The following is a 115343-nucleotide window of genomic DNA, read 5'->3' as shown; positions in this document are numbered from 1 at the left end:
GCGACTTTGATGTCGCTGGTGAACGGCGTTTACGATCAGCCGCCATCGAAAGCATGGGCCACTCCAAAAGAGGGCTATGTGACGATCGGCGAGGCGCAAACGTTGCGTGAAGACGCTACCTGCGTTGACGGCAGCGAGATTTACCTGACCATGCATGCATGGTCGCGGAAGGTTGGGTTTCCAGCCGTGAAGCAGATGGCAGACGCAATTGTCAACAGCCTGCACCTCGCGCCGCTGGCGCTTCCTACCAACCGGCTCATTTCATTGATGCACCGGCAGACACGAACGTTTCGTGATCCTGATGGCTTCACCAGCCATGCGGTCATCGAGTTCGTGGCCCACACCGAAAAGCCGCTCGCTTAGCGCCGGCCACCCTACCAACCACCACATTATTGGAGACCTGATATGGCAGATGGCCAGCAGCTAGGCCGCCTGTTGCTGATTAAGATCGGCGACGGCGCAGATCCCGAAGTTTTCACGAATCTCTGCGGTTTGAAGACGCGCAGCTTCAACATGTCCGCAACGGAAGTCGACACGACCATTCCGGATTGCACGAATCCTGGCAATCCTGTCCAGAAGACAAGCCGTCCCGGCATTTCGAGCCGCACCTTTACCGGCTCTGGCAACTTCGTGTCGAGCACGGTCATGGATATCTTCATGAACCATATTCGCGCGACCTCGTCCTTCAATGCCCAGGTCATCGTTCCAGGTGACGGCACGTATGCAGGCGAATGGTTCGTAACCGACTTCACCTTCAATGGCGACGTCGAACCGAATCTGGAATTCAGCGCCACCTTCACGGCCGGCGACATTCTCACCTTTACACCGAGGGTATAATTCATGGCCAAAGAGGAGAAGAAGACCGCAGTTGCCGCCAAGGCAGCAGCAAAACCGTTCCCGCTTCCAGTCAATGAGGCAAGGGGCGAGGCGCCGCTATGGATCGGTGATGTTCCCCTCGTTCTTGGGGCTGAAATGGGCCGCCTTGCGGCAGTTTCCAGCCGGTTGCAGTGCAAGTCGCTCAACGACCTGTTTTTGCGTCTGTCCGGCGTCGAGGCCGCCGCAACTTGGGCGGCCATCGAACTGCTCACTATCGAGGGTGATGTCGTCAAGGCTTTGGAAGCCTTGAAGCTGCAGCACTTCGCGGCCTGTGCCGTCGCTTTCAACCTCGTCCTGTCTCATCACTTTGAGGGTGACAAGGGAAACGCGGGAGCCGCCGGCGAGGCGGCTTAGACGACACTCACAAAGCAGATGAGGCGTTTCCCTGGCGCCAATGGATGAGGATCGGGATTGGCGGTCTTGGCTGGCGTCCCGCCGACTTTTGGGGCGCCACCATGACCGAGTTCTTCGAGGCCATTCATGGCTACAACGAAGCGCAGGGCGGCGAGACTGAACCAGCCGCGCCAACTGAGAACGAGATGGCTGCGCTATTGGATAAGTACGGGTAAAGAAGCCAAGTTGATCGAGGCTATTCGTAACCCGGCATCGGTGAGACAATGGCTATGTGAATTGGGCCATGCGGGGCTACCTGTGCCATTGTGAACTCCACAACGTACCCAGATTTCAGACGCAATTTTAGGTCGTCCGTTGCTTGGAAAAAATCGAACCGATCCTCTTCGTTGAGGCCACTTATCGTCCCGTCGGCTTTTATGGCACTCTCATTTCCCTTGACGATGATTTCATACGAGACTTCAACCTCTCGGTCCTCGAATAATATGACGCCATTGTCTTTGATGCGATGAAAAATCGGCTTTACCACAGACACCTCCAAGCCCGCCACTATGCGGGCTTTTTCTATTCTAGGATGTATCCGAAATGGCTGACAATGACAATAATCTAGTCTTTACCGTCAGCTCAGATATGAGCGCCGCGACGCGCGGTGTGAACAAGTTCACCGGCGATATTGGCGCGGCCACCGACAGAATTTCCAAGAAGTTCGAGGCTCTTGGGCGCTCGATCGACACCGGCGTTTCCAACTCTCTGCAGCAGCGCATCAATTCCATGGTTGGGATTGGCACGACAGCATCGAAGGAGTGGACCGGTGCTCTTGCCGACCAAGGCAAGGAACTCGATCGGCTGCGCGCGAAATATACCCCGCTTTTTGCGACCGTAAAGCAGTATCAGGCTGCCCAGACCGAAATCCGCACGCTCTATCGCAGCGGAAAGATCGGCGTTGACGAATATACCGCCGCGCTTGGCAAAGAGCGCCAGGCGACACTTGCCAGCATCGCAGCAATCAAGGGCCGCAACGCCGCACAGAACCAATCTGGCGGCGCTCGTTCGTTTCAGACGGCCAACATCGCCGCGCAGTTTCAGGACGTTGCTGTTACCTCGGCGATGGGAATGAACCCACTGCAGATTGCTCTGCAGCAGGGCACGCAGCTTTCAATGGTCATGGATCAGCTGAAGGGCGAAGGAAAAGGCACCACCGGTGCCTTGCTTACCGCTTTCGGGTCGCTGTTCAGTATGACCAGCCTTTTGACGATCGGCTTTGTTGCCGTCGGTGCGGCTGCCATCCAAGCGGTCATGAAGGCAATCCCGCAGGTCAAGTCGCTCGACGATGCCATGAAGGATCATGAGGCGTCGCTGAAGCGTGTTGTTGACGCCTATGGCGGTGTTGCCGAGGCAGCAGCAAAGGCCAATCGGGAAAACAAGCGTCTAGTCGACGCCGTGGCCAGCAAGGATAATGTTGCGCTGCGCGTCTCTACTGCCTCTGAGGGGAATTCATTCTTCCAAAGCAAGGACGTCGGCCGCGTCGTGACCGGCGGTCGTTTTGGCGATCGCGGTTCCAGTTTTCATGCCGTCGTTCCTCAGTTCCAAGAGGACATCGCGAAGCTTCGCAAGGATTTCAAGGCTGGCAAGCCCGACTTCGACGAGTTCTATGAGAGCATTTCCAAGAAGGTTACGGCCGATCCTTCCCTTGGCGGGGCAGCCGTCAAAGTCATCGCTGCCAGTGAGAAATTCAAAGAGGCCTCCGATGATCTGCAAGAATATCAGCGTGTGCGTGACGCGCTCTTTAACGATCGCGGTCCGGATGGGCAACTTCTCCTGTCACAAGGTACCACGAATGCTGCCGATAGGGGCAATTATGCCCTATACCAGTCGCAGCAAGCCGTCGCTCTTCGGCGATCCACGCAGGCATTCTATGCGAGGCTTGCGAGCGAAGGCGCGATTACCACACAGCAGCGCGTTGCAGCTGCCAGAGGCGAAGCTGCATCTCAGTACAATCAGGACGAAAGCCCACAGCAGCGCTCGCAGCGCATCGATCAGGCCGGCATCGCGGCATATGTCGCAGCCAACAGGGAAATCGCTGCCGCAGCCCGCGAGCGTAAGCTAACCCTCGACGCGGCGATTGTCAGCCAGCAGGAGGATATCGGGCTCGTCGGAAAGACCGGTGCCGCGGCTGAATCGCTCCGGCGCGAATATCAGCTCACCGCTGATTTGCGATCTGAAGCGGCGAAGCGCGGTATTACCGACGAGAAAGAATTTCTCAAGGTCTATGCCGATCAGATCGCTCTGATTAAGCAGAATGCGGACGAGTACGGCCGGCTTGCAGAAGCTCGAGCTCGAGCGCAACTTGGCAGCGACCTGGCGTTCCAACGTGATCAGTTGGGACGGACGCCGGAACAGCGCAGCATCGCCGAACAGCTCAAATCTGCCGGCCTGCCAGTTGATTTGACGTCGAAGTCAGCGAAGGAAATCGCCGACACAAATAAGGCTCTCGCGGCGGAACGGATGCGTTTCGCACAAGAGGGCGTTGACGCACAGATCAGCGGAATCAACGCTCGCTCCCCGGCGCAGCGCATTGCGGCGGCTCGCGCTGCGGCAGAGGCGCAGCACAATCCGGGTGAAACCGACCCTGAACGCGCACAGCGCATCAATAATGCCGCGCTGCTTGCTCGTGTCCAGATCTCCAAGGAACTGGCTGACGCCGATCGCGAGCGTTCTCTGAGCCTTAGGAAGTTGGTTGAGGATCAGCAGCAAGATATCGCTATGATCGGCAAGACTGGCGGCGCGGCCGCTGCTGCCACACAGCAATATCAGATGATGTATGCGCTTCGTGCTGAAGCTGTGAAGCAGGGCATTACCAGCGAAGATGAATTTCAGAAGACGTTCGGCAAGCAGATCGAACTGATAAAAAGCGCCACGACCAGCTACGGTCAGCTCGTCGACGCTCGTGCCAAGGCGCAGCTCACATTCGATCTAGCACAGCGGGAGCGCACGGCCCTTATGCCGACGCGTGACCGTCAGATCGTCGAGATGCAGCGGCAGTACGGTCAGCCGGAAGATCCGAACAGCGATACCGGGCGTGCGATCGGCAAAACGATTGACGCACAAGCGAACCGCGATGCTGTCACGGGTTTCTTGACCGAGTTCAAGGACGGCATCCTCAAAAATAGCGAGAGCATCGGCAAGGCATTCGGGACTGCGCTTGAAAATGCCCTGATGAAGCAGGCTGATAAGCTCTGGGACAATCTGTTCAATCAGATCGCAGGTGCGCTATTCCCAAGCACAGCCACCAATCAAGCCGGCACCGGTGGCCTTGCCACTACCGGCGTTGGTCTTGCTGGCAATCTTCTTGGCGGCAAGTCTAATACGACAAATCCCGTCATGGCCGGCAACATGTCGGCTTACGCTGATGCGGTGAAGTCGATCGAGAGTGGCGGCAACTACGGTGCATTGGGACCGCTCACGAAGAGCGGCGACCGGGCATACGGTGCCTATCAGGTGATGGGTGCGAATATCCCGTCATGGACGAAGGGGGCCACCGGCACGGCGATGACGCCGAATGCGTTCCTGACGGATCAGAAGGCACAAGATGCGGTCTTCAACAAGTATTTCGGCTCCTCGGTGTCGAAGTACGGCAACCCGCAGGACGCGGCCAGCGTCTGGTTTTCCGGCAGGCCTATGGCAAAAGCTGGCCTCGCCAGCGACGGTTTTAACACGACACCGGAATATGTCACCAAGTTCAACAACGCTCTTGGTGATGCATCTAAGAACGTCGGCACCTTCGGCAATGGCCTTGGTCAAATTGGCCAGCAACTCGCCGGCGCTGGTGGCGGCGCGTTTCCTGCCGCGCCTGCGGCATCTGGCGGCGGCGGCATTCTTGGTTGGATTGGCAGCATTTTTGGCGGCGGCAAGGGCACTCAATGGAACCTAGCCGCAGCCGGCAAGCTAAAGCCCGGCCTATTCGCCGACGGTGGCTACACCGGACCTGGCGGCAAAAATACGCCTGCAGGCATCGTTCACGCCGGTGAATTTGTCGTGCCTAAGCACATCGTCGACAAGATCGGCGTACCTGCGCTGAGCACGATGATGAAGGGCTACGCTGATGGCGGCCTTGTCACGCCAGCCTTGGTTTCCGCTCCGCGCGCTCCGGCATTGTCGGCAAGGCGCGGCAACGCTGCCAACGACAACACGCCTGGCGTTCTTCAGGTCCACATCAATGGCGCCAGTGGTGACAACCATGTCCGCACACTGGTGAAGCAGGGCGTTGGCGAGGGCTTGACGCAATACAACGACCAGCAGCGCCGCGGCGGCTTCGGCACGCTGCAGAGCCGCTTCAACAACCAGAAGGGTTAGGGATGGGTGCACTATTAAACCAGCCCGATCTGGCGCTTAGCTTTTTGGCCTGTCCAAAGGCGAGCTTCGATGTTGTTGGGTCAGCGATAGACGGTGGTCGCAACGGTCTTGGCGAAAGTCAGACTATCGAAATGAGCGGTGGCGGTATCGTCACCGCTGTGCTCGAAGATTGCAAGATCGTGAGCAAGGAGCAGATGCGATACATCAACCGATTGGGCGCCCGCCTGAATGGTGGATTTCGCAACATCATTGTCCCGATACCGACCGAATGGTACGGGCCGTATCCGTCCGTCAACGGAATTCCTGCTCCGTTTGCCACCGGCATTACTCATTCCGACGGCTCATTGTTCTCAGATGGAACCGGCTATCGTCAGCCGACGGTATGGGGACATACGCTAGAATATGCAGCGCTGAACGCCGGCCAGATCAAGATCCGCATCTTCGGTGCGTCACGCGATATCGAGGGCGATTGGTTCTCGATCGAGCATTCCGTCAAAGGATGGCGTGCCTATCGAGATTGGGATTGCGACAAGATTGGGAGCGGCATCGACACATCGGGCGGCTTTCCTGTTTCATACAGCGACTTCAATGTCGCTATCCAGCCACCGTTGCGGCAGGCGACGGAAAATCTGACGCCGATCAACGTTGTTCGACCTCGGTTCGTCGGCAAGTTCAAGGCTGACTTCACGCTACCATCGGTCGTTGAAGCGTTCTTCGTCACGCAACAGACAATCCAACTTTCCGAAGCCTTCTAGGCAACCGGCTCACAACATCACCCAATTGGCTCGCGCACGCGGGCCTTTTTCATTTGTGGAGGCCGCATGGGCTGGATACCAGACGACACTATTGCTGCGATGCGCAGCAGTTTTCAGCTTGGCATCTTCCTGCGTATCGACTCAGATCCTGCTCTGCATATCTGGTTTGGCATGAACGATATTCCGGCGCGGTTCGATAGCATCGACGCCGACGGCACGGTCTACATGGGAGGAGGGCGCCTCCTCGGGGTGCCAGAACTCCAGGTGCTGGTAAACGGCACGGCCGATAGCGTGGATTTCACGCTCTCTGGCATCGATCCTGCAGCTAGCGCGAGAGCGCTAGACAGTCTGCCGCCAATTCGCGGTGCGGCTGTCCAAATGGGCATAGCGGTGCTCGATCAATATTATCAGCCCTTGGGGCCGATCATTCCGATTTGGAAGGGGACGGCCTCGCACGTCTCAGAGGTGAGTACGGCCGTCCAAGGTGATGAAACACCTTCGATCACGCTCAGTCTTTCTGTCGTCACGGGCAGCGTGACGAGATCTAGGCCATCGCAAGCCATCTGGTCCGATGCGATGCAGAAGGCAATTTCACCCACCGATGATTTTTGCAAGCAGGTGCAGCGCTTAGCGGCCGGCCTTGCTCCGGTGTGGCCGAACTACTGACGGCTACGCGCCGCTACAGACAGCGAGAACCCATGACATTGCACGAATTTGTGGCTCTGCCGCACCGTTTCAGGTGGGGCGGTCTAAACGGCGATGACTGTTTGACGTTTTGCGCAACGTGGATCGCTGAAGCTTCTGGTGTTGATCCAGCCGAAAAATTCAGAGGAACCTACTGCACCGAGGAACAAGCCGCAGCGCTGATTGAGGCTGCTGGCGGCATGGTTGCGTTCGCTGACAAGCACCTGCGCGCAGCCGGCATCCGACGCACGAAGGTGCCGAAGCATGGTGACGTCGGCGTGATTCTCGCGCCCGCAGGGCTTGACGGTGCGACCAAGCAAATCGGCGCGATACGGTTCGGCAACTCCCTTTGGTTGGCGCTCGGTCCTGCCGGCATTGTTGGCAAAAAGGCGGAATTCGTCGCTGCGTGGAGTGTTGCCCAATGAGCCAACATCACCAGCGCATGCTGCAACGCTACGGCCTTTCCTATAGCACGTCGCTTTATAGCCAGGTCGTTTTCGATCCCATTTTCACGCCGCTTTTCACGGCAATCTTCACGTCAGTGGGGCTTACAGGCACCGCTTTGTCTGTTGCCACCACGGCCGCAGCGGCGATCGCGACAACCGCTCTGGCGATCGGTGTCCAGGCGCTCTTGGCGCCCAAGCCACCAAAGCCTGAGAGCGGTAAGGTTCCAAAAACCCAAAGTGTGCCGAACCGCATATGGGTTGTCGGCCGCACGCGCCTCGCCGGCGCCTATGTGCTTTGGGAGGCCAGCGGCAAGTTTCTCTATGCGGTCCAGGCTCTCGCCGGTCATCGCATTCAGTCAGTGAACCGATATTGGCTTCATGACGACGAAGTTGAGATCGATGGCAGCGGTTACACCACCAATGACAATAACGGCCGCTACGGCAACAACGTCAGGATTTTGTCGCGCCTCGGCGTCTCTCCGGAAACTGCCTACGCACCGCTCGTAAGCGCTCTATCCGGATCTGGAACTTGGACCAATAATCATCGAGGCGACGGGCAGGCGTCCGTTGCGATGATCGCAGAGTCGTCGGAAGCCAAGAACCAACAGAAGCGGTTCCCATATGGCGCTCCGTCTCTGTCGGTCGAAGTCGATGGCGCAAAGTGCTGGGACTTCAGAGATCCGGCGCAGAATCCAGATAATCCTGCAACTTGGCAATGGACGCGAAACAGTGCGGTCATTCTCTGCTGGCATCAGTGTTTCAACGAATTCGGCGAGCGCCGCGATTATCATAAAGCCATCCTTCCTGTCATCGATATGTGGAAGGAAGAGGCCAATATCTGCGACGAGAACGTGCCCCTGGCCGGCGGTGGCACAGAGAAGCGCTACGAGTGCAACGGATGGGACACAACCGAGAACGGCCCGAAGGTCGGGACGAACTCGATCCTGGCGACGTGCGATGGCTGGCTGTGTGAGCGTGGCGACGGCGCGCTCTTGCTCACTGTGGGCAAGTTTCGCGAAAGTCGCGTCGAGACGCTGACAGACGCCGACATCATTGGCCACCAGATCCAATATGACGTGCTTTTCGAGGACGAGTGCAATCGGCTCGTCCCGAAGTTCACCTATCCAGAAACAGCCTATTCGACCTGCGACACAGACTACTTTGAGGACACCGCGGCGCAGCTCGAGGCTGGTCGTGTGCTTTCACAAGAGGCTGATTACGGTTGGTGCCACCAATGGCGCCAGGCGCGTCGTCTTGGCAAACGTGACTGGCTGCGATTGCAGCAGAAGGTCAAAGGTTCGATCGACGTTCGATCTTCTGGGTTGAACGCGGTCTATAGCCGGTGGATTAGAATGTCGACGCCGACGCGTCTGCCGCGACTCGATGGCAAGCTAATCGAGAACCGCACATCAACGGTTGCCATTATGCGTGGCGGCTACACGATGAACATCAACCTTCATCCGGATACGATCGACGATTGGAATCCTGCGGTTGACGAAGGCAAGCAGCCACCAGTCCCCGGCGCGCTCGGATCTGATGAGATTGTGGCACCTGTTATCAATCTTGTGCAGGCAAAGCCGAACGGAAATGCTGTCTATATTCGTGTCGTAATCATCGATCCGGCCGACGACAGTCTGACGCCGGTGGTTCGATATCGAGTGCACAATGCGGGCTCTGGCAATCCCGGCGCGTGGGTTGAACAACAGTTTCCCGATGCTGTGCCGGCAACAGGCTACGTCGACCTCAATACGAACATCGTGCCGCAAGATACGCTGCTCGATATTCAGGCGGCCTTTATTGGCTCGAATAACTCCTATGGGCCATGGTCGATTACCGCGCAGGTGACTTCGACGGTTGATCCAGTGATGCCGCTTATTCTTACCTCATTCACGAACACCGATGCTGCCCCTCACTTGGGGCGGGCCACCATTGGCTTTACCACCGGAAACGATACTCATATCCGCACAGTGCAGCTGTTCCGTGTTGCGAGCGGCGCTCCGTTTGATCCTGGCGCGATAGCGCCGATTGCGACATTGGCTGTTTCGCCTAACGGCACCTATAGCTACGTCGATGGTGATGCGACGAGAACCAATCTCTTCACCAATCCTGGTTTCGACACAGATACGTCGTGGACGAAAGCAGGAGGCTGGACCATTTCCGGAGGGACGGCAAACGTCACAGGCGGTGGCGGCGCGCTTCTATATCAGCAGCCGACTATCGTGAACAGCGTGACCTATCGCTTTGGCTATACGGTTCCGACTGTCACGACGGCAAGCACAGGCATCCAGCCGTTCATTGCGGGCAGCACGCCGGTTTACGGTGCGGCACGCACTGTGACTGGCAGCTATCGTGATAAGATTACAAACAATGCCTCTGGTAACTTCGCCATAGGCTTTGCCGCTAACGGTAGTTTTGCCGGCTCCCTGGACAACGTTGCTGCATTCGTCGAGACGGCCACCTGCGCCCCTCAAGGGGTTTGGGACTATTACGCTTCGCCGTTCAACGGCAGCGGCGTGATCGGCCCTTCGATTGGCCCTGTCACGGTGTCTATCGTGTGAATAGGAACCAAGAGATCTAAGCTTACTCCTTGGTCGCTTTTTCGAGGCGTTCCAATTCACGTTCGACGGCATTTCGAATGAATTCTGCACGCTTGTTTTTTCCAACAAGCGTGTCAATCCGTTCCGGAATTCCGTCCGGCAGACGTACGAGAATCGGCTTCACGTTCAATGGTGGTCGGCCCATGCGAGAGGGACTATCCGATATCGGATAGTTAGTCAATTTGACCTCAAAACACAGTAAGCGATATCGTTTATTGCGTCAATAAGCGATATCGCTTATATGGGCTACGAGCTGTCGTAGCAGAGCAATCAGAAATCAAGAGCGCAGACGTCGGCATCGACCGACGGCGCCTTTCCGTGGGGTTTTTTATGGGTGTCATTCGCGACAAGGCGAAACTTGTTTATGCAGCTGGTCCGTCTGGCGATCCAACCGAACCGGACAAGACTGAAATCATCGATCTCAACGGCGTGATCGAGGATGCAGTAACCGGCGCAGGTGCGGATCTGGTGCGCGCCACCACTCTCGGAGGCCTGACGGCCGGCACGCGCGTTGGTCAGCCAGGGCAGGTCACGCAGGGCGCAGACAAGGGCGAGTATACGTGGAACGGTTCCGCGTGGATTCGAACCGGTGATCTGATCGATGCGGCCGCGCTAGAGGCGAGTGACGCAACGCAGCAACAAGACATCGATGCGGCGAACGCGCGCCTTGATGCACTGGATCAAAGCATGCCGACAGATATCTATGCCGGCCACAACATCGTCGCCGCCGTCACAACGGCTGACGGTACAGTGATTGCCCAGATATTGGACGACGGCTCTGCCGTATCGGGCAAGACGGTCGACCAGATCATTGATCCCGACACTATTGGCGGATTGGTCGATAATGCGTTCGGTGGGGCGGTCGTTGTTGGTGCCGACGGCAAGGTTCGCGTTCGCGGGCTCTACAATTCAACTGGACTTCCCTGTTTTGCTCACGTCGTAAATTACGGCCAGTCCAACGCTGGCGGGGCTGATGCTCTCCCTGTCGTATCCGGCGCAGATCAGCTTCTAGGGGCTATCAAGCCCATCATGGGCGTCCAAACATGGCGCGACTTCGTTTACAGCACTACTCCTACTGCGCGCGGTGCCGGGTGGCTTCATCCTGTCGATCTCTTCGAAGCCAATGACGGTTTTTCGCGAGGCGAGACGTATTCGACAGGCATTGCCGGTCAGCTAAAAGCTGGCGGCTCCGGAGGTCGATTCTCTTCGTCGCAGAAGGAGCGCGGTTCCAAGATATACTTTACCAATCCGACGGCAGGCGGCCGATATCTTTCGGAGCTGATACCCTCTGGCACATACGGTCACTACGCCACCTTCTTGGATGACATGGCGAAGGCCAAGGCATGGGCGGCGGCGATGGGCCTGGAATACGGCTTGGCCGGGATCGCCTTTTGTCAGGGCGAGGCGGAAGGCGGCAACATGAAAATGTCGGCCAGCGGGCCGACTTTGAACTTCGCCGACTTGGTGTCGCAATGGTCTGCCATGTTGATCGCGCTTCGATCGCAAATGGAGATCGACGCAAAAGCGCTTGGCGCCGTCAATCGCAATCTACCGATGTTCTTGGCGCAGACGATGGCCTATGCCACCGGAGAAGCGCAGGCGACGGCAGCACATAGTGACCAAAACGTCATTCTCGCCGGCCCAACCTATTACGCTCCAACCGCGATAAATTCGACGATTGTGCCTAACGGCAGAGCATCAACGGAGATAACCTTCGCGGGAGACATCTCCGCCATCACGGCCCCACTGCTTCGCGAGGGTGCCTTCTATCTCAAGACCTCTGGTGTGGCGATGACTATCCGTGACGTTCGGCTTTCGGGCGGAAACACGATCATGCGCGGGGAAACGGCCGAAAACATAGGCACGCCTGCGACTGGTGTCGTGATGGAGCTTCATCGACCAGGCGGCGGCGGCAATGTTTGCGACAGCGACGACACCATCTCGGTTTTCAACTTTGAAGGTGCGAACACTGGTCGCGTCGGCACTCCATACCCCCTGAACAACTTCGCTCGCATCCACGCGAGCGCCATCGAAACGTGAGGCTAGAAAAATGACTACTGCGATCATGCGACTTGGTAGCGCGTTCCCCGGTTCCCCGATCGGGCCGCGCGTCATTCCACGCAACAACCTTGGCGTCCCCGCTTTTGGGCTGGCGAATATGTTCACCTTCTCGGAAACCACGCTCGCAAACGGTTTACAGGACAGCATCACTGGCCTTCTGTATGCAACGGAAGGTGCTGCTTTGGATGCCACCAATACTGAGGAGATGCTGCCCGGTGGCGGTATGCGGCTCGGTGGGTGGCGCGACGTATTTGGGCCGGTCTACAACCTTCAAAACCCATGGACGGTTGCTTGCACATTCCAGCGAGGCGCGCCGGTAGATGTTGCAAACAGTGCATGCGGCATCCTTTCGACTGGATCTGTCGATGCAAGTGGCTGGTTTATTTGGACGCAGTCCTTGCCCGGTGAATCGGTTGCCATTGGAGGCCGCCACGGTGTTTACACGAACCGGTTTGTGACTCCTACGACGGTCACCGCGAACGCGGTCGTTAAGCCTTATGCCGGTGCATATGGTCAGGTCGAATCGATCGTCGTGACCCATGATGGAACTGGCCAGATCAACGTTTTCAATATCAAAGGTGGTGCGGTCGCAATGATGGCCGATACCTTCGATATGACAAAAATTGGCGGCCCAAATCTGCCAGCAAAGTTCGGCTCTGCTCATTCCACGATCAACAAAGGTCAGAAAATATATGACCTCGCGGCGATCTATAATCGCGCGCTCAGCCTGGCCGAGGCAAAGGCATTTGCAGCGGCCGGCGCCGCAATCGCGTTGGGTCGTGGCCGTTCTTGAATAATTCGAGAGCATTCGCCGTGAAATAACGCGGCACTTTTCCGGATATCGCTATGAAACCGAAACTCGTCCCGAATGCGGGCCGGGTGCTCAAGCGTTCGCTCAGTCTACGGATGATCGAGGCCTTCCTCGCCATCACTCTGTTGGAACTGGCAGCGGCACTAGCGCCTGCGCTTGCTTCATATCTTCCATTCAACACGATCTGGCTTCTCGCGCTGGCCTCAGTCTGCGGCTCGTTGGCGTGGGCTTTCCGGTTCGTTCTGCAAACCAAAATCTCAGGAGGCAGCGATGCCGATTAACAAGATCCTTGCGACGAAGCGCGGCAAGGCGCTCGTTGCAGGTGTCGTTGCGACGGCCATCAGTGGCATGGTTGCTATTTTTCCCGGCCAAGCGCCGGTTCACGACGACACTGCACTTGCCATTAAGATCTTGCAGCCGTGGGAAGGTCGAAAGCTTGTCGCTTATCTCGACACCCTGACAACCAGGCCAGTTTACACCATCTGCGATGGCGACACCGACAACGTGCGCAAGGGCATGGTTGAGACGAACGCCGGCTGTGATGCTCGTCTCGCCAGAAAGATGGAAAAGGACTATCGGCCGTACCTCGTGAAGTGCGTCGCCGATTGGGACAAGAAGCCGCTGAGTTGGCGTGGCTCGATGCTGACACTCGCATGGAATGTCGGCGTTGGAGCGACGTGCAACTCGACGGCGGCGCGCCTGGCTCGTGAGGGTAAATATCGCGAAAGCTGTGAGGCAGCCACAGCCTTCAACAAGGCTGGTGGCCGCGTGCTCAAAGGCTTGGTCAACCGTCGCGAGATGGGTGACACGCATCGCGCCGGCGAGGCGGAAGTTTGCGTTTCGGGTTTGCCGGCATGATGGCGTTTCTTGCTACCGGTACGGGCCGATGGATCGCTGGCGTCGCTGTGGCGCTACTCGTTGGCATCGGTATCTATGCGATCGCCGACCACCGCGCCTATGCGCGAGCCGAGGCACACTACACGGCCGAGATTGCCTCGATGAAAGCTGCGGCCGCCACGGCGCGCGCAGATGAAATAGAGCGGCAGAATGCCGTGAACGATGCCGCTAAGGCCGCAGAAGCGCGCCGCATCGCAGATATGCAGGCCGCCAACCAATCCCTTCAAAACAGAATAGAGGAGTTGCAGCGTGAGGCTGATCAAGATCCTGACGCTGGCCGCGCTGCTCTCGGCGCTTCCAGCGTGCGCCGCATCAACCAAGTACGTTAGTCCACCGCCGCCGCCACGACTGGCGCAGCCAGATTCGGCGCTGACGAAGGATTGCGATGCGCCCGTCGATATCGGCAGCGCACCATTGAGCCAGAGCAACACAGAAAAGTTTTGGATGAAAGACCGGCGAGCGCTGATCGAGTGCCGACGCGGCAAGATAGCTCTCCGTGACTTTTACATTGACCGTGATGGAAGGCTGACAACTAAATGACCGGCGCCGAACTCATGGGCGCTATGCTTTTCGGCATCACGGTATTCGGCACGATCTTTGGTGTGTTCAAGTTTCTTGATGGCAAGTTCGGCACACTTCGTGACAAGCTCGATCAGGTCGACAGAGATCTTTCCGACCACAAGGTGCACTCTGCAGAAAACTTCGCCACCAAGGCCGGCATGCATGAGCAGACCAACCAAATCATGCGAGCGATCGAGACCGTTGGCAACCGCCTAGACAGCGGCCTGTCTGGTCTAAGTGACCGCCTTGATCGTCTTTACGAGAACTCTCCGCGCCGTACGACGCGATCCTAACAGAGCCGCCCAGCCTTCACCCGGTTGGGCGGCTTTTTTCGTTTGTGCGCCTGTACGGGAAATGTTCAGAGCACTACCAGCGCGGCTCCTCATCGCTGGAAATCCTGAAGCCAAGGACGCCCCATTTCTTGCACCCAACTTCTTTGCACCAGTGCTCGTCACTCATAGTGGCGGTGGCTCCGGATCATCTTGAATCATGTCTATGCCGACCGTCATTCGTGCAGCTTTATCAGAGGGGCAATATTTCCCGTGGCATAGACTGGACAGCCTCGGTATGAAGCAATTTGGCTGATCGCGTGCCCATCATTAAGTGCGCGACAAGTACAATGTGACGAAACCTGTTGCTGATTATCCACGTGCTGCTGAAAAAACTGAAACTATGCAACTGGCCTCCATGCCCGCTTGACTTGTGCGAATATGCCGTTGTACCCATTCAATAACGCACTCTGGAGGTGCGTTTCTCCTTGATGCGGTTGCAGTCATCTGCTTGCCAACGGATGCAACGTCGATCGCTGAAGAGAGGTGTTTCGGGGGCAATTTGTTGGATAATGTATCTGTCCATGGGGCAGGGCATGCTGCTGATGTGCATGCTCTGGACGGTTTTGTTTTGTCGTCTATTGAAGATCGCGCAGAGCGCGTAAAATCAGGTATTATAATAAGGTTGCCGCAGGACGACGACTGGCGCGCGCTCCACGAGCTTGTGCGCAAGGTTCATGAGCGAACCGTGTTTTCGAATGTTCCATTTTCCGATCGAAAGTATGCCCTGATCGAAGCTCAGGCACGCAATCCCCAGCCGCACCAGTGTTTGCTGGTTGCGGAGATTGACGGTCGCGTTGTCGGTCTCGCGTGGTTTTCGGCCGGGGAGTATCTGCTTGGTGAAGGTACGGTCTTAACGACGACACACCTGCTCGGGGTCGATTCAGAATATTGCGGCCCGTTTCGCGCGGCGAAGGTCTTTGTCAAGCTATTGCGAGGGGTGGCGGCATGGTCCAAGACGCGCGCTGCCCACCAAATCTTGGTTCATGTTACCTCTGGTTATGCGCTCAAGCAGACGGATCGGCTCATTCGAGCAGGTGGGGGTATTTGCATAGGAGGAAGTTATGTAGTCAATAGCTAGGTAGGGCGGTTGCAGCTTCTGGACATGCATCGTGTATCTGAAAACGATGTATTATTTGAATTGTTGGCGGTCGATTATGTCATTTATGAATTTTCCATGGGTGGTAGGGCCAATACCAATTGTTCTGACCACTTTCTCCGCTTACCATTACTGGAAAATGATTATCTCCAGAAGGCCTACGACCGCTGAAAATTCCCTTGGAATTCTTTTGCTGCCTCTGGGCGTCGTTTCATTATTTATTCAATTATTCTTGGCCTATAAATATTTGCTTTCCTCTGTTTTTTTATGTCAAATTATTTCTTCTATCTGTAGTTTTTTTTTGGCCATCATTGCGAATAGGCGAAGTAGTCTTCCGCATGATTTTCCAAGAGACGAATCCAGTTATTTTTTAAATATAAAGGACTTTTTTAAGCTCACTATTTTCTTTGTTTTATATAACTCCGTAATAATGTTAGTGCCGTTAGGCGAAACGTGCCAATCCGCGAGGTGCTATGCTTTCGAGGCCGCTTTTGGACAGCGGAGCGCGCTATTTCCGTGGGTTTATTTGGGCGGATTTATTGGGTCGTTATTACTGTGTGGAGTTATCGACCGTTCCGTTCAATTGATAAAAATTCTTCTAAATTCAACAACTTCCAATCGCTAGACGCCGGGGGGCCAATTTGACCGACAATAGTTCAAGCGCCAGCCTTTTTCCATCTGCAGACACTGTCAATAAGTTCTCGACGATTGCACAATTGAGCATCGGTTTGGCGCAGAGTGCGTATGGACGTCAGATCTGGGCCGGATACAACGCCGTGCCGACCCGGTACTTGCCTAACGTGCAATCAAGTTTACCAAGGATCAACAGGCAGATCGAGGAAGGCGCATTTGCTGCAATCGCGGCTGGAACCCGCAGCGTCAGAATTGGATCGTTGGCAACGGTCGCCGATAGAATCGGGGTGGCGGCGAGGCCGTTTGGCGGCGCGCTCATGCTAGGCGAGAACACCTATGATTTGGCAAAATATCAAGGACCAAGTCGTGTTACGAGAGCGGTTGGCATCGCGGTGGACGACGCTGTGGGCGTTGTTGCGGGAATTGCAACTGTTGCGGCATTTGGAGTAGTCTTTGGAACTCCCCCCGGCTGGGTTGCGCTGGGTGTCGGTGCAGCGGGAGCTGCGGCTTATGGTTGGTGGGAAGGCGATAATGTCCGCAATGGCGTGACTGGTTTTTTAGATAAACCGGTGTCATCGGTCATGATGACTCCGATGCCGAACGTTGATTTATCGCGATATTATATGGCTGTGGATGGTCCATCGGCTCCTTTCCCCGGCAAACTCGCGATGACCTCGGCATCGGTGCGCCCCCCGCTGTTGGGGGGCTTAGGCCCGGTGACGCGCCAAGCTATGGCGGTCCCGGATTTGACGGAGCTTATGGCGGTTCTTACGGAGGCCGGGATGAAGGCAGCCGTGCGCGGGCAGCACAATCTCTGGGTGCGGGGGCTTATAGCAGTCCTGCTGGCGAGCAGCACAATGCATCCAAAGTTAACTATGACGGTAGCGCGGCCTATAGCTACGCGAACCCGTATTCGAACTCCTATACGTCGGGAATTTATTCGCCGACGCTTGGTACTGGCATGGGGATCCCTGGCGATCTTGGACCGTCCATAGGCCAGAAGTCACCATGGGCTACGGCAGCAACGTTGGACTATGAATCCGCGGTAGGTCTGAATGCGGGAGTTTACTCTGCCCCCCGTCTTCAGCCGGTTCCAGTTGCGCCGGTCCAGCCGCAGTATGCTCCGTTGCCTTATCACGGGCCAGTGCCAGCGGACCGTCCCAGCGATTTCTCCCGCGCGATCGGCCAGTTCGCGCCTGCTCTTGGAACGTTTGCTGCCGGCTTTGCTCCGACCTTGGGAGCCGCAGCAGTCGGCTTTGTTTCGGGTATCGCCGGGGTGGTTGGCGCATTTGTACACGACGCCTTCGGTAGCAGCTCCAGCGGCAAGACGAAGCCTGTACTTCTCGATCTCGATGGCAATGGTGTATCGGTCGACACGCTGGCGTCGTCGAGCACGTTTCTTGATCTCGACAACAGCGGCTACATGCGCCGTACGGCCTGGGCCGGCAAGGGCGATGGCGTGCTGGTGTTCGATGCCGACGATAATGGCAAGGTCAGCAGCTCGAAGGAGTTTGCCTTTACCGAATGGGACCCATCAGCGAATGGCGACTTGGAAGCGCTACGCAATGTGTTCGATACGAACGGAAACGGCAAGCTCGACGCTGGCGATGCTCAGTGGGCGAAGTTCAAGGTCATGGTCGATGGCCAGATGGTGTCGCTCTCTTCGCTCGGGATTACCTCGATCGATCTGACTGCCAAGGGAAGCGGTCAGACCTTCAGCGATGGTTCGGCGATTACCGGCACGACCATCTTCACGAAGTCAGACGGCACAACAGGCATTGTTGGGGACGCGATCCTCTCCAACGAGACGGACAGCCACATCGTCAAGAACACAGTCGTTGCAAACGCCGATCAGACGAGCACCCGGACCATTCTCGGCTATAACACCGACGGCACTCTCGCTTTCCAGAATCTCGTCACAACGAGCGCGGACGGCAGGACCGTCCAGACACGGTTCGACGACGATGGTAATGGCACCTATGACCGGTCGCAAACAGATGTGACGACGGTCGCGACTTCCGGCGAGCGCACCCGTGTTATCTCCAACTTCAATGCCGATGGCTCGCTAGTCGAGCGCACTACTACGGTAACGAGCGCGGACCTGAAGACGACCACAACCTCCGTCGACAAGGATGGCGACGGCAGAGGCGATCAGACTCAGACCTTTGCGACCAATGCCGATGGTTCAAGTGTGACGACGACCAAGGAGTTCAGTACTTCGGGCGCACTCTTGCAGCAAAAGCTAGTCCAGTCCAGCGCGGACGGCCTAACAAAGACGACGAAGACCGACGCTGATGGGGACGGCGTCTACGAGGCCGTCACGACGGAGACTGCGGTCGTTGCCGCGGACGGCTCTCGCACGAGGACGGTGAAGGATACAAGCGCCAACGGCACGTTGCTCTCGAACGAGACGACGGTGACGAGCGCCGATGGTCGCGCCCGGACGGTCAGCAGCGATCTCGATGGCAACGGCACTGCGGATCAAAAGGAACAGACGCAGCGCACGATTGCGGCTAATGGTGACGTGACGACGGTGGTGACCACAAGCAATGGTGATAATTCCTTGCGCGGCAAGGTCACGACGGTTGCTGCGGCAAATGGCCTTTCGACCACGGTGTCTTCCGATTTGACCAGCGATGGCATTGCCGATCGCGTGCATTCAGATGTGACGGTGGTCGCGACCGATGGAGCGCGAGCGCAGACGGTGCAGGACACCAGTGCCAGCGGCGTGTTGCTGTCGAAAAGTGTCATCACCACGAGCGCCGATGGCAAGACGAAGACGTTTTCCGTCGATGCCAATGGCGATGGAGCGGCGGACACGCTCACCTCCATCACGATAGCGGCGGACGGCTCGACATCGCAGACCGATAGCAAGCTCAATCAGAACGGTACGTTGGTGTCCAGGGCGGTGACCGCGACCAGTGCCGATGGACTGTCGAAGACCTTAAGCACGGACCTTGATGGCAATGGCACTTTCGATACGGTTCTCACTGACGTCATCACCGCGGGGGCCAATGGCGCCCGCGTAGAGACCGTAACTACCAAGAGCGCCGACGGCACGGTTGCTGCCAAGACCGTGACGACGATTACGGCCGATAGCCTGACGCAGACCGCGCAGTCCGATGTCAACGGCGACGGCGCCTTCGACAAGACGGTTACGGATGCGATCGTGCTGAGTGCCGGTGCCCGCACGGAGACGATAACGGCCAGAAGCGCCAACGGCACGTTGCTGAATCAGACAGTGACGACCGTAAGTGCGGACCGCAAGACCACGGGCGTCACCAAGGATATCGATGGCGACGGGCATGTCGATAGTGCTTCCACGCAGATTGTCGCGGCCGATGGAAGCCAAACGACGACGACGATACAGGCCAGCGCCGACGGTGGGCTTCATCGAAAGACCGTCGTAACTGTCAGCGCCGACAAGTTGACGACAACGACGACCGATGATCTGAACGGCGATGGCGTGGTCGATGTGACCACGGTCGACCAGACAGTCCTCAACGCCGACGGCAGCCGCACCGAGACGGTCACCGACAAGAGCAACACGGGTGTGCTTCTCGACAAGGTGACGACCGTCACTTCGGGCAATGGCCTGACGACCACGGTCCAGAAGGACGTCAACGGCGACGGTGCCGTGGATTCCAAGACCGTGAAGGCGGTCGCGCTGAACAATGACGGATCGAAGACGACGACGTCGTCGGATTATGCCGGGACCTCGCTTACCGACCTCACCAAGGTGACGGTCAGCGCCAATGGCCTGACGACGACGACCTCCTTCGACTACGACGGCAACGGCACGGTTGACCGGCTGGAGGTAGCGACAAAGACGCTGAACGCCGATGGTTCGACCTTGGTGGCCGATTCCGTCAGCACGGCTGGCGGCACGCTTCTGTCAAAGACGACCAGTACAACGACGGCGGATGGCAAGACCGTCACGAGCCAGGTCGACCTCGATGGTGACGGTACGCTGGATGTGAAGACGACGACCGTCGTCGATGCCACCGGCCAGACGACGAAAACGATTGAGACCTATAAGGCTGGTACCACGACGCTTGCCAGCCGTGCCGTCACGACCACCTCGGCCAATGGCCTATCTGTGACTACGACTTCTGACTTGGATGGCGACGGCGTTTTTGAGCAGATGACGAACGACGTCACGACGCTCAATTCTGACGGCTCGCGTACGGAGGTCTTTGGTCGGTCGGGCAATGCCGGCCCGATCCAGCAGACGAGCGTGACAACCTCAGCCAATGGCCTGAGCAAGACGACGGTCGTATCCGGTAATTTATATGATGTGGCGGCGCGTAACGAGATTTATCGTCTCTATCGTGCTGCGTTGGGTCGGGAGCCGGATGCCTCCAGTCTCTCGCATTTTTTCACCTCGACATACAATTTCGCTACAGATGCAGTTCACATCGCTTCCGATCTCGTCAATTCTACTGAATTCACTCAAAAATACGGCACCCTCGACAACACACAGTTTATAACGTTGCTGTTCCAAAATGCGCTTGGGCGCGCTCCGGATACACCAAGCCTTAACGACTGGGTGGGTTGGCTTAATTCGGGCACGTCGCGGGCTTTGGCTGCCCAGGCATTTGCCGATTGCTCGGAAGCGCAGGCACATCTGGCGAATGCGGCCACCGCCTGGGCGCTGAACAATTCGTACGAGATTTATCGTCTCTATCGTGCTGCGTTGGGTCGGGAGCCGGATGCCTCCAGTCTCTCGCATTTTTTCACCTCGACATACAATTTCGCTACAGATGCAGTTCACATCGCTTCCGATCTCGTCAATTCTACTGAATTCACTCAAAAATACGGCACCCTCGACAACACACAGTTTATAACGTTGCTGTTCCAAAATGCGCTTGGGCGCGCCCCGGATACGCCAAGCCTTAACACCTGGGTGGGTTGGCTTAATTCGGGCACGTCGCGGGCTTCGGCTGCCCAGGCATTTGCCGATTGCTCGGAAGCGCAGGCACATCTGGCGAATGCGGCCACCGCCTGGACGCTGAACAATCCGCCTGAAGTTCTTTCCGCGGTGAAGACGACCACGGACGTTACTACGCTGAACGCCGATGGCTCGACGACCGAGGTCGTCACCAATACGGGTGCCCTCGCCAACAAGACGGCAACCACGACCAGTGGTGACGGCAAGACGGTCACAGTGACCTACGACATCGACGGCAACGGCGTCGTGGACCAAAAATCCGTTACCGTGAAAAACGCCGATGGCAGCGTGACGCGGACGTTTTCCGACTTGGCCTCCACAGGTGCGGTGGTGCATAGCAAGACGATCGTGACAGGCCCTGATGGGCTCGGACAAACCTTCAGCTATGACACGGACGGCAACGGTTCCCCTGACAAGTATGTGACAGATCAAACGACGCTAACGACCAATGGTGGTAAGTCGACTTTGGAAAAAGTCTATGTCGCCAACGGCGCCGGCACGCTGGTCCAGGTCGCCACGACCCGGACCAACACCTCTGCCGACGGATTGACGGTGACGACGACGTGGGACCAGACCGGTTCCGGCACCTTCACCAAGAGCCGCGGCGATGTGACGGTCCTGAATGCCGATGGTTCGCGTACGTGGACCGTCAGCTACTTCACCGATACGACGCTCACCAGCCGTTATCTGACCACGACGAGTGCCAACGGCCTGTCGATCACCTCGCAATCTGACCCAACCGGGGCCGGCACCTATGCCCAGACGTCGACCGACGTCACGGTGATAAATGCCGATGGTACGCGGACACGCACGGTGTCGAGCACGAAAGCGGATGGCTCGCTGATTTCGAAGTTAGTGACGACGACGAATGCCGACGGTCTGATCGTATCGACAAACGAACAGCGTACCGGTCTCGCGGCACAGACCTTAAGTGACACGATCGAGATCCTCGCCGATGGTGCGAAGCGGGAGACCGTTACGACGAGCGACGTCTCTGGCAAGCTTCTCGACAAGACGATCACGCTGACAAGTGCCGACAAGCGGACGGTCACAATCGACCGGGATGCCAATGGCGACGGCGTCATCGATCAGCACCAGCAGACAGTGATCGCGGATTCCGGTGTCACCACCCAGAGCGTTGCAGATTACAAGTCTGCCGGCGTCAAGGCAGATGGCTCGACGTCCATCACGACGGCCGATGGCCTGCAGACGACGACGGATTGGGATCTCAACGGCGATGGCAAGCTCGATCGCCATCGCGTCACCGTTAACACCAACAATGCCGACGGCAGCAAGGTAAGCGTCATCTCTGATACGGATCTGACGACCAACAAGCTGGCGACGACGACGACGATCCAACAATCGTCGGACGGTCTGGTGCGCACAACCTCCAAGGACGTCGATGGCGACGGCACGATCGACCAGGTCGAAACGCTCATGGCCGACACGACGGGGGCGAGCGTCTCGACCGTCACCAATAACGCTACGGCGCAGAAGGCCAACTATCTTTTGGCCGGCAAAGTCTACTGGAAGCAGGCGATCGCCGCCAAGGTTGAAACCGACAGCTCCGTGGATGGGCGCTCGAAGACGGTGAAGTACGATTATGACGGCAATGGCACCTTTGAGGTCGTCATGCAGTCACAGCTTCAGATTGACGGCTCGACAGTTGCCACAGTGACGGAGACCAATGCAAGCGGCGCCGTAATCGCCAAGGGCACGATTACGACCAGCACGGACGGCCTGATCACGGTTCTGAGCAAGGATTCCAACAATGATGGCGTCATCGATCATACGGAAACGTCGGTCACACACAATGATGGCTCCACCACGCTGACCAAGGTCGACCTCAATACCAGCAGCGTGGTGACGCAAACCGTCGTTGATACCGTTTCGGCGATAGGTAGTTTGACACTGCGAGTCACGAGCGACGGCCAGGGCCGAACGACCCAACAAACCGTGGTCGCTGCCGACGGAAGTTCTGTGACTACGGCTTACAACGCCGCCGGCGGGCAGGTGCTGAGCACCGTCAATGCCAACAAGGCGGGGATCATAACCTCGGCCGTCATATATGATCCGCTAAACACAAATCCTTGGTCACGGGTCGAGCAGACTTTCGATGCCTCGGGTAGAAAGACGTTCGAGAAGCAATTCAACGATGACGGGACGTGGGTAGGGATAACCTACGACGTCGACAATACGCAAAATTGGTCGCGGGTTGAGGGAAGCTACGATACGAGCGGCCGCTTGTTTTACCAGGTCAACTTTTACGACAATGGGTCATGGCATGTCTTTAATTATGACGTGACAAACGTGCAGCCATGGTCGACCTATATCCAATTGTTCAATCCGGCCGGCCAACTTCAGGAGGTCTCGCAGTATAATGATGACGGTTCGCGGATCGCCGTCACCTACGATCTTACCAATGTCCAGCCTTGGTCCAGGCTAGAACAGAGCTTCGACGGTGCAGGGCGTTTGGTCTCGCAGACGGCCTACAATGACAACGGAACCAAGAACATTTGGTATTGGGACCCTGGGAATGTCCAATCGTGGTCTGAGATTGATCAGGCCTACAATTCAGCCGGCACCATAACCAGCCAAAAGGTCATTTACGACGACGGCGGTTACACGAACTACCAGTACAACAGTGCGGGTAACAACAGTGGCTGGCAGCACTATGATAGAAACGGTGGTTTCGTCGATCAGTGGCCAGCTACCGCACACCCACCTGGTGGCCACGCACCGGTGCTGCTTGACCTTAACGGCGACGGGCACATCGATCTGCGCCAGCTGGACATAAACGCTTGGCAGCCTCTGTAACCTTCGACTGGAATGGCGATGGGGTGCGTGATGCTACCGCTTGGGTGGGGCCACAGGATGGCTTTTTGGCTATCGATCTCGGGGAGAACGGCCAAGCTGGTGCAGATGGTGTCATCGATCAGACGAAGGAGCTTGCTTTCGCCGACTGGGCAACACCGGAGCAGGTTGCCGCCAATGGCGGCTCTGTCTCCGACTTGGATGGTCTGCGCTTGGCCTTCGACACCAACCACGACAACGTGCTAGATGCGAGCGACGATCGGTGGAGCGAGTTCCGTGTCTGGCAGGATTTGAACCAGAACGGTGTGGTCGAGGATGGCGAGCTCAGGACCATGTCGCAGGCCGGGATCAAGCTAATTAATCTGCTTCATACTGCAGATGGCAGCCAATCTTTCGCTGATGGATCTGCAATTACCGGTACCAGCTCATACCAGACCACGGACGGAACGTCGCACTATCTCGTAGGTGATGCCACGCTCGCGTATCAGCCGGCGATCCCGAAACAGAACGCTGCATGATAATGGCTGATGAAAACCGGCATGCCGAGAGCCAGCGTTGGTTCGGCATGCCGATGCCAAGAGGATGGGGCCAGAGTGAAATATTATCGCATGCTTGTTGCTGCTATATCTATCGTCGCTTCTTGCGTTGCCGCAAATGCTACAACCATAGCGACGAGACGCGGTTACGAACTCGACAAAAACATGTTGGCTGATCCGTCGGCATTGAACTGGAACATCGAGCAATGTAGCCACCATGTCCTCAGGCCCGAGCTTCTGCAAAGGCTTGCAAAATTGATGGACGTTTCGCAAGCCAATGCGCGACACGAGTTCTGCCGTAGAATCCTCACGGCCACTGCCAAAGGAGCCATTTCCTACGAGGATTATGTCCGATTTGCTCAGAAGCATATTTTGAGTGCGAGCATAGCAAGGGCATTGCATCTGTCAGGTACGCGATCGGCTAACGCGAGGCCCCTGCACCGCGAGTTCCCGGATTCTCAATAGGTATAGCCGATGTGAAACGCGACGATGCCACTGTTGAATGGGGGACCCGGATGAGGATGACGAGTATTTGTATGCGAGCGGTCGTATTCACGGCATTGATCAGCGGAAATGCGCTCGCGTCCACCGACACCTGTAAACCGATCCGAGATGCCATTAACAGGCAGAATGCCGCTAGCGATATGCAAGTGAGTAGTGTGCTGATCTACACCGATAGCGGCCGGTCGTATTCTTACGATTATCTAATCGCCGGCGACAAATTTTACTCTCGGAATCGCAGCGGGCCGTGGAAGGTTGAACCTCGCTGGCCCACTCCATTGGTTGTTGATGGAAAGCCAGCTGTGTACGACTGCCGCTTCGTGGGAACCGATCGGATCGGAGAAACCACGGTTATGGTCTACACTTACAAACGCTTTGTTCCTGACCACACGATGGAAGTTAGAGCTTGGGTCGCCGCGGATAGCAAAGACTTTTTGGAGACGGAAACGAATATCGGGCCCTTTTCGGATCACAAAACAAGGTTCAGCTTTAACTACAAACGAAACATTACGCTGCCAGAGGTTGATGAGCCATGATTCCGCCGGAGCGCAAATTGTCGGTGGACGGCGGCCTTTCATCCAATTGCATTCCGCTCATGGGGTTGTGAGATGGACGAAACGACCCTAGCCGAACCCAACCATGCGCTTCCGACCGCTCCTGCAGACACGCTCCCGCGCGCTGACAGCGGCCTGGCAGCGATTGCAGCGATCGCCGGCTACTTCCGCATTGCCTCCAATCCGGATGTTCTGGCGCGGGATCTGGCGCTGTCGAAGGAGGCCGGCCGCAACGACCTGTTGCGGGCCGCAAAGCTCGTGGGGCTGAAGGCCAAGTATCTGGAGATCCAGAGCAATGCCCGGTTGGCGACACTGCCGACACCGGCGATCGTCTGCCTGACCGATGGCCGGTTTGCCATCTTCGGTGGCGCGGCACCCGACAACACCTGGCGTGTCATCGATCCCATCGATTTCTCCAGCCGCAATCTTGGCGCCCATGAGTTGTTGGCCGAGACATCGGGCCATTTCATCCTGCTGCAGCGGCGCCTGGCAGGGCCGGGGGCATCACAGGGCAATTTCGGGTTCAGATGGTTCCTGCCGTCGATCTGGCGCTACCGCCATGCCTTCGGGCACGTGCTGCTTGCCTCGCTGATCGTGCAGATCTTTGCGCTGGTGACACCGCTGTTCTTCCAGGTGGTGGTCGACAAGGTTTTGGCGCATCGCAGCTATTCCACCCTGATCGTCCTGGTTATTGGCTTGGCCGCGGTCGGGCTATTCGATGTGGTGCTGCAATATCTTCGAACCTATGCGCTGTCGCACACCACCAACCGCATCGACGTCGAGCTTGGACGACGGCTGTTCCGGCATATGCTCAACCTGCCGCTTTCCTATTTCGAGACGCGCGCGACCGGCCAGACCATTGCCCGCGTGCGCGAGCTGGAGACGATCCGCAACTTCCTGACCGGGCAGGGGCTGTTCTCCGGACTCGACCTGATCTTCACCGTCGTCTTCATCTTCGTGCTGTTCTCCTATTCCTCGAAGCTTGCCTGGATCGTCGTCGCCTCCATTCCCTTCTATCTGGCGATCGGCTTCCTGGTGCGGCCGTTCCTGAAGGAGAAGATCGACGAGAAGTTCGAGCGCGGCGCCTATAGCCAGCAGTTGCTCGTCGAGACTGTCGTCGGTGTACAGACGCTGAAGGCATCTGCGGTTGAGCCGGTTGTCGCCGCGCAATGGGAAGAGCGGCTGGCCGGCTACGTGCAGTCGTCCTTTGCCACCACCATGCTGGCCGCCAAGGGCCAGAATGCCATCCAGTATGTCAACAAGATCACCTCGGCGGCATTGCTTCTCTTCGGTGCGCAGGCCGTCATCAATGGCGAGTTGACGGTGGGCGCGCTGGTCGCCTTCAACATGATCGCCGGCCAGGTGTCGCAGCCGATCCTGCGGCTGTCGCAGCTCTGGCAGGATTTCCAGCAGGTGCAGGTGTCGGTGGCCCGTCTCGCCGATATTTTAAATGCTCCACCGGAACCAAGGCCAGAAGTCTCCGTCAGCCTGCCGAAGCCGCGCGGGTCGGTCACCTTCAGACAAGTAAACTTCCGCTATACCGCCGATGGTCCGGAAGTGCTGCGCGACATCTCGCTGTCGGTCAGGCCGGGTGAGGTGATCGGCATCGTCGGCCCTTCCGGTTCGGGCAAGTCGACGCTGACCAAGCTGGTGCAGCGCTTTTATATCCCGACCCGCGGCCAGGTCTTCGTCGACGGCCAGGATATCGCCCAGGTCGATCCGGCCTGGCTGCGCTCCAACATCGGTGTCGTCCTGCAGGAGAACATGCTGTTCAACCGGACGATCCATGACAATATCTGCCTGGTCAATCCGTCGATGTCGCGGGCGGGCGCCATGCAGATGGCGCGGCTGTCCGGCGCCGACGAGTTCATCGCCAAGCTGCCGAAGGGCTATGACACGCTGATCGAGGAGCGCGGCGCGAATCTCTCCGGCGGCCAGCGGCAGCGCCTGGCGATTGCCCGGGCGCTTGCCACCAATCCGCCGATGCTGATCCTCGATGAGGCCACCAGTGCGCTCGACTATGAGAGCGAGCGCATCATCCTTGCCAATATGCGCGAGATCGTCAAAGGCAGGACCGTCATCATCATCGCCCATCGGCTGGCAACCGTCCGCCATTGCGACCGCATCATCGGCATGAAGGATGGCCGCATCGTTGAGGAGGGCACGCATGACACACTGCTTGCGCGCCAGAACGGTCTCTACGCCCATCTGTGGCAATTGCAGACGGGGCTGAACCAGCCATGAACCAGGTGGTCAAGCCTCCCAGGCACCCGGGCAAACCTCAGCGCCGCACGCGAACCGAGAACGAGTTCCTGCCGGCGGCACTTGAGATCCTCGAGACGCCGGCCTCGCCGGTCCGCACCGCCTTCATCTGGTTCATCGCCGTGGTCGTTGCTGCCACGCTCATCTGGAGCTATCTCGGCACCTTCGACATCGTCTCGACGGCGCAGGGCAAGATCCAGCCGACCGGGCGCGTCAAGGTCATCCAGTCGATCGAGGTCGGCAAGGTGAGATCTGTGCCTGTCGCCAACGGCTCGCACGTCAAGGCCGGCGACATCGTCGTTCAGCTCGATGATACCGAGCTCAGGTCGGACGAGGAGGCGATATCAGTCAATCTCCAGGCCTATCGTGGCGAGATGGTCCGTCGCAAGGCGGTTCTGGCAACCGTCGAGCAGTGGCGAGACCAAGGCATATGGACGGTCGAGAAGGTGATTTCTGACGCTCCGCTGGCCTTTGCAGATGATACGCCTTCCAGCATTCGCGACCGGGAACAATCGATCTATCGAGCCGACCTGTCACAGCTTGCTTCCAACCTCACCAATCTCGCCGCACAGCACACCCAGCAACAGGCGACTGTCGTCCGGCTGCAGCAGACCATGGTGGCGCAGAAGAGGTTGGTCGACACACTCAATGATCGCGTTGCCATCCGCTCCTCGCTTGTAAGTCAAGAAGCCGGATCCAAGTCTGGTGTCATCGATGCGCAGGAAACGAGCCAGAAAGAAGAAGCGACGCTTGCAGAGGAGACCGGCCAGCTTGAAGAGGCCAGGGCATCGCTTTCTGTGACGACAAGCGATGGCGAAAAGACCGTTCAAACCTTTGTGGCAGACAATGTCCAGAAAGCAGGCGATGCATCGCGTCAGGCCGACGAACTCGACCGGCAACTGGTCAAGGCCCGCAATCGGCGGCAATCGATGACAATCATCTCCCCGATTGACGGCATGATCCAGTCGTCCTCGATCAATACCGTCGGACAAGTCGTCACGACCGGTGTCGATCTCATGCGGATCGTGCCTGACAATTCGGTGCTTGAGATCGAGGCCTACATTCCGAACAGCGATATCGGCTTTGTATCGGTTGGGCAGCCGGCGGTGGTCAAGGTCGAAGCATTTCCGTTCACGCGCTATGGCGTGATCCATGGCCGTGTAACCGCAGTTGCGACTGACGCTATCCCCGAGCCGGACGCTAACCAGCTCGAGGGCGATCCAACCAAACAGCTGCAGGCTACCGTCCCAACAACCAACGTGCAACGGGTTCAAAACCTCGTCTTTCCGGTGACCATCAGGCTCGATACCAGCACCATGAATGTCGATAGCAATTTGGTCACGTTGTCCGCCGGCATGGCGGCCACCGCCGAGATCAGGACCGGCAAGCGCAGGATCCTCGAATATCTGTTCTCGCCGATCGTCGAGGTCACGTCGCAAGCCATGCAGGAGAGATAAAGCACTCGCGCTTCCAAGGAGGTACGGCGGGGGCGTGGCATGTTTCTCGAAAGCCAGGGGGCCAGACATCTGCGTACGGAAATTCGGACATTCCAAACGATCGTGTATCACTTGGCCATTAAGATATAGAGGTAGATCGAAAACTTACGGCGCTTGCCTACGGCATAGCCCGCAAAGTCTCGCCTGGTCTGTTTGCTCGTTCTCCCCATGCAGACGGACGCGACAAAGCGCAGGGTTTCATACGCGGTTGTGACATCGCGGATATCGCGCGGCATGAAATTTCCTCGTTTCCTTCTATGGTGCCGCCCGATCGTTCTCATTATGTTCTGGTGAGCGCGGGAGTCAATTTGATTTTATGACTACGGCGTCAGCGTGGTTTCGCTGACACTGTCTGTGAACTAGCTCTATCTGTATTCTGTGGATGTCTTCCTTCCACCAATTGCAATCAATGAGAGTGACGCGAAAAGTGGGGGGCCTTAGAGGGAGCACGTTTATGCACGATGACGACGAATTGCTTAGGGCGATTTTCATGCCGCTAGAGACTGAGTATATGCGCAGATCCGTGTTCGCCCATCATAGGCTCGCGCACTACACCACAGCTGAGAACGCGGTTAACATTCTGAAAGGCCAACAGATCTGGCTGAGAAATGCGCGCGTGATGAATGACACTCAAGAAGTCAATCACGGAATTTCTATGATCCAAAGGGCCATCAGACCAGCAATTGAATCGACCATAGAGCCTGCCCTGAGACAGTTAGCTCAAGCACTTGATCAAGCTTACCCTGGTATCGCTCAGGAGTGTTTCGCGCTTTTTGATCAATTCGCGTGGTCGTTGCAACATAAGACATATGTAACATGCCTTTCGCTTCACGATCCCAAAGAACGGAATGGCAGGCTCTCAATGTGGAGGGCCTACACAGGCAATCACGCGGGCGTTGCTTTAATCATCAATCCCGAGCCATTTGTCCAATTCATAGAAGACCCGAGCTTTTTTAGCACACCCGTTGCTTATCTCAGTGACGAGCAGTTGATGGACCGGTTAACCACCACCGCTGAATACGTCGGAAGTCAGACTGAACTTATTTCTCGGGCCGGTCGCGATAAGATCCGGTGGTTTTTTGGCTACCTTCTTCGTTACGTAGCGACTAGCTCAAAGCACCCGGGGTTTGCCGAAGAGCAAGAATGGCGTGTCATGCACACAGAGGGGCTAGATCCGGAAAACGGCCTTCTGAAGGAGGTCGAGAAAATTGGAGGCATTCCGCAGTTGGTTGCCAAACTGAGGCTGGAGCCGAATAATCCATATGCAGACAAGGGCATCACTATCCCGAATTTGCTTGAATCTGTCATCGTCGGCCCCACCAACTACCCGACGGTCGTAGCTAATGCTCTTCAACGAGCGATGGAGGAAGCGGGGATTTCTGACGCAGATAAAAAAATTAGAATCTCCGACATACCGATGCGAATGAGTTCGTAATTGAATCTGTCGCAGACTTTTGAGGTAACGGAGCAAATACTTAAAGAGGGGCGTGCGCATGTGGAATTGGTTCTTTGGATTGTGCGATGCACCAATTTCGGCCGACTTAACGGATATTGTTCAGGCAGCCGATCTCGCAACACAGAAGCAAATGGCGTGTTGGGCAGGCCTCTCATTCGGCGGTACGATTTTGAGCGTTGTGTTGAGCGCGCTGGCTTTAATCGGTCTTTTCATCTCATTGGAATTGACTAGAAGGTCGATAACCCACACCCGGGAACTTGGACAAGCACAGACCCGAGCCTACGTCCATGCTGCTTCCGCGGGACATCTGTGGGACAACACCGACGGGTCGTATACCGTGTTGCTATGGGTTGAAAACGTGGGGGAAACGCCCGCGAAGGTTTTTGAAATTGGGGCAACTTTAAAGAAAGTCAGGCAAGGGCAGATCACAAGCAGCATTAAAGCGGAATCTTACGAGATGAAGGCGTGGTCGGCTCTGGGGCCAAAGCTAAAGCCAACCTCGGTGCGGCTTGATCTTCAAAAATTTACAGAACTTGCTCGTGAATTTAGATCTCCCGTTGAAGATCATGTGATCCTTTTGACAGGCACCATACGTTACCAAGACATCTTTGACCGCTGGTTCGAGACTGACTTTGCTCTGTATACTCATGCGACAAATCCGAAGGGGCCGGAAGCGCATATTAAGTTTCGAAGGCCTACCGCTCAAATTCGCTCCTATGAGAAGGCCGCCTAATTTCGGCCATGCCGCCTGAAACGAAAAATGGCGGGTATCTTTGTGGGTATTTCTGTACTTTCCTTAATTTTTTATAACATTAAAACAATATGTTAACACAATACGATTGTCAGTCACCTCTTCCATCAATCATGAGCCACGGCGGAACTTTCCACCTAGAATTGCAACCTAAAGCCATGACGATTGTTAAGCCGCAGGTTTTTTTGTTTCAGATTGAGGTGTCCAAAGCGATGTGTATTAAGCCGACGAGCCACGTCGGCAATCTTTGCACCTGCAACGGCAGTCTCGTCCAATATCGACAGCTTCTCTTCGTGAGACCAGTCGCGCCGACGCTCGACACCCGTCAAAATCTCTATGCGGCCCATAGGTCATCCCTGCTGACGTCTCTAATGACGCAATTAGTGACGTAACTTCAAGTGTTCGCAGCAAATCTCAAAGGTACACTCACCCGACGCTTACATTGCTTCAGTAGTGCGGCACGACATAGAAGCCGCTGCTCCGGAAGTAGCCATGCCCCCCGCGCTTCGGCAGCAGCGCAGCCCATAACCAGTAGCCCAATAGCGATAAGGAAAGTTCGCCTCCCGTTGAGCGCGAGTAATTTAGCTATCCATTCTAACAAACGTCGAGTCCGTAGAGAGCGACCTCTGGATCCGTTATCGCTGTCACCAGCCGCCGGGCCTGGACATGGCGCTTCGATTTCCGCATAGCGTTCCATCGGCGGCACGGTCGTAATATGAATAACAGTTTCCCGGATAACGCGGCGCGGGGGTTTAGTAAGATCCACCACCGCAATTGTTGTTAGCACAGACCGCTACCGCAGTTCCGACGAGGGCAACAGCGAACAAGGCTGCCGCAGCCTGCCTCTGCTGGACAACCATCTGCTGACATTCTGGGACACTAATCCCGCGCCGACTTAGCTCGGCTAGCAGTTGCTGCTGAAAAATCGGATCCTGCGTCTCCAGCACTGTCTTACACAGCGCTGCCTTGCTGACGGCAGCCGGCTTCTTGCCGAACTCAGCTTGCGTCGTCGTGCAACTTGCAAGCGCGATCGAAACCGCCACGGCGGCTACGCGCCGAGCTATTGAACTTGTTTTCACGGAGAACCCCTCAGTTGCCCAAGGATAACATGGCAGAAATCGATACTACGTAAAATTGCGTTTTAATATATAATTAACACAGCCACAGGAGGTAGAATTGAATTATGCTTGGCGACAATCGTAAGTCAGCGAGAGGATGATGTCATGGTAGCCGCATCTACTGTACTTGGTGCCGCCGGCGAGCATTATGTTATGTGTCAATTGCTTCGTCGGGGCTTAATCGCGGCGCTCGCGCCCGTCGGTGTTCCCAACTGCGATATTGTTGTGACTGACGACATTGGGGACAGACTTTGTGCGGTCCAAGTGAAAACGCGGCTCGATAAAGGCTCTGATGGGGGCTGGCATATGAGCAAGAAGCACGAGGCCATCTTTGCTCCCAGGCTATTCTATGCATTTCTTGACTTCGGAAAGTCGCTGATTGACCCGCCCATATGCTTTTTAGTGCCGAGCGCCGTGGTGGCGGATACTTTGAAAAAGGCACATACCGCTTGGCTATCCAGCCCAGGCAAAAAGGGCCAAAATCATAAAGACACTGACTTCCGCCGGTTTCTTCCGGACTACGACAAGGTCGGAACTTTTGTGGGTTGCGGCGCCGGTTGCTGGAACCATACCGAGAACGGTGGGACAGCTTGGTGGAACAAGCGACGGCATAGCGGTTAGAAAGATCCTAGAGCGTTGTGTCTTTCCATATATGCTTGCGAGCTATCTCGATCTGAACGAGGCACACAGACCGCCAGGCAACGATTGGCCGACTACCGCCTTTTTTGTCAGTCCATCGGCCTCTTTTGTGACTATCGGGAGCAATACGCGCTGAAGGTGCCGACATCACGCGGACACATTATTCGAGATCCGTTGGCGACTGCTCATCGCCACTGGTCTCGGCTTCCGGCCGTTTCCAATCGGCCTCCCAAATGTCGTTCTTCAGCGACGTCATAATGTATCCGAGCACGCCCACGATGAACATGCCGAGGGCCGAGCTATCCATGACGTAAATGATTATCAATGCGCATATGATCACGACGAAGAGCTTCGGCCGCAATTCGCGATTGCGCTTCAACGCGTCTTTGACATTTGGCCGTTTGCCTGACATCACGCCTCCAGATGTGCCGTCCCCGCTTCATCAGCCATGGGGGTTAACCTTTTTGCGATCTGAAGCCATTCCAAATGAATTTGAAAAGTTGGTAGGGAGCTAAAAAGCGGCCGGGTATGTAGAATTTTTCCCGCCGCTCGTCATATTGTTCGTTGAACAGGTCATTGAAAATTCCGGCCAAGCAAAACCCAAAAATAATGCCCAAGATTTGAATGGTCTCAGTCCAGATCATCAGGGACACAATGCATATGGATACCAAAAACACTCGATAGGTAGTTAGCCCCGTCCAGTTGGTCAGGAAGTTCATTGGGCGGTTAGGCTCTTCGCTCATCTCAGCTCAACTTCTCTTTCGGCAGAAGCACCAACGCATCCTCTGGCAAGGGACGTTGTAGCGCTTTCGCTTCCTCCCAGGGCGCTGTCATCCATAGCTCAATTTCTTCCGCCGTCCGCAGAATCACCGGCATAGAGTCCTCGTGGACAGTCTTTGCAAAGTCGTTTGGCCCTGTTGTTAGGAAGCCGAAAAGATCGGCTGTGACTGGACCTTCTTTGATCGTCCTGACACGAGTCCACTGTGGCACCCAGCAGCCAGCGAAGAATGCCAGCGGACAATCCGCGCCGAGAGCGAACCAAGCATTTGGAACGCGTTCTCCCTCAATCGGATTCCGATGATCTGGCTCCGCGTAGCGAGTAAATGGAACAACGCAGCGGTTCTCGACCCCGAACCACTGCCGCCAATGCTTTAGCTCGATGTTGCGGATATTGGTCAGTCCTCGATCGGGCTCTTCCTTCATCAGTTTGGGCATGTCGACGGGCTTTCCTTGTTTCGTTAGCCGTTCTGCCCGTTTATTTGTCGCCGCCCGAAGGACATGCGGAAAGCCTGGCATTCCCCATTGAACCTTGACCAGTTCGCGCCCGGCCGGCGTGTTGCGCACGATCGGCGCCATATAGTTCGGATAAAGATCGAGTTCCGGCTCAAGATTGCCGATGCTGTCGATCATGGCACGCGAGATCTGCCGGATCGCCTCCTGGTTCGTCGTCACGTTATACAGATTGCACATCTTCCCCTCCACTGGTGACCATTGGCGGCGCTTTGTAAACTCCTCGGGCCGCACGAAGACGCCTTTGGTATATGCCTGAAAAGCCTCCGCCTGTGCTCTCTCGGCGAAACAAAGCACTTGAAAGCTTTCGTCGCAACAGCGCGCTAAGTAGATGCGATGGTCTGGTGCCAGGTTCTTCGCGAATTCATGTACCGGTTCCAATTGGCGAAACGGTACGTCCTCGGTTCGAATAATAACCTGGTGTGGGAGGTGGAGATTTGTCCATCTTGGGGATTGTTCCCAGGGCCGGCGGGCCATCAAAGGCTCCTAGAGTTTTATGTCTTTCCATATCGGTTTGCGAATAATCCTGATTTGGACAAGCCGGCGAACGTTCATGCCGACGAGTTCTTTCGATGAAGGGCTCAGGATCTCGGCGGTCAGATAGTCCTTTTTGTTGCAAAGCTCGCATCGGAAATGCTGTGCTATGCGCCGTACCGAGATGTTTCCACATAACTGCAGAAGATCCACGGGCTCATAGAAGCGCTTCACTCGACAGTGCGCACAGTCAATTTTGATGTAGTAAGAGCCACTCGCGTAGGATGACAGCGTGGACGCTGACAGTACGTCAGTTCGACTTGCAGGCTTCTCCGGCATTTATCTCGGCGGCCGTCGACGAGCGCGATTGACGATATCCACCGAAATGGCGCCAACGAACTTGCTGATGATCGATGGTATATCCGGTTCGATGTCCAGCCATTGAGGCCCCATGAATATCAAATCGGGCGTGATTTCGATGATGATGAGCGCGCAAATCTTGTCCGAGGCTTCATCAAGCCCAAACTGCAAATAGCCGCAGTGCAGCGACTCCAGAGCGTCATAAATCTCGGCTTGCTTGAACACTATGCCAGGTCGATCTCCGACAACTCTCGCCAACGGGGTAGCCGCATCCTCTCGACGAATATCGAAGGGAGCTTCCCAGTAAAGTGAGAACGCTGGCTCTTTCTCATCCATGAAGTCGTAATCATAGGCGCCGATTTCTTCGAGCACCTTTTTGGCGCCTCTGATCTTCGCGAGGAACGGCTCAGATTTCTCAATCTTGCCTTCACCCTTCCATCGATCAAAAACATCCCCACCAAGGAAATCAATGAGCTCCTTGAACACCTTCGCATCGTGGCGCGTGATTGTGTATTCGGTCGTTTGCATGGCGCACGTCTCCGTTCCGCCGATTGCGGGCGGTCCCATCTGTCAAAAATTGAGCAAATCGAGACCGTGCCGGGTCTCGTTTGTTCCCATTATGTTCTTGTTTGGCGCGGAGTCAAGCGTAGGCTTCAGTGAAGCATAAGGCACCTTGCAGTCACAACCATTGGTGTGCAAAGTTTGGACTGACGGCAGCTTGAGCCATGTGTATAGCAGAGTGATCGATTTGATGCTGACTAAGGCTATGAGATGGGTTGGGAAGGCCGGTTTGGTTTTGCTCGCGATCTGGGGCTTACTTCTTTTCTTTTCCTTGTTCGGAGGAGGTTTTGGATACGGCTACGTGTCGTCCACAGAATGGGCAGCTGCCACGAGTTCCTTTCGAATTTTTGCTGGCTTGATTTCGGCTGCGGCAGGATTTGCTATTGTTCTAAAGCAGGCGACCGAAAGCAACATGGGTGAGTTGAAGAAGATCGGCGCTGTTTTGATAGCGCCCGTCCTCGGCTACTTTTTTGGCAGTCTTCCCGCTGTCGCCGGCGCTCCAATGCTCCTTGCGTTGGTCGCGGGCCATCATGTCGAGCTCCCTTATAAGGTCGCCCAAGCTGATGGAACGGGCCGCAAGGGATGCCGCTCGTCGATCGATCTTCAAGACTTGCCGTACCCCGTCGCCAGCCTTTGTGGGGTTTCTGAAGAGTTGAGGCAGACCATGAGGCCAGGGATGCGGATTATGGTGGAAGGCCGCGGCACGAGCTACGGTGTCTACGCGAGCGATTTCCGACGAGTGGGACCTTGAGTTTAAACTTTCGCAAGATCAGACATTTGGCAGCACTATCAGTGCTATTGCTGAGCGCAAACCCTGCGCTTCCTAGCCAGCAAGCGACCGCTCGCGTCAGTGTTTGCTTCACACCAGCCGAACAATGTGAGAGCCGCATCATCGACGCGATCGAAAAGGCAAAATCCTCGATCCGCGTCCAGGCCTACGGCTTCACTTCGCTTCCCATCATCCATGCGTTACAGCGGGCTGCGGGCAGGGGCGTTGAAGTCCTGGTGATCCTCGATAAGACCAACGAGCGGAAATATTCGGGCACCACGCTGCTGGAAGCAGCCGGCATTCCAGTCTGGATCGATTTCGAGCCAGCGATCGCACATAACAAGGTGATCGTGATCGACGGTCGCCTGACCATCGGCGGGTCATACAATTACACCGCAGCGGCGCAGAAGCGGAATGCGGAAAACGTCACCTTCACGGAAAGCTCCGACATAGCGCGTCAGTTCATTGCGAATTGGGAAAGCCGGCTGAAGGTGTCCAGGCCATTTGAGGTGGAATCCAGGGCTCAAAATGATCTCTAGCCACGGTGCGGATGACCTGAAAATCCATATTCATGATAGTCGTCGAGGCGCATGAAGAGATATGTGAAAACGGACTTTACACCGTCTTGAGCGTTAGTAAGCAGCAATCGCGCAAGCCTTAAAATCACCACGAGGAACGTGAGCTCGATCAAAACAATCAGGCACGCTAACGGGCTGCGTAGTAGTGCGCCTTTCGCCGTGGTGTTAAGATACTCGGTAAATAGCCGACTTACATCAGCACCGGCCCCTTCAACAGCCTGCAAAAGCTGATCATCTCTTTTAGAGAAAATTGCCGCAATACCGAGCACTGGCAGCAACACGGCAATAATCCAAGGGGCGGAATTCTTGGCGCCGATATAGTCCTCCTTTGCTAAGAAAGCCCTGACTTCATCCGGCGTTTCGTCACCGCGTGATATGAGCGCTCTTGCGGCTCGAAGGGAGTCCATTCGATTCTTCTCAGCAAACCGCCTGAAAACATTGGTGATGCCAAAGTATCCTATAACGATCGCCGTCGCCGCGATTATCATCAACGTGTCACTCATTGATCGTCACTTTCAAGGAATTCTGCTTCCTGCCGTCTCGCATAACGATATGGCTCTACGATCAATATATAAAACATAAAAGAAATTATCGTCAGGCAAATAGCTAGCACAGCCAAATTTGAACTGGCAAAAGCAGCCGAAATAGAAAGAAATCCGACAAGAAAGTCTAAATATCCTCTTTCCCGCATATCACGCCACGCCTGAGGAATATCGTTATAAGCACCCGCAAAGGCAGAAATAGTTAAAAACAACCCCCATGCAGGATAGATAATATATTTAATTATCCATTTAGGAACAATCACTTACGCCTCATTTAAGCCGCGCGCTGGTCGAGCATGGATTGAAGAGCTCGAGCTTGTTGCTCGCTTGATGCACGTATTGCGATCAAGTGTTCAATGATATTGGCGAATCCAATGAGTAGCGCACCAGAGACTAGAACCGGCAGAGAAATCATCAACATATATCCGGTTACAGCCCCAGGCGATTGTTGCGACGCCACTAAAGCGATCACAAGGAGCGGGCCAAAAAACAATACTCCACCAATGACCTTTAGAAACTTGTGCATTTTACCCCTCAATTCGCGTCATGCGAGCAAATTGCCCGTGGCAATTTCAAGAGTCAAGGTACACATCGGCGCTCACAGAGCCATTGAATATGCGGACAGGAATCCGTGATCGTGGAAAACAACACTTTGGCATTGCTCAAAAAGTAAACTTGTAGCACGTTAAGCCAACCGCGGTGGAGGGGAACAGCTCGTAACTGTTCCCCTCCTGCGGGTGCAGCGCCAACAGCCAGGAACGACATTGAAGCGTTGTCAGCGCGTCGTTTCCTCGGCTGTTCGGCCATTATGGCCATTAACGCTCGGAAATTCTTTCGAAGATGCAGTTGATTAGCCTGTCATCCACAAGGAATATCGTTCGCCTTACGTTCGCACTGCAGTTGGCTGCTGTTTGATGATTTCGTCGATACGGCTGCAGCTACTGTTTCTTTATGACCGATCGGGCATGGTGGTTCAGTTATTTCTTCCTCGCCTTCGCCGCTGCGCGGCGGGCTTCAAGTTGTGCTGAAAAGTCGTGGCTACTCGCCGTTGCCCTCTCAACGGCGAGTTCATCGGCACGTTTGCGCTTCACGCTCTGTCGTGCGGTTGATGGTCCAGGATCGCGATAGTCACGTCGCGTGTGCCGTTTAATAAAGCTCTCGATTTCCTCGGGCCGAAATGTCAAATGCTTCCGTTCTGTGCCGCGGCCAGCGTGGATATAAGCGAGCTCGCCGAAGCGAACGAGATCGTTGACGGTGGAGACTGAAACAGCCAGCGCATCGGCAACCTCTCTTAATGACATGAGCCGCGCGACCGGCGGAGCCTCAGCACCGGCCATGAAGGCGAGTTGGACATCCTCGCTGCGCCATCCGAGATCGGGGTCCAGCGGCTTGGTGAAGCGGACATAGTATAGGGCGGCTTGCTGGATTTTAGGGTCGATCATGTTCACCACGTAAAATATCACGATCGTACAATCGACAGAATTGCCGACGGTTGTTGCCCGGTGGTGACGGGATGCAATGCGGATTGGTTGGCCGCGCTTAGAAGATATTAGCGTAGAACGGTGCGGTCAAGCACCCTGCCGCACCGTCACACGTGGGCTGATCAGCTGAATCGGTTCGCCTGGGCATCTGGTTGAATGCATCTCGATAACGTCGAGATCGACCCTGAGGCCAGCGGCGATAGCCTCGCGCACCATTGCGTTGAAGCAGCGCATTGCCTCGGCGATATTCTCCGCCGCGTCGACCTATTCTTTAGTCATCGACTCATGTTCCTTGCATTAGCCGCCGGCGCCAGGCGGGGCGTCATTCTCGATGTTCTCGGGATATTGAACCATTTCGGATTCAATAGTGTCGATGGAGCTTGAAGAGGTTCGTAGGCGCACACCGGGACCGCCTGATGTCGTTTCGCCATCGGAAAGAAAAATCACGTGTTTCTCAAGAACGGCCTGTAGGGCGTCAAGAGTCGACTGCTTAGCGTCGGCGCCATTCTCGATGCGAGTGACGGTATTGGCGGTGACGCCGGCGAGCTCGGCCAATTCCCGCACTCCAAGGCCGGCCGCCGCACGAGCCATTTTCAATTGTATAGCTTTCATGATTGGTACCCTGTATAAATACACGTTGACACAGAACCAGAATCAGCTATTGTGTCGGTACAGTGTACAAATACACTGCGACAAAAGCAACGAGGAGTATGCCATGACCATCCACCAACCGATAAGCCATGCCAACAGACGCGCCCTCCCGCGCTCGCTAATCGCAAGACGACCTATCCAGAATGCTCAGGAATTCCAGTTTGCGATCGGCGACGTCGTCAGATTGATCAAGACCGGCGCGACAGCGCTTGTAGCCAGCCGCACGCAGACGGCTGATAGTGAAGACGAGTATGTCATCGAATTTATCGGCAGCGATGCAGCGCCAGCAGACGTTTTCGAATGGCAGATAGAGGCGGTCGAGCCGCCAAATAACAACGCGAGCGCGCCCATGCGGCAGCGACGCACCTTCGTTTTTCAATGGAAGTTTCAGGTCGGCCAACGCATTTGCTTCGATGGGGTGCCTGGCGTGATCTTGTCTGGCGGGGCAACCGCCAAAGGGCGGCAGTTCTTCAATATATGGATCGACGTCGCCCGCGACGATCGGCCGTTTCGATGGGTCTTTGGAGATAAATTGACTGCCCGCGATTTCAATAGCTTGGCTGTTCGCGATCTCGAGCTAGCATAGTGAACCAAGACCCTGCCGGCCATCACGCGGCAGGCTAGCCGGTACGCTAAAAACGCACCGGCGGCCGTCAGCGCTTCTCTCTGGGCGCCGACGGCTCCTCATTACCACCGCCACCACAAAGCGCGCCGTCGGCCTCACCAACTGGCGGCTTTTCTCTGGCCAACTGACGCTGTATGGTCGGCTCATGACCACTCAGCATCTCCATCTTCGACACATGCGCGTGCGCCATAGGGGCGCACCGACAGTGATCGGAGATAACCATGCATCACAAGAGAAAGCGCCCGCGGATCGCGGCATGTGGGCTGTGCAAACCCCACAAAACTAACGGTGCGTGCCCTCGGCATAAGGATATGCGTTTCGGAAACCGTAAGCGTTTCCTCGCAGGAAGCGACCAGCTTCGTTGTGAAGAATTAAAGGCGCCGTCGCGCGATCGCTAGCGAAGCTGACGTGTTAGCCGCCACCGGCAACGGCTAAGTCCTAAGAGTTGATGAGCTGGTTGCACTAATTGTCAGATGGCGCCGGAGGGAAAGGATTGTTCTGCGCAACGCTGACCAAATTTGTGATTGGAATAGCGCGCCTCTGTTCAAACACTTCCACCATAAGTGAATGAAGTTTCTTAATGGTGGCGTTGTCGGTTGCCCACCCTTCCGGAGAGTATGCAAGTTCCTGCAGCTCTTTCTTATCCTGCGGATATCCAAGGGCCCGCGCAATTTCCGACACCAGGTCGATAAATGCGTCGTCCCTTTCTTTAAAAAGGGAATCATCTGCAATGCCTGGCAGCGCGCGCCGAGACAGCAACCTAATATAAGCCTTATACGAGGCCAACACTGCCGCTTCGTCATTGAAATAGACCTGTATCAGATTGAGTGCAGAGACGTGCTCGGCATCCAATTGAAATCGCCTCGTTTTCATCAAAGAGGCAAAGATCTCGGCTTTTTGCTTTATCCTAGCTGCTTTCGTTTCCTCTCGGCGCGCGACCACCACTGCTCGGATTGGCCCGAAGTAGATCGCCCAGACCGTGACAAGAAGAATGAGGACATTGATTAAATCTTTCGCCTGGAATGACCAAAAGTCCTGCATCATGCGTCCCTCAGCTTCTGGAGCCTCGCATTGACTTTGCCTATTGGCGTCACGATCTCGAAATACGGATCAGTCAAAAACGTGGCAGACAGCTTCAAGTCGACTTCGTAGGCCATCCCGGTGGGAGGGGCAGTAATCCCCTGAATGATCGTCACTCCCGGCGGGACGGTCACCTTGACTTTGCCGCCATAGCTTCCGTCCGATTTCAAATCGTAGGCGCCGTCAAACTGAACACCACCCAGATCTACGCCAATTAACGCTCCCTCCTTTAGAATAAACAGCGCAACGCCCGAACCGCCTGCGGCTGTCATGTATCCTGCGTAGAATCCATCAATGCTCATAAGTCACCTCCAGTTTCTACGTAATGTTGTGGCCGTCTCTTCGGCATTTCAATCAGTGGGCTGAGGTTTTCCCCCAGATTCACTGAATGTGCTAAATTCAATGGTGTACGGCTACAGCCACAATTGTTATTGTGCGCCGCGCAATCAGTAGGTCAAGAAATTCGATGGCTACAATCACAAAGCGGAAATGGAAAACCGGCAAAGGCGAGCCAAGGGAAGCGTGGGTGCTCGCGTATACAGACCAGGCCGGCAAGCGACACAAAGAGCAGTTCCCCCGTAGGAAGGAAGCCGACACCCGCCGTATTGAAGTCGAAGGGCAGGTGAGTACCGGCGCTTTTCGCGAGGACGCTAAAAAGAAGACTGTCGTTGACGCAATAGACCTTTTCGTCAAGCACCTTGAGAAGCGACATGAGCGCGAGGAGAAGGTGACGACAATGTATCTGCGGAATACGACCGGGCAGCTTAATACGCATGTCAAAATGCACATCGGCCACATCAAGCTCTCCGAACTAACCGCGCGGGCGGTTTCGGGACTCATCGACACGCTGAAGGATGCTGGCGTGGGGATACCGACAGTGCGGCGGGTGATTGGTGCTCTGTCGCGCGCTCTGCGCTATGCGGTGAGCCAGGATATGGTTGCCGCAAACGTCGCCCAAGGCGTCCGCGTGACATCGAAGCGAGGCGAGGGCAGCGAGAAAGTGACACCGCCATCAAAGGCAGAACTCGCCGCAATCCAGAAAGCCGCTCGCGAAGTCGAGCTAACGCTCGTCGCTACCCAGCCCGGCAAGCGCCCTAAAGGCAATCAGCCGCCATCGTGGCTCACCCTAGGCATTATGTTCGCAGCTACCACCGGTCTGCGCGCGAGTGAGCAATGGGCGTTGCGCTGGGGCAAGCTCGACTTAACGGCCGGAAGTGTGAAGGTTGACACGCGAGTCGACGCTTTCGGCACCTTTAGCGTCACCAAGTCTGAAGCCGGCACGCGGGAAGTTCCGCTAGGCGCGGCCCATGTGAATGCACTTAAGCAATGGCGAATTGATTCGAAATTCGCGGGCGACGATGATTTTGTGTTTCCGGACACTGAGGGCAGCTATACTCGGCATACGAATTTTATGAAGCGCAACTGGAAAAGCGATAAGAAGACCGAGCGCAAAGGCATCATTGAGTTGGCGGCGATCGAGGACATAGGTTGGCACGCTTTGCGTCACTTCGCGATATCTACTTGGATCGAAGCCGGGTTATCGCCGAAGGCAGTTCAGACTCTTGCCGGTCATGCGACATTTCAGATCACAATGGACCGCTACGGTCACCTTTTTCCGGCCGAAAGTCACAAGATCGCGATGGACAAAATCAGTTCCGATTTATTCGCATAATGACCAGATTTACGGTTGTTACCGCCTTCTCCATGGCGCATAAATGGCGCACAAAACGCCATATACACTGCGAAGCATGGCATTACCTAAAGCCTTTTAATCAGTAGGTCATGGGTTCGAGCCCCATCGCTCTCACCACAGTAAGTGGTTGATTTGCCATCACAAAATTAATACGCTAACCTGCTAACTGATACTATCGGTTTGCAAATTTCGCAGTCAGTTTGCAGAATCCGTTCCTAACCCGTTCTGTCGCTCCAAGCTTCATCCGCTTCCGCCTGCTTATTGGCTTCCTGAAATGCCTCAAGCTTAGCGATCGCCTGCTCGGCCAATTGGACTTTACCGCCGGGTAATGAGCGTCGAGAATCGCCTCGGAATTTGAGAAAACACCATTCTCACCATTACTGGCTCGAGAATTCATAGGCCGGCCGCGACTTTGACGAGGCTTCAAAACGCGAGTGCAGACCTATCTTCAAGATCAGAACGACAGAATACCATCTTTAAGATTGGTTGGATCGAATCTATTCAACCGTCGGCATCGCACGCCCCGTTTTTCGTCGGATAAACAACGACATTAAGCGTCGTTTAAGTTTCGAATGCGACTCTGCTGTCGGGGGCCAGGGGAGTTAATGTCACCACCAAATTCGCGCTGGGTCACGCTGACCCTGAACGAACGCAAGAAGCTGTTTCGTCTGATAATGAAAATACTACTGCCAATTTTTGGGGCATTGACTGTGGTCGGGATCATCCTGCTGGTCTTATTTAACTAGGTTCTGATCTCTTGCAAAATGCCAAAGGCGCTCTTCGGGGCGCCTTTTTTGCTGGCGCGCATGCTATGACGGGTCTGTCTAGGCAGCCGCTGATAAAGATGTTTGGTGACTACGGATCGTGCTCAATATTGCTTGGTATTCGAGATCTCGATCAGGATGACTTTCGGCAACTGCTGATGACTTGATTTCTGCCATGAGGTCCATTCATCACCATTGGCCGCAGTGTCGAAATTGGTTGTCATGGTAGAAGATAGCAGTTTGCAAACGTTTCATATGTCGTTGATTTGGCATAATCGATATCGGACGCAGTCTATTTTTACGCGGTAGAAAAACATTACACAAAGCACCGATTTCTAATAAGTAGGTCACGGGTTTGAGCCCCATCGCTCTCACCACCGAATTTCGGTTGCATTGGTGATCCCCCCAATTACTCGCATTGTTCTCGCAGGCTTGCTTGCGATCAGTCCTTTGATCGGGATCGGGCGCTTTTCCATGTCGTGATCTCTAGTGACCGGCAACCATCATGCTGGCAATTGGGCGGTTGGCGGATCTGGTGATTGCCTGGCGGCGGGCCGGGGAGGTATATGCGGGAGTGTAGAGCACCGTGAGCTCCCTGGAAGCGCTTGCGCTCACATCGGCGTTCCGCCTTCAAACCATGCTGCGCGCTGAAAAGTGACTGGCGAAAAGCGGTGATCTGGCGCTAAAATAACCAAAGCCGATGAGACGACCGATAAAGACGATGGACGCATAATGGAATTTTTGGCCGAACTATCCTCATGGGAAATCTACGCGATCGTTTGCGGTTTGCTGGGTGGCCTGGGGATTTTATTCGGTGTGATCGCCAGGAAGAAGGTGGCGATACCGCTGAGCGTGCTGCCTTTGTTGGGGGTGGCCATGACAACGCCGGTTACGGAGCAATTTGTGCTTCCGCAGCTTGCTAACCGGTATCCGCTGGTGTTCGCCAACAAGGATCTGCCCAAGAAAATCGATCAGCAAACCACGCTGAAGAAAATAGATCTGACCGATAGCATCTACAGCTATTTCTATGATCTGGACCTCGATGACGATTGGTTCGATGCGCCTCTCGTCAAATCCGCCCAGCTTTCCGATTTATGCAATTCCTTGCTGCCGAAGTTCGTGTCCGGTGAAGCTTCCCTCGCCAATTACATCTACCAGCTCAAGGGCAAGGATTACTCTTTCTCGGTCGACAGCTCCGATTGCTTGTAAGGGCTTCGGTCGCAGAAATGCGATGTGACACGCTCCGTGCGGTATTAATTGCAGATAGGTTTTCGGATTTGATCGGCCGCGCACAGCTTTTCTCAAGCCGCCGTCTAGCTAGCTCTGCGCCTATGCCATCGCTGAAAGTGCAACGATCCCAACAACAGTAAGGCCACCGAAGACCGGTAGCAATATGAGCATTATGCGCCGAGCAAGCTTCGTTTTCTCGATTGAAGTCATGATCAGATTCCTCACACGTCAGTGAAACTAAGACGTTTAGATTCATGATGAATCGCATCAATCGTCGCATTATAATATATGATGTCGCTAAAAGTACAGTGTCTAATATAGTGTGCGCATATCTCTCGACACTCCCGCCATGCTATCCATTTTGATCGGCTGAAAAAGCGCGTCCGGCGAAGGGTTTTAACGCCCCATCGCCGGACGCCGCGGCATCGGCGCGGAGGCGTCCTTTGCCGCCGTCTCCGGTGCAGTGCGGGCGCCGGCGACAGGTGGAATCTTCCGGTTTGTCTGGGCAGACGCCGGTCCATGCTTTTTGAGATATACGGGCTATCTGACAGATAGTTTCAGCGCCGCCTGCTATTTTGGCGCGCACGCGATTGCAGGGCGATTGAGAGGTTGCTTTCTGCGGAACCTAATCGAATCGGCCGTGTTTCACTTTCAGAAGAAGGAGAACCACCTTGGTACATGATCAATCCCTAAACCCAAAGCGCGGCAAGGAAAACGAGCAGTCACTCGCAAAAATACAGCATAGCAAGGCTCATGATGTGAAAAAGGCAGCGGATACGACAGGTAAGAGCGCGCTTGTTGCAGACCCGCGTAATAGGCTGGCGGATGGAAAAGTCGATCCGGTGACAAGGGAGCTCAAGCCGAAAGGCAAATAAAATGCCGCTGCATGTCTTCTCAGGCGTTGGCGCAAACCACGCTGGCGTTGAGATCTCATAAGCAGGCGTCTCTCAGTGTGAGGATTTGCCAGGAAGCAATGCTTAGATCACCAAAATCAACTTTACCGCCATTTCGGCGGTAAAGTTGACCATTGGATAAGGGCAATGTCAGATTTTATGCCTTGCCACCGCTCTTCTTGCAGTCGCTGCGGAACTTGGCGCGAGCCTTTCCGTGGAGACCCTTGGCATCGGCCTGAGCCGAGCATGCCTTGGAAACGGCAGTCTGAGCCGGCTTCATGGCCTTTGGCTTGGTCGTTGCCGATTTCGCTGCGGGTGCTGCCGTTGTAGCACTTGGCGTTGTGGTTGTGGCGCTCGGTGTTGTCGTCGTGGTGCTGGGGGTCGCCGTTTGTGCCATGGCGCTTACACTGAAGAGAGCGACAAAGGCTGCAGTCGTGAACATAGTAACGATTCGCATGGGGGTAGTTCCTCCGCTAAGTACTTGGGTGGAATGCACGTTGTTCAACGAACGGTCCCAGCTTGAACCAATATTTTTGCAAAAGCAATTCGTTCGTTAGGCCGTTCTGCGACCGTTGGTCGCGCCCTTTGTCCGCCGGCTTCGGGTGGCTGGATTGGCTTTATTGTTAGCTCGCGGCGGAACTTTGTGAGGTTGCTCCCTCGAAAAGGTGATTGGCTTTCCCGTACCCGCGACGGTAGGAAGAGGGCGAAATGACCTAGCCGGAGTCCATCGTGTCGCTTGCCGATATATCGCTTCTCAGTGCCTTGATCGCCGGGGCGCTTTCGTTCCTTTCTCCTTGCGTGCTGCCGCTGGTGCCGCCTTATCTCTGCTATATGGCCGGAATTTCCGTCGAGCAGTTTCGTGGTGGCGGCGCGGCCGTGGCGAAGGGACCGAGCGTTCGCGGCAATGTGCTGATATCGGCGCTGTTCTTCACGCTGGGGTTTGCGACCGTATTTGTCGCGCTCGGCGCCGGCGCTTCGTCGATCGGCTTGTTGCTGCGCCAGCATCTCGATATTCTCTCGAAGATCGGCGGCCTTATAATCGTCGTTATGGGATTGAATTTCCTCGGTGTTTTCCGCATCGGTCTTTTCGCTCGCGAAGCGCGTTTTCAAGGAAACGGCAAACCGGCGACATTGACGGGCGCCTATATTATGGGCCTTGCCTTTGCCTTTGGCTGGACGCCCTGCATCGGCCCGGTTCTCGGCGCTATCCTCGGTGTGGCAGCGTCGCGCGAGACGGTTGGCGCCGGCGCCGGTCTGTTGGCTGTTTATTCGCTGGGCCTTGCCATTCCGTTCTGGATCGCCGCGGGCTTTTCCGGCGCCTTCATGAATTTTCTGTCCCGCTTCCGCCGCCATCTCGGCACGGTGGAGAAGGTCATGGGCGGGTTGTTGGTGCTGACGGGGCTGGCCTTCATCTTCGGCTATGTCAGCGATATGGCGATCTGGTTTCAGCAGACCTTTCCAATCCTGATGAAAATCGGCTAAGCCGGGGCGACATCTTTCACCTTCATTTCCTTGGCAAAATGGAACATGCCCGATGGCTGACATTGTCGGTCTGCTGCTGCCGTTCTTCGGCCTGATTCTGAACGGCTATGCCGCCGCGCGCATTACCAAACAGCCGGCGGAAGCGCTTGGCTGGCTCAATACTTTCATCATCTATGCGGCCTTGCCGGCGCTGTTCTTCAAGCTGGTTTCGCAGACACCGATCGAGCAACTGACACGCATCGATTTCATCGCTACCGATATCGCCGCGACCTATTCGATTTTTCTGCTGCTATTTCTCGTCGGGCGTTTCCTGCGCCGCAATTCGCTCGCCGACAGCACCATCCAGGCATTCGCGGGAGCCTATGGCAATATCGGCTACATGGGACCGGGCCTGGCACTTCTGGCCCTGGGAGAGAAGGCAGCCGTTCCGGTCGCGTTGATAGTCTGCTTCGAAAACGCGCTCCACTTCATCGTCGCGCCGGCTTTGATGGCGCTCGAAGGTGGAGACAAGCGCTCTATCTGGCGCCTGGCTGGAGATATCGCCCGGAAAGTGCTGCTGCACCCTTTCATCCTATCGACCGCTTTGGGCTTTGCCGTGGCCGCGCTCTCAATTCCCCAACCAACGGCCTTCGAGCGATTTATCAACTATCTGGCGCAAGCGGCAGCACCCTGTGCACTATTTGCAATGGGTGTAACGCTCGCCTTGCGTCCGTTGAAGCGGGTGCCGGTCGAGATCGGCTATATCGTGCCGGCAAAGCTTATCCTGCATCCGCTCATCGTTTATATCGTGCTGCAGGCGGTCGGCGGCTTCGATGCGATCTGGATCGAAGCGGCAATGTTGCTGGCCGCCTTGCCAACGGCGACGAACGTCTTCGTCATCGGTCAGCAGTACGGCGTCTGGCAGGAGCGGGCCTCCGCCACAATCCTGATCACCACGGCTTGTTCCGTGGTGACGGTCTCATTGTTGCTCTATCTGATAAAGTCGGGTGCGCTACCGGCGCAGCTTTTCTCTTAGCATTGAGGGGAAGTTCCGCAGGCTGCCGCCGGGCTCGATGCCTTCGCGCATGACGATATTCCTGAGCGGCGCGATGGCGGAGAGCACATGCAGCCCCGCGGCGCGCAACATCTGCACCGGCAGAAAATCCGAAAGAAGCGAGCGGTTGAGCAAGTCGACGCTCGTCGTGCGGCTGATAATGTCGGCGCGCCGCTTGCTGTCGAACCGGTCACCGGCGGAAGCTGAGATGGGTTGATCCGTCGTGCCACTGAGAATGTCGGACAGCGCCAATATATCGCGCAGGCTCAGATTGAGGCCCTGCGCCCCGATTGGCGGAAAGACATGGGCGGCCTCGCCGATCAGGGCGGCGCGCCCTTGCCGAAGCGGCGGGCCGTCATGCCAGAGAGCGGCCATACCTGAACATTATCCTCCACCGTCACCTGTCCGAGCATAGACTGCATCCGCTCTTCGACCAGCCTGCCGAGCTCTTCCAGCGACTTTTCGGCATTGGCCGCGGCTTCGGCAGGTTTCTGCACCCAGACGAGGCTGGAGCGGTTGCCGTGTAGGGGCACCTGCGTGAACGGACCGCTTTCGGTGTGGAATTCCGTCGAGATATTTTGATGCGGCAGAGTATGTGCGAAATTCAGTACCATGGCCGATTGCGGATAGGACCAGCCCTTGACCTTGATGCCCAGGGACTCGCGCACCATGGAATTCCGGCCATCGGAGCCGACGACGAAAGCGGCTTCGATCTGTTCCCTATTGTCGATCGCAATCGTCACGCCATCATCGCGAAAGCTGATGTCCGAAGCGGTGGCTTCGATGCGGCTGATATTGCCTTCCGCTTCGATGGCCTTGCCGAGCGTGTCGAGCAGCACGGCATTCGGAATATTGTAGCCGAAAGCGTCGAGACCGATTTCCGAGCATCGGAAGGAGACGGTCGGCGCACGCAGCAGTCTCGATGTGCCATCTATGATCCGCATCGTCGTCAGCGGGGTCGCGGACGGTGCGATCTTTTCCCACAACGTCAGGCGCTCGAGGAAGCGGATGGATTGATCCATCAGCGCCGTCGTCCGCTTGTCGGCCTTGTTGTGTGGCGCTGCCACCAGGGCGACGGATCTTCCGCCGCGCGCAAGCGCGAATGCGGTGATCATACCGGCCAGACCCCCGCCGATGACGGCCACTTCAATCTGCTTCATATCGATGCCTCAATTGCTTCTCGTTCTGAAAATAGGCGCTTAGCCTGTTGAAATCCATGGGATGAAACATCGCAGCGGGTGAAAATGACAGGAACTCGCGCTAGCGTGTCGGGGACGAACGCTTTTGCGCTGGCGGTGAAGACCAAAGGATGCATATTAGCGAGAAAAACCGTCTGCCGGGGCAGGCGCATAAACCGACGAGTCATGGGGCGGATGAAAATCTTCAAATATAAACGGGTGCCATATGCGGAGATTCGTGCCTTCTCCGTACATATATTGACGGCATCTGGATCTTTTCTCGCCTTTCTCGGCGTGGTCGCGGCCTCGGAGCATCGCTTCGTCGATATGTTCTGGTGGCTCGGTCTGGCGCTGCTGGTGGATGGCATCGATGGGCCGATCGCCCGCAAGGTGCGGGTCAAGGAAGTCCTGCCCAACTGGTCCGGCGATACGCTTGATAATATTATCGATTATGTGACCTATGTGCTGCTGCCGGCCTTCGCGCTTTATGAAAGCGGCATGATCGGCGAGCCCTGGTCCTTTGTCGCCGCCGGCATGATCGTGGTTTCCAGCGCCATCTATTACGCCGATACCGGCATGAAGACTGAGGAGTATTTCTTCTCTGGCTTCCCGGTGGTCTGGAACATGGTGATCTTCACGCTCTTCGTGATCGATGCGAGCGCCACGACCGCCATGATCGTGGTCGGCGTTTCCGTCGTCCTCACATTTCTGCCAATAAACTTCCTGCACCCGGTACGCGTCAAACGCTTGCGACCGCTCAATCTCGGCATATTCCTGTTCTGGTCGGCGCTGGGCGTCTATTCGCTGTTGATGCATTTCGTCATGCCGCAATGGGCCGTTGTCCTGTTTATCATCAGCGGTATCTATCTCTATTGCATCGGCGCCGTGCTGCAGTTTTTCCCGTCTCTCGGGCGTCAATGAGGATTGCGCATCATGACTAAGACGAACGTCATTCAGATCCATGAAAATGGCGGCCCGGAGGTCATGAAGTTGGAGGAGGTGGATCTGCCGCCTCCTGGTGCCGGTGAGGTTCAGATTCGCCAGGCCGCCATTGGCCTGAATTTCATAGATGTCTATTTGCGGTCGGGCCTCTATAAGGCGTCGCGCTTTCCGCTGCAGCTGGGGAAGGAGGGCGCGGGCACGGTTACCGCCGTCGGCCCCGGCGTCTCCGATTTTTCCGTTGGAGATCGCGTCGCCTATGCCGGCAGTGACGGCGCCTATAGTGTCGAGCGCAACATCAAGGCCCGCCATCTGGTCAAGGTGCCCGACGACATCCCGCTCGAAACGGCGGCTGCGATGATGCTGAAAGGCATGACGGCCGAATACTTGCTTAATCGCACCTTCAAGGTCGGCCCCGGCACCGCATTGCTGTTCCATGCCGCTGCCGGCGGCGTTGGCTTGATTGCCGGTCAGTGGGCGAAGGCGCTTGGGGCGCCTATGGTGATCGGGACGGCCGGTTCCCGGGAAAAGGTCGAACTGGCATTGGCACATGGCTATGACCATGTCATCGACTATAGCCGGGAAAATTTTACCGAGCGCGTTCGGGAGATCACCGGTGGCAAGGGCGTCGATGTCGTTTACGACTCAGTGGGCAAGGACACGTTTCCGCAGTCGCTCGACTGCCTGAAGCCGCGCGGCATGTGGGTTACCTTCGGCCAGTCCTCTGGGCCGATCGAGAATTTCAATCTCGCTACCCTCAATCAGAAAGGCTCGCTTTTCACGACGCGTCCAAGCCTTTTCGCGTATGTCTCCACACCTGAAGAGCTCAGAGCCAGCGCCGGGGCGTTATTTGCTGTTGTGCAAAGCAACAAAGTGCGTATCAATATTCATCAGACTTATCCGCTTGCTGATGCAGGGCGCGCACACGCGGATCTGGAAGCCAGGAAAACGAGTGGAACTACACTACTGATCCCATAGATCCGTAAAGGGCAGGACGGTGGGAAGGAAATGAGGGGAACGTGTCATCATCTGATGTACCGGCGGCCGGCGCGTTGTTGTCGGTTCGCAAACTGACGAAGCTATTCGGTAGTTTTGCCGCCTGCAATGAAATCGATCTGGAAATCCAGCCGGGCGAAATTCACGCTCTGCTCGGCGAAAACGGCGCAGGCAAATCCACGCTCGTGAAGATGCTGTTCGGCGTGCTGGAGCCGACGCATGGAGAGATAGTCTGGCAGGGCCAGCCCGTTGCGATCGACGCGCCGGGGACGGCCCGCAAGCTTGGCATCGGCATGGTCTTTCAGCATTTCTCGCTGTTTGAAGCGCTGACGGTTGCTGAAAATATCGCCCTGTCGCTCGACAGCAAGATACCGATCGCGAAAATATCCGAGGAAGCGGCAAAGCTGTCGCGTGCCTATGGCCTGCCTCTCGATCCGAATGCGCATGTTGCCGACCTCTCCGTTGGCGAGCGCCAGCGTATCGAGATCGTCCGCGCGCTGCTGCAGAATCCGAAGCTGATCATTCTCGACGAGCCGACTTCGGTGCTGACACCGCAGGAGGCCGACCGTCTGTTCGAAACCCTGTTCCAGTTAAGGGACGAAGGGCGTTCGGTGCTTTACATCAGCCACCGCCTCGAAGAAGTGCAGCGCATCTGTTCGCGCGCCACGGTGCTTCGCCACGGCAAGGTGACCGGTGCCTGCGACCCACGGCAGGAAACGACGGGCTCGCTCGCCCGCATGATGGTCGGCAGCGATGTCGCCAGCGTGCAGCATGAAGGACTTGGGAAACCCGGCGACATCCAGCTGGAGGTCGCAGGTCTGACTGTACCGGCGCGTACGCCCTTTGCCATGTCGCTGAAGGATGTTTCGTTGCGCGTGCGTGCCGGTGAGGTGCTGGCGATCGCAGGCGTTGCGGGAAACGGGCAAGGCGAGTTGTTCGATGTCATTTCCGGTGAATACACAGTCCCGTCAGACAATCTGATCCATGTGCGCGGCAAGGCCGTTGGCACCAAGGGTATCAATGCCCGCCGGTTGCTCGGGGCCGGTTTCGTGCCGGAAGAGCGCCATGGCCATGCCGCCGTTTCGGCGATGAGGCTCTCGGACAATCTCGTGCTGGCCCGCAACCAATCCGACCGTAAGGCATTCCTGCTCGGTCGCTTCCTCAATGTCATCCGTCACCGCGTCGTCAAGCAGGCTTCCAAGCGGATCTGCGAGGCGATGGATGTGCGCAAGAGCGGCGATGATCCGGCCGCAGGCGCGCTTTCCGGCGGTAATCTGCAGAAGTTCATCGTCGGCCGCGAGCTGGATCGCCAGCCGAGCGTGCTGGTCGTCAATCAGCCGACCTGGGGCGTGGACGCAGGCGCTGCGAGCCGTATCCGGCAGGCGCTGGTAGATCTCGCCCGCGACGGTTCGGCGGTGCTTGTCATCAGCCAGGACCTTGACGAGATCTTTGAAGTCGCGACCGAGATAGCGGTGATCTCGGAAGGGCGTCTGTCGCCATCCTATCCAGCCGGCGAACTCACACGCGAAAAGATCGGCTTGTTGATGGGCGGTATGCATGAATCCAGGACGCATTCGGAGCCCGCGCATGCGCATTGAACTTGAAAAGCGCCCGCAGGTCTCGAAGCTGTTTGGCATCCTGTCACCGCTGCTTGCCCTCGCGCTGGCGCTCATCGCCGGCACCATCATGTTCGCCATCATGGGCAAGGATCCCGTGGAGGCGCTGGATGCCTTCTTCGTCGAGCCGCTGCTGGAAGTCTGGTCGCTGCACGAGCTGGCGATCAAGGCCGGCCCGCTGATCCTGATCGCCGTCGGCCTCTGCGTCTGCTACCGCTCCAACAACTGGAACATCGGAGCGGAAGGTCAGTTCTCGATCGGGGCCGTTACCGGCTCGTTCATTCCGATTGTCTTCACCGATTGGCATTCGCCGATGGTCCTGCCGTTGATGCTGATTGCCGGTGCAATCGGCGGCGCTCTCTATGGCGCCATTCCGGCGCTGCTGAAGGCGCATTTCAATACCAACGAGATCCTGACCAGCCTGATGCTCGTCTATATCGGGCAACTCTTCCTGGATTGGCTGTCGCGCGGACCGTGGCGCGATCCCCAGGGCCATAATTTTCCGCAAAGCATCGATTTTCCGCCTGAGGCGGTGTTGCCGGCAATCTGGGAGGATTCCGGCCGCGCGCATTGGGGGATCGTCTTTGCCATCGTTGCGGCTCTCCTTGCCTGGTTCATGATCAAATACACGCTAAAGGGCTTCGAGATAACCGTGCTCGGCCAATCGGCCAGAGCAGGGCGTTTTGCCGGGTTTTCGTCGCGGAAAATGGTCTGGTTCTCCTTTCTCTTTTCCGGTGCGCTCGCGGGCCTTGCTGGCATTTCCGAGGTCTCAGGTTCGATCGGCCATCTTCAGCCGGCGATCTCGCCGGGCTATGGCTTTACCGCAATCATCGTTGCGTTCCTGGCGCGTCTCAATCCGCTGGGTGCGATCTTGTCCGGGTTTGTGTTGGCGCTGACCTATCTCGGCGGTGAGGCGGCGCAATTGTCGCCCGGCATTTCCGCCAAGGCGGCAAGCGTCTTCCAGGGGCTGCTGCTGTTTTTCGTGCTCTCCTGCGATACGCTGATCCACTACAAGATCCGTCTGGTCTGGTCGCGCGTTCGGGGAGGTGCGGCATGAGCATCTTTGAAGCAATCCTGCTGACCATCATCACCGCCTCGACGCCGCTCGTCATTGCGGGCCTCGGCGAACTGGTAGTGGAACGCTCTGGCGTGCTTAATCTCGGCGTCGAAGGCATGATGATCATGGGCGCGGTCGCCGCTTTCGTCGGCGCGCAGATGACGGGCTCGCCTTATGTCGGCCTCATCACCGGTATCGTTGCCGGCGCGTTGTTTTCACAGCTGTTCGCCTTTCTCACGTTGACACTCGTTACCAATCAGGTCGCCACGGGTCTTGCGCTGACCATTCTCGGCCTCGGCCTCTCCGGCATGATCGGCGAGGGTTATGTGAGCGTGCCGGGCGTACAGCTGCAGGAAATCGTCTTCCCGTTCCTGTCTGATATCCCGCTTCTCGGGCCGGTGCTGTTCAAGCAGGACCTGACCTTCTACCTGTCGATTGCGCTGCTCATCGGCGTTAACTGGTTCCTCTTCCGCAGCCGCGCGGGCCTGAAGCTGCGCGCCGTTGGTGACAGTCATGGCTCGGCTCACGCTCTCGGCATCGACGTCATCCGTACGCGCTATCTGGCCGTGATGTTCGGCGGCGCCTGTGCGGGGCTCGCCGGTGCGCAACTGTCGCTCGTCTACACACCGCAATGGGTTGAGAACATGTCTGCCGGCCGCGGCTGGGTGACGCTGGCTCTCGTCGTTTTCGCGTCCTGGCGGCCGATGCGTGTCATGGCCGGCGGCTATCTCTTTGGCGCCGTTACGATCCTGCAGTTTCACGCCCAGGGTTTTGGCGTCGGTATTCCCTCACAATTCCTGTCGATGCTGCCTTACGCATCGACTATTGTGGTTCTCGTCATCATCTCTCAAAATCGTCGCGCGACCTTGATCAACACGCCAGCGTCGCTCGGCAAGCCCTTCGTTCCGGAGCGCTGAAGACAAACAGCCGGACGGATTTTTGCAAAACATGTCAAACCAACAGGGGTAATCATGAAAAAACTAGCACTCGCCCTCTCAACGACAGCCGCTGCCATCGTTGGTTTCGCTGCTGCCGCCGAAGCGGCCCCGACCAAGGTCTGCTTTGTCTACGTCGGTTCGCATACGGATGGCGGTTATTCGCAGGCGCATGACCTCGGACGCCAGCAGATCCAGAAGGAATTCGGCAACAAGATCGAGACGCCTTATCTCGAAAACGTGCCGGAAGGCCCGGATGCCGAGCGCGCCATCGAGCGCCTCGCCCGTTCCGGCTGCTCGCTGATCTTCTCGACCTCGTTCGGCTTCATGGACGCGACCGTCAAGGTTGCCGCGAAATTCCCGAAGGTGAAGTTCGAACACGCCACCGGATTCAAGAGCGGCCCGAACCTCGCCACCTACAATTCGCGCTTCTATGAAGGCCGTTACATCCTCGGCCAGATTGCGGCGAAGACATCGAAGAACCACGGTGCCGCCTACATTGCTTCCTTCCCGATCCCGGAAGTCGTCATGGGCATCAATTCCTTCGAGCAGGGCGCCCGTTCGATCGATCCGAGCTTCAAGCTCAAGGTCATCTGGGTCAACACCTGGTTCGACCCGGGCAAGGAAGCCGACGCTGCCAAGGCCATGGTTGACCAGGGCGTTGATGTCCTGACCCAGCACACCGACACCACGGCACCGATGCAGGTGGCTCAGGAGCGTGGCATCCACGCATTCGGCCAGGCCTCCGACATGATCGCCGCCGGCCCGAAGGCGCAGCTGACGGCTATCGTCGATACCTGGGGCAACTACTACTCCAAGCGCGTTCATGCGCTGCTCGACGGCACCTGGAAGTCCGAGCAGAGCTGGGATGGTCTGAAGGACGGCATCCTGAAGATGGCCGACTATACCAACATGCCTGACGACGTGAAGAAGATGGCTCAGGAAACCGAAGCCAAGATCAAGTCCGGCGAGCTGGCGCCCTTTACGGGCCCGATCAACAAGCAGGACGGCACGCCCTGGCTGAAGGCTGGCGAGAAGGCCGATGACGGCACGCTGCTCGGCATGAACTTCTACATCGAAGGCGTCGACGACAAGCTGCCGGCTTCGAAGTAATCGCCGAAAGATAAAGTGAGTTGAAAAGGGGCGCCCACGGTGCCCCTTTTTGCTGCGCCGCACCATCGAATGCCGATTTACAAAAGTATTACTGTATGATGTTTCTGATCTCGGGCCGAGGAGACGGCCCTCGGGAGAGACGTCGCTGATCTATCCGGAATCGTTTTTTCCATTTATACATCAGCGGGATATTCGCTTGCCACGGTTGGCGCCGAGCCTGGCGCAATTGCGGTCGTGGTCACGGGCGGAACACTGCTAACGGGAGGAGCGGAGTTCGGCGGAGGAACACTCATCGGAATTCTCATACAGGGCTTGATACAGACCTGCGCCACCTTTGATGGAATGTTTTCCAGTGGATGGACAAAGGCTTGATCGGCTTGCTGCTGTTGCCCTTATTCTGATGCAGAAGGATCTTCTGCTGCTTTCCCGTTTAAATCGACGTGACGTCTAAGGGAAGGACGGGTGCTTTGCGTAGCAGACTGCTTGATACGAGAAAAACCGAGGGGAAGTCGCGCACGAGCCATGCGCAGGTGGTCGACGACCTCGGCAAGGCAATCGTATCGGGTGATTTTCCGATCGGCAGCATTCTCCCCGGCGACAGCGACCTTCTCTTGCGGTTCAAAGTATCCCGCACCGTTCTGCGGGAGAGTATGAAGACCCTGGCGGCAAAGGGGCTGGTCGTGCCGCGCGCCCGCGTCGGCACGCGCGTCACCGAGAAGATCTACTGGAACATGTTCGACAACGATGTGCTCAACTGGCATTTCGAAAGCGGGATCGACAAGGAATTCCTTCTGCATCTCTACGACATACGCATGGCCTTCGAGCCGTTCGCCGCCAGTCTCGTGGCGGAGCGCGCCAGCCGCGAAGACATCGATCTGTTGCGGCGCCTCGCGGCTTCCATGGCCGCACCTCATCACACATCGGACAGCCTGGCCGTTGCCGATCTGCATTTCCATCTGGCCATCACCGAGGCATCGCAAAACCCTTTCATGCGCTCGCTTGGCGGCCTGATCGAGGCCGCGCTGGTCGGCATGTTCCGCATGAGCGCGCCGAGTTCCACCACGGGCTTCGGCAATATAGCCGACACGCACATGGCAATCGTCGAGGCCATTGCGGCGCGGGATACTGTTGCCGCTCACAAGGCTATGGAGTTCGTCATCGTCGACGGACGTCAACATGTCCTTGAAGCTTTTGCGGCTCTTGCCGAGGCTTGAGGGCCGCCGCTAATTTCGCCGTAGTTCGCCACTCGACTAGTTGCTATGAGGGAACTGTGCCCGACAACGGGCACTGCCTGATCGTACACCTCGGAGCCTGCAATGGAACGCACCTGCCTCGCCATCATCCTCGCCGCCGGCGACAGCACCCGCATGAAATCATCGATCTCGAAGGTGCTGCACCCGATCGCTGGGCGGCCCATGATCGCCCACGTAATGGAGGCAATCACCAGGACCGATATTTCGGCGGCAGCGCTCGTCGTCGGGCGCAATGCCGATGAAGTCAGCGCGGCTGCATCGATCGGCGGAATTACGGTTGAATCCTATCTGCAGAAAGAGCGCCTCGGCACCGGCCATGCCGTGCTCGCAGCGCGCGAGGCGATTGCACGAGGCTATGACGACATCATCGTTGCCTACGGAGACGTGCCGTTGCTGACCGATGTCCCGCTGCGTGCTGCGCGTCAGGGCCTCGCTGAGGGCAATGACATCGTCGTCATCGGTTTTCACACCGACAGCCCGAATGCCTACGGCCGGCTGCTGGTCAAGGACGGTGAACTCATCGCGATCCGCGAAGCCAAGGATGCGACGGATGCCGAGCTGGCGGTTACCTGGTGCAACAGCGGCCTGATGGCGATCAACGGCCGCAAGGCGCTGGATCTGCTCGATCGCATCGGCAACAGCAATGCCAAGGGCGAATATTACCTCACGGACCTGGTCGAGATCGCCCGGTCGCTCGGCGGCCGAGCCGTGGCCGTCGATGCGCCGGAGGTTGAGATGACCGGGTGCAACAATCGCGCCGAACTCGCCTTCATCGAGCGCCTTTGGCAGGAGCGGCGGCGCCACGAGCTAATGCTGTCGGGTGTCACCATGATCGCGCCCGAGACGGTGTTTCTCTCCTATGACACCGTCATCGGTCAGGACGCGCTGATCGAGCCGAACGTGGTCTTCGGCCCCGGCGCCGTCATCGAAGGCGGCGCGATCGTTCACTCGTTCTCGCATGTCGAGGGTGCCCATGTCAGCGCCGGCGCGACGGTTGGGCCGTTCGCGCGGTTGCGTCCCGGCGCCGATCTCGCCAGTGGTTCAAAGGTCGGCAACTTCTGCGAGGTGAAGAACGGCAAGATCGGCGAGGGCGCCAAGGTCAATCACCTGACCTATATCGGCGATGCGACCATCGGCGCTGGCAGCAATGTCGGCGCTGGTACGATCACCTGCAACTATGATGGGGTCAACAAGTACCAGACCCATATCGGCGCGAACGCCTTCATCGGCTCCAACTCCTCGCTCGTGGCGCCCCTGCATATCGGCGATGGCGCCTATGTCGCTTCCGGCAGTGTCATCACCGAGGACGTCCCGGACAATGCACTGGCCTTCGGGCGTGCGCGTCAGGAGATCAAGCCGGAACGCGCCAAGGCTCTGCGCGAGCGAGCCCTTGCCATCAAGGCAGAGAAGAAGGGTGGCCACTAAACCCTTGGGCGTCACGCGTAACGGTCCGAAATCGAAAGTGACCGTTATAGCGATTGAGAAAACTACAGGAATGATTAGGACTTGCCTCCATATCTGAGGTCAGACGGAGAATTGTATGTGCGGTATTGTTGGAATCGTCGGAACGAAGCCGGTGGCGGATCGCCTGGTGGATGCGCTTAGGCGCCTCGAATACCGCGGTTATGATTCGGCTGGTGTAGCCACGATCCATGAAGGCGTGATGGATCGCCGCCGCGCGGAAGGGAAGCTTTTCAATCTGGAAAAGCACCTGGAGGCAAACCCGCTACCCGGTACGACTGGCATCGCTCATACGCGCTGGGCGACCCACGGCGTTCCCAATGAAACCAACGCCCATCCGCATTTTGTCGACGGCGTCGCCGTCGTGCACAATGGCATCATCGAAAACTTCTCTGAGTTGCGCGAGGAGTTGAAGGCAGAGGGTAGGGTATTCGCCTCGCAGACAGATACCGAAGTGGTGGCGCATCTGTTGGCGAACTACATCCGCGATGGCCTGGAGCCCCGCGCTGCCATGCTGAAGATGCTGAACCGCGTCACCGGCGCTTATGCGTTGGCCGTGATGTTTGAAAACGATCCCGGCACGCTAATGGCCGCTCGTTCCGGGCCGCCGCTTGCAGTCGGATACGGCAAGGATGAGATGTTCCTTGGCTCGGATGCGATTGCGCTCGCTCCCTTCACGAATGAGATCACCTACCTCGTCGATGGCGACTGCGCGATCGTCACCCATAGGGGTGCGATCATTATCGATTTCAATGGCAAGGAAGTCAGCAGGCCCCGCCAGATCTCGCAGGCGACCGCCTATGTGGTCGACAAGGGCAACCATCGTCACTTCATGGAAAAGGAAATCTATGAGCAGCCGGAGGTCATTTCGCACGCGCTCAGCCATTATGTCGATTTCGCCAGCCATCAGGTGCGCCCGAGCGTATCGGCAATCGACTTCGGCAAGGTTTCCGGCCTGGCGATCTCCGCTTGCGGCACGGCCTATCTCGCCGGTCTGATCGGCAAATACTGGTTCGAGCGTTATGCCCGGCTTCCAGTCGAAATCGATGTTGCCTCTGAGTTCCGCTATCGCGAAATGCCCTTGTCTTCCTCGCAGGCGGCGCTCTTCATCTCGCAATCCGGCGAGACGGCCGACACGTTGGCTTCTCTGCGCTATTGCAGGGACAATGGCTTGAAGATCGGTGCGGTCGTCAATGTCAAGGAATCGACGATCGCTCGCGAATCCGATGCCGTGTTCCCGATTATGGCCGGCCCCGAGATCGGCGTTGCCTCGACCAAGGCCTTCACCTGCCAGCTTGCCGTTCTAGCCTCCCTGGCGATTGGGGCGGGGGTCGCCCGCGGCACCATCAGTGCTGCGGACGAAAAGGAAATGGTGCGTCACCTTGTCGAGATGCCGCGCATCATGGCGCAGGTGCTCAATATCATCCAGCCACAGATGGAAAGCCTCTCGCGCGACATTTCGAAATACAAGGATGTGCTCTATCTCGGCCGTGGCACCAGCTTCCCGCTTGCCATGGAGGGGGCGCTGAAGCTGAAGGAAATCTCGTATATTCATGCCGAAGGCTATGCCGCCGGCGAGCTCAAGCATGGGCCGATTGCGCTAATCGACGAGAATATGCCCGTCATTGTCATCGCTCCGCACGACCGCTTCTTCGATAAGACGGTTTCCAACATGCAGGAAGTGGCGGCACGCGGCGGACGAATCATCTTCATCACCGATGAAACAGGTGCCGCTGCATCGACACTGCCGACGATGGCGACGATTACTCTGCCTGTCGTTGACGAGATCATCGCGCCGATCATCTTCTCGCTGCCGATTCAGTTGCTTGCCTATCATACCGCCGTCTTCATGGGCACGGATGTGGATCAGCCGCGCAACCTCGCCAAATCGGTGACGGTGGAGTAGGGCCTCGCTCCATTTGCGCCCGGTGGTCACGTCGTCGTGAGAGGAAGCTCCGTTCGGCGCGGCGGGATGACTGCCGGGTTGTATGCCACATCGATTTCTGGCACTTTTCCTTAAGGAGAGGTTGGGGGAGGATTTGCCTGATAGCGGTAGGCGGCGGAATGGAGTTTTCGAACGGCACATGACTGAGAAACTCATCAAGATGTCCGTGACGACGCGGATCAGAAACAATTTCCTGGCCGGCCTCATCATCTGCGCTCCGATCGCCATTACGATCTGGCTTACCTGGTCCGTCGTCCATTGGGCAGACAGCTGGGTCCGCCCCTATATTCCCGCGCGGTACGATCCTGAGAGCTATCTGAACTTCGCTGTCCCAGGCACCGGCCTGGTGATCGCGATGATCTTCATCACCATCGTCGGTTTCCTGGCCAAGAACCTGATCGGGCAAAGCATCGTTCGTTTTGGCGAGTCGATCGTCAATCGCGTGCCGCTCGTGCGAAGCATCTACAAGAGCGTCAAGCAGATCTTCGAGACGGTGTTGAAGGAGCAGGGCACTTCTTTCAAAAAGGTCGGTTTGATCGAATATCCAAGCCCTGGCCTCTGGTCCATGGTGTTCATTTCGACGGATGCCAAGGGCGAGATTGCCTCGAAATTTAATGCCATGGGTCACGATATGGTCGCAGTGTTCCTGCCGCCGACACCGGTGCCGACAGCAGGCTTCCTGGTTTTCGTTCCGCGCGAAAAGATTACGGTGCTCGACATGGGGCCTGAGGACGGCGCGAAACTTTTGATTTCCGGCGGCCTGGTCTCGCCGGAATACAAGGAGGAGCTTGTTGCCGCGAAGGGCTTGCGCGCGCCGGTTCCGATGAAGTCTCTGACCTAGAAACGGCCATTCCCGCAGCTCGTTGACGATCTTCGCGCGCAGCGCGAATTGTCATGCGCCTATCATGTTGACACCTTAGATCGTCGATGGGGACAGGCAATCGGATGTATCTCATCATTGAATGCTCGGTGCTTGGGCGCCGGGCGATTGCTGTTCGACGCAAGGCTATGGACCAAGCCGAGGATGATGCCGCTGTCTCCACAAGGGTTTTCATCAGGAGGATATTGCCTTGAAATATATGCGTTCGAAGAGCCTGCCGCTGCTGTCGGCAGCACTTGCCACATTTGTTTTCGCTGCGCCGGTCGCAGCACTTGCCGATACTTCGGTAGCCGTTCAGGGCGTAACGCTCGTCAACAAGGGCCGGGTCGCCATCGGCCGCATTCCGGCCAGCCAGCGCGACAAGTTCGGCGAGACCTTCGGCTCGGGCTCGGGCATGTCGATCGACACCAAGAACTGGGTCCGCAATGCCGACGGCACCTACAAGGGCTCGCTGTGGCTGCTGCCGGATCGCGGCTACAATGTTGCAGGCACCACCGATTATCGCGCACGCCTCAACACGATCGATATCCTGCTGACGCCGGTCGCTCCCGGTGCAACGCCGCCGGCCGGCAAGGAGCAATCGGGTGTCGACGCCAAGCTTGCTGACACATTACTTCTGAAGGACGACAAGGGCGTCGAGGCGACCGGTTTCGATCCGGCCAATGGCACCCGCCATCCTGAAGGCGGTATGCCGTTGCTGCCCGAAGCGCCGAACGGCAAGATCTCGCTGGACAATGAAGCGATTGCCCGTCTGCCCGATGGCACGATGTTTATCAGCGATGAATACGGCCCCTATATCTATCGCTTCTCGGCGGATGGCCGGATGCTGTCGGCCACGACACCGCCGGATGCATTCCTGCCGATGCGCAATGGCGCCGTGAATTTCTCATCGAACAATCCAGGCCCCGGCGAAGCTGCGCCCGATCCCAAGGATCCGACCAGCGGACGTCAGAACAACCAGGGCTTCGAGGGCATGTCTCTCACCCCTGACGGCAAGTTCCTGATCGCCGTACTGCAGTCGGCGACCCGCCAGGATGGCGGCGATTCCAGCTCGACGCGGCAGAACACGCGCGCGCTTGTCTATGACGCTTCCGATGTCGCTCATCTGAAACTGGTGCATGAATATGTCGTACCATTGCCGGTTTTCACCAATGAGAAGGGCAAGACGGTCGTTGCGGCCCAGAGCGAGATCGTGGCGCTTTCGTCGACGAGCTTCCTGATGCTGGCGCGTGACAGCGGCAATGGTTATGGCCAGAAGGGCGACAAGTCCCTCTACCGCAGCATCGACATTGTCGACGTCTCCGCCGCCACTGACATTGCCGGCAGCAAGTTCGATACCGGCACATCGGTCGCGCCCAAGGGCGTTCTCGACCCCACGGTAAAGCCGGCGGCCGTCAACCAGTTCATTGACATCAACGATAGCGCCGATCTCGCACGTTTCGGCCTGCACAACGGTGCTCCGAACGATCGCAGCAATCTTTCGGAGAAGTGGGAAGCGATGTCGCTTGCCAGCGTTCAGGACCCGAAGCTGCCGGACGATTACTTCCTGTTCGTCGCCAACGACAACGACTTCATCACCCAGGATGGTTTCCAGGTTGGAGCCGCCTACAAGGATGATAGCGGCGCCGATGTCGACACCATGTTCCAGGTGTTCCAGGTGACCATTCCCGGTCGTGCTGGCAAGTAAGCCTTTTGAAGGAGGATGGGCGCGCTGACCGCGTCCATCCAGTCATCCGGCTCGCAGGAAACGGATCGCCTCATCTCGGCGGAAAAGATAGAGCAAGGTGCGTATCGCCATGCCGCGCTCTCCGGTCAGTTCCGGATCGCGCTCGATGATATAGGCGGCATCCTTGCGGGCGATTTCCAGAAGATCGGCATGAGCTTCCAGGCTGGCGATGCGAAAGCCCGGCGTGCCGGACTGGCGCGTGCCCAGAAGCTCGCCTTCACCGCGCAGCTTCAGATCCTCCTCGGCGATACGGAAGCCATCCTCGGTGTCGCGCATGATCGAGAGCCGGGCATGTCCGGTTTCACCAAGCGGCCCCTTGTAGAGCAGGATGCAGGTGGAGGCCTCGTCTCCGCGTCCGACGCGACCGCGCAGCTGATGGAGCTGCGCCAGACCGAAACGCTCCGCATGTTCGATGACCATGATCGTGGCATCGGGAACGTCGACGCCGACTTCGACGACGGTTGTTGCCACGAGCAGCCGTATCTCACCATTCTTGAAGGCCATCATGACGGCGTCTTTTTCAGGACCGCTCATCCGGCCGTGGATGAGACCGATGCCGGCCCCCAGCGCGCTCGTCAATGTCGCGTGACGCTCCTCGACGGACATTAAATCCGATTCTTCGGACTCTTCCACAAGTGGGCATATCCAATAGGCTTTCTTGCCTTCCGATAGCGCGCTTTTGAGTCTCGCGACGATCTCGCCGGTTCGCTCATTCGGGATGGTGATCGTCTGGATCGGCTTGCGCCCGGCCGGCTTCTCGGTGAGCTTGGAAACGTCCATATCGCCGAAGGCGGCCAGCACGAGGGTTCGCGGAATGGGCGTCGCGGTCATGACGAGCATATGCGGCGAGATGCCTTTCGCAGTCAGGCGCAGGCGCTGGTGGACGCCGAAGCGATGCTGTTCGTCGACCACGGCCAGCACGAGGTTGGCATAGCCGACACTGTCCTGGAACAGCGCATGCGTGCCGATGATGATCTGCGCTTCGCCAGAGGCGATGCGCTCGAGAATGACGTCTCGCTCACGACCCTTCGTCCTACCTGTGAGAACTTCCACCGAAAGATTTGCATTTGCTGCGAATTTTGAGATCGTCGCATGATGCTGCCGTGCAAGGATTTCGGTCGGCGCCATCAACACCGCCTGACCGCCGCTTTCGATCGCAGCGGCAATCGCCATCAGGGCCACCAGCGTCTTGCCGGCCCCGACATCGCCCTGCAGCAGCCGCAGCATACGCTCCGTGCCGGCCATATCCTTGAGAATATCCGCCACCGCTTCACGCTGGCTGTTGGTCATCGAGAAGGGCAGGGATTCCAATATCTTGCTGCTGATTTCTCCGGTGGCATGCACAGGCTTGCCGGCGACCTTGCGCAGCCGCTGGCGCACGAGAGACAGCGAGAGCTGCCCGGCCAGGAATTCGTCGTAAGCAAGCCGGCGGCGCGCCGGCGTCTGCGGATCGATATCGGCCGCGTCGCGTGGCGCGTGCAGCATGTGGAAACTGTCCGATATCGAGGGAAAGCCCTGCTTCTGTGCCAGAGCCAGATCGTCCCACTCCGGCAATTCAGGCATGCGCGGCAGAGCCGCCTCGATGGTCTTGCGCAGGAATTTCGGCGAGAGGCCGGCCGTCAGCGGATAGACCGGCTCGACCAGCGGCAGGTTTTCCGCCTCGCTCTCGCGCATAATGTAATCCGGATGCACCATCGACGGACGGCCATTGAACCAGTCGACCTTGCCGCTGACAGTTACCGTTTCATCGAGTGGCAGCTGCTTTTCCAGCCATTGCGCCTTGCCGCGGAAGAAGACCAGCGCCAGTTCTCCCGTCTCGTCGTGTAGGTATACGCGATAGGGCACGTTGCTGCGCGCCGGCGGCGCCTGGTGGCGGTCGACGCGGCCGGTAATGGTGACGATTGTGCCCTGTGGCGCCCTGGCGATACCCGGCTGCTCGCGCCGATCGATGATGGAGTGTGGTGCGTGAAACAAGAGGTCGATGACCCGGCAATCGTCGATCGTCTCGCGGTCGAGCAGCTTCACCAGCAGTTCGGATACCTTCGGCCCGACGCCGGGCAGCGAAGAGATGGAGGCAAACAAAGGGTCGAGGATGGCGGGACGCATGGCGGGCAAAATGCGACGGGCAGGGTGGATTTGGCAAGGGGCGGCCGGAAACTCCTCTCCATTGAGGCCAACACTCCCCGGAAAATTGCGTCTGGGACGCTTTTTTCTGAAAAATCGGTTCCCACCTTTCCCTGCTGGTTTTATAGAGACGCATCAACATAAAGGTGTTTTTGATGACTGGGCTCACCCTCAGCAGTGCCGATCTCGATCCCCGCCGTCGGCGCATCCTTTTTCGCTGCTGGCATCGCGGCATCCGCGAGATGGATCTGGTCTTCGGGCAGTTCGCCGATAACGAGCTGCCGGGGCTGGCGGAAGCCGATCTCGACGAGCTCGAGCGGATCATGGATGAAGAGGACAACGATCTCGTCAAGTGGATCCTCGGCACCGAGCCGATACCGCAGCATCTCCAGACGCCGCTGTTCGAGCGTATCGGATCCTACAAGCCCGATTTCGAAGAGATTGCCGAAAGGTTTGGTTTAACGAAATGATCCCCGGTTTCGACGCGAAGAAGGTGCTCGCCGCAAGCGAGCGCTGACGGTCGGTCATGTTCCGGCCGGCATGGAGCCGTTCCTGCTTGCCGAACTGGCAAGGGCCGGTCAGCCGGTCGCCTATGTCATGTCCGATGGACAGCATATGGCCGATGTCGAGCAGATGCTCGGCTTCATCGCGCCCGAAATACCGGTGTTGAGTTTGCCCGCCTGGGACTGCCTTCCCTATGACCGCGTTTCCCCGAGCTCTGATACTTCGGCTCGCCGTCTGGCCGCCTTTTCCGGGCTGATCGCATATCACCGCAAGCCGCATGCCGCGATCGTACTGGTGACGGTCAATGCCATGCTGCAGAAGGTAGCGCCGCAGGATATCATCGAGAGCCTGGCGTTTTCGGCAAGACCGGGCAACCAGGTGCGCATGGACGACATCGCCAGCCGCCTGGAGCGCAACGGCTTTGATCGCGTCGCCACCGTGCGCGAAGTCGGCGAATTTGCCGTGCGCGGCGGTATTCTCGATGTCTTCGTTCCCGGTACGGAAGAACCGGTGCGTCTGGATTTCTTCGGCGACACGCTGGAAAGCATCCGCAGCTTCGATCCCGCCAGCCAGCGCACGATCGGGCAGGTCCGCTCGCTCGATCTTAATCCGATGAGCGAAGTGACGCTGACGCCGGATACGATCAGCCGTTTCCGCAAGAATTATCTTTCCGCCTTTGGCGCCGCTACTCGCGACGATGCGCTCTATCTCGCAGTGTCCGAAGGCCGCCGCTACGCGGGCATGGAGCACTGGCTGCCGCTGTTCTACGAGAAGCTTGAGACGGTCTTCGACTATCTCAAGGGCTTCCGTCTGGTCACCGACCATACGGTGCGCGAAGCCGCCGAGGAGCGCTCAAAGCTCGTTTTCGATTATTACGACGCTCGCCTGAACTCCGGCCAGCAAAGCAAGAGCCAGATGGGGCAGGGCACGCCCTACAAGCCCGTCACGCCGGGCCAACTCTATCTCGATGGCGGCACCTTCGGCAAGGCGCTCGATGCTTTCGACGCCATCCGCATATCGCCCTTTAACGAGCATGAGGGCGAGGCGCGCCGCGTCCTCAGCATCGACGCCCGTCAGGGACCACGCTGGGCGCGCTCGGCGACGGAAAGTGCCGACAGCGAACGCGTCAACGTCTTCGACGCCGTTGTCAAGCACATCGCCGACAAGCGGGCCTCCGGCGCCAAGGTGCTGATTTCAGCCTGGACGGAGGGCTCGCTCGACCGCCTCCTGCAGGTGCTTGCCGAGCATGGGCTGGCGCGCGTCAAGACGATCGAGGCTTTCAAGGATCTTGGCGGCTTGGCGAAAGGCGAGGCGGCAGCGGCCGTGCTCAGCCTCGAAGCGGGCTTCGAGGCCGGCGATCTCGTCATTATCGGCGAGCAGGACATTCTCGGCGACCGTATGGTGCGCCGCTCCAAGCGCCGCAAGCGTGCCGCCGATTTCATCTCGGAAGTGGCGGGCCTGGACGAAGGCTCGATCGTCGTTCATGCCGAACACGGCATCGGCCGTTTCGTCGGCCTCAGGACCATCGAGGCGGCGGGCGCTCCGCATGCCTGTCTTGAACTGCAATATGCCGACGACGCCAAGCTGTTCCTGCCGGTCGAAAACATCGATCTGCTGTCGCGCTATGGCGGCGAGGGCACCGAGGCGCAGCTCGACAAGCTCGGCGGCCGCGCATGGCAGATGCGCAAGGCCAAGCTCAAGAAGCGCCTGCTCGATATGGCCGGCGCTTTGATCCGCATCGCGGCCGAGCGCCTGACCCGGCATGCGCCGGTGCTCAGCACCCCGGACGGCCTCTATGACGAGTTTGCCGCCCGCTTCCCTTATGACGAAACCGAAGACCAGATGAACGCGATCGAGGCGGAGCGTGACGATCTCGGCGCCGGCCGGCCAATGGATCGCCTCGTCTGCGGCGATGTCGGCTTCGGCAAAACGGAAGTGGCCCTGCGCGCGGCCTTCGTTGCGGCCATGAACGGCGCCCAGGTTGCCGTCGTGGTGCCGACGACGCTGCTCGCTCGCCAGCATTTCAAGACGTTTTCAGAGCGCTTTCGTGGCTTGCCGATCCGCATTCAGCAGGCATCGCGTCTCGTTGGCGCCAAGGATCTGGCGTTGACAAAGAAGGAAGTGTCCGAAGGCAAGACGGATATTGTCGTCGGCACGCATGCGCTGCTCGGCGCTGGCATCCAGTTCGCCAATCTCGGCCTGCTCGTCATCGACGAGGAGCAGCATTTCGGCGTCAAGCACAAGGAGCGCCTGAAGGAGCTGAAGAGCGACGTGCATGTGCTGACGCTGTCGGCAACGCCGATCCCGCGCACACTGCAGCTTGCCATGACGGGCGTGCGCGAACTGTCGCTTATCACCACGCCGCCGGTCGACCGCATGGCAGTGCGCACCTTCATCTCGCCTTTCGATTCGCTCGTCATCCGCGAAACGCTGATGCGCGAGCATTATCGCGGCGGCCAGAGCTTCTATGTCTGTCCGCGCCTCGCCGATCTCGCTGATATCCACGCCTTCCTGCAATCGGATGTGCCGGAGCTGAAGGTGGCGGTCGCCCATGGCCAGATGCCGGCCGGTGAACTCGAAGACATCATGAACGCCTTCTACGAAGGCCGCTATGACGTGCTGCTGTCGACGACCATCGTCGAATCCGGCCTTGATGTGCCGACAGCCAACACGCTGATCGTCCATCGCGCCGATATGTTCGGCCTTGCGCAGCTCTATCAGCTGCGCGGCCGCGTCGGCCGCTCCAAGGTGCGCGCCTTTGCGCTCTTCACCCTGCCGGTCAACAAGGTGCTGACGGCAACGGCGGAGCGCCGCCTCAAGGTGCTGCAATCGCTGGACACGCTCGGCGCCGGTTTCCAGCTCGCCAGCCACGATCTCGATATCCGCGGCGCCGGCAATCTGCTTGGCGAGGAACAGTCCGGCCATATCAAGGAAGTCGGCTTCGAGCTTTACCAGCAGATGCTCGAGGAGGCTGTCGCCGAGGTCAGGGCGTCGACGAGATCAGGACACTGGCTGGTCGCCGCAGATCTCAGTCGGCACGCCGGTCATGATCCCCGACAATTACGTGCCGGATCTGCATCTGCGAATGGCGCTCTATCGCCGCCTCGGCGAAATCACTGAAATCAAGGAGATCGACGGTTTCGGTGCCGAAATGATCGACCGTTTCGGGCCGATGCCGATCGAGGTGCAGCACCTGCTAAAGATCGTCTACATCAAGTCGCTCTGCCGCATCGCCAATGTCGAGAAGCTCGACGCCGGCCCGAAGGGCGTCGTCGTGCAATTCCGCAACAAGGAATTCCCGAACCCCGGCAATCTGGTCGGCTATATCGCCAAGCAGGGCACGATGGCCAAGATCCGCCCCGACCACAGCGTCTTCCTGACGCGCGACCTGCCGACGCCGGAAAAGCGGCTGCAGGGTGCGGCTGTTGTCATGACACAGCTGGCGGAACTGGCGAAATAGGAAGGTTGAGTGAGATGCTGCGCGGCTTTCCGCACCTGAAAGCCATCAGGATTTTGCGGAAATCGCGCTCAGTTCTTCCAGATCGAGGTCTCGCTCCAGTTCGTGGAGGGTTTCGTCGTCGATATCTCCGGCGCGGTGAAGCCGTATGAGTTCGCGGCGGCCGGTCGCGACTGCCTCAAGCACAACATCGAAATGTGCCTGAAGCATGGGGGCGTACTCGTCCGTGCGCGCGGCATAGTCGACGATCTTTTCCGCTCTGGTCTGATAGCGATTGAGCAGCTGCGGGTGAATAAGATTGCCTTCGCTGTCGTAGGCCAATGTCTGGATCGTCGCCCACTGTGCCTGGGCCATGGCGGCTTCCGCCTGGCTCATGGTGAAGCGAGCTTTGGCCGATTCAGGCTCTGTCAGCTGCGACCACTTGATGACATAGCCAAGCGTGGTGCCTTGCAAAAGCACGGTGCCAAGAATGATGGCAAACGACGTCACCAGGATAAAGTCGCGGCCGGGGAAGTTTTCCGGCACGCTGAGTGCGAGGGCAAGCGTGACCACCCCGCGGACACCAGCCCAACCCAGCACGGTCGCGCCGCGGAACCCGAGCGGAGTATAGCGCTTAACTCCCAGAAGATTGCACAGGCTGATGACCCAATCGGAGCCGTAGGTCCATGCAAAGCGTGCGAGAGTGAGCGCGATCAGGATGACGAGTATCGGCAATCCCATCGTGGCGAGCACCACGTCGAAACCGCCACCGCGTTCGACGACGCCACGCAGGGATAGGCCGATCAGGATGAAAACCGTGGCTTCCATGAGGAAGACAATGACGGTCCAGAATGACGTGCCGCGCATGCGCGTGGAAGCGGACAGGACGGTGTGCTGGTGCCAGCTCATGATCAGGCCGGTGGTCACCGTCGCGATGACGCTCGAGACATGCAGCAACTCGCCGAGCAGGTAGGAAATCCATGCCAGGAGCGCAGTGGCGGCGATGATCAGATATTCGTCGCCCAGCCGGCGCACGAAGAGAACCCATGTCGTGCCGACGGCGATGCCGACCACCGCGCCGCCGATTGCCAGCACGAAGAAACTCCCCACGGCATCTACAGCGCTGAAGGCGCCGGTCACGCCGGCGGCGATGGCGAAACGGAAGAGCACCAGGCCGCTCGCAGTCATGCAGCAGGCTTTCGCCCTCCAGCAGGATTTGCAGACGCCGGGGCAGCTTCACGCGCTCCAGCACCGCCCGGGCAGACACCGCGTCCGGCGGCGACACGATGGCTCCGAGGGCGGCGCAAGCCGCCCAGGGGAGCGAGGGAAACAGCAGATGGGTCACCACGGCCACGACGGCGCACGTGAAGAAAACCGCACCGATGGCGAGCGAGGCAATGCCGATCATGTGCGGCGAACGCGCCCCAGAGCGATGGACCAGGCACCGTCCAGAAGCAGAGGCGGCAGGAAGATGACCAGCACCAGAGCCGGATCGATCTGTATGGTCGGCAATCCCGGCAGAAAGGCAATCAACCCGCCACCCGTAAGCAGCGCCACGGAGGGCGGCATTCCGAGCCGATGAGCGGCATAGTGAAGTGCTATGATCGCTACAAACATCGCGATCACCAACTCGAATAAATGTGTTGGTTCCATACGCCCGCCCCGAGTGCTGTCCCTCTTTATCGAAGCTATTAAAGGGTTTGTCTCGGGGGAATGCAATCGGGCGGGTGCTCGGCCAGAATCGAGGAAGCTTCTCGTCACACAGTCCGCAACAAGCAATATCCGGATCGGGCCGCTTTCCATCAGAAGGAGACGAGCTCTATTCTTCAGAAAGCTGCTTCAGGAAATTTATCGTCAGTTCCGACACCTCGCTCGGTCGCTCCTGCTGGAGCCAATGGCCGGCCGCTGGCAGAACATGCGAGCCACGCAAGTGGGGGACCAAGTGTGGCATGCTCGCGATTATCTGATCCATACCGGGGATGCTGAGGCCGGTGTCGCGTTCACCGGTCATGAACAGCGCGGGGACATTGACCAACTGGCCTGCGTTGGCCTGCTGTAGCTCCCAATTTCGGTCGAGATTGCGATAGTAGTTGAGACCACCAGTGAAGCCAGAAGCCTTGAAAGCAGTCACCAGCCGCTCAAAATCTTCCTTCGGAAGCCAATCGGGAGGCTGAATCGGATCGGGCAGGGTTGCTAGCAGTCCGGTGCTGCGTTGAACCATGCCAAAAGGGTTGGGCGTGGCGTCGCCAGCCTTGCGCGGCCCGGCCTCACCGCTCGCGGCGTAGATGAGTTTCCGGAGCGTCAGGCTGACGTCCTGACTGAATTCGGCTTCGGCACCTTCCGGGTCTTGGAAATAAAGAGTGTAGAATAGCGCCTCGTCATTATGCGGGAAAATCTTCGAGGGCGGCACAGGTGGCAATCCCATCATTGGTACGCTCAAAGCCACGACGGCGCGAAATCTGTCCGGGCGCAGGAGCGCGGCCTGCCAAGCGATTGTTGCGCCCCAATCATGGCCGACGATAACGGCCCGATCTTCTTCCAAGGCGTCGAGCAGCGCTACCAAATCGCCGACCGCATGGAAGACGGTATATTGATCGACCCGTTTCGGAGCTTCAGTCTTGCCGTAGCCCCTCATGTCCGGTGCGACGGCACGGTACCCTGCATTCGCGAGAGCCCCAATCTGATGCCCCCAGGCGTATTTGGTTTCGGGAAAGCCGTGGCAAAGCAATACCAAAGGACCTTTCCCTTCATCAAGGACGCTCATGCTGATTGTGCGGGTCTGAATGGTGCTCTCTTTCATCGGAACCTCTTGCTTAGCTGCCATTGCGTGAAAGGAGGTAGCGAGCAGGGCTGTCGAAGCGGCCAGAAATTGTCGGCGTCGCATGCGTACTCCTTCTATAGCGTAACAACATGTGTTACGCTAAGGCGAGTGTCAAGATAGTGTAACAATTATTGTTGCGGAAAGGTGCGCGATGAAGACCGATGGCAGGCTTGCCAGGATGTTGCATGTGTTGGTGCACATGGGCTTGCTCGGCGGTAGGGAAACCTCGGAAAGGATTGGCCAGATGCTCAATACCAATCCGGTCGTCGTGCGCCGAACGCTGGGAGCGCTGCGCGAACATGGCATCGTTGAATCGGAAGGCGGCCGTGGCGGAGGTTGGAAGCTGATCAAATCACTCGATGAAGTGACAGTGCTGCATGTCCAGCGTGCGCTGCACGAGGGGGCGATCCTCGCAGCCCCAATTTCGCGAGACCACCCGTCCTGTCCGGTGGAGCGGGCCTCAAATTCAATTCTTGAGGCAGCTCATGCCGCAGCAGAGCGCGAACTTATGGAAAAGTATGCGGCGACGACGCTCGCGCAGATAGCGGCAATTGCACTTGCCGATGGGGACGGACCGCCGGGTCATTCGCGATAGCGACGACAAGTCGGCTGTTGACCCCTGGCGGCTACTGCCGCCCAAGATCGAAACAGTAATCTCAGTTCAATTCATCCCAGCCCGCGCCTCGGCCTTCATCTTGGCGATATCGCGCAGCGCCTCAACCAGCACGTCAGGCGTCTGCGCGCCGCTGACGGCATATTGCTGGTCGAAGATGAAGAAGGGCACGCCGGTGACGCCGATCTTCTGGGCGGCGTCGATTTCGGCGATGATGAGGTCGCGGTCAGCGTCGGAGGCGAGGAGGGTTGATATGACGGAGCGGTCGAGCCCGGCCTTTTCGGCGATATCGAGCAGAACCGTGTGGTCGCCGACATTGCGACCCTCTTCGAAATTGGCCTTGAAGAGGGCGTTGACGACTTTTTCCTGCTTCTCGCGGCTTTCGGTGACGGCCCAGTGGATGAGGCGGTGTGCGTCGAGCGTGTTCGGGCCTATCTTGATGGCTTCGAAATCGAAGGCTATGCCTACTTCGCGGCCGAGATCGGTCAGCATCTTGTGTCCCTGCGCCACGCGTTCGGCGCCGCCAAGCTTCTGCTCAAGCGCCTTCTTCTGATCGACGCCTTCGGGCGGATAGTCCGGATTCAGCCGATAGGGACGCCAGTTGAGGTCAACACCCACCGTGTCCTGCACCTCGGCGATCGCCAGTTCCAGCCGGGCCTTGCCGAGATAGCACCACGGACAAACGACGTCCGAGACGATATCGATCGTGATGCGTTCCATGGCTCTATCCTTTCAGTTTTGGCTCGTTTCCACCATCTAGGCCTTTGCGCCGACGGCTTCAACCGGTTACCGAAAGGGAACCACGCGGAATGCGCCTAACATCTATTGCGCGGTCGCGTCCCACCAGACGGGCAGGTAATAACCATAGAGCGGCAATATGTCGGGATGGGCGATACGGCTGCGCCGCGCCACCCATTGCTGCGCGATATGATAGAGCGGCACGACGTAGTAGCCCGATATCAGGATACGATCGAAGGAGCGCACGGCGTCGCGGAAATCCTCGGCCGAATGCGCCGTCAGGAAGTGATCGATCAAAGTATCGACATCGGGATCCGCGACACCGGCGAAATTCAGGCTACCCGGGGTCTTCGCCGCGACGGAGCTCCAGCGGCCCACCTGCTCGATACCGGGCGACAGCGATGACGGGTAGGATTTGATTATGACATCATAATCGTAATTGGTCGTCCGCAGCTGATACTGAGAATCGTCGACGGTGCGGATGGTGACGGCGATGCCGAGCAGGCTCAGCGAGCGGCGATAGGCGATGGCGATTCGCTCCTGATCCGCATTCTGCGTCATGATTTCGAAGCTGAGCTGCGCCCGGCGCTGTCGACCATGCGCTCGCCCTTGATCGTATAGCCACCCTGCTTGAGGAAATTGACGGCCTTGCGCAGGATCGAGCGATCGCGTCCGGAACCGTCACTGACCGGCAGCTTATAGGTGCCATCGAGCACGTCGGCGTCGATATGGTCCTTGATCGGGCCAAGCATGGCGAGCTCGTTGGCATCAGCGGGAACGCCGAAGGAGGAGAGATCGGAATTCTGCCAATAGCTTTCCGTACGCGTATAGGCACTGGATGCCAGATTGCGGTTGAACCATTCGAAATCGAAGGCAAGCGTCAGGCCCTTGCGTACATTCTTGTTGGCGAAGATCGGCCGGCGTGTGTTGAAGACGAAACCCAGCATGCCGCTCGGCGTCTTCGGCGTGAACGTTTCCTTGACGACCGAGCCAGAGCTTACCGCCGGGAAATTATAAGCCTGCTGCCAGTGCGCCGGGCTGCCATCCGGATAAATATCGATGTCCCCCTTCTTGAAGGACTCGAACACTGTCGTGTCCTGCAGGAAGTAGTTCACGATGATCTGGTCGTAGTTGTCGACGCCAATCTTTATCGGAATATTCTTGCCCCAGTAGTCGGGATTGCGTTCGAAAACGATTCGCTGGCCTGGATCGACGCTCTTCACGCGATAGGGGCCGGAGCCGATTGGGATGCTCAGCGTCGTGCGTTCAAAATTATCGATATCGGTGGCGTGTTTCGGCAGGATCGGCAGCGACGAAGCAATGATCAGCGGCGTTTCGCGATTCGCCTTCTCGTTGAAATGAATGAGCACGCCATGTTCACCGACCTTCTCCATCTTGCTGATCGTTTCCAGCGGGTAGGAGAAGACGACACGCCCCTTGTCACGCAGGAGCTGGAAGGTGAAGAGAACGTCCTCGGGGGTGACCGGCTGCCCGTCCGACCATTTTGCATCGGGATTGAGATTGAACTGGATGTAGCTCCGGCTGTCGTCCCATTCGACCGTCTGCGCCAGCAGCCCGTAAAGCGTGAAAGGTTCGTCGCGCGAGCGCACCATCAGCGATTCGAAGATGAGGTTGCCATATTCCGGGTCCCACATGCCGCGCGCGGTCGTGCGCATGCTCTTCAGAATGAAGGGATTGAGATTGTCGAAGGTGCCGACGACACCATAGCTGATATGGCCGCCTTTTTTGACGTCCGGATTGACGTAGGGCAAATGCTTGAAGTCCGCCGGCAGCGCCGGCTCGCCATGCATGGCGATGCCATGGAGCGGTTGCGCCGCTGCGGCGTTGCACAAGGCTGCGAAGAACAGGAAAACAGCGATCCGGAGCGCTTGCATGGCATCCTTTCCGGTAAGGGGTACGATTCGGCCGAACCTTATCATGAGCGTGCCGAATTCAACACGCGACCATGGAATTCTTGGGTCTCGATAGAAAAGACCAAAGAAACGCTGGATATCCGCGCCGGTGCGATGTAACAGGGGTGCCGGGTTTCCCGGGTCATGCATTTGCCTTATTCATTCGACAGGTGGACGACGGTTTGACCCGAATGGCATGGGACGGCACGCGTCGTTCCGCAGCGGATTTCAGGAGGCGGTTTCGCTATGATGTTCAAGACTGACAACAAAATGCGGGCAGGTCTCTCTGCTCTGGCTCTCATGATCGGCGCGGCGCTTCCGGCGGCCGCTTTCGCTCAGGATGCGTCGAATGCAGCTCCTGCCGATGGTGGTAGCGATCCCAACCAGCCACGTCTGGGCTGGTACAAGACCTGCGCCAAGCAGGACGATGCCGATATCTGCATCGTGCAGAACCTGATCATGGCCAATAACGGCCAGCTGGTCACGGCCGTCGGCCTCATCTCCGTTGACGGCAAGGTCAACCGCAAGATCCTGCAGATTTCCGTTCCGACGGCTCGGCTGATCCCGCCCGGCATCACCATGCAGGTTGATGGCGGCAAGGGCCAGAAGCTCGACTACGCGGTCTGCCTTCCGGACAAGTGCACGGCTGAAGTTCCTGTGACGGACGCAATGGTCGCCTCGCTGAAGAAGGGAACCGACGTGACCTTCACCTCGATCAACTTCCGTCGCGCTCCGAACCCGATCAAGATTTCGCTGAGCGGCTTCGGCGCTGCCTTTGACGGCCCGGCGATCTCCGACAGCAAGCTTGCCGAAAGCCAGAAGAGCCTGCAGGACAGCATGCAGAAGAAGGCTGAGGAAGCACGCAAGAAGCTGGAAGATGCCCAGAAGGCTGCCAAAGCGCAGTAAGCTTGCGGAATTTCATTATCCTATAGAAAAGCCCGGAGCGATCCGGGCTTTTTCTTTATGGTTCGCCGTTATCGGTGTGACGCACAAATGAAAAGGGAAGGCCTTGGGTGCCTTCCCTTTAAAAGAGAACGAATTTCTCGGCGTTTAGTGGGCGAAGCTCATCTTGGGCTTGAGCTGACCTGTCGGCGCCTGGTCGAAAATCTGGGCAATCTGCGGATTGCGGAGCGGAACGCCGCTCTCGTCGCTGATCAGATTCTGTTCCGACACGTATGCGACATACTCCGTCTCGTCGTTTTCGGCGAGAAGGTGATAGAAGGGCTGATCCTTGCTGGGGCGCACTTCTGCCGGAATGGAATTCCACCATTCCTCGGTATTTGCAAATTCCGGATCGACATCGAAGATGACACCGCGGAAGGGGAACATCCGGTGTCGAACCACATCGCCAATATTGAATTTTGCGTTGCTTTGTTTCATGGCACGACTTCCTTTCACATGTTCATGTGGTGACATTCACCACTGAAATCAAGGATTTTGCCCCCATTCCTTCATCGAACTGACACATTGGGCTCGGTTCAGGATCGAACGCAATAAAGAGCCGAATGTGAAAATTCGATGCCGTGGGTCGCCTGCCACCGGCTTCCCAATCATGAAGAAAGCCCCGGCGAGCCGGGGCTTTCGTATCTTGTATCAGACCGAATAGTACATGTCGTATTCGACCGGATGCGGGGTCATTTCGTAGCGCATGACTTCCTGCATCTTCAGCTCGATGAATGCATCGATCTGATCGTCGTCGAAGACGCCGCCGGCGGTCAGGAACTTGCGGTCCTTGTCGAGGCTTTCGAGCGCTTCGCGCAGCGAGCCGCAAACCGTCGGGATCTTCTTCAGCTCCTTCGGCGGCAGATCATAGAGATCCTTGTCCATGGCCTTGCCCGGATGGATCTTGTTCTTGATGCCGTCGAGGCCGGCCATCAACATGGCGGCGAAGCCAAGATAGGGGTTGGCGGTCGGGTCAGGGAAGCGGACTTCGACGCGCTTTGCCTTCGGGTTGGTGCCGAACGGGATGCGGCAGGAAGCCGAACGGTTACGAGCCGAGTAAGCAAGCAGAACCGGAGCTTCGTAACCCGGGACGAGACGCTTGTATGAGTTCGTAGACGGGTTGGTGAAGGCGTTGATCGCCTTGGCATGCTTGATGATGCCGCCGATGTAGAAGAGGCAGCTCTCCGACAGGCCTGCATATTCGTCGCCGGCGAAAGTCGGCTTGCCGGCCTTCCAGATCGACTGGTGAACGTGCATGCCCGAGCCGTTGTCGCCGAAGATCGGCTTCGGCATGAAGGTTGCCGTCTTGCCGTAAGCGTTGGCGACCTGATGGACCACATACTTGTAGATCTGCATCTTGTCGGCGTTGCGCACCAGCGTGTCGAACTTGATGCCAAGCTCGTGCTGGGCAGCAGCGACTTCGTGGTGATGCTTTTCGACGACGACGCCCATCTCGGTCAGAACCGTCAGCATTTCAGAACGCATGTCCTGGCAGCTGTCGATCGGCGGAACGGGGAAGTAGCCGCCCTTGACGCGCGGACGGTGACCGAGGTTGCCGGTCTCATAGTCTGTGTCGTCGTTGGAAGGCAGTTCGCTGGAATCGAGCTTGAAGCCGGTATTGTAAGGATCGGCCTTGTACTTGACGTCGTCGAAGACGAAGAATTCGGCTTCCGGGCCGAAGAAGGCGGTGTCGCCGATACCGGAGGCCTTCAGATAGGCTTCGGCCTTCTTGGCGGTGCCGCGCGGATCGCGGTTGTAGGCTTCGCCCGAAACCGGGTCCAGGATGTCACAGAGGATGACCATGGTGGACTGCGCGAAGAACGGATCCATATGGACCGTATCCGTATCGGGCATCAGCACCATGTCGGATTCATTGATGGCCTTCCAACCTCCAATCGAGGAGCCGTCGAACATGACGCCATCGGCGAACATGTCTTCGTCGACGCAGACCACATCCATGGTGAGGTGCTGCAGCTTGCCCTTCGGGTCGGTGAAGCGCAAGTCAACGAACTTCACGTCGTTGTCCTTGATTTGTTTCAGAATATCGCTTGCGGTCGTCATTAAATTGCTTCCCTTGACTTAGATGACGATTACGAGCCGCGGCCATATGGGCCGGGCGGGTTAGATGGCGTCGATGCCCGTTTCGCCGGTGCGGATTCGGATGACTTCCTCCACATTGGAGACGAATATCTTTCCATCGCCGATACGGCCGGTTTGCGCAGCCTTGCGGATGGCATCGATCACTGCCTCCGCATTTTCGTCTGCCAATACGACTTCGACCTTCACCTTCGGCAGGAAGTCGACGACATATTCGGCGCCACGATAAAGTTCCGTGTGGCCCTTTTGACGACCGAAGCCCTTCGCTTCCGTGACGGTGATGCCCTGCAGACCGACTTCCTGAAGGGCTTCCTTCACTTCGTCGAGCTTGAAGGGCTTAATGATCGCTTCGATCTTTTTCATGAGAAAATGTCTCTCCGCTTTTCCTGTTACAGCAGGACTACTCCCCGCTCGGCCAACGTAATGCACGTATCATGCCAGTTGAGAATGGGTTGCTGTAAAAAATCCCGGCGAATTCGTGCCGAGACGATGAATTGATGAGGATTTTTTGGGAAAATGGAAGCGATTTCGCGTCGAAATGCGTTGGATAAGTAAAATTTCGCAAAAAAGTGCCGTGCACGTCATATTCATGCTCGTACAAGGGCTTGAATGACTTTGTTCATTCATTATGCAAATGCATATTTATTGATCAAAATGAGTGTCGGGATAGCGGTTGTTTTTCGGGCAGATTTCGCATCTATAATATTGCCTCATGACGTTACCCCTTGCCGATTTGCTACTCTCTCCGGAAGACATGGCCGCCGTGGACAGGGAGGCCGCCGCTTCCGGCATCGATTCCTATGGGCTCATGGAAAAAGCGGGGCAGGCTGTCGCGGCAAGCGCGCTGCGGCACTTTCCCGGGGCACTGCGATACGTTGTCCTTTGCGGCCCGGGCAATAATGGCGGTGACGGCTATGTGATGGCGCGCGCTCTCAAGGGGAGCGGAGCCGACGTTAGCCTTTTCCATTTGGCCGATCCGCAGCGCTTGAAGGGCGATGCGTCGCGTGCTTTTGCTGATTGCCGGATTGAGGGTGCGGTGATCGCAGGCTATGTGCCGCGAAATGGCGACGTCGTGATCGACGCGATTTTTGGCGCGGGGTTGTCTCGGCCTGTTCCAAATGAAGTTGAGATCGTGATCTCGCGCGTCACCGAGGCCGGAATCCCCATCATTGCCGTCGATCTGCCCTCCGGGCTCGACGGATCGAGCGGCCAGATCCTCGGCGCTGCCTTTCGCGCGTCACGCACGGTCACCTTCATGACGCGCAAGCCTGGTCATCTTCTGCTGCCGGGCCGCGATCTCTGCGGTGAACTGGAGGTTTTCGACATAGGCATTCCCGCGCGCATCGTTCGCGCTAATGCCGATGGCATGCTTGCCGAAAACACGCCGGCCCAATGGCGGATGGAGATACCTTCGGAGGCTTCGGATACGCACAAATACAAGCGGGGCCATCTCGTCGTCTTCTCGGGCGGCGCAAACGCGACCGGTGCTGCCCGCATGTCGGCCATGGCGGGCCTGAAGGCAGGGGCGGGGCTCGTCACCATCGCCTCACCGAAGGACGCATTGGCGGTCAACAGCGGCATGCTGACGGCAATTATGCTGCATGCCGTCGATGACGAAGCGGCTTTGCAGGAGTGGCTGGCAGATCGACGGCTCTCAACTTTCGTTCTTGGTCCCGGCTTCGGAGCTGGCGAAAAGGCACGCCGGTTCTGCCTTGCGCTCGCCGATCGTCATCTGGTGCTCGACGCGGATGGGATTACGTCGTTCCGCGATCATCCCCAACAACTGTTCGACGCCTTTGCCGAAGGGCCGACACGACTGGTTCTGACGCCGCATGAGGGTGAATTCGCGCGACTTTTCCCAGACATCGCCGCCGACGTCGGTCTCAGCAAGGTAGACAAGGCGAGGGCGGCGGCGGCTCGGGCTCATGCCGCCATTATCTACAAGGGTGCCGATAGCGTAATTGCTGCGCCGGACGGCAGGGCGCTGATCAATGCCAATGCGCCGCCCTGGCTTGCGACCGCCGGCTCCGGCGATGTGCTGGCCGGGATTGTCGGCGGACTGATGGCGCAGGGCGCACCGGCTTTCGAGGCGGCAGCTGCTGGCGTCTGGCTGCACGGTTTGGCCGGGCAGCGTGCCGGAAAGGGGCTGACGGCCGAGGATTTGGTCGCCAGCGTTGCCCCTTTTTGAAATCGGTTACTTTGCGACTTCTTTCTGCAGGGCAATGGCGCCGGGCGGGGCGTTCACCTTGCCCTCATGGATCATGAAGGCGAAAACGTCACGCGGTTCCGCCTTCACCTTGCGGCTCTGATCGATCAGCGGCAGATCACTCGGAACCTCACCCTTGGCCCATGTTTTCAGGCGATCGGCCCAGGCCTTCAGATCCTTCGGCGGATAGCAGGTCTCGATATCATCCGACCCCTTCTGTAGGCGGGCATAGACGAAATCGGCGGTGACATCCGCAATCATCGGATATTCGAAATGCTCGGCGCAGACTGGCGCGATATTGTACTTCGCCAGCAGCGCAACGAATTCCGGCACCTTGAAGGAATCGTGCCGGACTTCGACGACGTGTTGCAGCGCCAGGCCATCCTGCTTTGCCGGCAGCAGCTTCAGAAACGCCTCGAAATCGTCCGGATCGAATTTTTTCGTCGGCGCGAATTGCCAAAGCAGCGGACCAAGGTGATCTCCGAGTTCGCTGATGCCGGACTCCAGGAATTTCTGCATGGATTCGCCGGCCTCGGAAAGAACCCGGCGATTGGTGACGAAGCGTGTAGCCTTTAGCGAGAAGATGAAACCTTCCGGGACATCGGCCGCCCACTTGGCGAAGACCGCAGGCTTCTGGGTGCTGTAATAGGTGCCGTTGACCTCGATCACCTTCAGCTGGCGGCTGGCATAATTCAGTTCATCCTTCTGTTTCAGCGTGTCGGGATAAAAGGTCCCGCGCCACGGCTCAAAAGTCCAACCGCCTATGCCTGTACGGATTTCGCCCGCTTTGGTCATTCTTTCCTCCCTAGCCGTTCAGTCGGGTGAAGCTCACTCCGCCGCTGCAACTTTCTTCATTGGCCGACGCTCCAGCAATTCCTTCAGGAAATGCCCGGTATAGGAGCGCTTCTCCTTGACGATGGTTTCCGGCGTGCCGATCGCCACGATCTCTCCGCCACCATCGCCGCCTTCTGGACCGAAATCGAGGATCCAGTCGGCTGTCTTGATCACTTCGAGATTGTGCTCGATGACCACGACCGAATTGCCCTGGTTGACCAGCTCGTGCAGCATTTCCAGAAGCTTGGCGACATCGTGGAAGTGCAGCCCGGTTGTCGGTTCGTCGAGAATGTAGAGCGTGCGGCCCGTCGATCGCTTCGACAGCTCCTTGGCTAGCTTGACGCGCTGCGCCTCGCCACCCGAAAGCGTATTGGCCTGCTGCCCGACCTTGATATAGCCGAGGCCGACGTCCTTCAGGCTCTGCAGCTTGTCGCGCACGGCGGGGACGGCCGCAAAGAAATCGACGCCTTCCTCGACCGTCATGTCGAGCACATCGGCGATCGACTTGGTCTTGAAGGTGACGTTCAGCGTTTCCCTGTTGTAGCGCTTGCCGTGGCAGACGTCGCAGGTGACGTAAACGTCAGGCAGGAAGTGCATCTCGATCTTGATGACGCCGTCGCCCTGGCAGGCTTCGCAGCGGCCACCCTTGACGTTGAAGGAGAAGCGACCCGGCTGATAACCGCGCGCCTTGGCCTCCGGCAGCCCGGCGAACCAGTCTCGGATCGGCGTGAAGGCGCCGGTATAGGTCGCCGGGTTCGACCGCGGCGTGCGGCCGATCGGCGACTGATCGATGTCGATCACCTTCTCGATATGTTCGAAGCCGTCGATGCGATCATGATCGGCCGGGATTTCACGCGCGCCCATGACGCGCCGCGCAGCCGACTTGTAAAGCGTCTCGATCAGGAAGGTGGACTTGCCGCCGCCCGAAACACCCGTGACCGCGGTGAAGACACCGAGCGGAATGGAGGCCGTGACATCCTTGAGGTTGTTGCCCCTTGCGCCGACGACCTTGATTTCCTTGCCCTTCTTGGGCTTGCGACGCTCTTCGGGAACGGGCACGCCAAGTTCGCCGGAGAGATATTTTCCCGTCAGCGACTTCGGGTTCGCCATGATGTCCTGCGGCGTCCCGTGCGCGATGACCTGGCCGCCATGCACGCCGGCGGCGGGACCGATATCGACCACGTCGTCCGCCGTCAGGATCGCATCCTCGTCATGCTCGACCACGATAACCGTGTTGCCGATATCGCGCAGGTGCTTCAACGTCTCCAGAAGGCGGGCATTGTCGCGCTGATGCAGACCGATCGACGGCTCGTCGAGTACGTAGAGCACGCCCGTCAGACCCGAGCCGATCTGCGACGCCAGCCGGATGCGCTGGCTTTCGCCGCCCGAAAGCGTGCCGGAATTACGCGACAGGCTCAGATATTCGAGGCCGACATCGTTCAGGAAGCGCAGGCGATCGCGGATCTCCTTCAGGATGCGCACGGCAATTTCGTTCTGCTTGTCTGTAAAAGTCTCAGGCAGCTCGTTGAACCAGTCACGGGCGACACGGATCGACATTTCCGCCACCTGGCTGATGTGCAGCTTGTTGATCTTGACCGCGAGGGCTTCCGGCTTCAGGCGATAGCCATTGCAGGCCGGGCAGGGCGCCGCCGACATGTAGCGCTCGATCTCTTCTCGCGCCCAGGCGGAATCGGTTTCTTTCCAGCGGCGCTCAAGGTTCGGCACGATGCCTTCGAAATTCTTGTGCGTCGTGTAGGAGCGCGCGCCATCGGCATAATGGAATTCAATCTTGTCTTCCGTGCCGTTCAGAATGACGTCCTGCGCCTTTTCCGATAGCTCGTTCCAACGGCTGCCAAGCTTGAAGCCGTAATGCTTGCCAAGCGCTTCGAGCGTCTGGTTGTAATAGGGCGAGCTAGACTTGGCCCACGGGGCAATCGCACCATCGCGCAAGGTGCGCTCCGGCTCCGGCACAATCAGATCCGGATCGATCTTCTGCTGCGAGCCTAGGCCGTCGCAAGACGGACAGGCGCCGAAGGGGTTGTTGAACGAGAACAGACGCGGCTCAATCTCGGGAATGGTGAAGCCGGAAACCGGGCAGGCGAATTTCTCCGAAAACAGCACGCGTTCGTGCGTCTCGTTCAGCGACTTGTTGGCCGAGCCGCCGGCAGCGGTTTCCTCTGGTGGCAACGGCTTGTCGGCGAATTCGGCAACGGCCAGGCCATCGGCAAGGCGCAGGGAGGTTTCAAAGCTGTCTGCCAAACGAGATGCCATATCGGGGCGGACGACGATACGGTCGACCACCACGTCGATATCGTGCTTGTATTTCTTGTCTAGCGCCGGCACGTCTGTGATCTCGTAGAACTGCCCGTCGACCTTGACGCGCTGGAAGCCCTTTTTCATGAGCTCCGCCAGTTCCTTCTTGTATTCGCCCTTACGTCCCCGCACCAGCGGCGCAAGAATATAGAGCCTGGTGCCTTCCTCGTAGGCGAGCACGCGGTCCACCATCTGGCTGACGGTCTGGCTCTCGATCGGCAGGCCTGTAACTGGCGAATAGGGCACGCCGACGCGGGCAAACAGCAGGCGCATATAGTCGTAGATTTCTGTGACCGTGCCGACCGTCGAGCGCGGATTGCGCGATGTCGTCTTCTGTTCGATCGAAATGGCTGGCGACAGACCGTCGATCTGGTCGACATCCGGCTTCTGCATCATTTCGAGAAACTGGCGCGCATAGGCCGAGAGGCTCTCGACATAACGGCGCTGGCCTTCGGCGTAGATGGTGTCGAAGGCAAGCGATGACTTGCCCGAGCCGGAAAGCCCGGTCATGACGATCAGCTTGTTGCGCGGCAGGTCGAGATCGATGCCCTTGAGATTGTGCTCGCGAGCACCACGTATGGAAATAGTCTTCAGTTCGCTCATCGTCTTACGCTTATCCCTTGGAGTCTGCCCTTATTTAGTGATGCCAAGCCGTGAGTCGAGGCTGAAAAGAAGGACAGGGCCAGGTTTTCGATTCCGTTGACAGGATCATAAAGACAAATTAGAACAAAGAAAGAACAAAATTGCCTTTGGACATTTCTTTGTGGATGAAGAGCCCTCAGGCGGTGCTTGGATGACACCTGAGGACAGCAATGGTCTAAGGTGTGCGGATAAAATTTAAGAGCCGTCGATGGGCGGCAAGCAGGGTGGTGTCATGGCCGGTAGTGTGAACAAGGTAATTCTGATTGGAAATCTCGGGGCGGATCCGGAAATTCGCCGCACGCAGGACGGCCGCCCGATTGCCAACCTCAACATCGCGACATCGGAAACCTGGCGCGACCGCAATTCCGGCGAGCGCAAGGAAAAGACGGAATGGCACCGCGTCGTCATCTTCAACGAAGGCCTCTGCAAGGTTGCCGAGCAGTACCTGAAGAAGGGTGCCAAGGTCTATATCGAAGGCGCACTCCAGACCCGCAAGTGGCAGGATCAGAACGGCCAGGATAAGTATTCGACCGAAATCGTGCTGCAGGGCTTCAATTCGACGCTGACCATGCTGGACGGCCGTGGCGAAGGCGGCGGCGGTGGCTCCTTCGAGGGCGGCGGTCGCGGCGGACGTAGCGGCGGTGGCGACTTTGGCGGCGGCGATTACGGTGGCGACGATTACGGCCAGCCATCGTCGCAAGGTTCTTCCCGTGGCGGAAGCGGTGGTCGCGGTGGCGGCAGCCCGGCAGGTGGCGGCGGAAACTTCTCGCGCGATCTGGACGACGATATTCCGTTTTGAGCCTTCCGGCCCGAACATCTGGATTTTCAAAGGCCTGCCTTCATCGGCAGGCCTTTTTCACGGCAGCTTCAGCGCTGCCCGCGCGCCGTCGACGACGAATTGGGCGGCAAGCGCGGCGAGGATCACGCCGAGCAACCGTGTCAGAATGGCTCTGCCGGTTGCTCCCAGCATGCGGTCGAGCCTGTCCGAAACAGCAAGTGCTGCAAACACCACAATGAGGTTGACGGCGATGACGCCGATCAGTTGCGCTCGGTCGAGCATGGTCTGCAGCGAGCCGGCGAGCAGGATCGTGGCGGAGATCGCGCCGGGGCCGGCAATCAGCGGCAGGGCGAGGGGAAAAACTGCGATATTACGGATATGATCCTTGGTTATCGCGACCTCGGTCGTCTTTTCCTTTCTGTCCTGCCGCCGCTCGAACACCATCTCGAAGGCGATCCAGAACAGCAGCAGTCCGCCCGCGATGCGGAAGGCGCCGATGGAGATGCCGAGAACTCCAAGCACACTCGCGCCGAACAGGGCGAAGGCCGCCAGGATGAAGAAGGCGATGAGCGAGCCGCGCAGCGCCACCTGCTTGCGTTCGGCGCGGTTCATGCCGACGGTGAGGCCGATGAATAGCGGCGCAAGGCCAGGTGCATCGACGGTCACAAGCAGCGTCGTAAAGGCATTGATCAGCGTGTCTGCGCTCGCCATATGATCCCCGGCAACGGTTCTTTGTCGTTGTTATGACCCATTGTTATGCGAGGAATAGACTTTCGCAAAGCGCAATGCACCGCTATAGGCAGGTTGCGCCACGGAAATGTTCGATTTCATGGCTTAAAGGGGCAAAAGCCTGTTCAAAAACATCGGGCTAAATTGGCGCTCGCCGAGCCTTTCCGCTATAAATTTCGCAGTGATTCTAAAAGAGATCGTGATCTGTTTTGACTGAGCAAACACCATCCGGCGGCGGGAAGCTCCCGCCAGGCATAGAGCCGATTTCCATCATGGAGGAAATGCAGCGGTCGTATCTCGGTTACGCCATGAGCGTGATCGTCAGCCGCGCGCTTCCCGATGTCCGCGATGGTCTCAAGCCCGTTCACCGGCGCATCCTCTATGCAGCGCATGAAAGCGGTTATCACTGGAACCGCAAATACGTGAAGTCGGCCCGTCCGGTTGCCGACGTCATGGGTAAATACCATCCGCACGGCGACGCCTCGATCTACGACGCCTTGGTCCGCATGGCGCAGCACTGGTCGCTTCGTGTGCCGCTAATCGACGGGCAGGGGAACTTCGGTTCGATCGACGGCGATCCGCCGGCGGCAATGCGTTATACCGAATCGCGCCTGACGAAAGTTGCCCACGAGCTTCTCGAGGATATCGACAAGGAAACGGTCGATTTCCAGGAAAACTACGACGCGACCATGGAAGAGCCCAAGGTTCTGCCGGCGCGCTTCCCCAACCTGCTCGTCAACGGCTCGGGCGGCATCGCCGTGGGCATGGCGACGAATATCCCGCCGCACAATCTCTCGGAAGTGGTCGATGGCTGTATCGCCCTGATCGACAATCCGGCGATCGAGCTGCCTGAAATCATGGAGATCATCCCCGGTCCGGATTTCCCGACGGGCGCCAAGATCCTCGGTCGCGCCGGCATCCGCTCCGCTTACGAGACCGGTCGCGGCTCCGTCGTCATGCGCGGCGTTGCCACGATCGAGCCGATGCGCGGCGATCGCGAGCAGATCATCATCACCGAAATTCCCTTCCAGGTGAACAAGGCGTCGATGATCGAGAAGATGGCCGAGCTGGTGCGCGACAAGCGCATCGAGGGCATCTCCGATCTGCGTGACGAATCCGACCGTCAGGGCTATCGCGTCGTCGTCGAACTGAAGCGTGATGCCAATGCCGACGTCATTCTGAACCAGCTTTATCGCTATACGCCGCTGCAGACCTCTTTCGGCTGCAACATGCTGGCGCTGAATGGCGGCAAGCCTGAGCAGATGAACCTGCTGGACATGCTGCGCGCCTTCGTGGTCTTCCGCGAAGAGGTGATCAGCCGTCGTACGAAGTACCTGCTGCGCAAGGCGCGTGATCGCGCACACGTCTTGGTCGGCCTTGCAATCGCCGTCGCCAACATCGACGAAGTCATCCGCGTTATTCGCGGCGCTCCGGATCCGCAGTCGGCGCGCGAAGAACTGATGACCCGCCGCTGGCCGGCCGCAGACGTTGAATCTCTTATCCGGCTAATCGATGACCCGCGCCACCGCATCAACGACGACGGCACGTACAACCTTTCGGAAGAACAGGCGCGTGCCATCCTCGAACTGCGTCTGGCACGTCTGACCGCTCTCGGCCGCGACGAAATCGACGAAGAGCTCAATCAGATCGGCGTCGAAATCAAGGATTACCTCGATATTCTCTCATCGCGTGTCCGTATCCAAACCATTGTAAAGAATGAGCTTATCGCTGTTCGCGACGAGTTCGGGACGCCGCGCCGCACCGAGATCGTTGATGGCGGTCTGGAGATGGACGATGAGGACCTGATTGCCCGCGAGGACATGGTCGTCACCGTTTCGCATCTCGGCTACATCAAGCGCGTGCCGCTGACGACCTACCGTGCTCAGCGCCGAGGCGGCAAGGGCCGCTCCGGCATGACGACGCGTGACGAAGATTTCGTTACCCGGCTATTCGTATTGAACACGCATACGCCGGTTCTCTTCTTCTCCTCGCGCGGTATCGTCTACAAGGAGAAGGTCTGGCGCTTGCCAATCGGCACGCCGACGTCGCGCGGCAAGGCATTGATCAATATGCTGCCCCTGGAGCCCGGTGAGCGCATTACGACCATCATGCCACTGCCTGAGGACGAGGATACCTGGGATAACCTCGACGTCATGTTCACGACGACGCGCGGTACCGTGCGCCGCAACAAGTTGTCGGACTTCATTCAGGTCAACCGTAACGGCAAGATCGCCATGAAGCTCGAAGAGGAGGGTGATGAAATCCTCTCCGTCGAGACCTGCACCGAGCAGGACGACGTGCTGATGACGACGGCGCTTGGCCAGTGCATCCGTTTCTCCGTTTCGGATGTACGCGTCTTTGCCGGCCGCAACTCGATCGGCGTTCGCGGCATCAATCTCGCAGCCGGCGACCGTATCATCTCCATGACGATCGTTCGCCATGTGGACGCTGAGCCCTGGGAGCGTGCTGCCTATCTGAAGCGGTCGGTTCTCGATCGCCGCACGGCGACGGGCGAGGAAGAGGAAATCGCCCTGGTCGGCGAGGAAGTCACCGAAGAGGGACAGCTGAGCGACGAGCGCTACGAAGAACTGAAGGCACTGGAGCAATTCGTGCTCACGGTATCGGAAAAGGGCTTCGGCAAGCGTTCCTCCTCTTACGATTTCCGTATCTCCGGCCGTGGCGGCAAGGGTATCCGCGCCACCGACACGTCGAAGACGGGCGAAATCGGCGAACTCGTCGCCGCCTTCCCGGTCGAGGATGGCGATCAGATCATGCTCGTTTCCGATGGCGGCCAGTTGATCCGCGTTCCCGTCGGCGGCATCCGCATCGCCAGCCGCGCCACCAAGGGTGTGACTATCTTCTCGACCGCGAAGGACGAAAAGGTTGTCTCCGTGGAGCGCATCAGCGAGCCGGAAGGCGAAGATGATGCAGGCTCAGAGGACGAGGCCGTCAATGGCGAGTCCACCGAGGCCGGCAGCGATGTTGATGGCGCCAGCGAGGAATAAGGCTCGCAGCGCACGACGCTGAAGCGAAGGCGGGCGTAAGCTCGCCGCAGTTAGAAAAATCGCCCGGGTCTGCCATGAAAAGCAGGCCCGGGCGATTTCTTTTGGATCGATACCCAGATTGACCCGCGAGCTGGAATTTCCGGGATGCCGGCCGTGCTATTCAGCCTGCCTGTTGATCGAAGAAAAAGGCGGCAAAACCTCCAGGCTTCCCCGATCCAGTTGCGCTAAAACCTCGCCGTAACCGAAGCGAGGACGCCATCCCAGCGCGACATTTGCCGACGTCGAAGCATAGATGCGGTCGATCGTTTGCGGCAGAGACCACCTTCGGCGGTCGAATTCTGCGGCAAGCATCGGAGCACGCAATCTGATGACGGAGGCCGCGTCAGCCTCCAGAGCTTCACAATCCTCTGGCTTGAAGGGCGTTTCGGTCGAAACGATGTGCCTTTGAAAGTGATCGCCCGTATTGATCAAGGCGGCCGCATGGGCATCGGCGACATCGCGGATATCGATGCCACGATGCAGGCGATAGGCAGCCATTGCATCGGCAGGCTCTGGGAAACTACGAGACATGCGTAGAACGCGTACCTGCAAATCTGAACAGACCATGTCCTCCAGGAGCTGCTCAGCCTCCAGTTTCGTCCGATGATAGATGCTTCTCGGTTCAGGCACGGTATTCTCGTCGATCCATCGGCACTGCCCGGAAACGACGGCATGGCCATAGAGCGCCGTGGTGCTGGTAAATACCAGCCGCTTGATACCGGCCGCCAGAGCGGCCTCGGCTAGAAGGCGCGTTCCTTCGACATTGATGCGGCGAAATTCATCGTCCGATATGGTCCCGACGTGGGGAGCATGCAGTGCTGCGCAATGAACAATCGCATCGGCATCGGCCAGAGCGTCCTCCAATAATCCCGTGTCGGTAAAATCGCCGACAAGATGCGTCGTCGAGAATGGCGAGCGATCGACGCCGACGAGCGTGTGGCTCGTCGCCAAGCTATTGAATATGGCGCGGCCGAGCCGCCCGGAGCTGCCGGTCAGGACAATGCGCATACCGTTACCTCGATGAAATTGAACATCCCCATCGCGATTGAGGCGATAGCCTCGCTTTATGTCGCAAAATCAGCGGCTTGCGGCAACTTGAATATATCCGGAAAAGCCGAAAAATGATGTTGGCACTCCGGAAACGAAAAAACCGGACGCTTGGGGCGTCCGGTTAAAAGTCCAGCCGAGCTCTTGGTGGGGAGAAGTGCTCGGTACGCGGAGATCAGAGCGTCTTGTGACGCTTGTGCAGCCTTTTGCTTTCTTCGCTTTCGCGATGGAGCGCCAAAATGGTGGATGCGACTGAGACAACAAACATGATGCTGATGAAAAGCGTAAGCAGCGTCAAAATCGTGAACATGATCGCTCCCCTCCTTGGTGGGACTAGCGTTCAGATCCCTTAGTACTGGCTCGAGACAATGTAGGGACGAGCCGAAGCAAAGGGACCATAGACCTTCGACTGGTCGGTTTTCTGATCGTAAAGCGCGATGGTAGCTGCCAGCATTCCCGTAATCATGGTCATCCAAACAGCGTTAATGAGGGTGATCTTACCGGGCATGCTCATCTTCCTTCTTGCCGCAACGTGCAATCTGAGTTCGGTGGTTAAACGCAGCGGTTCGCAAATGGTTCCGCCGATGTTGAGGTGGTATCTAGCAATGCGCTCCTGAAGCCATCTTGAATGCCTTGTTCATCTGGCGTTCAGATTCGCGATGCGTTTTGCGCATGGCAATGGCGATTTCTTGAGCAGAATTCATACCTTTGGCGGTTTCCGCGGGTGAAGTCCATTCGATCTCGTAGTTGTCGGCGAGAAGATGAACGAGGTATTCCACGAAAAATGAACCGATGACGGCGCCTGCAATAATGAAGACCAGCATGGCATGACATTCCTTGAGCCTGATATCGACAAGCCGTTGAGAGAGGCCCGTTTCGATGTTGGTGCCAGTAAAGCATTCTCGATCTGAAACGGGCTTGAACATCGCGTTCATCTACGGTTCAGAGGCGGCCCACGGGTTGCAAATGACTTGCGATGCGGCCCCATCCGTGACAAAAGGCGTCGAAACAACGAGCCGGCTTGGTATGACGACAGCCTTTTATCCCGGATCTTTCGACCCGATGACCAACGGACATCTGGATGTCCTCGTGCAGGCGCTGAATGTCGCTGCCAAGGTCATCGTTGCGATCGGCATTCACCCCGGAAAGAAACCGCTTTTTTCTTTTGAAGAGCGGGCGGAATTGATCCGCAGATCGCTTGGTGAGGCCCTGCCGCAAAAGGTGGGCGACATTTCCGTTGTGGCTTTCGACAATCTGGTGGTTGACGCAGCGCGCGCGCATGGCGCCACCTTGCTGGTCCGTGGCCTGCGCGATGGCACGGATCTCGACTATGAAATGCAGATGGCCGGCATGAACAGGCAGATGGCGCCGGATATTCAGACGCTGTTTCTGCCTGCCGGCACTGCCTCGCGGCCCATAACCGCCACATTGGTGCGGCAGATCGCATCCATGGGCGGCAATGTCAGCGCCTTCGTGCCGCCGGCGGTCCTCGAAGCCCTGACTGGCAAACTCAAAGATGCGGCTGACGCCAAGAGCTGAGCCGAAATCCATTTTCGAACGGAGCACCCATGAAACTCTTTCATATCGCATTGGCAGGCTTTTTGGGCCTTGCCGCCCTCGCAGGCAGCGCATTCTCGGCCGCAGCTGCCGATCTTCTGACGATCCAGCTCAAGGATGGCCCGGTCGTCATCCAGTTGATGCCTGAGGTCGCGCCGAAGCACGTCGCACAGATCGAAGCGCTGGCGAAGAAGGGTGCCTATGACAACGTCGTCTTCCATCGCGTCATCGATGGCTTCATGGCCCAGACCGGCGACGTCCAGTACGGCAACACCACCAAGGGCTATGATGCGAACAAGGCCGGCACCGGCGGTTCCGATCTGCCCAACTTGCCTGCAGAATTCTCCAAGGTTCCGTTCACGCGCGGTGTTGTCGGCATGGCGCGCGCCCAGGATCCGAATTCTGCCAACTCGCAGTTCTTCATCATGTTCGCCGATGGCGCTTTCCTGAATGGCCAGTACACGGTTGTCGGCAAGGTCATCTCCGGCATGGAACTCGTCGACAAGATCAAGCGCGGCGAGGGCCAGAACGGCGAAGTGAGCAACCCGGACAAGATGGTCAAGGTCACCGTCACCAAGAAGTAATGTCACGGGCATGATCCCCAAAAGTACCACGCGGTTTTTGGACAAGATCACGCGCAATCAAAACACAGAAAGAGGAAACGAACATGGCTGAGATCAAGGATCCAGAAAACACCCTCATCCTGGAAACCACCAAGGGCCAGGTTGTCATTCAGCTTCTGCCGCAGGTCGCTCCTGAGCATGTTGCCCGCATCAAGGAACTTGCCCGCGAAAAGGCCTACGACAACGTCGTGTTCCATCGCGTCATCGATGGCTTTATGGCTCAGACCGGCGATGTCGAGCATGGCAAGGTCGGCGGCAATACGGCGCGTGCCGGCACAGGCGGCTCGTCCAAGCCGGACCTGAAGGCTGAATTTTCCGCCACCTCGCATACGCGCGGCACCTGCTCAATGGCCCGTTCGCAGAACCCGAACTCGGCCAACTCGCAGTTCTTCATCTGCTTCACCGATGCGCCTTGGCTCAACAAGCAGTATTCCGTCTGGGGTCAGGTGATCAGCGGCATGGACAATGTCGACAAGATCAAGCGCGGCGAGCCGGTCAAGGATCCGGATTCGATCGTATCCGCGCGGGTTGCCGCCGACGTCTGATCGTGATTATTCCTGAAACCCGCCTCTTGCGCCTTGGGCGTGGGGGCGGGTTTCGCTTTGCCTGGATGAGTTGAATGCGTGTTGACCTTTTCGATTTCGATCTGCCGGATGAGCGTATTGCGCTTCGGCCCGCCGAGCCGCGCGATAGCGCGCGCCTGCTCGTTGTCGATCCGAATGCCGGCGATAACACGCTGAGTGATCATCTGATCCGGGATCTGCCATCCTTTCTGCAACCCGGCGACGCCATGGTCTTCAACGATACCAGGGTGATCCCGGCGCAACTGGAAGGTATTCGCCATCGCGAGGCGCACCCGGCCAGCAGGTTTCCGCGACCTTGCATATGCGTGTGGCGCCCGATCGCTGGAAAGCCTTCGCCAAACCCGGCAAGCGCATCAAGATCGGCGACCGTATCCAGTTCGGCCATGGTGAAAATGTCTGCGCGCTCGGTACGCTGGACGCGACTGTCGAGGACAAGGGCGAGGGCGGTGAGATTACGCTGTTGTTCGATCTCTCCGGTCCGGCGCTGGACGAAGCGATTGCCACCGTGGGGCATATTCCATTGCCGCCCTATATTGCCGCCAAGCGTCCGGAAGACGAGCGCGATCGCGCCGATTACCAGACGATCTATGCGCGCGAAGAAGGCGCTGTCGCCGCGCCGACGGCCGGCCTGCATTTCACGCCATCGCTGTTTGCCACGCTCGATGCCATGGGCGTCGAACGCCACTTCGTGACGCTGCATGTCGGCGCCGGCACCTTCCTGCCAGTCAAGGCCGACGATACCGACGACCACAAAATGCATTTCGAGATCGGCTATGTCGATGCTTCGACGGCCGCAAAGCTGAATGCCGTGAAGGCGAGGGGTGGGCGCATCGTCTGCGTCGGCACGACGTCGCTGCGGCTGATCGAAAGTGCTGCCGCCGACGATGGCACAGTTCAGCCCTGGCAAGGCGCCACCGGTATCTTCATCACACCTGGCTACCGCTTCAAGGTTGTCGACATGCTGATGACCAATTTTCACCTGCCGCGCTCGACCCTCTTCATGCTCGTATCGGCCTTCGCCGGCCTCGATACGATGCGCGCGGCCTATACCCATGCTATCGAGAAGGGCTATCGCTTCTATTCCTATGGCGATGGCAGCCTGCTCCACCGGAAAGACTAGACGAGATGAGCGAGAGCTTTCAGTTTCAATTGAAGAAGACCAATGGCGGCGCTCGTCTTGGTGAAGTCTCTATGCCGCGCGGCACGATCCGTACACCGGCCTTCATGCCAGTCGGTACCGTCGGCACGGTCAAGGCCATGTATCTCGACCAGGTGCGCGAAAGCGGCGCCGACATCATCCTCGGCAATACCTATCACCTGATGCTGCGTCCGGGCGCCGAACGCGTCGCCCGTCTCGGCGGGTTGCACGAACTGATCCGCTGGCCGCATCCGATCCTGACCGATTCCGGCGGATTCCAGGTGATGTCGCTTTCCGGCCTGCGCAAGCTCGATGAGCAGGGTGTTACCTTCAAGTCGCATGTCGATGGCAGCCTGCATCATATGTCGCCCGAGCGTTCGATCGAGATCCAGGGCCTGCTTGGCTCCGATATCCAGATGCAGCTCGACGAATGCGTGGCTTTGCCATCGACTCCCAAAGAGATCGAGCGCGCCATGGAAATGTCCCTGCGCTGGGCGGATCGCTGCAAGGTGGCCTTCGGTGATCAGCCGGGCAAGGCAATGTTCGGCATCGTTCAGGGCGGCGATATCCCCGAGCTACGTGTTCGCTCCGCGCAGGCCCTCAGTGGACTGGACCTGAAAGGTTATGCCGTCGGCGGTCTTGCCGTTGGCGAGCCGCAGGAGGTCATGCTTCGCATGCTCGAGATCACGCTGCCCGAGCTGCCGACACAAAAGCCGCGCTACCTGATGGGCGTCGGCACGCCGGACGATATCCTAAAGTCTGTGGCCCGGGGTATCGACATGTTCGATTGCGTCATGCCGACGCGCTCAGGCCGTCACGGGCTGGCCTTCACCCGCCGCGGCAAGGTCAATATCCGCAATGCACGCCATGCAGAGGACATGCGCCCGCTCGACGAGCAGTCCAACTGCCCGGCCTCGCGCGACTATTCCCGCGCCTATCTGCATCATCTCGTCCGCGCCAACGAGGCGCTCGGCGGCATGCTGCTTTCCTGGCACAATCTCGCCTATTATCAGGAGTTGATGCAGGGCATCCGCAAGGCGATCGCCGAGGATCGTTTCGCCGATTTCATGGCTGAGACGCAGGAAAACTGGGCGAGGGGTGATTTGGAGCCGGTGTAACGTACCGTCTTTTAGCACCTCGCTTTGAACAAGGGTATCATGGCCCATTCTCGCATATGATTTTTCGTGCGGCACCATGCCAGATGTAGTGACCCGAAGTCTGATCGGCGCAACGATCGATCCAGTCGTTGATCTTGTTAAAGGCTATGGCCAAAAGCACTAAATACAAGAAACCTCCGAGCATCAGAGTGTAGACAGCGATACGAAGAAATCTTGCCAACTTGGTGCCGATTGCCATGTTTCTTCCAATCTCTGTCATCAGTCATATCTAAGACGCCAGCTGGTTCATTATCTGTAGTATCAATCTCTGATTGAATTTCGACCGTTTCATGTTTTGTCGAAAGGGCGATGGATCTTGCTCCTATCGCAATTTCGCGCTAATCGAAGCTCGTCGAAAAAGGCAGGGTCGGATCGGTAAGCCCGACCCCTTCCATGCGGAAGATCTGCTCCTCGCCTCTGGCGTGAGAACCCACGACGCGGAACTTGGCCATTGTGGTTAAGTGTCCCGCGTTGGCGTGGGCCGTTTCGACCGACATGTCTCCGCGGGAATGCCTCTTGGAGCTGTCATGAGATTGAATCACTTAGATCTTCACGTTCCCGATGTCGCCGCGACCCGGGATTTTCTTGTCTCCGTTTTTGGTCTGACCGAGGTCGAAACGCGCGGGGCGAATGGCCTTGCGATTCTACGCGACGATGCCGGTCTTGAGCTTGTCATCAGCCGGCCGATCGAGAAATTCGGTGGGGCCGATAGCATATCCGTTGGCCATAACACCTACCATATCGGCTTCATGCAGCCCTCTCGCGAGGCGGTGGATGTGCTCTATGAACGAGCAAAATCGTCCGGTTGCGAGATCGGGCAGCCGCCTGCCGCGATACGCGGAGGGTGGCTGTTTTATTGTTTTGCCCCGGGGCGGATCCTCATCGAGGTAGGCTGGCGGATGGAGCTCACCCGCGTAGTAAATCATTTATTATCAATTGATTGCTAACCTTAATCAACGTTATTTCGAGCCAGTTGAAGCGAGGGTGCCAAGACGCATTCGGTGCTTCGACTGCGCTCGCAATATGGCTTTGTGACAAGAAAGCATTGGGAAAAGTAACGAATCGGAATAAACGGTCCATCCGCCATTGATAAGCTTCACTGGCTAAATTGATTGCGCGACGCTTGGAATTTCAAATAAATCCGGCTACAACGCTTTCTCTTGATCGATAAGGGCTGTTCTATTGAAACTAGGAGGCACCTGCCGTTGAGGGCGCAACGCAAGTTTGGGGCATGTCTTTCAGGGCTATTGATCGTTGGTCTGGCAGCAACTGGCTGTACGACGACGCAGAAGACATCCCCCGCTCCACGCACTGCCACGAAGCCTATTCGCGGCGCGAAAGTGACGTATAATTACACCGCGAAGGACAAAGAGTGTCTTGAGCGCGCGATGTATTTCGAGTCAGAGCGTTCCGATCCGAGCGGCTATATGGCTGTCGGCACGGTCGTGATGAACAGATTGACCTCCGGCGCTTATCCGCCGACAATCTGTGGCGTCGTATCTCAGGAAAAGCAGTTCGCTCCAGGCGTAATGTCCAAGGAAGTCAAGGATCAGGCGAAGCCGGATCTTGATAACGCTGCTTCGGCGATCCTGCGCGGCGAACGGCATCCCCAGGTGAAAGACGCTATGTTCTTTCATACCGAAGGCCTCAGATTCCCATACGACAATATGCACTATGTCGCCTATGCTGGCGGAAATGCTTTCTACGAAAAGCGTGGCCGTGATGGCGAATTGCAGACGCCTGCGCCGCTTCCGGCTTACGAGGTCGCGATGAACTACGTGCCTGGGCAAGGCATGTCGGCAACGCAGTCGCCATTCACGCTACCGGAAACGCAGCCTGCGGTGCCGCAAGTGTCTACTGTTGCCGCCTTTACGCCGGTCTCCAATCCGACTGTCGTAATGCCTGCAACGACAACTCCAATTCCGACGGCAACTTATATTCCCGCGGCTGTTCCCATTCCCACACCGGCTCCGACGTTTATTTCCACACCTCTCTCGGATGAAAATGCAGCCGCGGCGCCGGCTCCGATTTCAACGGTCGTTATTCCGCAGCCACGCCCCGAACTCGAGGGAACCAGCCTGTCCGCCAAATCACCTAGAATTCGAGGCTGATAGGGCTTGCCACCTCATTTCGACGGCGCGCAGCAGACGCGCCGTCTCCAGGCACTCAGATGCCTTCACTGGTGGTATTTTTAAGAATCTGCACGCCATTGATCTTGTAGCTACCGTCCGGCTGGCGGGTTATCTGATAGATAGCCGTCCAGTCCTTGCCGTCGGTGCCGGTGATCAGCACCTCCTGATAGACGACGGCGCCATTGTCGATGGCGCGGCTTTTCCCAAAAGCGTAGTTGCCCGGGTGATAGACCGGTTGGTAGGCCTTCTTCACCATGGCAAAGAAGGTATCCTTGTCTGGAAACATCGCCTTGATACCGGGCGCCGCGAAAGAATAGGCGGCGGTCGCATCGTTGTGAAGGAAGGCGCCAATTTGATCCTGGATAAGGCTTTGGGCCGTTTGCACAGGATCTTCCGCGCGTGCTGTCGAAGCAAGGATCAGGCAGAGTATGGCGGCGGCTACGGGAAATGCACGCATAGGCGATCTCCAGCTATCTATTCGATCAGAATAGCGCGCTTCCCGTTCCGGCGAAAGCGGTTACTGCCAGCGGCGGAAGAGGGCGCTGGCATTGACGCCGCCGAACCCGAAGCCGTTGGAGATCGCATAATCCATGGCCATCGGCCGGGCGGTGGCACCAACAATATCGATGCCCTCGGCCGCCGCATCCGGTTCCTGCAGATTGCGGGTCGGAGGGGCGATCTGGTCGCGCAACGCCATGATGGTGAAGATCGCCTCCATGCCGCCGCCGCACCGAGAAGATGGCCCGTCGCCGCCTTCGTGCCGCTGACGGCAATCGCGCCATCGCGGCCGAACACCGTCTTGATGGCTTCCATCTCACCATGGTCGCCGACAGGCGTCGAGGTCGCGTGCGCATTGAGATGCTTGACCTCCGCAGGCGAGATCTTAGCCTGCGACAGAGCCGCGAGCATGGCCCGCCGTGCGCCATCGCCATCCTCCGGACCGGCCGTCATGTGATAGGCGTCGGCGGCCGTGCCATAGCCGACAAGTTCGGCAAGTGGCGTGGCGCCGCGGGCAAGCGCATGGCTCCAGCGTCTCGATGTCAAGCATGCCGGCGCCTTCACCCATGACGAAACCGTCGCGGGCGCTGTCGAAGGGGCGGGAGGCTTCCTCCGGCCTGTTGCTGAAGCCGGTGGAAAGGGCGCGGGCTGCTGCAAAGCCTCCGAGGCTGACTTTGTCGATGCAGGCTTCGGCACCACCGCAGATGGCAACATCGGCTTCGCCGGAGCGGATCAGGCGTGCCGCATCGCCGATTGCCTGGACGCTGGCGGCGCAAGCCGTGACCGGCGCACCGAGCGGTCCCTTGTAGCCATAGCGGATGCTGATCTGGCCGGCGGCGAGATTGACGAGGAAGGATGGGATGGTGAAGGGCGACAGGCGCCGCACACCGCGCGTTTCGGCCGTGCGCACCGCGTCGGCGATCGCCGGAAAGCCGCCGACCCCAGAGGCTATGATCGTGGCGGTGCGTTCCAGATCGCCCAGCGCAGTCGGCTGCCAGCCGGATTGAAGGATCGCCTCCTCGGCAGCGGCCATGGCGAAGAGGATGAAACGATCCATCTTCTTCTGGTCCTTGATCGGCACATAGCGGTCGACATCGAAGCCGGCTTCCGCGTCCTCTTCAAGGCTCGGAACGACACCGCCCACCTTGGCCGCGAGATCGCCAACCATGTCCTCGGGCAACAGCCTGAGGCCGGAGCGCCCGGCGATCAACCGCTGCCAGCTCGCGTTGACGCCGACACCAAGAGGTGAAACCAGGCCCATGCCGGTTACGACGATACGATCCATGTCTTGCTCCTATTTCGCTCAGGCGTCGAAGCCCAAGAACCATGCTTTCATCTGAGCGATGCGCTCATGAACCTCATCGTCGGCTGCAGGCCCCGGCACCAATATGGTGTCTTCTGGATGGAAGGCGCGGCCGGTTACCCTGTCGATCAGCAGCGGATCGCGGTCTTCTCCGGTATTTGCATCGGCGAGCCGCATCGAGACTTCCTCTGGCGGCAGATGCTGATTGCCCCAGGTGAAGAGCGCCATCAGAACAGGAAAGAAATCCCGCCCCCTGGCAGTCAGCACATATTCGTAGCGTGGCGGCCGCTCATTATAGAGGCGCCGCTCGAACAGGCCTTCATCGGTCAAGTGCTTGAGCCGTCGTGTGAGGATGTTCGGCGCGACGCCGAGATTTTTCTGAAATTCATCGAACCGGCTCAAACCCTGAAACGCGTCGCGCAGGATCAGGATGCTCCACCAGTCACCGACGCTTTCAAGCGCGCGAGCGGCGGGGCATTTGAATGTACTGAAGCTGGTTCTTTGCATGCGACGGCGAATAGCACGAGTAACTATCATAATGCAAGTTACTATAGCCGGCAAAAGGCAGGCTGAGACGTCAGTACGGAGGCGCCTTCAGAGCGCGCTGTCGTTTTACCGCCTCGGTCCACCATGAGAGGTCGTCGGCGAAGCGGGGAAAAGCTCTCGCAAGGGCATCGCCGCCGCTTCCGAGAGGTTTGTTGTCTGCGTCCAATGCTGCCGAGATATTGGCGACGGCGAGGGTGCTTGAGATCACGACCATTCCCATCTCCGAAAGGGTGCCATGCCAGGGGCCTGCCGCATGCGCGCCGGAAAGGCGGCCGCCTGAGTAACTGGCAATGGCGGCTGGCCGCCAGAACCACTCCTCAAGGTAATGATCGGTCAGATTCTTCAGACCTGGCTGCATGCCCCAATTGTATTCGCCGGTCACAAAAATAAAGGCATCGGCGTTCCGGATTTTCGCCGCAAGCTTCTCCATTTCCGGCGGAGCAGAGCCTTTCGGATATTCCTTGTACATCCGATCGAGCATTGGCAGGCCAATATCTTTGGCGTCGATCAGTTCCGCGTCGTCTCCGCGCTCGCGAAGGCTGTTGACGATGTAATTCGCCAGACGGATGCCGACGCGATCCGACCGATAAGAGCCGTAGAGAACCAGGATATTGTTGGTCATTGTTGAATATGTCCTCCATAGCCAACGCAGAAATAAAGTGGACGCAAGCCATCGCCACACGCATAGCCGGCAGCCAACGCGCTAAGTCGCATGGAAAGGATATAGATCTAATTCCGGAGCTCTGACAGGCGCTCCAACAAAATGGGGCGCCGCAAGGGGCTGAATGTAACCCTTCCACTTGGGCGAGACGGACGACTAGGTTTGCGACTCCGCCGGTACGGAAGTCGTTACCTCATCCTCCGGAATATCGTCGAAGGAAGCGTAGTTGAGGTTGTAGAGCTTCGAATAGAGTTTGCCGTTGGCCATGAGCTGGTTGTGATTGCCGCTCTCGATCAGCTGCCCGTTCTGCAGGACGATGATGCGGTCGGCCTCGCGGATGGTGGCAAGGCGGTGGGCGATCACGAGACCCGTGCGGCCTTCGAGCAGCTTGACCAGCGCCTTCTGGATCAGCATTTCGGTATAGCTGTCGATATTCGCCGTAGCCTCGTCCAGCACCAGGATCTTGGCGTCCGCTACGAGGGCACGCGCAAAACTGACAAGCTGGCGCTGGCCAAGCGAAAGACCGCCGCCGCGTTCGCCGAGAATGGTCTCGTACCCATCAGGCAACCGCTCGATGAACTCATGCGCACCGACCGCCTTGGCGGCTTCGATGGCCTCCTCGCGCGTTGCTTCCGCCTTGTTGTAGCGAATGTTCTCCAGCACCGTACCGGTGAAGAGGTAGGGTTCCTGCAGCACCATGGCGACCTGGCGGCCAAGCGAATCCTGGGTGAGGGAGCGCACGTCGTGACCACCGACCAACACCTCGCCCTGTTGCACATCGTAGAACCGATGGATGAGCGCCATGGAGCTGGACTTGCCCGAGCCCGTGGGGCCGATCAGCGCTACGGTCTCGCCGGGATTGACCTTGAAGCTGACATTCTTCAGCACCGGATGGTTGGGATTGTAGCCGAAGACGACGTCGCGGAACTCAACCGAGCCGTCCATATCGGGCGAAAGCTCCTTGGCGTCGGGCGCATCCTTGATGTCTATCGGCACATCGAGCACTTCGGTCAAGCGCTGGCCCGAAGCCATGGCGCGCTGCATGACGGAATATTGCATGGTGAGCGAGCGGATCGGATCGAAGAAGCGCTGAATGTAGAACAGGAAGGCGACCATGATGCCGACATCGAGCTTGTGGTTCAGAACCATCGAACCGCCGACGATGATGACGATCGCCATGGCCATTCCGGTCAGCGTATCGACGATCGGCACCATGATCTGGGCATAGCGCGCCGCGGTTAGATGCGCTTCGAGATTGGTATGGGCCTTGTCGTCGAAAAGCGAGAAGTTGACCCCTTGCCGGTGCATGCCCTGCACGGCGCGCACGCCATGAATCGCTTCCGCCAACGCGCCGTTGGTAATGGAGTTCGTCTCATGCGCGTTCATGAACGCGACGCGCGCCTTCGGCAGCCAGAACAGCCGAACGATGAAGAGGATCGGCATGACCGACAGCGTCAACAGGCCCAGCCGGAAATCAAGCGACAGCATGACGATGACGATGCCGAAGAGCAGGGCAATGTCGCCGACGGAAAGTACTGAAGTTTCAAGGAATTCCTGCATGGAGTTAACGTCGCCTTGAAGGCGCGACATCAAGCGTCCAACTTCCGTCTTGTCCATGAAGGAGAGCGAGACGCGTTGCAGATGGGCGAACATCGCGCGGCGTATGTCGAACAGCACCTCTTCCGCGACCTCGCCGACATAGGTCTCCTGGACATAGCTTGCGCCGTAGTTGACGAGAATCGCGACTGCGAAAATCCCCAGCGACAACCAGAGCGCCGAGTAATCGATCGCTCCCGGCGCCATCGCATTGTCGATCGCGTGGCGAATGACCAGCGGTATGACGATCTGCGACGCCGTGAACAGCAACACGGCGACCACCGAAATATAGATCTGGCGGCGATAGGGGCTAACGAAGGACCAGATACGACCGATGATCTTTGTGTCGAAGACCTTGCCGAAGATTTCTTCCTCGACGCGATGCGAACCGACCACAGCACGGGGAGGGCGACGTCCATCTTCGCGCACGTCGTTGCGCTCGGTTTCGATAGTTTCCGACATTGTCAGACCTCCCTTTTCGCTCTTTCGAGCTTGCCGCCGGATGTCTTGACGACATCGTCCTCAGGGCGAACCTGCAGATCGTAAAGCGCCTTGTACCGGCCACCCGCGGCCAAAAGCTGCTCATGGGTTCCGCGCTCGACGATCTTGCCATCCTCGATGAACAGGATCTGGTCGGCATGCATCAGCGAACTCAGTCGGTGAGCGACGATCAGCGTCACCCGGTCGCGGGCGAAGCGCTTCATGGCGCTGCGGATACGCTGTTCGGTTGCCGCGTCGATGGCGGCGGTGGAATCGTCGAAAACCATCACTGCCGGTTTCAGCATCAGAGTCCGTGCAATGGTCAGACGCTGGCGCTGGCCGCCGGACAGCTGACACGCCGCGCTCGCCGACGACGGTGGTGTAGCCTGCCGGCAGGCCAAGAATGTAGTTGTGTAGCTGCGCCGACTCGGCGGCACGCTCGATCCGGCCTTCTTTCGCCCAGGGGTCGCCATAGGCGATGTTGTTCTCGATGCTCGTCGTGAACAGGAAGGAATCCTGCTGCACGACGGCGGACGTTCTGCCTGAGGGATTGCAACGTCGCCTTGCCGATGTCCTGGCCGTCGATGGTAATCCGGCCGGAGGTCACGTCATAAAAGCGCGGAATGAGATGAGCGATGGTGGATTTGCCGCTGCCAGGTGGCCCGACGATGCCGATCGTCTCGCCGCGTCTTGCCTCGAAACAGATATCCTTCAGCACCGGGCGCTTGTCCGGACCCGGATAGCTGAAGCCGACATTTTCGAAGCGCAACACGCCCTCGGTTACCGCCAATGGCTTTGCGTCCGGAGCATCCTTGATCGGGATGTCGAGATCGAGCAGCGCAAATAGGCGCGAGCCGCAGGTTGAAGCACGGGCGAAGGCATTGACCATCAGCCCGAGCTGGCGCACCGGCATCTGCAGGATGGTCATGAAAGTGAGGAATGAGGCGAGGGTGCCGACGCTGATTTCACCGGCGATCACCTTGAGGCCACCTACCCAGAGCACGAGGCCCATGGCGATGAAGAAGGAGAGGTTCATCGCGCTGGTATTGATGACGCGGATGCCGACACGCTTGTGGGCGAGGGTAAGCGCGCTGTGTGAGGCACGGTCGAATTTCGCAATTTCGTGCAGCTGCGCCGCGAAAGCGCGGACGACACGAATGCCGCCGAGATTTTCTTCCATCACGCGCGTCAACACGGAAAGGCGTTCCTGCAGGTCGAGCCAGGTCGCACGCAACCTCAATTGCGTGACGGAGGAGCGCCAGGCCACGAAAGGCACGAAACTCAACGCGAGAAATCCGAGGACAACATCGGTCGACAGCAAGAGGTAGGCGCCGACACCGATGAGCACGCTGAGCAGCAGCATGCGCACCAGTGCGGTGGAGAAGTACATGCGCACCCCTTCCAGATCGAGCAGCCCGACGGTGATGAGGTCACCGGAATGCACCTTGTCGTGGAAGCTGAAGGAGAGCTGCTGGATCTTCTCATAACAGGCGAGCCTGAGTTCGTAGCCCATATGGTGGCCGACGGACTCGCTGTAATAGTTCTGCACCATCGTGAACAGGCCGCGCAGAATGCTGATGACGAGCAGCAGCAGGGCGGTCGTCAGCAACGCATTCTCGGCAATATGCCCGGCCGCTCCGCCTGCGACCGCCGTCTGCGTCTGGTCGACCGCACGGCCAAGCAAGCGCGGAATCATCAACTGCAACGTTGCAGCTACAAAAGTTGCCCCAATGGCGAAGCTTGTCTGCCAGGGATGGCGCAGCGTCATATGGGTGATCCGCACGATGGTGGAGAGACCTTGTCCCCAACCGGTCGCATTGACATGCGCACGCGAAGCCAAGGACTTCGCGGCGCTTCTTGATGAATCGCTGCTCACGCTTTTATCCAGGTGTTTTCAAGTGAGGCGGGCCCGGAGTCGGGTTCGTATCTCAGGGGAAGTATTGATAGGATGAATTTTGCCGATTCCGTGGCGAGGTTCAAGAGTCAATTGGTCACAAGTCCCACGCGAACGTTAGATTGCGTGTTCGAAAAATTATCGATGAGATGTCGGCATCGAAATCGGCGGGACGTCCTTGGAGCACTAAGCCTGAAACAAGGAGGACATTATGCGCAAGGTCATAGCAGCAACATTCATCAGCCTCGACGGCGTCATGCAGGCACCCGGCGGCCCGCAAGAGGATCCGACCGGTGGTTTCCAGCATGGCGGCTGGGTATTTCCCCATGCCGACGAAGCGACAGGCAAGATCCTTTTCGAAATCTTCGAAAAGCCGTTCGATCTTCTGCTCGGACGCAAGACCTATGATATTTTCGCGGCCCATTGGCCGCATATCGGCGACGACGATCCTATCGCCAGGCAGTTCAACTCGGTCACCAAATATGTCGCCACGCGCGGAAGCGGTGCGCTGAGGTGGAACAACAGCCGGTCGCTCGGCAGCGATGTCGTGGCGGCGATCAAGGCGTTGAAAGCAGGTGAGGGACCGGATCTCCTCATCCAGGGCAGTGGTGATCTCATTCAGACCCTGCTGCGCCACGGGTTGATCGACGAATTCAGCCTGATGATCTTTCCGCTCGTGCTTGGCGGCGGCAAGAAGCTGTTTGCCGACGGCGCCGTCCCGGCCGCGATGAAGCTGCTGCGCACGCAGTCGTCTCCGACGGGTGTCGTCTTTGCGACCTATCAGCCGGATGGTCCGGTCAAGACGGGCTCCTTCGCTTTGCCCGATCCGTCGGACGAGGAAATCGAGCGTCGCAACCAGCTACAATGATTGATGGCGCGGGGGAGCTTGAAGAGCTGTCTCCTATAGAGACTAGGCTTCATGCTCCCGGTCATCTTGAAGTTCACGCAGGGATTTCAGGATCTCGCGAAGTCCTTTTGTGAGGTGCTTGTCACGGCGTAGCACGATGCCGAGCTGTCGGACGAGCCGCGGCTTGAGCGGCGAAGTCACCAACCGGTCCGACTCCTCACGCCGCAGCGCCATGTCAGGAAGGACAGACCATCCAAGACCCGCAGCGACTAGCTCCTTGATGGCCTCGACACTTCCGAACTCCATGGCCGGCTCTGGACGAACTCCGGAAGCCTCGAACCATTCGTTGGTGGCGCGACGCGTGTTTCCGCCTTCATAAAGCAGGAGTGTCTTGTCCTTCATGAATTCCACATCTGGTCCGCCATCTGGCATCACGCTTCCCTTTGGCGCCACGGCCAGAAGCTCGTCCTCATGAAATGGCTCGACCTCGAGGGAACGGCCGGAGGCGGGCAGGGCTACCACAGCCAGATCCAGCGCATTGGCTTCGAGATCACGGAGAATCTCGTCGATATTGCCGACGCGGACGATGATTTCGAGATCGGGCATGCGCTTCTTTGCGATGGCGATGGCGCGTGGCAGCAGATGGATTGACGCGGTGCCACCGCTGCCGATCCGCACACGGCCACTCGAGCCCTCGCGAAAAGGCATCATCGCCTCTTCCGCCAGGGAACAGGCTTCGATGATGCGACGCGCTTGGGGAATGAGCTCTAGTCCCGCCGGCGACGGCTGTGCCCGCCGTCCCACGCGTTCGATCAATCTCACACCGAGACGTTGCTCCAGAAGCTTCACCTGCAGGCTGACGGCCGGTTGCGTGAGTCCGGCCTTATCGGCAGCGGCCGTGAAGCTGCCGAGATCGACGACATTGAGGAAGGCGCCAAGCTGATCCAGATTAAGCAACAAAAGAATTCCTTATGGATTGTATAATTACCATAAGCTTCTTTCATTACGTTCACCAGTGCATCCTGAAGCCACGTTGATGTGAGCTTAAGGAGCATGAAGATGACGATCGATGTCGACAGGCCGCTACTGGCGGCAACGGGTGAGGGCAAGGATCGGCACAAGCCCGGATTTCTGCTGACGGCATTGGTCAGATTTCTTGCTTACCTCGAAAAGCGCGGAACAAGATGGGACCTGCGCGAGCTGACCGACGATCAGCTTCGCGATATTGGCGTGACAGCAGCCGAAGCGCGGGCAGAGGTCAGCAAGTCATGGTTTTGGGACTAGCATGCAGAACGAGGCCCGAGCCCCACTCGTCAGCGTCAATAGCTGCCGTCATCATGTACGACACCGACGATATCTCCACTCCGGGATACGCTAACGAGCAGATTATCGTCGCCCCGCGTCGCCTGAACAAGATAGCGAACACCGACATCTCTAACGTCTCGCACTCGATAGCCGCGGCGCTCAAGAAGACGTATCACATCATCCGGACCGAAATTGTTGCGGCGTTCTCCCCACATGTTGGGCGCGTCGTGATGGCGATTCCAGGCGTGAAGAAAGTCGGACTCCACTTCATCCTGAGCGCCATCATCGCCCGGCGATTGGTTCTGGTGAAGGACGACCTGTGCAGTTGCCGGAATGACAAGGCCGGCCGAAATGATGATTGATAGACCCAAAGTGATGACGACAGGCTTCATTGGCATATCCTTTGTCTATTGATGACCGATATTGTGGGATCAACACCTTGATGAAGCGCTTTCGCTTGATCGTGGGTCCTTGTTCCTGGCCTTGTTCTTGAAAGCAGGGCAGTCGGCCTGGTTGAATTCCAGGCCCGTCGCTCCTGTCAGAATTTGTAGCTTGCGCCGAAGACTATCTTTTGCTGATCGCCGCTGAAGTCTCCGATGCGCGAACCAAAATCCTTCTTGCCGAAATCGGAGTAGCGATATTCGCCGCGCAGCAGGATATTGTCGGTCAAGGCGTGCTCGACGCCACCGCCGGCCGTCCAGCCAATCAGGATATCATCCTTCTTTCCAATTGCCGGAGCATCGACTTTGCCGCCGGCTGCTGCGAGACCCGCCGTCGCGAAGAACAGTGTTCGATCCAAGGCATAGCCGACACGGGCACGGCCCGATGCATCCCACTGAAGATTGGCTTCCTTGTCTTTGTTGAAGCTGTAGTTGAAATCGTTCTCGATGCCGTAGACGATATTTCCGCTCTGAAAATTATAGCCCGCATGCGCCCCAAACGAGCCGCCGTCGAGGTTCTGTTCTGTTCCGAGATATTTTGCCTTGTTCCAGGAATATCCACCCTGGACGCCGAGATAGAAGCCGGACCAATCATAGGCCGATTGTTGGGGCTGGGGAGCCGGTTGCTCGAAAGCCATATCCGCGGCCATGGCGGGCATGGTCGAGGAGAGGGCCAGGCCGACCATGGCGAATATTCTGATATGCATTAGGGAGATGCCTCATCTTCGTGCTGCAAAAGAGACGGCGTTTGCGAAACGCAAAGGCCCGACTCGTGACGGTTCACTATGTGTCGAGGCCTTGTTGCAGAGTGTCTTTTCACATTGCGTTATGTTGCAGAGAGAGGATGCAGAGGCCGGGAAGAGGCTTTTATCGACAGGGCGATCGGGCGGCGGGTGAGGTGGGCTTTGCCCCCGTCAATAAACAGGGCTGGGGACTATTCTTGGATAGTCCATTTTTCATGGCATCGTTCTTGTTTCCGCCATAGATTTGCCCGATCCATCTCGCTCGAAAGCTGGCCGCGAATTCACCTCGGCCGCTTGCTGCTCCGTCAAGAACATCAATAATAGAGACTGCAAAAATCCATGCGCAACATCACTTCTTCGCTCCTTGCCGCGACCATCTCGGCCGTGTCGCTTCTCCTCGGCGCCGTTTCGGCGGCAGAGGCCGGGCAGGCGAGCTATCTCGTGGACGCGCATAGCGGCCAGGTGCTGGAGGCGTCTAATGAGAACGAGCTGAACTATCCGGCCTCGCTCACCAAGATGATGACACTCTATCTTGCCTTTGAAGCTTTGCATGACGGCCGCCTGAAATGGGATCAGAAGCTGACCATGTCGGAAAATGCTGAGGGCAAGGAGCCTTTCAAGCTCGCCGTCGGCGTCGGCCGCAAGGTAACTGTACGCGAGGCGGTTGAAGGCATCGTCGTTCTCTCCGCCAATGACGCGGCCGTTGCGATCGGCGAGCAACTCAGCGGCAATGAGGACAGCTTCGGCAAGGTTATGACCGAAAAGGCGCATCAGCTCGGCATGAGCAACACCGTCTTCAAGAATGCGTCCGGCCTGCCAGACCCGGAACAGGTAACCACCGCACACGACATGGCGACGCTCGGCGTCGCGCTGATGCGCGACTTTCCGGAGGAGTTCAAGCTTTTTTCGATGCGTGGGATCAAGTTCCGCGGCATGAAGCTGCGCGGCCATAACAATCTGATGTACCGCTATGCTGGCGCCGACGGTATCAAGACTGGCTACACCGATGCCTCCGGCTACAATCTCGTCACCTCCGCGACCAAGAACGGCCGCCGCGTCGTCGGCGTCGTCATGGGCGAAAAGACCGCGCAGATTCGCGACGACAAGATGGCTGGTCTCATCGACACCTATGTGCCGGCAGCAGCCACCGCCACAGTCTCCACCGGCATAGCCAAGCAGAGCACCACCAATTGATCGCTGCGTTTGACGCGCATCTGGATCGATCTCGGCCGTGAACTGAAACCACGCTGTTGGGGTGGGATGCCGCGGCATGGGCGAGGGCGATACGAACCCGTCTCGGCTTGTCTAGGCGGCCGGGAACCCCCATAGTTGAGATCAACATCGTTGAACAAGGTGTCATGATGCCGATGCCACGCCGCACTCTGCTTCAATTGGCCGCTTTGGCTGGCGGACTCTCTGTGTTCTCGCGAGCCGCCGAAGCAAAGACGACGGCGCGTAGCGCCGGATTCTGGTATCCAGAAGAGACCGATCCGCACGAACGCACCTTCATGCAGTGGCCCAACAATCGGAAGGTCTATGACGATCCTGACTTCCTGTTCGATCTGCAGGGCACGATCGCCAGGATTGCCAATGCAATCGTCGATTTCGAGCCCGTGGTGATGATGGCTTCTGCTGAACATCACAAGGCGATCCGAAAGCGCATCTCATCGAAGGTCGAGCTCTGGGATATCCCGACAGACGATCTGTGGTGCCGGGACTCCGGGCCATCCTTTGTCGTTGACGGCAAGGGCGGCATTGCGGTGACGCAGTTTAATTTCAACGGCTGGGGCAACAAGCAGCTTCACGGCAATGATGGACGGATTGCAGCGCGCGTTGCCGAGCGGCTGGGCCTTCAGGTTTTTGACGCCGGCCTGGTCGGCGAGGCTGGCGGTGTGGAAACTGACGGCCACGGCACGTTGATCGCGCACGAAAGTACCTTCATCAACCCCAACCGCAATAAGGGCTCCAAGGCCGAGATTGAGGCGATGCTGCTGGAAACCATGGGCGCGAGGCAGATGATCTGGGCGCCGGGCATAAAGGGTGCCGACATCACAGATTACCACATCGACGCTCTGGCTCGATTTGTGAAGCCGGGTATCGTCGTGATCCAGATGGGCGACGAACCAGACCCAAAGGATCCATGGTCAGTCTCTGCCTTTGAGACACATGACATTCTGGCCAAGGCGACTGACGCAGAGGGCCGCAAGCTCAATCTGGTCATTCTGCCTGAACCTTCCGATATCCGCACCGAGGCCGACGATTTCGTCTCATCCTATGTCAATTACTACGTTTGCAACGGCGCCGTGATCGCCGCCCAATTCGGCGACAGGCGAGCCGATCAAAAAGCCAAGGCGACACTGGCCGATCTTTATCCGGGCCGTGATATCGTCATGCTCGATATCGACAATGTCGGCCAGGTCGGCGGCGGCATTCATTGCGCGACGCATGAACAACCGAAAGTCTGATCCTGTATCTACAGATCAGGATGCGGGGAGTGTGACATCTCGATTTTTGGGGGACCGAGGTACTTCAACTTAGCTCTGCCTGGTCCGCAAACAAAGATCAGATAAGATAGATTATGGAACTAAATTTGATATCCGTTTTGATGAAAAAGGCATAATATGTGAATTATTCCAGCTACTTGGCTGGATCCTTCGAACACACCTCTTGTCTCATCAACTCGCCTTGATACGGATTACCTTTGCGGCGATCTTCTCGGCCAGCAGCGTCGGATTGCAGGCGAAAATGCTGTCTGGCCGCCCGGCTGCGCACCAGACCTGATCGTAGGCCAAAAGGCTTTCATCGATGAAAACAGGCAGTTCGACGAGATGGCCGATCGGGCCGACGCCGCCAATGGCAAAGCCGGTCTCGTCGCGGACCCGGTCGATATCGGCGCGCTTGAGCCGAATCCCGTAAGTTGCTGCTATATGTGCTGTATCGGCATTGTGTGCGCCGGAGACGAGAAGCAGCGTCAGCTGATGCGTATCGGCATTGACGAAGACCAGCGATTTGACGATCTGGCCGACGGCGCATCCGGCCGCCTTGGCGGCCTCTTCCGCCGTCCGCGTCGATTGCTCCATGCGCTTGATCGAGATATCGAGACCGAGATTGCGCGCGGCAAGCTCGACGCGTTCCAGGCTGGAAAGCTTCCTGCTGTCTTCGCTCATAGATCGTCATCCTCCACGTCTAGCTCGATCTGCATCTGATCATAGGCCGGCTCCACATGATCGGGCGTTTCCGCGAGCACGGTTTCATAATCAAGCGGCGTATGCATATGGGTCAAGATAGCACGCTTCGGCCGCAGCCGTTCGATCCAGGCCAGCGATTGCTCCAGAGACAGATGGCTTGGATGGAAGCGATACTGGAGGGCGTCGATGATCAAGACATCCAGATCCTGGACTCTTTCCACAGATTCCGCCGGGAAGTCGCTGATATCGCTGCAATAAGCGAGATTGCCGATACGAAAACCCAAGGAGTGGATATCGCCGTGGATCTGCTTGTGCGGCCAGAAGCGGATAGGGCCACCTGCCCCTTCGATCGTGAAGCTTTTCGCCAGAGTTTCAATCAGCACCGGCCGGACGATTGGCGGATAGCTGCTGCCGGGCGGCGTTTCCAGGCAATAGCGGAAGCCCTCGCGAATGCGATCCATCGTCGGCCGGTCGGCATAGATCGGGATGCGCTCATGGGCATTATGGAAGAAGCCGCGAAGATCGTCGATGCCGTGAATATGGTCGGCATGGGCGTGGGTATAAAGTACGGCATCGACGGAACTGACGCCGGCATGGATCATCTGCTCGCGAAAATCCGGGCCTGTATCGATAACGACGGTTGTAATACCGCCATCCGGCGCGATCTGTTCGATCAGGAAAGCCGCTCGCGTGCGGCGGTTTTTTGCATTTTTCGGATCGCAGGCACCCCAGTCACCGGTGATGCGCGGCACACCCGGCGACGAGGAACAGCCCAATATGGTGAAGCGCCGCCGGTATGTCACGCCGTCAGATCCTCGTCATCTTCGAGAAGCAGCGGAAGGCATTCGCCGTGGTGATCTCGGCAATCTCTTCCATGCTGACGCCGATCGTCTCTGCCAGCACTTCTGCTGTGTTGACGACATAGGAAGGCTCATTGCGCTTGCCGCGCCAGCGCTTCGGCGCCAGATACGGCGCATCGGTCTCGACGAGCAGCCGGTCATGCGGGATCGTCTTGGCGATGTCGCGCAGCTCTTCCGACTTCGGGAAGGTCAGGATGCCGGAAAAGGAGATATAGCCGCCAAGCTCGACACCCGTCTGGGCAAGGGCAGGGCCGGCCGAGAAGCAATGGAGAATGAAGGGGAAAGCCCCCTTCCCTGTTTCCTCGGTCAGGATCGCAGCCATGTCCTCGTCGGCGCTGCGGCTATGAATGACCAGCGGCAACTTCGTTTCACGGGCCGCCGCGATGTGGCGCAGGAAGCCGGTCTTCTGGTCTTCCGGCTTCACCGTATCGTAGAAATAATCGAGCCCCGCCTCACCGATCGCGACGATCTTCGCATGCTGGTTTGCCAGCCGCACGAGATCTTCCGTCTGGATATCAAGCTCCTGATCGGCACTGTTCGGATGTGTTCCCACAGAGCAGAAAACCGATGGATAACGCTCGGTGAGAGCGATCAACCCGTCAAGCTTTCGAACCTTCGTCGAGATCGTGACCATCTGCTTGACGCCCATTTCGTGGGCGCGCGCGACGATCGCGTCGCGCTCCTCCTCAAAGTCGGCAAAATCCAGGTGGCAATGCGTATCGATCAGCATGGAAAACCTTATTCGACAGTCGGCGCAACATAGCGCGGGAAGACCGGCTTGGGGGCTTCCAGCGGCGTACCGGCAACGAGACGGCCAGCCTCGCCGAGCGCTGCAAAGTCACGCTTGTCTGCGGGAATAGCGATGAGATCCAGCAGCTTCGCGGAGGATTCCGGCATGAAGGGCTGCAGCAGGATACCGATCTGGCGCACGACATCGGCCGTGACGTAAAGCACGGTCGCCATGCGCGCCGGATCGGTCTTCTTCAGCGCCCAGGGCTCCTGGCCTGCGAAATAGCGGTCCGTCTCCGAGACCACGGCGATAATCGACGCCAGCGCACGGTGGATGAGCTGCTTGCCCATATCCTCGCGGGTAGAAGCCAGCAGTGCGTCTGCCTGTGCGATCAGCGCCTTGTCTTCGTCCGTCAGAGGGCCGCATTCGGGGATCTGTCCCTCGCAGTTCTTGACGATCATCGACAGCGAGCGGCTGGCGAGGTTGCCGATGCCGTTGGCGAGATCGGAGTTGATACGTATGCCGATCGCCTCTTCGCTGTAGCTACCGTCCTGGCCGAAGGAAACTTCGCGCAGGAAGAAGTAGCGCACCTGGTCGAGACCGAAGTGGTTCACGAGGTTAACCGGGTCGACCACATTGCCGAGCGACTTCGACATCTTCTCGCCCTTGTTGAGCAGGAAGCCATGGGCATAGACGCGCTTCGGCAGCGGCAGCTTTGCCGACATCAGGAAGGCCGGCCAGTAGACGGCGTGGAAGCGGATAATGTCTTTGCCGATGATGTGTACGTCAGCCGGCCAGTATTTTGCCCGCGGATTGTTGCGGTCTTCGATGTAGCCGGTTGCGGTGATGTAGTTCGTGAGCGCATCGACCCACACATACATGACATGCGACGGGTCGTTCGGCACCTTGATGCCCCAGTCGAAGGTCGTGCGCGAGATCGACAGGTCCTTGAGGCCGGATTTGACGAAGGAAATCACTTCGTTGCGGCGTTCGGCCGGTCCGATGAAATCAGGATTCTCTTCATAGAGCTTCAGCAGCCGGTCCTGGTATTCCGAGAGCTTGAAGAAGTAGCTCGCCTCCTCCACCCACTCGACCGGCGTGCCCTGAGGTCCGTAGCGCACGCCATCGGCGCGCAGCTCGGTCTCGTTTTCCTGGTAATAAGCTTCGTCGCGAACCGAATACCAGCCGGCATAGGAATCCTTGTAGATGTCGCCAGCGTCGGCCATCAGGTTCCAGATGTTCTGCGATGTCTCGTGGTGCCGCGACTGGGTCGTGCGGATGAAATCATCGTTGGACGCGTTCAGCAGCTTGCCCATGGCCTGGAATTCATCGGAATTGCGGTTGGCGAGTTCCTGCGGCGTCAGGCCCTCGGCCCGCGCCGTCTGCTGCATCTTCTGGCCATGTTCGTCCGTACCCGTCAGGAAGAAGACGTCGAGGCCATCTAGGCGCTGGAATCGCGCCATGGCGTCGGTTGCAATCAGCTCATAGGCGTGGCCGATATGCGGCTTGCCGTTGGGATAGGCGATGGCTGTGGTGATGTAGAACGGGGTCTTTTCGGTCATGTCAGGCAGGGATCCGCTTTTACGGTTGCGTCTCTGTTATTCTTGGCTCCGCTCGCTTTAGCGCATGTTTGCCGGGAGCGAAACACCAAGTTTCGTGCTCGCAGCATTCGGGCGGCCTCGCGCGGGCCTTGCTTGACAGGGTGCTGCCTCGGCTTTACCCCTTCGAAGAACCAGAGCGCAGGACAGAGATCGCCGTGAATTTCATAGATTTTCCAATGAGCCTGGCCAACGGCTTCAGGGAGCCGTGGTTTTGAGTTTGATCGCTTCCTATCAGCCGCTCTATTCCTTTTCCGGCTTTTTCGTCGGCATGCTGGTCGGCATTACCGGCGTTGGCGGCGGATCGCTGATGACGCCGTTGCTGGTCTTGTTCTTCGGCGTGCATCCGGCAACAGCCGTTGGTACCGACCTACTCTATGCGGCAATTACCAAAACCGCTGGAACCGCGGTTCACGGCATGCATGGACGCGTCAATTGGAAGGTCGTTGGCTTCCTGGCTTCAGGCAGCGTACCGGCGGCCCTGGCCATGCTTTGGATCATGGCGGGCGTCAATCGCGAGAGCCCGGCGGTCGCTCATACCATCAC

100 protein-coding genes and 9 pseudogenes (2 of these 109 running past the window's edge) are annotated in these 115343 nt (G+C 57.9%); 65 read left to right on the top strand and 44 right to left on the bottom strand.

Features of this window, described 5'->3' with window-relative positions; genetic code table 11:
- From BSK43_RS21545 to BSK43_RS36010, 4 genes and pseudogenes are all read left to right on the top strand, one after another.
- Positions 1–363 carry the 3' portion of a DUF3168 domain-containing protein gene (locus tag BSK43_RS21545; protein WP_077469897.1) on the top strand. 57 nt of this gene lie to the left of the window's left edge, so the window shows 363 of its 420 coding nt (coding positions 58–420); its start codon lies off the left edge, out of view; its stop codon occupies positions 361–363.
- A 42-nt stretch (positions 364–405) separates the two neighbouring features.
- Entirely contained in the window at positions 406–837 is a 432-nt protein-coding gene (locus tag BSK43_RS21540; RefSeq protein WP_077469898.1) for a phage tail tube protein, read from the top strand.
- Between the two features lie 3 nt (positions 838–840).
- Positions 841–1230 (top strand): hypothetical protein, encoded by a 390-nt coding sequence (locus tag BSK43_RS21535; RefSeq protein ID WP_077469899.1) that lies wholly within the window; start codon positions 841–843, stop codon positions 1228–1230.
- A gap of 38 nt (positions 1231–1268) precedes the next feature.
- Positions 1269–1445, top strand: a pseudogene (locus BSK43_RS36010) (phage tail assembly chaperone); the annotation flags it as partial.
- Positions 1446–1465: 20 nt separating this feature from the next.
- Here the strand turns inward: BSK43_RS36010 and BSK43_RS21525 are convergent.
- Positions 1466–1756 (bottom strand): hypothetical protein, encoded by a 291-nt coding sequence (locus BSK43_RS21525; protein ID WP_077469901.1) that lies wholly within the window; start codon positions 1754–1756, stop codon positions 1466–1468.
- 56 nt (positions 1757–1812) lie between these two features.
- Between BSK43_RS21525 and BSK43_RS35775 the strand changes: the two genes are divergently transcribed.
- From BSK43_RS35775 to BSK43_RS21500, 5 genes are all read left to right on the top strand, one after another.
- Positions 1813–5580 carry a phage tail length tape measure family protein gene (locus tag BSK43_RS35775; RefSeq protein WP_246662648.1) on the top strand — a complete coding sequence of 1256 codons (3768 nt, stop codon included), beginning with the start codon at positions 1813–1815 and terminating at the stop codon, positions 5578–5580.
- Between the two features lie 2 nt (positions 5581–5582).
- A complete protein-coding gene (locus BSK43_RS21515; RefSeq protein WP_077469902.1) occupies positions 5583–6335 on the top strand; it encodes a hypothetical protein in 753 nt (250 codons plus the stop codon).
- Positions 6336–6401: 66 nt separating this feature from the next.
- Positions 6402–7001, top strand: coding sequence for a hypothetical protein (locus BSK43_RS21510; RefSeq protein ID WP_077469903.1), 600 nt, complete (start codon positions 6402–6404; stop codon positions 6999–7001).
- Positions 7002–7033: 32 nt separating this feature from the next.
- Entirely contained in the window at positions 7034–7444 is a 411-nt protein-coding gene (locus BSK43_RS21505) for a hypothetical protein (RefSeq protein ID WP_077469904.1), read from the top strand.
- The gene (locus tag BSK43_RS21500) at positions 7441–10023 is read left to right on the top strand and encodes a hypothetical protein (RefSeq protein ID WP_077469905.1); all 2583 of its coding nucleotides are present in this window, start codon (positions 7441–7443) and stop codon (positions 10021–10023) included. Before BSK43_RS21505 ends, BSK43_RS21500 begins: the two co-directional genes overlap by 4 nt.
- Before the next feature lie 22 nt (positions 10024–10045).
- Here BSK43_RS21500 and BSK43_RS35160 read toward each other — a convergent pair whose 3' ends face one another.
- Positions 10046–10207: a hypothetical protein gene (locus BSK43_RS35160; protein WP_169055441.1), complete on the bottom strand. Its 162-nt coding sequence runs from the start codon at positions 10205–10207 to the stop codon at positions 10046–10048.
- 185 nt (positions 10208–10392) lie between these two features.
- Here BSK43_RS35160 and BSK43_RS21495 point away from each other — a divergent pair, with 185 nt between their 5' ends.
- The 13 genes from BSK43_RS21495 (at position 10393) to BSK43_RS21435 (ending at position 29528) form a co-directional block, all read left to right on the top strand.
- Positions 10393–12102, top strand: coding sequence for a hypothetical protein (locus BSK43_RS21495; RefSeq protein WP_077469906.1), 1710 nt, complete (start codon positions 10393–10395; stop codon positions 12100–12102).
- 10 nt (positions 12103–12112) lie between these two features.
- Complete coding sequence (locus BSK43_RS21490; protein WP_077469907.1) at positions 12113–12916, top strand: hypothetical protein; 804 nt, start codon at positions 12113–12115, stop codon at positions 12914–12916.
- 53 nt (positions 12917–12969) lie between these two features.
- A complete protein-coding gene (locus tag BSK43_RS21485; protein WP_077469908.1) occupies positions 12970–13215 on the top strand; it encodes a hypothetical protein in 246 nt (81 codons plus the stop codon).
- Entirely contained in the window at positions 13205–13792 is a 588-nt protein-coding gene (locus BSK43_RS21480; RefSeq protein ID WP_077469909.1) for a lysozyme, read from the top strand. Before BSK43_RS21485 ends, BSK43_RS21480 begins: the two co-directional genes overlap by 11 nt.
- A complete protein-coding gene (locus BSK43_RS21475; RefSeq protein ID WP_077469910.1) occupies positions 13789–14160 on the top strand; it encodes a hypothetical protein in 372 nt (123 codons plus the stop codon). The genes BSK43_RS21480 and BSK43_RS21475 overlap by 4 nt, the downstream gene beginning before the upstream one ends.
- Before the next feature lie 207 nt (positions 14161–14367).
- A complete protein-coding gene (locus tag BSK43_RS21465; RefSeq protein WP_077469912.1) occupies positions 14368–14685 on the top strand; it encodes a hypothetical protein in 318 nt (105 codons plus the stop codon).
- 541 nt (positions 14686–15226) lie between these two features.
- A complete protein-coding gene (locus BSK43_RS21460) occupies positions 15227–15802 on the top strand; it encodes a hypothetical protein (protein WP_136687167.1) in 576 nt (191 codons plus the stop codon).
- Between the two features lie 659 nt (positions 15803–16461).
- Entirely contained in the window at positions 16462–17448 is a 987-nt protein-coding gene (locus BSK43_RS21455) for a hypothetical protein (RefSeq protein WP_136687165.1), read from the top strand.
- A 149-nt stretch (positions 17449–17597) separates the two neighbouring features.
- Complete coding sequence (locus BSK43_RS21450; RefSeq protein WP_246662647.1) at positions 17598–24221, top strand: DUF4214 domain-containing protein; 6624 nt, start codon at positions 17598–17600, stop codon at positions 24219–24221.
- 65 nt (positions 24222–24286) lie between these two features.
- Complete coding sequence (locus BSK43_RS35770) at positions 24287–24736, top strand: hypothetical protein (RefSeq protein ID WP_246662646.1); 450 nt, start codon at positions 24287–24289, stop codon at positions 24734–24736.
- A gap of 554 nt (positions 24737–25290) precedes the next feature.
- Positions 25291–25791, top strand: coding sequence for a hypothetical protein (locus tag BSK43_RS21445; protein WP_136687163.1), 501 nt, complete (start codon positions 25291–25293; stop codon positions 25789–25791).
- 72 nt (positions 25792–25863) lie between these two features.
- Positions 25864–28053: a type I secretion system permease/ATPase gene (locus BSK43_RS21440; protein ID WP_136687161.1), complete on the top strand. Its 2190-nt coding sequence runs from the start codon at positions 25864–25866 to the stop codon at positions 28051–28053.
- Complete coding sequence (locus BSK43_RS21435; protein ID WP_136687159.1) at positions 28050–29528, top strand: HlyD family type I secretion periplasmic adaptor subunit; 1479 nt, start codon at positions 28050–28052, stop codon at positions 29526–29528. The genes BSK43_RS21440 and BSK43_RS21435 overlap by 4 nt, the downstream gene beginning before the upstream one ends.
- Before the next feature lie 107 nt (positions 29529–29635).
- Here the strand turns inward: BSK43_RS21435 and BSK43_RS35155 are convergent, their stop codons facing one another.
- Positions 29636–29803, bottom strand: coding sequence for a hypothetical protein (locus BSK43_RS35155; RefSeq protein ID WP_169055440.1), 168 nt, complete (start codon positions 29801–29803; stop codon positions 29636–29638).
- Between the two features lie 218 nt (positions 29804–30021).
- Here BSK43_RS35155 and BSK43_RS21430 point away from each other — a divergent pair, with 218 nt between their 5' ends.
- Both BSK43_RS21430 and BSK43_RS21425 read left to right on the top strand, forming a co-directional pair.
- Positions 30022–31002, top strand: a complete 981-nt coding sequence (locus BSK43_RS21430; protein ID WP_169055439.1) for a DUF2971 domain-containing protein — start codon at positions 30022–30024, stop codon at positions 31000–31002.
- Between the two features lie 58 nt (positions 31003–31060).
- Positions 31061–31756, top strand: a complete 696-nt coding sequence (locus BSK43_RS21425; RefSeq protein ID WP_077471167.1) for a hypothetical protein — start codon at positions 31061–31063, stop codon at positions 31754–31756.
- 155 nt (positions 31757–31911) lie between these two features.
- On the opposite strand, the gene BSK43_RS21420 is transcribed toward BSK43_RS21425, so the two are convergent.
- Positions 31912–32121, bottom strand: coding sequence for a transposase (locus BSK43_RS21420; RefSeq protein ID WP_077471166.1), 210 nt, complete (start codon positions 32119–32121; stop codon positions 31912–31914).
- An 876-nt stretch (positions 32122–32997) separates the two neighbouring features.
- Here BSK43_RS21420 and BSK43_RS21410 point away from each other — a divergent pair.
- Complete coding sequence (locus BSK43_RS21410; RefSeq protein ID WP_246662645.1) at positions 32998–33513, top strand: hypothetical protein; 516 nt, start codon at positions 32998–33000, stop codon at positions 33511–33513.
- 178 nt (positions 33514–33691) lie between these two features.
- On the opposite strand, the gene BSK43_RS21405 is transcribed toward BSK43_RS21410, so the two are convergent.
- From BSK43_RS21405 to BSK43_RS21395, 3 genes are all read right to left on the bottom strand, one after another.
- A complete protein-coding gene (locus BSK43_RS21405; RefSeq protein ID WP_077471165.1) occupies positions 33692–33943 on the bottom strand; it encodes a hypothetical protein in 252 nt (83 codons plus the stop codon).
- Positions 33944–34275: 332 nt separating this feature from the next.
- Positions 34276–35298: an SOS response-associated peptidase family protein gene (locus BSK43_RS21400; RefSeq protein ID WP_246662644.1), complete on the bottom strand. Its 1023-nt coding sequence runs from the start codon at positions 35296–35298 to the stop codon at positions 34276–34278.
- A gap of 336 nt (positions 35299–35634) precedes the next feature.
- Entirely contained in the window at positions 35635–36183 is a 549-nt protein-coding gene (locus BSK43_RS21395; RefSeq protein WP_077471162.1) for a hypothetical protein, read from the bottom strand.
- Positions 36184–36394: 211 nt separating this feature from the next.
- On the opposite strand from BSK43_RS21395, the gene BSK43_RS21390 reads away from it, so the two are divergent.
- On the top strand, positions 36395–36967 hold the full coding sequence (locus BSK43_RS21390) for a hypothetical protein (RefSeq protein WP_136687157.1): 573 nt from the start codon (positions 36395–36397) through the stop codon (positions 36965–36967).
- 26 nt (positions 36968–36993) lie between these two features.
- Positions 36994–37524, top strand: a complete 531-nt coding sequence (locus tag BSK43_RS21385) for a phospholipase D family protein (protein ID WP_169055438.1) — start codon at positions 36994–36996, stop codon at positions 37522–37524.
- Here BSK43_RS21385 and BSK43_RS21380 read toward each other — a convergent pair.
- The 5 genes from BSK43_RS21380 to BSK43_RS21360 all read right to left on the bottom strand — a co-directional run bounded on the left by BSK43_RS21380 (position 37521) and on the right by BSK43_RS21360 (position 40177).
- Positions 37521–38066 carry a hypothetical protein gene (locus BSK43_RS21380; RefSeq protein ID WP_077471159.1) on the bottom strand — a complete coding sequence of 182 codons (546 nt, stop codon included), beginning with the start codon at positions 38064–38066 and terminating at the stop codon, positions 37521–37523. The genes BSK43_RS21385 and BSK43_RS21380 overlap by 4 nt on opposite strands.
- Positions 38063–38368: a hypothetical protein gene (locus BSK43_RS21375; RefSeq protein ID WP_136687155.1), complete on the bottom strand. Its 306-nt coding sequence runs from the start codon at positions 38366–38368 to the stop codon at positions 38063–38065. Before BSK43_RS21375 ends, BSK43_RS21380 begins: the two co-directional genes overlap by 4 nt.
- A gap of 11 nt (positions 38369–38379) precedes the next feature.
- Positions 38380–38631, bottom strand: a complete 252-nt coding sequence (locus tag BSK43_RS21370) for a hypothetical protein (protein WP_077471158.1) — start codon at positions 38629–38631, stop codon at positions 38380–38382.
- A 451-nt stretch (positions 38632–39082) separates the two neighbouring features.
- Positions 39083–39547, bottom strand: a complete 465-nt coding sequence (locus BSK43_RS21365) for a helix-turn-helix domain-containing protein (protein WP_077471182.1) — start codon at positions 39545–39547, stop codon at positions 39083–39085.
- 336 nt (positions 39548–39883) lie between these two features.
- On the bottom strand, positions 39884–40177 hold the full coding sequence (locus BSK43_RS21360; protein ID WP_281406657.1) for a helix-turn-helix transcriptional regulator: 294 nt from the start codon (positions 40175–40177) through the stop codon (positions 39884–39886).
- 19 nt (positions 40178–40196) lie between these two features.
- Between BSK43_RS21360 and BSK43_RS21355 the strand changes: the two genes are divergently transcribed.
- Positions 40197–40823 carry a hypothetical protein gene (locus BSK43_RS21355; RefSeq protein WP_136687153.1) on the top strand — a complete coding sequence of 209 codons (627 nt, stop codon included), beginning with the start codon at positions 40197–40199 and terminating at the stop codon, positions 40821–40823.
- 501 nt (positions 40824–41324) lie between these two features.
- Here the strand turns inward: BSK43_RS21355 and BSK43_RS21350 are convergent.
- Positions 41325–41906 (bottom strand): DUF6680 family protein, encoded by a 582-nt coding sequence (locus BSK43_RS21350; protein WP_077471155.1) that lies wholly within the window; start codon positions 41904–41906, stop codon positions 41325–41327.
- Positions 41903–42244: a hypothetical protein gene (locus BSK43_RS21345; RefSeq protein ID WP_077471154.1), complete on the bottom strand. Its 342-nt coding sequence runs from the start codon at positions 42242–42244 to the stop codon at positions 41903–41905. Before BSK43_RS21345 ends, BSK43_RS21350 begins: the two co-directional genes overlap by 4 nt.
- Before the next feature lie 164 nt (positions 42245–42408).
- Here BSK43_RS21345 and BSK43_RS21340 point away from each other — a divergent pair, with 164 nt between their 5' ends.
- From BSK43_RS21340 to BSK43_RS21330, 3 genes are all read left to right on the top strand, one after another.
- The gene (locus BSK43_RS21340; protein ID WP_077471153.1) at positions 42409–43614 is read left to right on the top strand and encodes a site-specific integrase; all 1206 of its coding nucleotides are present in this window, start codon (positions 42409–42411) and stop codon (positions 43612–43614) included.
- 1517 nt (positions 43615–45131) lie between these two features.
- Positions 45132–45608 (top strand): hypothetical protein, encoded by a 477-nt coding sequence (locus BSK43_RS21335; protein WP_246662642.1) that lies wholly within the window; start codon positions 45132–45134, stop codon positions 45606–45608.
- Positions 45609–46300: 692 nt separating this feature from the next.
- Complete coding sequence (locus tag BSK43_RS21330; protein ID WP_077471151.1) at positions 46301–46504, top strand: hypothetical protein; 204 nt, start codon at positions 46301–46303, stop codon at positions 46502–46504.
- A gap of 175 nt (positions 46505–46679) precedes the next feature.
- Here BSK43_RS21330 and BSK43_RS21325 read toward each other — a convergent pair whose 3' ends face one another.
- Positions 46680–46979, bottom strand: coding sequence for a PsiF family protein (locus BSK43_RS21325; RefSeq protein ID WP_077471150.1), 300 nt, complete (start codon positions 46977–46979; stop codon positions 46680–46682).
- A gap of 272 nt (positions 46980–47251) precedes the next feature.
- Between BSK43_RS21325 and BSK43_RS21320 the strand changes: the two genes are divergently transcribed.
- Together BSK43_RS21320 and BSK43_RS21315 are read left to right on the top strand one after the other, a co-directional pair.
- Positions 47252–48004, top strand: coding sequence for a cytochrome c biogenesis CcdA family protein (locus BSK43_RS21320; protein WP_077471149.1), 753 nt, complete (start codon positions 47252–47254; stop codon positions 48002–48004).
- A gap of 52 nt (positions 48005–48056) precedes the next feature.
- A complete protein-coding gene (locus BSK43_RS21315) occupies positions 48057–49019 on the top strand; it encodes an AEC family transporter (RefSeq protein ID WP_077471148.1) in 963 nt (320 codons plus the stop codon).
- On the opposite strand, the pseudogene BSK43_RS21310 reads toward BSK43_RS21315, so the two are convergent.
- Positions 48996–50197 (bottom strand): annotated as a pseudogene (locus BSK43_RS21310) (UbiH/UbiF family hydroxylase). The gene BSK43_RS21315 and the pseudogene BSK43_RS21310 sit on opposite strands and share 24 nt — an antisense overlap.
- Positions 50198–50410: 213 nt before the next feature.
- On the opposite strand from BSK43_RS21310, the gene pcsA reads away from it, so the two are divergent.
- The 12 genes and pseudogenes from pcsA to BSK43_RS21250 all read left to right on the top strand — a co-directional run bounded on the left by pcsA (position 50411) and on the right by BSK43_RS21250 (position 64097).
- A complete protein-coding gene (pcsA, locus tag BSK43_RS21305; protein ID WP_068386530.1) occupies positions 50411–51136 on the top strand; it encodes a phosphatidylcholine synthase in 726 nt (241 codons plus the stop codon).
- 12 nt (positions 51137–51148) lie between these two features.
- Positions 51149–52132 carry a quinone oxidoreductase gene (locus tag BSK43_RS21300; protein ID WP_077471147.1) on the top strand — a complete coding sequence of 328 codons (984 nt, stop codon included), beginning with the start codon at positions 51149–51151 and terminating at the stop codon, positions 52130–52132.
- A gap of 41 nt (positions 52133–52173) precedes the next feature.
- Positions 52174–53748 carry an ABC transporter ATP-binding protein gene (locus tag BSK43_RS21295; protein WP_077471146.1) on the top strand — a complete coding sequence of 525 codons (1575 nt, stop codon included), beginning with the start codon at positions 52174–52176 and terminating at the stop codon, positions 53746–53748.
- The gene (locus BSK43_RS21290; protein WP_077471145.1) at positions 53738–54823 is read left to right on the top strand and encodes an ABC transporter permease; all 1086 of its coding nucleotides are present in this window, start codon (positions 53738–53740) and stop codon (positions 54821–54823) included. The genes BSK43_RS21295 and BSK43_RS21290 overlap by 11 nt, the downstream gene beginning before the upstream one ends.
- On the top strand, positions 54820–55740 hold the full coding sequence (locus BSK43_RS21285) for an ABC transporter permease (protein ID WP_077471144.1): 921 nt from the start codon (positions 54820–54822) through the stop codon (positions 55738–55740). Before BSK43_RS21290 ends, BSK43_RS21285 begins: the two co-directional genes overlap by 4 nt.
- Positions 55741–55794: 54 nt before the next feature.
- The gene (locus BSK43_RS21280) at positions 55795–56871 is read left to right on the top strand and encodes a BMP family ABC transporter substrate-binding protein (protein ID WP_077471143.1); all 1077 of its coding nucleotides are present in this window, start codon (positions 55795–55797) and stop codon (positions 56869–56871) included.
- A 141-nt stretch (positions 56872–57012) separates the two neighbouring features.
- Positions 57013–57322 (top strand): annotated as a pseudogene (locus BSK43_RS21275) (sugar ABC transporter permease YjfF); the annotation flags it as partial.
- Positions 57323–57338: 16 nt separating this feature from the next.
- On the top strand, positions 57339–58085 hold the full coding sequence (locus tag BSK43_RS21270; RefSeq protein WP_068386544.1) for a FadR/GntR family transcriptional regulator: 747 nt from the start codon (positions 57339–57341) through the stop codon (positions 58083–58085).
- A 102-nt stretch (positions 58086–58187) separates the two neighbouring features.
- Positions 58188–59549 carry a bifunctional UDP-N-acetylglucosamine diphosphorylase/glucosamine-1-phosphate N-acetyltransferase GlmU gene (glmU, locus tag BSK43_RS21265; RefSeq protein WP_077471142.1) on the top strand — a complete coding sequence of 454 codons (1362 nt, stop codon included), beginning with the start codon at positions 58188–58190 and terminating at the stop codon, positions 59547–59549.
- 115 nt (positions 59550–59664) lie between these two features.
- The gene (glmS, locus tag BSK43_RS21260; protein WP_077471141.1) at positions 59665–61491 is read left to right on the top strand and encodes a glutamine--fructose-6-phosphate transaminase (isomerizing); all 1827 of its coding nucleotides are present in this window, start codon (positions 59665–59667) and stop codon (positions 61489–61491) included.
- A gap of 178 nt (positions 61492–61669) precedes the next feature.
- A complete protein-coding gene (locus BSK43_RS21255; protein ID WP_068386556.1) occupies positions 61670–62371 on the top strand; it encodes a DUF502 domain-containing protein in 702 nt (233 codons plus the stop codon).
- Between the two features lie 229 nt (positions 62372–62600).
- Positions 62601–64097, top strand: coding sequence for an esterase-like activity of phytase family protein (locus BSK43_RS21250; RefSeq protein ID WP_077471140.1), 1497 nt, complete (start codon positions 62601–62603; stop codon positions 64095–64097).
- A 42-nt stretch (positions 64098–64139) separates the two neighbouring features.
- On the opposite strand, the gene recG is transcribed toward BSK43_RS21250, so the two are convergent.
- On the bottom strand, positions 64140–66242 hold the full coding sequence (gene recG, locus BSK43_RS21245) for an ATP-dependent DNA helicase RecG (RefSeq protein ID WP_077471139.1): 2103 nt from the start codon (positions 66240–66242) through the stop codon (positions 64140–64142).
- A 173-nt stretch (positions 66243–66415) separates the two neighbouring features.
- On the opposite strand from recG, the gene BSK43_RS21240 reads away from it, so the two are divergent.
- Together BSK43_RS21240 and mfd are read left to right on the top strand one after the other, a co-directional pair.
- Positions 66416–66730 carry a succinate dehydrogenase assembly factor 2 gene (locus BSK43_RS21240; RefSeq protein WP_068386565.1) on the top strand — a complete coding sequence of 105 codons (315 nt, stop codon included), beginning with the start codon at positions 66416–66418 and terminating at the stop codon, positions 66728–66730.
- Positions 66727–70224 (top strand): annotated as a pseudogene (gene mfd / locus BSK43_RS21235) (transcription-repair coupling factor). Before BSK43_RS21240 ends, mfd begins: the two are co-directional and overlap by 4 nt.
- 45 nt (positions 70225–70269) lie before the next feature.
- Here the strand turns inward: mfd and BSK43_RS21230 are convergent.
- A pseudogene (locus BSK43_RS21230) lies at positions 70270–71853 on the bottom strand (Na+/H+ antiporter).
- A gap of 166 nt (positions 71854–72019) precedes the next feature.
- Positions 72020–73000: an alpha/beta hydrolase gene (locus tag BSK43_RS21225; protein ID WP_136687150.1), complete on the bottom strand. Its 981-nt coding sequence runs from the start codon at positions 72998–73000 to the stop codon at positions 72020–72022.
- A 172-nt stretch (positions 73001–73172) separates the two neighbouring features.
- Here BSK43_RS21225 and BSK43_RS21220 point away from each other — a divergent pair, with 172 nt between their 5' ends.
- Complete coding sequence (locus BSK43_RS21220; RefSeq protein WP_077471136.1) at positions 73173–73616, top strand: Rrf2 family transcriptional regulator; 444 nt, start codon at positions 73173–73175, stop codon at positions 73614–73616.
- 66 nt (positions 73617–73682) lie between these two features.
- On the opposite strand, the gene BSK43_RS21215 is transcribed toward BSK43_RS21220, so the two are convergent.
- Positions 73683–74354: a DsbA family oxidoreductase gene (locus tag BSK43_RS21215; protein ID WP_077471135.1), complete on the bottom strand. Its 672-nt coding sequence runs from the start codon at positions 74352–74354 to the stop codon at positions 73683–73685.
- Between the two features lie 102 nt (positions 74355–74456).
- Positions 74457–76267: pseudogene (locus BSK43_RS21210) on the bottom strand (extracellular solute-binding protein).
- Between the two features lie 264 nt (positions 76268–76531).
- Between BSK43_RS21210 and BSK43_RS21205 the strand changes: the two are divergent.
- Positions 76532–77191 (top strand): invasion associated locus B family protein, encoded by a 660-nt coding sequence (locus tag BSK43_RS21205; protein WP_068386578.1) that lies wholly within the window; start codon positions 76532–76534, stop codon positions 77189–77191.
- Between the two features lie 144 nt (positions 77192–77335).
- Here the strand turns inward: BSK43_RS21205 and hspQ are convergent, their stop codons facing one another.
- The 3 genes from hspQ to BSK43_RS21190 all read right to left on the bottom strand — a co-directional run bounded on the left by hspQ (position 77336) and on the right by BSK43_RS21190 (position 79687).
- Entirely contained in the window at positions 77336–77665 is a 330-nt protein-coding gene (gene hspQ / locus BSK43_RS21200) for a heat shock protein HspQ (protein WP_068386581.1), read from the bottom strand.
- Positions 77666–77878: 213 nt separating this feature from the next.
- A complete protein-coding gene (glnA, locus tag BSK43_RS21195) occupies positions 77879–79288 on the bottom strand; it encodes a type I glutamate--ammonia ligase (RefSeq protein ID WP_077471134.1) in 1410 nt (469 codons plus the stop codon).
- A 60-nt stretch (positions 79289–79348) separates the two neighbouring features.
- The gene (locus BSK43_RS21190) at positions 79349–79687 is read right to left on the bottom strand and encodes a P-II family nitrogen regulator (RefSeq protein ID WP_003539626.1); all 339 of its coding nucleotides are present in this window, start codon (positions 79685–79687) and stop codon (positions 79349–79351) included.
- Between the two features lie 349 nt (positions 79688–80036).
- On the opposite strand from BSK43_RS21190, the gene BSK43_RS21185 reads away from it, so the two are divergent.
- Positions 80037–81512 carry an NAD(P)H-hydrate dehydratase gene (locus BSK43_RS21185; protein ID WP_136687148.1) on the top strand — a complete coding sequence of 492 codons (1476 nt, stop codon included), beginning with the start codon at positions 80037–80039 and terminating at the stop codon, positions 81510–81512.
- A gap of 6 nt (positions 81513–81518) precedes the next feature.
- Here the strand turns inward: BSK43_RS21185 and BSK43_RS21180 are convergent, their stop codons facing one another.
- Both BSK43_RS21180 and uvrA read right to left on the bottom strand, forming a co-directional pair.
- Positions 81519–82325, bottom strand: a complete 807-nt coding sequence (locus tag BSK43_RS21180; protein ID WP_077471133.1) for a DUF72 domain-containing protein — start codon at positions 82323–82325, stop codon at positions 81519–81521.
- Positions 82326–82358: 33 nt separating this feature from the next.
- Complete coding sequence (gene uvrA, locus BSK43_RS21175) at positions 82359–85280, bottom strand: excinuclease ABC subunit UvrA (protein WP_136687146.1); 2922 nt, start codon at positions 85278–85280, stop codon at positions 82359–82361.
- A gap of 271 nt (positions 85281–85551) precedes the next feature.
- On the opposite strand from uvrA, the gene BSK43_RS21170 reads away from it, so the two are divergent.
- Entirely contained in the window at positions 85552–86118 is a 567-nt protein-coding gene (locus tag BSK43_RS21170; protein ID WP_077471181.1) for a single-stranded DNA-binding protein, read from the top strand.
- A gap of 57 nt (positions 86119–86175) precedes the next feature.
- On the opposite strand, the gene BSK43_RS21165 is transcribed toward BSK43_RS21170, so the two are convergent.
- Entirely contained in the window at positions 86176–86808 is a 633-nt protein-coding gene (locus tag BSK43_RS21165; RefSeq protein WP_077471132.1) for a MarC family protein, read from the bottom strand.
- Positions 86809–87035: 227 nt separating this feature from the next.
- Here BSK43_RS21165 and gyrA point away from each other — a divergent pair, with 227 nt between their 5' ends.
- Positions 87036–89831, top strand: a complete 2796-nt coding sequence (gyrA, locus tag BSK43_RS21160) for a DNA gyrase subunit A (RefSeq protein ID WP_077471131.1) — start codon at positions 87036–87038, stop codon at positions 89829–89831.
- 156 nt (positions 89832–89987) lie between these two features.
- On the opposite strand, the gene BSK43_RS21155 is transcribed toward gyrA, so the two are convergent.
- From BSK43_RS21155 to BSK43_RS21150, 4 genes are all read right to left on the bottom strand, one after another.
- Complete coding sequence (locus tag BSK43_RS21155) at positions 89988–90878, bottom strand: NAD(P)-dependent oxidoreductase (RefSeq protein ID WP_077471130.1); 891 nt, start codon at positions 90876–90878, stop codon at positions 89988–89990.
- A 214-nt stretch (positions 90879–91092) separates the two neighbouring features.
- Positions 91093–91227: a hypothetical protein gene (locus BSK43_RS36005; protein ID WP_267550938.1), complete on the bottom strand. Its 135-nt coding sequence runs from the start codon at positions 91225–91227 to the stop codon at positions 91093–91095.
- A 39-nt stretch (positions 91228–91266) separates the two neighbouring features.
- Positions 91267–91431: a hypothetical protein gene (locus tag BSK43_RS35150; protein WP_169055425.1), complete on the bottom strand. Its 165-nt coding sequence runs from the start codon at positions 91429–91431 to the stop codon at positions 91267–91269.
- An 85-nt stretch (positions 91432–91516) separates the two neighbouring features.
- Positions 91517–91852, bottom strand: a complete 336-nt coding sequence (locus tag BSK43_RS21150; RefSeq protein WP_246662641.1) for a hypothetical protein — start codon at positions 91850–91852, stop codon at positions 91517–91519.
- A gap of 91 nt (positions 91853–91943) precedes the next feature.
- Here BSK43_RS21150 and coaD point away from each other — a divergent pair, with 91 nt between their 5' ends.
- The 5 genes and pseudogenes from coaD (at position 91944) to tgt (ending at position 95937) form a co-directional block, all read left to right on the top strand.
- Positions 91944–92456 carry a pantetheine-phosphate adenylyltransferase gene (gene coaD / locus BSK43_RS21145; protein WP_077471179.1) on the top strand — a complete coding sequence of 171 codons (513 nt, stop codon included), beginning with the start codon at positions 91944–91946 and terminating at the stop codon, positions 92454–92456.
- Between the two features lie 29 nt (positions 92457–92485).
- A complete protein-coding gene (locus BSK43_RS21140; RefSeq protein ID WP_068386608.1) occupies positions 92486–93058 on the top strand; it encodes a peptidylprolyl isomerase in 573 nt (190 codons plus the stop codon).
- Positions 93059–93141: 83 nt separating this feature from the next.
- Positions 93142–93642, top strand: coding sequence for a peptidylprolyl isomerase (locus tag BSK43_RS21135; protein ID WP_068386614.1), 501 nt, complete (start codon positions 93142–93144; stop codon positions 93640–93642).
- Between the two features lie 74 nt (positions 93643–93716).
- Positions 93717–94801: pseudogene (gene queA, locus BSK43_RS21130) on the top strand (tRNA preQ1(34) S-adenosylmethionine ribosyltransferase-isomerase QueA).
- A gap of 5 nt (positions 94802–94806) precedes the next feature.
- Positions 94807–95937 carry a tRNA guanosine(34) transglycosylase Tgt gene (gene tgt / locus BSK43_RS21125; RefSeq protein ID WP_077471129.1) on the top strand — a complete coding sequence of 377 codons (1131 nt, stop codon included), beginning with the start codon at positions 94807–94809 and terminating at the stop codon, positions 95935–95937.
- Between the two features lie 37 nt (positions 95938–95974).
- On the opposite strand, the gene BSK43_RS21120 is transcribed toward tgt, so the two are convergent.
- On the bottom strand, positions 95975–96175 hold the full coding sequence (locus BSK43_RS21120; protein WP_077471128.1) for a hypothetical protein: 201 nt from the start codon (positions 96173–96175) through the stop codon (positions 95975–95977).
- 328 nt (positions 96176–96503) lie between these two features.
- Between BSK43_RS21120 and BSK43_RS21115 the strand changes: the two genes are divergently transcribed.
- Together BSK43_RS21115 and BSK43_RS21110 are read left to right on the top strand one after the other, a co-directional pair.
- A complete protein-coding gene (locus BSK43_RS21115; RefSeq protein WP_077471127.1) occupies positions 96504–96923 on the top strand; it encodes a VOC family protein in 420 nt (139 codons plus the stop codon).
- Between the two features lie 258 nt (positions 96924–97181).
- Complete coding sequence (locus BSK43_RS21110) at positions 97182–98087, top strand: cell wall hydrolase (protein WP_077471126.1); 906 nt, start codon at positions 97182–97184, stop codon at positions 98085–98087.
- Positions 98088–98142: 55 nt separating this feature from the next.
- Here BSK43_RS21110 and BSK43_RS21105 read toward each other — a convergent pair whose 3' ends face one another.
- From BSK43_RS21105 to BSK43_RS21080, 6 genes and pseudogenes are all read right to left on the bottom strand, one after another.
- Complete coding sequence (locus tag BSK43_RS21105; protein ID WP_077471125.1) at positions 98143–98565, bottom strand: DUF4864 domain-containing protein; 423 nt, start codon at positions 98563–98565, stop codon at positions 98143–98145.
- A gap of 60 nt (positions 98566–98625) precedes the next feature.
- Positions 98626–99891, bottom strand: a pseudogene (fabF, locus tag BSK43_RS21100) (beta-ketoacyl-ACP synthase II).
- A gap of 18 nt (positions 99892–99909) precedes the next feature.
- Positions 99910–100416: a helix-turn-helix domain-containing protein gene (locus tag BSK43_RS21095; protein WP_077471123.1), complete on the bottom strand. Its 507-nt coding sequence runs from the start codon at positions 100414–100416 to the stop codon at positions 99910–99912.
- A gap of 70 nt (positions 100417–100486) precedes the next feature.
- Entirely contained in the window at positions 100487–101077 is a 591-nt protein-coding gene (locus tag BSK43_RS21090) for an NADPH-dependent FMN reductase (RefSeq protein WP_077471122.1), read from the bottom strand.
- 195 nt (positions 101078–101272) lie between these two features.
- The gene (locus BSK43_RS21085; RefSeq protein ID WP_077471121.1) at positions 101273–103174 is read right to left on the bottom strand and encodes an ABC transporter ATP-binding protein; all 1902 of its coding nucleotides are present in this window, start codon (positions 103172–103174) and stop codon (positions 101273–101275) included.
- A gap of 2 nt (positions 103175–103176) precedes the next feature.
- A pseudogene (locus BSK43_RS21080) lies at positions 103177–105068 on the bottom strand (ABC transporter ATP-binding protein).
- Positions 105069–105297: 229 nt separating this feature from the next.
- Here BSK43_RS21080 and BSK43_RS21075 point away from each other — a divergent pair.
- Positions 105298–105954, top strand: a complete 657-nt coding sequence (locus BSK43_RS21075; RefSeq protein ID WP_077471120.1) for a dihydrofolate reductase family protein — start codon at positions 105298–105300, stop codon at positions 105952–105954.
- Positions 105955–105996: 42 nt separating this feature from the next.
- Here BSK43_RS21075 and BSK43_RS21070 read toward each other — a convergent pair whose 3' ends face one another.
- Positions 105997–106893, bottom strand: a complete 897-nt coding sequence (locus BSK43_RS21070; protein ID WP_077471119.1) for a LysR family transcriptional regulator — start codon at positions 106891–106893, stop codon at positions 105997–105999.
- A 99-nt stretch (positions 106894–106992) separates the two neighbouring features.
- Here BSK43_RS21070 and BSK43_RS21065 point away from each other — a divergent pair, with 99 nt between their 5' ends.
- Positions 106993–107217, top strand: coding sequence for a DUF1127 domain-containing protein (locus tag BSK43_RS21065; RefSeq protein WP_077471178.1), 225 nt, complete (start codon positions 106993–106995; stop codon positions 107215–107217).
- Between the two features lie 53 nt (positions 107218–107270).
- Entirely contained in the window at positions 107271–107600 is a 330-nt protein-coding gene (locus tag BSK43_RS35145; protein WP_169055437.1) for a hypothetical protein, read from the top strand.
- 176 nt (positions 107601–107776) lie between these two features.
- On the opposite strand, the gene BSK43_RS21055 is transcribed toward BSK43_RS35145, so the two are convergent.
- A complete protein-coding gene (locus tag BSK43_RS21055) occupies positions 107777–108385 on the bottom strand; it encodes an outer membrane protein (protein ID WP_077471117.1) in 609 nt (202 codons plus the stop codon).
- 375 nt (positions 108386–108760) lie between these two features.
- Between BSK43_RS21055 and BSK43_RS21050 the strand changes: the two genes are divergently transcribed.
- Both BSK43_RS21050 and BSK43_RS21045 read left to right on the top strand, forming a co-directional pair.
- Complete coding sequence (locus BSK43_RS21050) at positions 108761–109615, top strand: D-alanyl-D-alanine carboxypeptidase family protein (protein WP_077471116.1); 855 nt, start codon at positions 108761–108763, stop codon at positions 109613–109615.
- A gap of 173 nt (positions 109616–109788) precedes the next feature.
- A complete protein-coding gene (locus tag BSK43_RS21045; protein WP_077471177.1) occupies positions 109789–110886 on the top strand; it encodes an agmatine deiminase family protein in 1098 nt (365 codons plus the stop codon).
- Positions 110887–111096: 210 nt separating this feature from the next.
- On the opposite strand, the gene BSK43_RS21040 is transcribed toward BSK43_RS21045, so the two are convergent.
- Genes BSK43_RS21040 through metG form a run of 4 tightly spaced genes read right to left on the bottom strand, consistent with a single transcriptional unit; the run spans position 111097 to position 114761 of the window.
- Positions 111097–111588: a YbaK/EbsC family protein gene (locus tag BSK43_RS21040; protein WP_068386666.1), complete on the bottom strand. Its 492-nt coding sequence runs from the start codon at positions 111586–111588 to the stop codon at positions 111097–111099.
- Positions 111585–112412, bottom strand: a complete 828-nt coding sequence (locus BSK43_RS21035) for an MBL fold metallo-hydrolase (RefSeq protein WP_077471115.1) — start codon at positions 112410–112412, stop codon at positions 111585–111587. The genes BSK43_RS21040 and BSK43_RS21035 overlap by 4 nt, the downstream gene beginning before the upstream one ends.
- A gap of 4 nt (positions 112413–112416) precedes the next feature.
- Positions 112417–113199, bottom strand: a complete 783-nt coding sequence (locus BSK43_RS21030) for a TatD family hydrolase (RefSeq protein WP_077471114.1) — start codon at positions 113197–113199, stop codon at positions 112417–112419.
- An 8-nt stretch (positions 113200–113207) separates the two neighbouring features.
- Positions 113208–114761 carry a methionine--tRNA ligase gene (gene metG, locus BSK43_RS21025; RefSeq protein ID WP_077471113.1) on the bottom strand — a complete coding sequence of 518 codons (1554 nt, stop codon included), beginning with the start codon at positions 114759–114761 and terminating at the stop codon, positions 113208–113210.
- A gap of 250 nt (positions 114762–115011) precedes the next feature.
- On the opposite strand from metG, the gene BSK43_RS21020 reads away from it, so the two are divergent.
- Positions 115012–115343: the start of a sulfite exporter TauE/SafE family protein gene (locus tag BSK43_RS21020; RefSeq protein ID WP_077471112.1), read on the top strand. It continues 469 nt past the right edge of the window; the window shows 332 of its 801 coding nt (coding positions 1–332); it begins with the start codon at positions 115012–115014; its stop codon lies off the right edge, out of view.

Origin of the sequence: Rhizobium sp. P44RR-XXIV, assembly GCF_001999485.2 — a bacterium.
Classification (GTDB): domain Bacteria; phylum Pseudomonadota; class Alphaproteobacteria; order Rhizobiales; family Rhizobiaceae; genus Rhizobium.
This window is presented reverse-complemented; position numbering and strand designations above follow the sequence as displayed.

Coding starts and splice junctions, on each gene's coding strand:
- BSK43_RS21075 (WP_077471120.1), top strand. CDS start 105,298: ATGCGCAAGGTCATAGCAGCAACATTCATCAGCCTCGACGGCGTCATG.
- BSK43_RS21350 (WP_077471155.1), bottom strand. CDS start 41,906: ATGATGCAGGACTTTTGGTCATTCCAGGCGAAAGATTTAATCAATGTC.
- BSK43_RS21285 (WP_077471144.1), top strand. CDS start 54,820: ATGAGCATCTTTGAAGCAATCCTGCTGACCATCATCACCGCCTCGACG.
- BSK43_RS21315 (WP_077471148.1), top strand. CDS start 48,057: ATGGCTGACATTGTCGGTCTGCTGCTGCCGTTCTTCGGCCTGATTCTG.
- BSK43_RS21290 (WP_077471145.1), top strand. CDS start 53,738: ATGCGCATTGAACTTGAAAAGCGCCCGCAGGTCTCGAAGCTGTTTGGC.
- BSK43_RS21495 (WP_077469906.1), top strand. CDS start 10,393: ATGGGTGTCATTCGCGACAAGGCGAAACTTGTTTATGCAGCTGGTCCG.
- BSK43_RS21410 (WP_246662645.1), top strand. CDS start 32,998: ATGGTAGCCGCATCTACTGTACTTGGTGCCGCCGGCGAGCATTATGTT.
- BSK43_RS21475 (WP_077469910.1), top strand. CDS start 13,789: ATGATGGCGTTTCTTGCTACCGGTACGGGCCGATGGATCGCTGGCGTC.
- BSK43_RS21485 (WP_077469908.1), top strand. CDS start 12,970: ATGAAACCGAAACTCGTCCCGAATGCGGGCCGGGTGCTCAAGCGTTCG.
- BSK43_RS21435 (WP_136687159.1), top strand. CDS start 28,050: ATGAACCAGGTGGTCAAGCCTCCCAGGCACCCGGGCAAACCTCAGCGC.
- BSK43_RS21105 (WP_077471125.1), bottom strand. CDS start 98,565: ATGCGTGCATTTCCCGTAGCCGCCGCCATACTCTGCCTGATCCTTGCT.
- BSK43_RS21510 (WP_077469903.1), top strand. CDS start 6,402: ATGGGCTGGATACCAGACGACACTATTGCTGCGATGCGCAGCAGTTTT.
- BSK43_RS21335 (WP_246662642.1), top strand. CDS start 45,132: ATGGAATTTTTGGCCGAACTATCCTCATGGGAAATCTACGCGATCGTT.
- BSK43_RS21255 (WP_068386556.1), top strand. CDS start 61,670: ATGACTGAGAAACTCATCAAGATGTCCGTGACGACGCGGATCAGAAAC.
- BSK43_RS21140 (WP_068386608.1), top strand. CDS start 92,486: ATGAAACTCTTTCATATCGCATTGGCAGGCTTTTTGGGCCTTGCCGCC.
- BSK43_RS35775 (WP_246662648.1), top strand. CDS start 1,813: ATGGCTGACAATGACAATAATCTAGTCTTTACCGTCAGCTCAGATATG.
- BSK43_RS21180 (WP_077471133.1), bottom strand. CDS start 82,325: ATGACCAAAGCGGGCGAAATCCGTACAGGCATAGGCGGTTGGACTTTT.
- uvrA (WP_136687146.1), bottom strand. CDS start 85,280: ATGAGCGAACTGAAGACTATTTCCATACGTGGTGCTCGCGAGCACAAT.
- BSK43_RS21480 (WP_077469909.1), top strand. CDS start 13,205: ATGCCGATTAACAAGATCCTTGCGACGAAGCGCGGCAAGGCGCTCGTT.
- BSK43_RS35145 (WP_169055437.1), top strand. CDS start 107,271: ATGTACGACACCGACGATATCTCCACTCCGGGATACGCTAACGAGCAG.
- BSK43_RS35150 (WP_169055425.1), bottom strand. CDS start 91,431: ATGAGCATGCCCGGTAAGATCACCCTCATTAACGCTGTTTGGATGACC.
- BSK43_RS21380 (WP_077471159.1), bottom strand. CDS start 38,066: ATGAGTGACACGTTGATGATAATCGCGGCGACGGCGATCGTTATAGGA.
- BSK43_RS21185 (WP_136687148.1), top strand. CDS start 80,037: ATGACGTTACCCCTTGCCGATTTGCTACTCTCTCCGGAAGACATGGCC.
- BSK43_RS21445 (WP_136687163.1), top strand. CDS start 25,291: ATGCGAGCGGTCGTATTCACGGCATTGATCAGCGGAAATGCGCTCGCG.
- BSK43_RS21095 (WP_077471123.1), bottom strand. CDS start 100,416: ATGCAAAGAACCAGCTTCAGTACATTCAAATGCCCCGCCGCTCGCGCG.
- BSK43_RS21085 (WP_077471121.1), bottom strand. CDS start 103,174: ATGTCGGAAACTATCGAAACCGAGCGCAACGACGTGCGCGAAGATGGA.
- BSK43_RS35155 (WP_169055440.1), bottom strand. CDS start 29,803: ATGCCGCGCGATATCCGCGATGTCACAACCGCGTATGAAACCCTGCGC.
- BSK43_RS21225 (WP_136687150.1), bottom strand. CDS start 73,000: ATGAAAGAGAGCACCATTCAGACCCGCACAATCAGCATGAGCGTCCTT.
- BSK43_RS21515 (WP_077469902.1), top strand. CDS start 5,583: ATGGGTGCACTATTAAACCAGCCCGATCTGGCGCTTAGCTTTTTGGCC.
- recG (WP_077471139.1), bottom strand. CDS start 66,242: ATGCGTCCCGCCATCCTCGACCCTTTGTTTGCCTCCATCTCTTCGCTG.
- BSK43_RS21300 (WP_077471147.1), top strand. CDS start 51,149: ATGACTAAGACGAACGTCATTCAGATCCATGAAAATGGCGGCCCGGAG.
- BSK43_RS21045 (WP_077471177.1), top strand. CDS start 109,789: ATGCCACGCCGCACTCTGCTTCAATTGGCCGCTTTGGCTGGCGGACTC.
- BSK43_RS21135 (WP_068386614.1), top strand. CDS start 93,142: ATGGCTGAGATCAAGGATCCAGAAAACACCCTCATCCTGGAAACCACC.
- BSK43_RS21540 (WP_077469898.1), top strand. CDS start 406: ATGGCAGATGGCCAGCAGCTAGGCCGCCTGTTGCTGATTAAGATCGGC.
- hspQ (WP_068386581.1), bottom strand. CDS start 77,665: ATGAAACAAAGCAACGCAAAATTCAATATTGGCGATGTGGTTCGACAC.
- BSK43_RS21040 (WP_068386666.1), bottom strand. CDS start 111,588: ATGAGCGAAGACAGCAGGAAGCTTTCCAGCCTGGAACGCGTCGAGCTT.
- BSK43_RS21065 (WP_077471178.1), top strand. CDS start 106,993: ATGACGATCGATGTCGACAGGCCGCTACTGGCGGCAACGGGTGAGGGC.
- BSK43_RS21090 (WP_077471122.1), bottom strand. CDS start 101,077: ATGACCAACAATATCCTGGTTCTCTACGGCTCTTATCGGTCGGATCGC.
- BSK43_RS35160 (WP_169055441.1), bottom strand. CDS start 10,207: ATGGGCCGACCACCATTGAACGTGAAGCCGATTCTCGTACGTCTGCCG.
- coaD (WP_077471179.1), top strand. CDS start 91,944: ATGACGACAGCCTTTTATCCCGGATCTTTCGACCCGATGACCAACGGA.
- BSK43_RS21425 (WP_077471167.1), top strand. CDS start 31,061: ATGTGGAATTGGTTCTTTGGATTGTGCGATGCACCAATTTCGGCCGAC.
- BSK43_RS21205 (WP_068386578.1), top strand. CDS start 76,532: ATGATGTTCAAGACTGACAACAAAATGCGGGCAGGTCTCTCTGCTCTG.
- BSK43_RS21240 (WP_068386565.1), top strand. CDS start 66,416: ATGACTGGGCTCACCCTCAGCAGTGCCGATCTCGATCCCCGCCGTCGG.
- BSK43_RS21420 (WP_077471166.1), bottom strand. CDS start 32,121: ATGGGCCGCATAGAGATTTTGACGGGTGTCGAGCGTCGGCGCGACTGG.
- BSK43_RS21325 (WP_077471150.1), bottom strand. CDS start 46,979: ATGCGAATCGTTACTATGTTCACGACTGCAGCCTTTGTCGCTCTCTTC.
- BSK43_RS21215 (WP_077471135.1), bottom strand. CDS start 74,354: ATGGAACGCATCACGATCGATATCGTCTCGGACGTCGTTTGTCCGTGG.
- BSK43_RS21505 (WP_077469904.1), top strand. CDS start 7,034: ATGACATTGCACGAATTTGTGGCTCTGCCGCACCGTTTCAGGTGGGGC.
- BSK43_RS21370 (WP_077471158.1), bottom strand. CDS start 38,631: ATGCACAAGTTTCTAAAGGTCATTGGTGGAGTATTGTTTTTTGGCCCG.
- BSK43_RS21490 (WP_077469907.1), top strand. CDS start 12,113: ATGACTACTGCGATCATGCGACTTGGTAGCGCGTTCCCCGGTTCCCCG.
- BSK43_RS21430 (WP_169055439.1), top strand. CDS start 30,022: ATGCACGATGACGACGAATTGCTTAGGGCGATTTTCATGCCGCTAGAG.
- BSK43_RS21115 (WP_077471127.1), top strand. CDS start 96,504: ATGAGATTGAATCACTTAGATCTTCACGTTCCCGATGTCGCCGCGACC.
- BSK43_RS21400 (WP_246662644.1), bottom strand. CDS start 35,298: ATGGCCCGCCGGCCCTGGGAACAATCCCCAAGATGGACAAATCTCCAC.
- BSK43_RS21500 (WP_077469905.1), top strand. CDS start 7,441: ATGAGCCAACATCACCAGCGCATGCTGCAACGCTACGGCCTTTCCTAT.
- BSK43_RS21120 (WP_077471128.1), bottom strand. CDS start 96,175: ATGGCAATCGGCACCAAGTTGGCAAGATTTCTTCGTATCGCTGTCTAC.
- BSK43_RS21030 (WP_077471114.1), bottom strand. CDS start 113,199: ATGCTGATCGATACGCATTGCCACCTGGATTTTGCCGACTTTGAGGAG.
- tgt (WP_077471129.1), top strand. CDS start 94,807: ATGAGCGAGAGCTTTCAGTTTCAATTGAAGAAGACCAATGGCGGCGCT.
- BSK43_RS21360 (WP_281406657.1), bottom strand. CDS start 40,177: ATGGCTCGTGCGGCGGCCGGCCTTGGAGTGCGGGAATTGGCCGAGCTC.
- BSK43_RS21345 (WP_077471154.1), bottom strand. CDS start 42,244: ATGAGCATTGATGGATTCTACGCAGGATACATGACAGCCGCAGGCGGT.
- BSK43_RS21365 (WP_077471182.1), bottom strand. CDS start 39,547: ATGATCGACCCTAAAATCCAGCAAGCCGCCCTATACTATGTCCGCTTC.
- BSK43_RS21190 (WP_003539626.1), bottom strand. CDS start 79,687: ATGAAAAAGATCGAAGCGATCATTAAGCCCTTCAAGCTCGACGAAGTG.
- BSK43_RS21395 (WP_077471162.1), bottom strand. CDS start 36,183: ATGCAAACGACCGAATACACAATCACGCGCCACGATGCGAAGGTGTTC.
- glmS (WP_077471141.1), top strand. CDS start 59,665: ATGTGCGGTATTGTTGGAATCGTCGGAACGAAGCCGGTGGCGGATCGC.
- glmU (WP_077471142.1), top strand. CDS start 58,188: ATGGAACGCACCTGCCTCGCCATCATCCTCGCCGCCGGCGACAGCACC.
- metG (WP_077471113.1), bottom strand. CDS start 114,761: ATGACCGAAAAGACCCCGTTCTACATCACCACAGCCATCGCCTATCCC.
- BSK43_RS21050 (WP_077471116.1), top strand. CDS start 108,761: ATGCGCAACATCACTTCTTCGCTCCTTGCCGCGACCATCTCGGCCGTG.
- BSK43_RS21535 (WP_077469899.1), top strand. CDS start 841: ATGGCCAAAGAGGAGAAGAAGACCGCAGTTGCCGCCAAGGCAGCAGCA.
- BSK43_RS21405 (WP_077471165.1), bottom strand. CDS start 33,943: ATGTCAGGCAAACGGCCAAATGTCAAAGACGCGTTGAAGCGCAATCGC.
- pcsA (WP_068386530.1), top strand. CDS start 50,411: ATGAAAATCTTCAAATATAAACGGGTGCCATATGCGGAGATTCGTGCC.
- BSK43_RS21170 (WP_077471181.1), top strand. CDS start 85,552: ATGGCCGGTAGTGTGAACAAGGTAATTCTGATTGGAAATCTCGGGGCG.
- BSK43_RS21150 (WP_246662641.1), bottom strand. CDS start 91,852: ATGAACGCGATGTTCAAGCCCGTTTCAGATCGAGAATGCTTTACTGGC.
- BSK43_RS21155 (WP_077471130.1), bottom strand. CDS start 90,878: ATGCGCATTGTCCTGACCGGCAGCTCCGGGCGGCTCGGCCGCGCCATA.
- BSK43_RS21280 (WP_077471143.1), top strand. CDS start 55,795: ATGAAAAAACTAGCACTCGCCCTCTCAACGACAGCCGCTGCCATCGTT.
- BSK43_RS36005 (WP_267550938.1), bottom strand. CDS start 91,227: ATGTTCACGATTTTGACGCTGCTTACGCTTTTCATCAGCATCATGTTT.
- BSK43_RS21165 (WP_077471132.1), bottom strand. CDS start 86,808: ATGGCGAGCGCAGACACGCTGATCAATGCCTTTACGACGCTGCTTGTG.
- BSK43_RS21440 (WP_136687161.1), top strand. CDS start 25,864: ATGGACGAAACGACCCTAGCCGAACCCAACCATGCGCTTCCGACCGCT.
- BSK43_RS21355 (WP_136687153.1), top strand. CDS start 40,197: ATGATTGGTACCCTGTATAAATACACGTTGACACAGAACCAGAATCAG.
- BSK43_RS21465 (WP_077469912.1), top strand. CDS start 14,368: ATGACCGGCGCCGAACTCATGGGCGCTATGCTTTTCGGCATCACGGTA.
- BSK43_RS21055 (WP_077471117.1), bottom strand. CDS start 108,385: ATGCATATCAGAATATTCGCCATGGTCGGCCTGGCCCTCTCCTCGACC.
- BSK43_RS21220 (WP_077471136.1), top strand. CDS start 73,173: ATGAAGACCGATGGCAGGCTTGCCAGGATGTTGCATGTGTTGGTGCAC.
- BSK43_RS21340 (WP_077471153.1), top strand. CDS start 42,409: ATGGCTACAATCACAAAGCGGAAATGGAAAACCGGCAAAGGCGAGCCA.
- glnA (WP_077471134.1), bottom strand. CDS start 79,288: ATGACGACCGCAAGCGATATTCTGAAACAAATCAAGGACAACGACGTG.